At 46.6% G+C, this 92,956-nt stretch carries 69 protein-coding genes and 1 pseudogene; 55 read left to right on the forward strand and 15 right to left on the reverse strand.

Features of this window, described 5'->3' with window-relative positions; translation table 11 throughout:
• The first annotated feature begins 125 nt into the window (after positions 1–125).
• Positions 126–1,310: a 3-oxoacyl-[acyl-carrier-protein] synthase III C-terminal domain-containing protein gene (locus ASL11_RS18140; RefSeq protein WP_235550508.1), complete on the forward strand. Its 1,185-nt coding sequence runs from the start codon at positions 126–128 to the stop codon at positions 1,308–1,310.
• Entirely contained in the window at positions 1,307–2,182 is an 876-nt protein-coding gene (locus ASL11_RS18145; protein WP_056617678.1) for a DUF6999 family protein, read from the forward strand. Before ASL11_RS18140 ends, ASL11_RS18145 begins: the two co-directional genes overlap by 4 nt.
• Before the next feature lie 28 nt (positions 2,183–2,210).
• Here the strand turns inward: ASL11_RS18145 and ASL11_RS18150 are convergent, their stop codons facing one another.
• From ASL11_RS18150 to ASL11_RS18160, 3 genes are all read right to left on the reverse strand, one after another.
• Positions 2,211–5,348, reverse strand: coding sequence for a S8 family peptidase (locus ASL11_RS18150; protein WP_056617681.1), 3,138 nt, complete (start codon positions 5,346–5,348; stop codon positions 2,211–2,213).
• A 101-nt stretch (positions 5,349–5,449) separates the two neighbouring features.
• Positions 5,450–6,850 carry an MFS transporter gene (locus ASL11_RS18155; RefSeq protein WP_056617684.1) on the reverse strand — a complete coding sequence of 467 codons (1,401 nt, stop codon included), beginning with the start codon at positions 6,848–6,850 and terminating at the stop codon, positions 5,450–5,452.
• Positions 6,851–6,913: 63 nt separating this feature from the next.
• The gene (locus ASL11_RS18160) at positions 6,914–7,513 is read right to left on the reverse strand and encodes a TetR/AcrR family transcriptional regulator (protein ID WP_056617687.1); all 600 of its coding nucleotides are present in this window, start codon (positions 7,511–7,513) and stop codon (positions 6,914–6,916) included.
• Between the two features lie 371 nt (positions 7,514–7,884).
• Between ASL11_RS18160 and ASL11_RS18165 the strand changes: the two genes are divergently transcribed.
• From ASL11_RS18165 to ASL11_RS18200, 9 genes and pseudogenes are all read left to right on the forward strand, one after another.
• Positions 7,885–11,811 (forward strand): polysaccharide lyase family 8 super-sandwich domain-containing protein, encoded by a 3,927-nt coding sequence (locus ASL11_RS18165; protein WP_056617689.1) that lies wholly within the window; start codon positions 7,885–7,887, stop codon positions 11,809–11,811.
• Between the two features lie 139 nt (positions 11,812–11,950).
• A complete protein-coding gene (locus ASL11_RS18170; protein ID WP_056617691.1) occupies positions 11,951–14,263 on the forward strand; it encodes an AraC family transcriptional regulator in 2,313 nt (770 codons plus the stop codon).
• 202 nt (positions 14,264–14,465) lie between these two features.
• The gene (locus tag ASL11_RS18175) at positions 14,466–15,458 is read left to right on the forward strand and encodes an ABC transporter permease (protein WP_056617694.1); all 993 of its coding nucleotides are present in this window, start codon (positions 14,466–14,468) and stop codon (positions 15,456–15,458) included.
• A 1-nt stretch (position 15,459) separates the two neighbouring features.
• On the forward strand, positions 15,460–16,338 hold the full coding sequence (locus tag ASL11_RS18180) for a carbohydrate ABC transporter permease (RefSeq protein WP_056617698.1): 879 nt from the start codon (positions 15,460–15,462) through the stop codon (positions 16,336–16,338).
• Positions 16,339–16,437: 99 nt separating this feature from the next.
• Positions 16,438–17,982, forward strand: coding sequence for a hypothetical protein (locus ASL11_RS18185; protein ID WP_056617701.1), 1,545 nt, complete (start codon positions 16,438–16,440; stop codon positions 17,980–17,982).
• A 78-nt stretch (positions 17,983–18,060) separates the two neighbouring features.
• Positions 18,061–19,949, forward strand: a pseudogene (locus tag ASL11_RS37505) (glycoside hydrolase family 95 protein); the annotation flags it as partial.
• Positions 19,950–20,003: 54 nt separating this feature from the next.
• Positions 20,004–20,342, forward strand: a complete 339-nt coding sequence (locus ASL11_RS38160; RefSeq protein ID WP_442953071.1) for a glycoside hydrolase family 95-like protein — start codon at positions 20,004–20,006, stop codon at positions 20,340–20,342.
• A gap of 12 nt (positions 20,343–20,354) precedes the next feature.
• Complete coding sequence (locus tag ASL11_RS18195; RefSeq protein ID WP_063795620.1) at positions 20,355–21,533, forward strand: metallophosphoesterase family protein; 1,179 nt, start codon at positions 20,355–20,357, stop codon at positions 21,531–21,533.
• Positions 21,534–21,594: 61 nt separating this feature from the next.
• On the forward strand, positions 21,595–23,019 hold the full coding sequence (locus tag ASL11_RS18200; RefSeq protein ID WP_056617704.1) for an alpha-L-fucosidase: 1,425 nt from the start codon (positions 21,595–21,597) through the stop codon (positions 23,017–23,019).
• 67 nt (positions 23,020–23,086) lie between these two features.
• Here the strand turns inward: ASL11_RS18200 and ASL11_RS18205 are convergent, their stop codons facing one another.
• Genes ASL11_RS18205 through ASL11_RS18215 form a run of 3 tightly spaced genes read right to left on the reverse strand, consistent with a single transcriptional unit; the run spans position 23,087 to position 25,755 of the window.
• On the reverse strand, positions 23,087–23,905 hold the full coding sequence (locus ASL11_RS18205) for an alkaline phosphatase family protein (RefSeq protein WP_056617707.1): 819 nt from the start codon (positions 23,903–23,905) through the stop codon (positions 23,087–23,089).
• 18 nt (positions 23,906–23,923) lie between these two features.
• Entirely contained in the window at positions 23,924–24,787 is an 864-nt protein-coding gene (locus ASL11_RS18210; RefSeq protein WP_056617711.1) for an EamA family transporter, read from the reverse strand.
• 26 nt (positions 24,788–24,813) lie between these two features.
• Complete coding sequence (locus ASL11_RS18215) at positions 24,814–25,755, reverse strand: metallophosphoesterase family protein (RefSeq protein ID WP_056617715.1); 942 nt, start codon at positions 25,753–25,755, stop codon at positions 24,814–24,816.
• A gap of 232 nt (positions 25,756–25,987) precedes the next feature.
• On the opposite strand from ASL11_RS18215, the gene ASL11_RS18220 reads away from it, so the two are divergent.
• A complete protein-coding gene (locus ASL11_RS18220; protein ID WP_056617719.1) occupies positions 25,988–26,758 on the forward strand; it encodes a DeoR/GlpR family DNA-binding transcription regulator in 771 nt (256 codons plus the stop codon).
• A 218-nt stretch (positions 26,759–26,976) separates the two neighbouring features.
• Here the strand turns inward: ASL11_RS18220 and ASL11_RS18225 are convergent, their stop codons facing one another.
• Complete coding sequence (locus tag ASL11_RS18225) at positions 26,977–27,885, reverse strand: helix-turn-helix domain-containing protein (RefSeq protein WP_056617722.1); 909 nt, start codon at positions 27,883–27,885, stop codon at positions 26,977–26,979.
• A 206-nt stretch (positions 27,886–28,091) separates the two neighbouring features.
• On the opposite strand from ASL11_RS18225, the gene ASL11_RS18230 reads away from it, so the two are divergent.
• The 17 genes from ASL11_RS18230 to ASL11_RS18305 all read left to right on the forward strand — a co-directional run bounded on the left by ASL11_RS18230 (position 28,092) and on the right by ASL11_RS18305 (position 47,141).
• Complete coding sequence (locus ASL11_RS18230; protein WP_436238775.1) at positions 28,092–29,876, forward strand: glycoside hydrolase family 35 protein; 1,785 nt, start codon at positions 28,092–28,094, stop codon at positions 29,874–29,876.
• A 132-nt stretch (positions 29,877–30,008) separates the two neighbouring features.
• Complete coding sequence (locus ASL11_RS18235; RefSeq protein WP_056617729.1) at positions 30,009–31,436, forward strand: spore germination protein; 1,428 nt, start codon at positions 30,009–30,011, stop codon at positions 31,434–31,436.
• Complete coding sequence (locus ASL11_RS18240) at positions 31,433–32,506, forward strand: GerAB/ArcD/ProY family transporter (RefSeq protein WP_056617733.1); 1,074 nt, start codon at positions 31,433–31,435, stop codon at positions 32,504–32,506. Before ASL11_RS18235 ends, ASL11_RS18240 begins: the two co-directional genes overlap by 4 nt.
• On the forward strand, positions 32,503–33,621 hold the full coding sequence (locus ASL11_RS18245) for a Ger(x)C family spore germination protein (protein ID WP_056617736.1): 1,119 nt from the start codon (positions 32,503–32,505) through the stop codon (positions 33,619–33,621). The genes ASL11_RS18240 and ASL11_RS18245 overlap by 4 nt, the downstream gene beginning before the upstream one ends.
• A 124-nt stretch (positions 33,622–33,745) precedes the next feature.
• Positions 33,746–34,294 (forward strand): NADPH-dependent FMN reductase, encoded by a 549-nt coding sequence (locus ASL11_RS18250; protein ID WP_056617739.1) that lies wholly within the window; start codon positions 33,746–33,748, stop codon positions 34,292–34,294.
• 310 nt (positions 34,295–34,604) lie between these two features.
• Positions 34,605–35,150, forward strand: coding sequence for a hypothetical protein (locus ASL11_RS18255; protein ID WP_056617742.1), 546 nt, complete (start codon positions 34,605–34,607; stop codon positions 35,148–35,150).
• Between the two features lie 111 nt (positions 35,151–35,261).
• The gene (locus tag ASL11_RS18260) at positions 35,262–36,023 is read left to right on the forward strand and encodes a TSUP family transporter (RefSeq protein ID WP_056617745.1); all 762 of its coding nucleotides are present in this window, start codon (positions 35,262–35,264) and stop codon (positions 36,021–36,023) included.
• A 107-nt stretch (positions 36,024–36,130) separates the two neighbouring features.
• Positions 36,131–36,274, forward strand: coding sequence for a hypothetical protein (locus ASL11_RS37100; protein WP_164483572.1), 144 nt, complete (start codon positions 36,131–36,133; stop codon positions 36,272–36,274).
• A gap of 107 nt (positions 36,275–36,381) precedes the next feature.
• Positions 36,382–38,328 (forward strand): ribosomal protection-like ABC-F family protein, encoded by a 1,947-nt coding sequence (gene abc-f, locus ASL11_RS18265; protein WP_056617748.1) that lies wholly within the window; start codon positions 36,382–36,384, stop codon positions 38,326–38,328.
• A gap of 344 nt (positions 38,329–38,672) precedes the next feature.
• On the forward strand, positions 38,673–39,371 hold the full coding sequence (locus ASL11_RS18270) for a pirin family protein (RefSeq protein WP_056617751.1): 699 nt from the start codon (positions 38,673–38,675) through the stop codon (positions 39,369–39,371).
• A gap of 33 nt (positions 39,372–39,404) precedes the next feature.
• On the forward strand, positions 39,405–39,734 hold the full coding sequence (locus ASL11_RS18275) for a hypothetical protein (RefSeq protein WP_056617754.1): 330 nt from the start codon (positions 39,405–39,407) through the stop codon (positions 39,732–39,734).
• 14 nt (positions 39,735–39,748) lie between these two features.
• Positions 39,749–40,837 (forward strand): nitric oxide synthase oxygenase, encoded by a 1,089-nt coding sequence (locus ASL11_RS18280; protein WP_056617756.1) that lies wholly within the window; start codon positions 39,749–39,751, stop codon positions 40,835–40,837.
• Between the two features lie 282 nt (positions 40,838–41,119).
• Entirely contained in the window at positions 41,120–42,955 is a 1,836-nt protein-coding gene (locus tag ASL11_RS18285; RefSeq protein WP_235550511.1) for a sensor histidine kinase, read from the forward strand.
• Positions 42,956–43,007: 52 nt separating this feature from the next.
• Positions 43,008–43,817 carry a response regulator gene (locus tag ASL11_RS18290; RefSeq protein ID WP_056617759.1) on the forward strand — a complete coding sequence of 270 codons (810 nt, stop codon included), beginning with the start codon at positions 43,008–43,010 and terminating at the stop codon, positions 43,815–43,817.
• A gap of 93 nt (positions 43,818–43,910) precedes the next feature.
• Positions 43,911–45,269, forward strand: coding sequence for an extracellular solute-binding protein (locus tag ASL11_RS18295; protein WP_056617762.1), 1,359 nt, complete (start codon positions 43,911–43,913; stop codon positions 45,267–45,269).
• Between the two features lie 87 nt (positions 45,270–45,356).
• Positions 45,357–46,238: a carbohydrate ABC transporter permease gene (locus tag ASL11_RS18300; RefSeq protein ID WP_056617767.1), complete on the forward strand. Its 882-nt coding sequence runs from the start codon at positions 45,357–45,359 to the stop codon at positions 46,236–46,238.
• Between the two features lie 21 nt (positions 46,239–46,259).
• Positions 46,260–47,141, forward strand: coding sequence for a carbohydrate ABC transporter permease (locus ASL11_RS18305; RefSeq protein WP_056617769.1), 882 nt, complete (start codon positions 46,260–46,262; stop codon positions 47,139–47,141).
• Between the two features lie 94 nt (positions 47,142–47,235).
• Here ASL11_RS18305 and ASL11_RS18310 read toward each other — a convergent pair whose 3' ends face one another.
• The 5 genes from ASL11_RS18310 to ASL11_RS18330 are packed head-to-tail and all read right to left on the reverse strand — an operon-like array spanning position 47,236 to position 53,233.
• Entirely contained in the window at positions 47,236–48,360 is a 1,125-nt protein-coding gene (locus tag ASL11_RS18310) for a Ger(x)C family spore germination protein (protein WP_056617772.1), read from the reverse strand.
• A complete protein-coding gene (locus tag ASL11_RS18315) occupies positions 48,357–49,457 on the reverse strand; it encodes a GerAB/ArcD/ProY family transporter (RefSeq protein WP_056617776.1) in 1,101 nt (366 codons plus the stop codon). The genes ASL11_RS18310 and ASL11_RS18315 overlap by 4 nt, the downstream gene beginning before the upstream one ends.
• Before the next feature lie 22 nt (positions 49,458–49,479).
• Entirely contained in the window at positions 49,480–50,601 is a 1,122-nt protein-coding gene (locus ASL11_RS18320; protein ID WP_056617778.1) for a Ger(x)C family spore germination protein, read from the reverse strand.
• Positions 50,598–51,698 (reverse strand): GerAB/ArcD/ProY family transporter, encoded by a 1,101-nt coding sequence (locus ASL11_RS18325; protein ID WP_056617781.1) that lies wholly within the window; start codon positions 51,696–51,698, stop codon positions 50,598–50,600. Before ASL11_RS18325 ends, ASL11_RS18320 begins: the two co-directional genes overlap by 4 nt.
• Positions 51,695–53,233: a spore germination protein gene (locus ASL11_RS18330; RefSeq protein ID WP_056617783.1), complete on the reverse strand. Its 1,539-nt coding sequence runs from the start codon at positions 53,231–53,233 to the stop codon at positions 51,695–51,697. The genes ASL11_RS18325 and ASL11_RS18330 overlap by 4 nt, the downstream gene beginning before the upstream one ends.
• 214 nt (positions 53,234–53,447) lie before the next feature.
• Between ASL11_RS18330 and rarD the strand changes: the two genes are divergently transcribed.
• From rarD to ASL11_RS18400, 14 genes are all read left to right on the forward strand, one after another.
• Positions 53,448–54,332, forward strand: a complete 885-nt coding sequence (rarD, locus tag ASL11_RS18335) for an EamA family transporter RarD (protein WP_056617786.1) — start codon at positions 53,448–53,450, stop codon at positions 54,330–54,332.
• Between the two features lie 495 nt (positions 54,333–54,827).
• Complete coding sequence (locus tag ASL11_RS18340) at positions 54,828–55,694, forward strand: MurR/RpiR family transcriptional regulator (protein WP_056617789.1); 867 nt, start codon at positions 54,828–54,830, stop codon at positions 55,692–55,694.
• A 178-nt stretch (positions 55,695–55,872) separates the two neighbouring features.
• Positions 55,873–56,787, forward strand: a complete 915-nt coding sequence (murQ, locus tag ASL11_RS18345; protein WP_056617791.1) for an N-acetylmuramic acid 6-phosphate etherase — start codon at positions 55,873–55,875, stop codon at positions 56,785–56,787.
• 70 nt (positions 56,788–56,857) lie between these two features.
• A complete protein-coding gene (locus tag ASL11_RS18350; RefSeq protein ID WP_056617794.1) occupies positions 56,858–58,294 on the forward strand; it encodes an ABC transporter substrate-binding protein in 1,437 nt (478 codons plus the stop codon).
• Between the two features lie 89 nt (positions 58,295–58,383).
• Entirely contained in the window at positions 58,384–59,283 is a 900-nt protein-coding gene (locus ASL11_RS18355; protein WP_056617797.1) for a carbohydrate ABC transporter permease, read from the forward strand.
• A gap of 17 nt (positions 59,284–59,300) precedes the next feature.
• Complete coding sequence (locus ASL11_RS18360) at positions 59,301–60,161, forward strand: carbohydrate ABC transporter permease (protein ID WP_056617800.1); 861 nt, start codon at positions 59,301–59,303, stop codon at positions 60,159–60,161.
• 29 nt (positions 60,162–60,190) lie between these two features.
• A complete protein-coding gene (locus ASL11_RS18365; RefSeq protein ID WP_056617803.1) occupies positions 60,191–61,159 on the forward strand; it encodes a GNAT family N-acetyltransferase in 969 nt (322 codons plus the stop codon).
• Entirely contained in the window at positions 61,159–61,863 is a 705-nt protein-coding gene (locus ASL11_RS18370; RefSeq protein ID WP_056617806.1) for a PIG-L deacetylase family protein, read from the forward strand. Before ASL11_RS18365 ends, ASL11_RS18370 begins: the two co-directional genes overlap by 1 nt.
• Before the next feature lie 102 nt (positions 61,864–61,965).
• On the forward strand, positions 61,966–63,105 hold the full coding sequence (locus ASL11_RS18375; protein WP_056617808.1) for an exo-beta-N-acetylmuramidase NamZ family protein: 1,140 nt from the start codon (positions 61,966–61,968) through the stop codon (positions 63,103–63,105).
• Positions 63,106–63,138: 33 nt separating this feature from the next.
• Positions 63,139–64,053, forward strand: a complete 915-nt coding sequence (locus ASL11_RS18380; RefSeq protein WP_056617810.1) for an N-acetylglucosamine kinase — start codon at positions 63,139–63,141, stop codon at positions 64,051–64,053.
• A gap of 26 nt (positions 64,054–64,079) precedes the next feature.
• Complete coding sequence (gene nagZ / locus ASL11_RS18385; RefSeq protein ID WP_056617813.1) at positions 64,080–65,702, forward strand: beta-N-acetylhexosaminidase; 1,623 nt, start codon at positions 64,080–64,082, stop codon at positions 65,700–65,702.
• 771 nt (positions 65,703–66,473) lie between these two features.
• On the forward strand, positions 66,474–67,544 hold the full coding sequence (locus tag ASL11_RS18390) for a serine hydrolase domain-containing protein (protein ID WP_056617817.1): 1,071 nt from the start codon (positions 66,474–66,476) through the stop codon (positions 67,542–67,544).
• Positions 67,545–67,827: 283 nt separating this feature from the next.
• Positions 67,828–69,018: an anhydro-N-acetylmuramic acid kinase gene (locus tag ASL11_RS18395; RefSeq protein WP_442953072.1), complete on the forward strand. Its 1,191-nt coding sequence runs from the start codon at positions 67,828–67,830 to the stop codon at positions 69,016–69,018.
• Between the two features lie 128 nt (positions 69,019–69,146).
• Positions 69,147–69,971 (forward strand): tetratricopeptide repeat protein, encoded by an 825-nt coding sequence (locus tag ASL11_RS18400; protein ID WP_056617820.1) that lies wholly within the window; start codon positions 69,147–69,149, stop codon positions 69,969–69,971.
• A 265-nt stretch (positions 69,972–70,236) separates the two neighbouring features.
• Here the strand turns inward: ASL11_RS18400 and ASL11_RS18405 are convergent, their stop codons facing one another.
• The gene (locus ASL11_RS18405; protein WP_056617822.1) at positions 70,237–70,833 is read right to left on the reverse strand and encodes a hypothetical protein; all 597 of its coding nucleotides are present in this window, start codon (positions 70,831–70,833) and stop codon (positions 70,237–70,239) included.
• Positions 70,834–71,060: 227 nt separating this feature from the next.
• Here ASL11_RS18405 and ASL11_RS18410 point away from each other — a divergent pair, with 227 nt between their 5' ends.
• Together ASL11_RS18410 and ASL11_RS18415 are read left to right on the forward strand one after the other, a co-directional pair.
• The gene (locus ASL11_RS18410; RefSeq protein WP_162261657.1) at positions 71,061–73,226 is read left to right on the forward strand and encodes a GAF domain-containing sensor histidine kinase; all 2,166 of its coding nucleotides are present in this window, start codon (positions 71,061–71,063) and stop codon (positions 73,224–73,226) included.
• A 37-nt stretch (positions 73,227–73,263) separates the two neighbouring features.
• Positions 73,264–73,905 (forward strand): response regulator transcription factor, encoded by a 642-nt coding sequence (locus ASL11_RS18415; RefSeq protein WP_056617830.1) that lies wholly within the window; start codon positions 73,264–73,266, stop codon positions 73,903–73,905.
• 651 nt (positions 73,906–74,556) lie between these two features.
• On the opposite strand, the gene ASL11_RS18420 is transcribed toward ASL11_RS18415, so the two are convergent.
• Both ASL11_RS18420 and ASL11_RS18425 read right to left on the reverse strand, forming a co-directional pair.
• The gene (locus ASL11_RS18420) at positions 74,557–76,206 is read right to left on the reverse strand and encodes a hypothetical protein (protein ID WP_056617832.1); all 1,650 of its coding nucleotides are present in this window, start codon (positions 76,204–76,206) and stop codon (positions 74,557–74,559) included.
• A 39-nt stretch (positions 76,207–76,245) separates the two neighbouring features.
• On the reverse strand, positions 76,246–76,632 hold the full coding sequence (locus ASL11_RS18425; protein WP_056617835.1) for a DUF4280 domain-containing protein: 387 nt from the start codon (positions 76,630–76,632) through the stop codon (positions 76,246–76,248).
• 225 nt (positions 76,633–76,857) lie between these two features.
• Here ASL11_RS18425 and ASL11_RS18430 point away from each other — a divergent pair, with 225 nt between their 5' ends.
• The 10 genes from ASL11_RS18430 to ASL11_RS18475 all read left to right on the forward strand — a co-directional run bounded on the left by ASL11_RS18430 (position 76,858) and on the right by ASL11_RS18475 (position 92,817).
• Entirely contained in the window at positions 76,858–80,280 is a 3,423-nt protein-coding gene (locus ASL11_RS18430) for a stalk domain-containing protein (protein WP_056617837.1), read from the forward strand.
• 16 nt (positions 80,281–80,296) lie between these two features.
• Positions 80,297–83,065 (forward strand): adenylate/guanylate cyclase domain-containing protein, encoded by a 2,769-nt coding sequence (locus ASL11_RS18435; RefSeq protein WP_056617840.1) that lies wholly within the window; start codon positions 80,297–80,299, stop codon positions 83,063–83,065.
• A 52-nt stretch (positions 83,066–83,117) separates the two neighbouring features.
• Positions 83,118–83,621, forward strand: a complete 504-nt coding sequence (locus ASL11_RS18440) for a GNAT family N-acetyltransferase (RefSeq protein WP_056617842.1) — start codon at positions 83,118–83,120, stop codon at positions 83,619–83,621.
• A 30-nt stretch (positions 83,622–83,651) separates the two neighbouring features.
• On the forward strand, positions 83,652–86,714 hold the full coding sequence (locus ASL11_RS18445; protein ID WP_056617845.1) for an MFS transporter: 3,063 nt from the start codon (positions 83,652–83,654) through the stop codon (positions 86,712–86,714).
• 12 nt (positions 86,715–86,726) lie between these two features.
• Complete coding sequence (locus tag ASL11_RS18450; protein WP_063795621.1) at positions 86,727–87,164, forward strand: ATP-binding protein; 438 nt, start codon at positions 86,727–86,729, stop codon at positions 87,162–87,164.
• Entirely contained in the window at positions 87,161–87,496 is a 336-nt protein-coding gene (locus ASL11_RS18455) for an STAS domain-containing protein (RefSeq protein WP_056617847.1), read from the forward strand. The genes ASL11_RS18450 and ASL11_RS18455 overlap by 4 nt, the downstream gene beginning before the upstream one ends.
• 36 nt (positions 87,497–87,532) lie before the next feature.
• The gene (locus tag ASL11_RS18460; protein WP_056617850.1) at positions 87,533–88,966 is read left to right on the forward strand and encodes a PP2C family protein-serine/threonine phosphatase; all 1,434 of its coding nucleotides are present in this window, start codon (positions 87,533–87,535) and stop codon (positions 88,964–88,966) included.
• Positions 88,967–89,097: 131 nt separating this feature from the next.
• Entirely contained in the window at positions 89,098–90,123 is a 1,026-nt protein-coding gene (locus ASL11_RS37515; protein WP_056617853.1) for an eCIS core domain-containing protein, read from the forward strand.
• Between the two features lie 43 nt (positions 90,124–90,166).
• Entirely contained in the window at positions 90,167–92,281 is a 2,115-nt protein-coding gene (locus ASL11_RS18470; protein WP_056617856.1) for a hypothetical protein, read from the forward strand.
• A 14-nt stretch (positions 92,282–92,295) separates the two neighbouring features.
• Positions 92,296–92,817 (forward strand): YbjN domain-containing protein, encoded by a 522-nt coding sequence (locus ASL11_RS18475; protein ID WP_056617859.1) that lies wholly within the window; start codon positions 92,296–92,298, stop codon positions 92,815–92,817.
• Positions 92,818–92,956: the final 139 nt, after the last annotated feature.

Raw genomic sequence — 92,956 nt, forward strand, 5'->3', positions numbered from 1 at the left:
ATTAAAAAAGATGACTCCTGATGAATTCAGAAGTCACCTTTTAGCGGCCTAATTAGGCCATGGGGTCTTTCTTTTAAAACGTCCACAATTAGGGTCACAGTTCAGACACTTGTATGTATGCAGGCATGAATAAAGAAGGCGCCAATGAAAATCAAACGGGTTGGCTTGATTATGCTTCCATCCATGAAGCGGCAAATGATGGGGCTATTAATTTGAAACAAGACATTCGCCTAGTGGGCGAGATGCCGAAAGTTGGTGTTAAACGTTTTTTTGAACTTGTGGACGAGGGGAAAGTAGATCCTACTTCAATTGATTGGATGGTCTGTCACTACTCTTCCCATTATTTTCGTGATGAAATTTTCCGTCTTATGCAGCTTGGCGGTATGACCATTCCAGCAGACAAATGGTTTACAAACCTATATACGAAAGGGAACACAGGAGCCGCCTCTATCTATATTATGCTGGAGGAACTGCTCAACGAAGGGCATCTGAAACCAGGCGAAAAAGTGCTGTGCATGGTTCCGGAGAGCGGAAGATTTCAGACTTCGTATATGCTATTAACTGTAGTCGGCACAGGCAACATGACAGCAACTGAATACATGGAGCGGCAGCCAGAAGCACCACATTTGGATTTTGATAATGCCAATTTGGTACAGTCTCATTTAGTACGGCAGTTAGTCAACGTTTGGATTGATTTTGAACAAAAACTTGCTCACGTTCCCATTATTCATAAACTGTACAGGGGCAAATTTACGCTGGAGGATTACATGCTGCTCATGGAAAACATTCGTCAGCAGGTAATCGACGGGTCACAGTGGATTGCACGCGCAGCTTCTTACATCTCGATTGAGAACATCGATCTGCGTTCCATGTTTATTGCCCATGCCCGCGACGAGCATCGCGACTTTCAAATATTGGAACGCAATTACGTGGCCGTTGGAGGAAATCTTGTGGATATTCAATCCGGTGAGAAAAATATCGGCAGCGAAGCACTGTCAGCCTACCTATTTCAGCGGGCAAGCCGAGAAAATCCTGTGGATCTGATGGGTGCGATGTGGATTATTGAAGGTTTGGGATGTCGCATGGCGAGGTACTGGGGAGAGGCAATTCGTGACCAACTCGGCTTAAACGACGATCAAGTATCATTTTTACTTTATCATAGCGACTCAGATGAAAAACATTTCGAGCGTCTAGAAGCCGGGATTCAACATCCGATGCTTACGATGGAAATTGCCGAACGGATTATAAAAACCGCTAAAACGACAGCACGGTTGTATTTATTACAATTAGAGGAGCTGGGGAACATATGAGCAAGGCCGATTATTTTAATAACATGACGCATGATAAGCAAGATCCTAATCCATTCCTTGCTATCTACCTTGATCAAAGCATTCCATTTAACGAAGAAGCGAAAGCCTCCTATTTGAAGGACTGCTCTAGTAAATCTAGGCAATTTTTGCTTCCTGTATTGAGGCCGCTCTCTCGGTTGCTGATCATACTTTTCCAACTGTACAAAATCATTTTCCCAAAAGCTTTTACTTCATCTAAAATGCTGCATCGTTTCTTGTATTGGGGCATGAAAACGTTCGTGAGTCCAGACGCCAATTATATGATTCTTCGGCATTTTTATTTGGGATCTGAAATACTGCAATTTATCCGCGATAACATTCCGGGTGTCCATATAGAGATGAATCCGCTGAAACCGACAAATCTTGAACCGGTTAAAGACGATTTGTTTCTCATTCATGACCTCAATTTATACAATTTTGTAATCCATTTAAATAAACAATTACGAGAGAAAAACATTGAGGTGGCGAAGCAGGAACGACTTAATTTTGATGCTATTACTTCAAGTCGCATCCCTATAGAACTGATGCCCCATCGACGGACCAATTTTCTCGATCTCATGACAGCTATTGAATGCTTTACGCCTGTCTACCAGTTTTTTCTGACAGATAACGATTTTTGGCGAGCAACGAATTCCTTACAACTCGATGAGACAATTGGGATTCTAGCTTCTAAAGTGATCGGTAGTAATGACAGGCTCGCTTTGATAAACAATAAGCACCCAATGGTCCCGCTTTCTACGCTTCGAGCCGGCTTTCGATTAGTACTTCATGGACTTGCTACAGAACAACTCCATGCCTTACTCGTGGAGTTAAAACATAAACAGGCTGCTTAATCAGCAGCCTGTTTGTTATTCATTTAACTTACTGTACTTTGTCCAACAGTCGGTAAATCACAACCGCCGCCTGGGCTCTAGAAGCATTATCCGCAGGAGCGAATTGTCCCCCTGTTGTTCCGCTGAGTAGACCTAAGGCAGAAGCGATTCGGACGTAGGATCTAGCCCATGTACTAATCGTGCCTTCGTCGGCATATTTGACCTCTTGTGTGGTGACGATATCTGCAAGCTTTTTACCTGTTGCATGTAAATAGGCATTGACCATGGTGAGAGCCATTTGTTCCCGTGTGATAGGCGCATCCGGAACAAATGTTTGCTCGCTCATGCCGCTGATAATACCTGCAGAATAGGCTGCATAGACGGAATTCCGATACCAAGCATCCGCAGATACATCCTGGAATATGTCTGTTTGGCTACCATCTTGTAATTTTAACGCTTTAGCGATAATGGTGACGAATTGTGCTCTTGTCAAAGTGGAATCAGGTTGGAAGGAATCTTGATCGATACCATCGATAATCCCTTTGCCAGCCAAGTTTTCAATTTCTTTTTGTGCCCAATGATCCTTAATGTCCTTAAGGATTGTCTCGTTTTGCTTCTCGAGAACAGCATATTTGGAGAAATGGGCAAGTGAAGCCGTCATGGTGCCATCTGAATTAAGAGTGCCGGCGATTGGTGTCCAAGCACCTTGTGCTTCATCATAGAAATAAACGCTTAGTTTATGAACATCTTTTACCTTTTTGGCATCAAAAGGAATCGTAACTTTCACAGGTGAAGCGAATGAATTGATTTTCGCCCCATCCTCGGTTACAGAGAAATCATAAGTAGCGGATGCTGACGTGAAATTCGGGATGGATGTGTTGGTTTTGCTTGATGTAAATAGGATTTTGCCAGTTGAAGGCTTGATCGGCCAAGCATTTGGCGGAATCTGCATGTTGATATCATTAGCCGCGATAACGATCGGTCTGTTCATTTGCGAAGCTTTTTGAACAATATCAGCATCCATCTCGACGGAGAGGATATCCACGTTTTCCTTCGTTTTGGCATCCAGGGTTAAGTCGGACAAAGCTTTATTTAACAATATTAATAAATCAACGTGTGCTGGTTTAAACTCATACGCCATTTTCCCATCGGCATTGAGGAAGGGAGGTTGTTGTGAGCTGCCGCCACCGCCGCCGCCCCCGCCACCGCCCCCGCCGCCTGCAGGAGTAATCGTGTACAGATAATACGCATCATTACTGAATACATTATTATGTTTAGTGGCAACAGTTAAGGAAGTATTTTCACTAAGCTTGAGCTCTCCACCTGTTATAGGGAACGTTGATATGAATGCAGCCTTATTCTTTTGCTCGATCTTATAATATATCACTCCAGATGAATAAGGAGAAGTGATTGTAACCGTTTGAGTTCCTTTGTAATCGCCAGACTGTAAGCTAACTTGAGGTGCGTTAGGTGGACTGTAGAAGGAAATCAGGTTTGAACGATGGTAGGTTACACCGCCTGTTGGGAGTGGCTCTTCCCATGTCCCGAAAATATAAAAGTCATGGACAGGATCGTTATTTGCCATCGTAGCTGTTAGTCTTTTTTGACCTGTTTGAAGGTGATCCCAAGCAGGTGCAACAAAGTCATAAGTTGTATCTTTCTCTCTGTCATCTGTCGTTGCATTAAAAGCTCTCGCTTCAAGGTACACCGAATAGGTGACATTGACGACGCTATTCTGAACATTGAACAATTTAAAGTCATAATTGACTGTAGGATTGGTCGGGAAATTCGCAGCTGGAGGAACCGACGTGATTTTCAGCCTAGGCACTTCAAACGCGCGAATGCCATTAATGAGACCATTACCATAAGCCATCGTTTGCGAAACATAGTTATATGGATAGTGGATGGATGATTCATAGATATTCGCCTGCAACGATTGTAGAGCGGTTGGCTGTGCTGTCGTCTGAAGAATGAGACGAATGTCTTCTGCCTCCAGATTATGATTAGCTGCTTTCAGTAAAGCAGCAAGTCCTGTAACAAAAGGTGTAGCCATGGATGTTCCTGACTTATAATCATAGCTGCCGCCAATAATTGTGCTATAAATATTAACGCCTGGTGCGACGACATCTATTTTGCCTATATTAGAGAAATCTGCAATCGCAAAGCTTAGATCAGTAAGTTGGGCTACAGCACCAACACTTATCACTTCTTCATAGGCTGCTGGGTAGCTAGTAAAATAGGCAGTACGGTGGGTATCTGTAGTATCCCAAGGTTGCGTAGAGTATTGCCCTATTTCGTCTTTCTTCCAATTGTTACTGTCGTTACCAGCGGCTGAAACAATTACAGTACCTTGATCATGGATTGTTTTAATTATGTCATGCAAAGCTTTACTGTTTCCATAACTGCCCAGACTCATATTGATTACATCAACTGGATGGGTCTGCAAGTATTGGAAAGCTTGGTACAAATAGCTCGTATCCCCACCACCACTGCTATCAAGAACTTTAAGTGGCATGATTCGGACGCCATGAGCGACACCTACATCGGCGCCGCCATAAGCTTGCGCTGCAATAATCCCTGAAACGTGTGTGCCGTGACCATTATCGTCTTGTGCATGGGTATCACTATTTACAAAGTCGTAACCTTGGATAATAGCACTTTGTAGAGCTGGATGTGTCATATCAATACCAGTATCTATCACGGCTACTTTGACAGTCTGATTCTGAGAGAAGTTGGAGTAGGTACCCATTTGATCAATGTGTGACGCAAGCTTCCCCCAAGTCCGCTTATATGCCTCCGTTCCAGAATAGACTGATTGTGAGACAGTGGGTGATACATCCGTTGAAATCAGATGCACCTTATAAACCGGCTCCGCATATTCCACATTCGGATCCTCTTGAAGTTCAGCGAGCTTATCCGAGACGGATTGCTCGTCGTTGAAGTTAACCGTTGTCCATGAAGAAGCTGAGCGTGCGGACAAGGCCTGTATGCCGTTAGCAGCAGGTTGTTGCTTGTATTTCACGAGCACCTTCCCAGGAACGATGTCGTTCTCATTGAAGGAAGGCGTAGTGGATGTGCTGTTTAGTTCATTTGGTTCTTGAGCATAGCCGAGTGTTCCAAGTGAAAGATTGAAGACCGTAAAGAGCGAGACGAGTACAAGAAGTAACTTTCGTTTATGCAGAACCATAACTTCCCCCTAATAAATGTAATATGAATACGAAATAAAAGATCCATTTCATATTTTACATGTAGAGAGCGTGGGGTTTTGTCGGAATTTGTCGACGAGTTCTAAATATTCGATAAAATACTTGGTTGAGTCGCGGTTACTCGACGTTTCTGTCTTCCGAACGAAACATAATACAAACCGAGTATGATAAGCTGTGAACCGACCAACACAGCATAGATATTACTAAAAATAATGCCAGATCCGTGGCTGAAAAGTGGATTCCAGCTAGTCATCGAAGCCGAACCTAGATCGACGGCCTTACTATATAGACCGATGGCGATACCCTGCCCAATGAAATTGGCCATCGACAACATGCCCATCCCCACGCCGACCTGATCCGCCGGAAGTGTTCGGGAAACGGAATTATTCACTGCTATGACGATGAAGGACTGACCCACATTGCCAAGAACCAGGAAAACGGCAATAAGCAGCGGTGAGCTGCCAGTAAATGTGGCAAGCAGAAGGAAGCAGGCTAACAATAAGCTGGAAGCAATGTAAGCAACGTACGAGTTGCCTTTGGCATCGGCGAGCTTGCCACCTCTGCGGCCAAATAGGGCAGACGCAGCAGCGGCAGGAACCAAGGCAAAGCCAATCCACACGGAAGGAAGCTGTTGAACATCCGTTAACAGCAAGGGACTAAGTACATAGAGCGAGCAGCAGCTTCCGCTAATGAGGAACGAGAGGGTAAGCCCGAGCGTGTATTTCCGATTTTGAAATAGCTTCGGTGCAATAAATGGCTCACCCGCGGTGCGAATACGCACCATGAATAATCCAAGAACGAACATTGCGCCGAGTAAAAGCAAGAAGCCGTTCGTCACGCTGAGCAGCAGTAAAGCAATGGTGATGCCTAGTAAACCGCCGCCAATCCAGTCGAACTTGCTTGAACTTACGGGCTGTTCATTGCCTAGGTATTTGCGGTAAAAGGGAAGAGCGACCAGCACAACGAGAGATACAGCGAACAACCAACGCCAGTGTAGTGTGCTTATAATGAGAGCTGCAATCACAGGCCCAAGTGCATTACCAAAAGCTAAACCAACAGCTGTCATGCCAAGGGCTGCTCCTCTTCGCTCGGGAGCGAAGTAACGTAAAGGGATAATCATAGCAATCGCTGGAATGACGGCTGCACCAGCGGCTTGTAAGCATCGGCCGACTAGCGCCATGCCAAATGTATGCGAAGTCAGACCGATCAAGGAGCCTAGCGCAAACAAAAGAAGACCGAATGTGACTAAATCTTTTAATCTGTAGCGATCAGCGAGCTTTCCATATGTGACAGCGCCAATGGCGTAAATCATGATATAAGCAGAAGATAGCCAGCTCACTTGGGCTATTGTGAGCGCAAATTCTTTACTGATTTTTGGGAGGGCTATGTTAAACATAACGCCGCTCATCATGGATAAGGTCATGGTGAACATGAGCACACGCATTAATTTGTCAGCGGTTTGCAGTGGTGCTTTGGTTGCCATAAGAGGGCACTTCCTTTCAAAAAAAGACTGTCAGTACTTACTGTCATGCGAGTGAGAAAAAAACTAGGGCCGTAAAGCCCTAGCAAATAACTGGATACTCTCTTGCACGAAGGGTGCTAAAGTAATGCCTGGATAGCTTTTTTGAGCATCAAGATCATTCATGAAAGCTCCAAAATGCATCATAATGAAGGTAAAGGCATGCAACTCAGGATTCGTTGTGACGATTTTCCCTTTTTCGGACATTTCAATGAAATAGTTCGTCAAGATCTCGAGCAGCTGTTGAGGATGCTTCTGGGTACGAGCGCGAAAGCCGGGTAATTGACCCTCATCTTCTTTGAGGGAGATCTGAATCATTTTCCGATTCCTATTCATAATCTCATGGTAGGTCGTGCAAACGAGAAGAAGATCCCTCTCCAAATCCCAGACGAGCTTCTCTGCAAACAGTTTCTTCATCTCTTCCGCATAATGATAGCGGTCGAAGGCAGCCTCTAGAAGCTTCTGTTTCGTGCCAAAATGGCGAAATAAGGTCTTCTCACTAAGGCCAGCTGCGGTGGCAATTTCCAGCGTCGTTACGCCGTTATAGCCTTTTTCTGCGATTAAATGGAGCGCGGCTAATAGAAGTTTATCGCTACTACCCAGCTTGCTGTTACTGCTGTCGTTCATGGTATCCCTCTTCCGAAACAATGTCAGTACTCACTGACATTTATGATAAATGGGGTAGAGGTTAAAGTCAATGACGATTTTAGATTAGACTTACTAACAGGTAGCCGGTGAAAATGAGAATGCTCCAAATTGGATATGAAGGATGCTAATGTGTTAAAAAAAGTGCATCGAATCAGTAGAGAAGCCTGTAACAACGGGGTTCTCCTTTTTTTGTCTCCGACTATTTACGCAGCAATAATTGGTCATTGTCACGGAAGAAGCGGTCAGGTACGATCGGATATGTGCAAGGCCAAAGACTTAACATACTTAAGGAAAAGAAATTTTGTTCCATAGTCTTGATGATCGATAGATGAGATCGGGAGGATGAATTGATGAAGAAGGTTAAAAAAAAAGTGAGTATGCTGTTAGCTGCTAATTTGCTTTTTAGTGTGGTTGCCTCAACTGTTCCATTTTATGAAAGCGCAACCAATCAAGCAGAAGCCGCTGCGGTGAATTTAATGACGAACGGAAGTTTCGAACAGGCGACAACGGCCACAGATGCTAATTGGAGCAGTGTGAATGCTCCTGTGGGTTGGGGGCTATGGATTCCTACTGGAAGCGGGAAGGCCCCAAACAAAACCGTCAATGTCACGCTGGATATGGCAACTGCCCATGAGGGAAGTAAGTCGGTGTTGATAGATGCATTTGCAACGAGCAGAGTCTCCATTAATCAGACGGTAACACCGGTGACCGCGGGGAAATCCTATCGATTGAAATTGTGGTTGAAAACGGAGAATGTTACAGGAACAGGAGCATACTTCAGAACACAATTTTATAACGCAAGCAAAGTTGGAGACGGTCCCTCAACCCCAAAATTGTTAGGTACGAACGATTGGAAGATGCAACAGGTTTTTATGACAATTCCAACGAATGCAACCAAATTGGTCATCGAACCATTTCTGGAGACAGGCATGGGGAAAGTATGGTTCGATGAAGTAAGTCTGGAGGAATATAACGGAGTAACAGGAATTGCTTTGGACCCAAGCGCGATTTCAATGACGAAAGATACAACGACTACACTCACAGCGGTGCTCACTCCCACGAACGCAGTGGACAGAACGGTTATGTGGTCTTCAAGCAACCCAAGTGCAGTGACAGTGGACAGCAATGGAAATGTGACGGCCGTAGGGGTTGGCACTGCTACCATTACAGTTGCGACACCAGATGGGACGATTTCAGCGCAATGTACAATCAACGTGGAATCGGCGGAAATGGCAGCATCGTACAATGCGCTTCGACAGAAATGGAACGACAAGCTAACGGGCGGTGCCCTGTTCAATCCTGCTGATCCAGATATGGCGGCTAACCTCACTAAACTGGCAGACAGTGTATCCAATGCAGACCAAACAGGCTTGTGGGATCGCGTGAACAAAGCTGGTAATCGGACAAATCTATGGAGTGATTTGACAAGCACAACAGATTCGAGCCAGATTAGCACGGCTTATGCGCGTTTAAAAACGATGGCCTTAGCTTATTCCATGCCAGGGACTCTTTTGTATCAAAGCACATCGCTGCGAGATGATATCGTGAGCGCTATGGAATGGATGTATACGAACCGTTATAACGAAAACAAGAACCCATATGGGAATTGGTGGGACTGGGAGATCGGGGTCCCGCAAACCTTAAATGATCTCATCGTGCTCATGTACGGGCAATTGACTCAGGGGCAGATCACCAAGTTTATTAAGCCGATTGATAAGTTTTGTCCAGATCCCAAAGTTGGCTCCGTTCTTGGTGTCAAAGGAAGCAAAATGACGGGTGCTAATCTGCTGGATAAAGCATTGGTTGTAACGGTTCGGGGTGTAATCGGGAAAAATAGTGCAAAGATTATACAAGGACGCGATGTGATGGGGCCAGAATTTGCTTACACCGATCATGGGGACGGTGTTTATGACGACGGTTCCCTTGTTCAACACACCAATATTGCGTATACGGCGGGATACGGAGCAGTTTGGCTAAGCCGGGCTGCAGATATGACCTTCTTGTTGAATAGCTCTCCTTGGCCGGTAACGGATCCCAACGTCAATAACGTGTACCAATGGGTATCAGATACGTTTGAGCCTGTCATATATAAAGGTCTCTACATGGATATGGTCAATGGCAGAGGCATGTCGAGGCAAGCCTCAGGCAGCGCCAGAGGCACGATTACAACGTTGCTTCGCTTAGCTGAAGGGGCGCCAGCGGATGTGGCGTCATCCATTAAGCGAATGGCGATGGAGTGGATTTTGGCGGATACGACGTATACCAATTATTTCGATGGCTTATCTGTCTACGATTTGAGTCTTGTCAAAAATCTCTTAAACGATGCCTCGATACAGCCTAGAGGTGAATTGCTGAAAAACCAAGTATTTTCAGGAATGGACCGTGTTGTCCATTTGCGTGAAGGATACGGCTTCGGAATCAGCATGTTCTCCAATCGGATCTCGGCGTTTGAGAAGGGCAATAACGAGAATTTAAAAGGTTGGTATACAGGGATCGGTATGACGTACCTTTACGACCAAGACCTCAACCAATATCGGAATGATTTCTGGCCGACTGTAGATTCGTTTCGTTTGCCAGGCACAACAACAAATGGCTCTGGCAAAGGCATGACGCCAGGTGAATGGACCTCGTACATGAACGCGAAAGAGTGGGTAGGAGGCTCGACGATCGATGGGTTGTACGGCGCGTCAGGCATGGACTTTTCCTTGACCAAAGTGACGGGAAGCGACCTGCAAGGCAAAAAGTCGTGGTTTATGTTCGATGATGAAATCGTTGCCTTGGGCGCAGGTATTTCAAGTACCAGTGCTGGACCACAGCCTGTAGAAACGATCATAGATAACCGCAAGTTGAGTGATGCGGGTGATAATGTGCTCACCGTGAATGGCGCAGCCCAAACGAGTCAGCTCGGTTGGTCGGAAAACATGGAGAATGTTAAGTGGGCTCATTTGGCTGGAAATATGCCCGGAACGGATATGGGCTATTATTTCCCAGAAGCGACTAGTGTTTATGGACTTCGTGAGGCCCGAACTGGCAAATGGAGCGACATTAACAGCGGCCAATCGGCGACGCCAATCACTCGGAATTACATGAGCCTGGCCTTTGAACATGGGGCTACGCCTTCGAATGCTGCATATTCGTACGTGATGCTGCCACATAAAGACACTGCGGCTACTCAGCTTTACAGCAATGCGCCTGATGTTGAAGTATTAAGCAATACGACGGATGTGCATGCGGTTAGAGAGAAGAAGCTCGGTATAACAGCAGCGAATTTCTGGAATCCAGGTACAGTTGATTTTATTACAGCGCGTAATCCATCATCTGTCATGGTGAAGGAAAACGAATCGGAGTTAAACATAGCCGTATCCGATCCAACACAAAAGCAAAGTACGATTACACTGGAACTGAACAAAGCTGCGTTATCCCTCGTACGAAGTGATGATACGGTTACGATTGTACAAACGTTGCCCACGTTAAAGCTCCAGATTAACGTAGCAGGTTCATTAGGCAAAACTCACGTTGTAACGTTCAAGAAGGATGCGACAGCACCAATTACGACAGATAATGCAAAGCCAGATTGGCAGCGCAATGCCCAGACTGTGACATTGACTGCAGGCGACGAGGGCAGCGGTGTGCAGAAGACGTTCTATAGACTGGCCAACGGCACGTTTACGGAAGGAAACTCGGTTACGATCGCTGAAGATGGCGTACATGAAATCCAATATTACAGCGTGGATAATGCCGGCAATCAAGAGTCGGTCCAAACCGCGATTGTGAAAATCGATGCATCGGCTCCCAGCATCGTTCCAACCGTTTCGATGGTTGTTTACTGGACGGCTGGTGGCAGCCTGAATTTCGATATTTCCGATCCTGTTAGTGGTATAGCTGGGAAGTCGCTTCAATTGAACGGTAATGCAGTAAGCCTCCCGTACACGTTCAGTCCTTTAAGTCTGACAATTGGCGATCTTCCTGTAGTCGTTACGGCAACGGATACAGCGGGGAACGTAACAAGATCAGCGTACACGCTAAAAGTAATGATGGATGCAGATCATTTGGATGAATTGGTAAGGTATGCATTCCAGCAAGGCTGGATTACTAACCAAGGCGTGTATAACAGCTTGTTAGTCATGATTGACGTTCTTCAAAAGCATTTGAATCAGACACAAGATCAGAATGCATTCAATGCGTTAGAAAATCACATTCGTGCGCAATCAGGTAAAAAGATTGAAGCAGCTTTTGCTGAGAGGCTGTTAAACGCTATTGCCTTTTTAAAGTCATAAGTTGAACAAGTTCCTGGAAACAAAGATCACCCGACTTTGTCTGTAAGACGAAGTCGGGTGATCTTTATTCCCTTGAAGACTTGATTTTATAGGTATAACCGATTAAAATGCTCATTATTCAATGAATGAGGTGATTGCCATGCGCAAAATACTTACGAATTTGTGGAAGCGTTTTTTCCGACGCAAAACGATCTTTCGCAATATGGTGACCCTATCCTTGTTTGCTGCCATTATTCCCGTTCTCGTCGTTGGGATAGGGAGTTATTTATATTCAGCCTCCGCTGTACAAAGTGAAGTGAATCAATCGAATGTTCGGATCTTAAATAACGTATCCTCAACCATTGATTCCACGTTAGATCGCTTGCAAAACAATGCGATCCAAATGTTGCTAGGTTCATTTTTTAGTTCCAATTTGGTGGAATTGAAGAGCACGAATTACACGGGTTTTTACTCAGGGATTTCACGTGAATTATCTGCACTCATCAATGGTAACAAAGAAGCTAGCGATGTTGCAGTGTACGTGCCGGATGAAGGCTATTTGATCTCTCCGATTTATGGGGGGAGACGAATTGAGGGCATGGGGGAACGTGAGGCGCTCCTTAAAGAGCTTGCTGTGGATGATCAGCTCAAATGGGTAAGCGGACCCTACCCTTCCTTACCTGGCTATAACGACAATGGCGTTACGTTAGTTGCTAAATTGCCACTACTTGCTAAACAGCCCATCGGGCTCATGTTTATTCGTATTAATGAAGATCTCTTTAAAAACATTATGAAACGTTTTATAAGCTATAAAGGTGAACAAATGTTCATTTTGGACGAAAAGGGAGCACTTGTTACCTCAATGGGGGGGAGTGACGTTCCTCCAGGTTTATTTGATCGCGTTGCTCAACAGGGTTCCGAACAACGTTTCCAGTTCGCCTTTAAGGGAACCGAATATATGGTGACCCCGATTACTTCATCTTTAAATAAATGGCAATATATCAATATGGTTCCGATCGATCAATTGAATGCGAAGTCCAATGGGATCAAATTAATCACACTGATCATAGTTCTCATATGCTTGGTGTTAGGAGCACTCATAACGCTATGGGGCACACGTCGTGTTTATCGCCCTATTCAGAATCTTGTCGCTTATGTCAAAGACGGACAAACCGATGAAGTGGAAACTGATGAAGTGGGATTCGTGCACAAACGATGGGCAGAGCTCAGCAGCACGGCTAATGACATGCAACAGCAGCTGAGTGACCAGCTGCCACTTATTCGTGAAATCTTTGCTTTGCAGCTCTTGCAGGGACGATTCCTCTATTATTCCGAGGATCAACTGGCCTCCATGCTTCGGAGGTATAACGTGCCTGCAGATAAGGAAAGCATTGTGATCGTGATTGCCTTCGATTTGCAGTCGGAAGGCAAGGTGCGTTTCCAAGAAAATGACCGTGAGTTAATTGTATTTGCTGTGAAAAATATAGCAAGTGAACTTATACAATCCCATGGGATGGAAGGTATAGGCATCAATCTGCTGAATGATCAGGTTGCTGTTTGGCTGTATAGGGATCCGCTGCAAGCGGAAGACGATGAGTCCGACATCAAACAATTTGCCGAGAGATTGCGGCTGCTTGTATCTGACTATTTGCATCTGCAGGTTACGATTGGGCTTAGTGGGAAAAGCGAGCAAATTAGCGAGTTGCCTGAATTATACGAAGAGGCACTGCTTGCGGTTCGTTCTCGTATCATTGTTGGCGGGAATCAAGTCATAGCCCATACGAGTGGTAAAAGTCATTCCGACATGCATTATCGGTATCCGTTGGAAATTGAAACTCATTTTGAGAATTCGCTGCAGCTTGGCGATCGTGATGAAGCAGTCAGGATGATGGATGAGTTTGCCAAATCGATGGGTGCTGCGATTCAGAAGCCTGAGCTCATTCAAATGTCGTATTATCGACTGTTAACTGCTGCGATTCGCACGGCCTACATGCTCGGATTGGATACAGCGCAATTATTTGGTGAGTCGAATGAAGATCCGTATCTTCATATCCGCAATATCAGTACGACCTACGAACTGAATGCCTGGTTTAAAGAGCAATTGGTCGAGCCCATTGTTGCTTATGTGCATGGCAAGCAGCATCAGGAGCATGAGCAGCTGATTGCGAAAGTGGTTCGGTATATGGAGGAGAACTACCATTTCGATTTGTCGTTGGATCAATGTGCACAAATTTGTGGATTGAGTCCGCAATATTTAAGCAAGTTGTTCAAAAAGAAAAAGGATCTCTCCTTTATTGAATATTTGACCAAGGTAAGGATTGAGAAATCCATTGAGTTGCTTCGTACGACCGATTTATCGGTTTCCGATGTGGCTGAGCGAGTTGGGTATCAGATGAAGAACTTTATTCGGGTATTTAAAAAGCAAATGGGTGTGACACCAGGTCAATTCCGTGGATCAGACGAGGAAAATTAGAATGCCCAAAAATCGTTATATGGATTCATTATGAAGCGAAAAATGAGGAAAATAGGAAGAGAAACCGCGTAGTTACGGGGTTTCTCTTTTTTTGTCATGAGGGAAAAGCGTGAATAAGAATTGGTCATTGTTCCTAGGACTTACGATCAGGTACGATCATTTCAAGCAAAACAACGAGATGCCAACGTAATAATGAGAGGTGATGACATTGTCACATAGTCAGGTGGAACAAATTCAGAAAGTAATCCCGAGTGGACTCGAAGAAAGAAAGACATCTAAGAAATCAGGGGTACACGAGTGGCAGGTCGCGCTAAAGCGTGACAAATATCTATATCTATTGGCAGCGCCAGGATTACTATTTTTCCTCATATTCAAGTATGTACCGTTATGGGGATTATTGCTTGCTTTTCAAAATTATTCTCCATATTTAGGTTTCTGGGGTAGCGAATGGGTTGGATTGAAATACTTTCATGAGTTTTTCACGAATCCCGATTTTATGTTGTTGTTTCGAAATACGATGGCGATCTCACTTCTAAATATCGTGTTTTTCTTCCCCATTCCCATTGTGGTTTCCTTATTGCTGAATGAGGTGAAGAGTTTACCCTTTAAGAAATTCGTACAAACGGTCATCTATTTGCCCCATTTCTTATCATGGGTTATCATCGTCGGTATTTGCTTCCTAATATTGGGTCAAAGCAGTGGGGTTATTAATCAATTAATCGTTGAGTTCGGTGGGCACAAGATTGAATTCCTATCGGAGCCCAATTATTTCTGGGCCATGCTCACGGCTCAAAGTATCTGGAAGGAAGCGGGTTGGGGGACGATCATTTTCTTGGCTGCCCTTGCAGGGATTAACTCAGAGCTCTATGAAGCAGCGCAAATTGATGGTGCGACAAGATGGCAGCAGATGAGGAATGTCACGATTCCCGGTATTAAAAGCACGATTATTGTTTTGTTAATCCTACGTTTAGGTCAAGTCATGGATGTAGGCTTTGAACAAATATTCCTTATGGCAAGCGGACCTGTATCGCAGGTGGCTGACGTATTTGATACGTATGCCTACCGCGTTGGTATTCAACAAGGTCGGTTCAGCTATGCCACGGTTGCTGGATTGTTCAAATCAGTTGTAGGACTCATACTGGTTGTTTCAGCAAACCGTGTAGCCAAGAAGTTTGGGGAGGAGGGACTTTACTAATATGGATAATCAGATAGGTTCTAAGATATTTAATGTCCTAAACTATACGGTATTAACAATTATTGGACTTGTGACACTACTGCCCTTCATTTATGTTGTCATCATTTCATTTACCGATCCTACGGAGTACTTGACGAAGTCGTTGGTCCTGATACCTGAGAAATGGAGCTTATCTGCCTACGAGTATATCTTCTCCACGAACGCATTCGTTCATGCGATGGGGATAAGCGGAATACTCGCTGTGTTCGGTACCTTACTAAGCTTAATTGTTACAAGTGCGCTAGCCTATGTGCTTTCCCGTAAACGCTTGAAAGGGAAGAAGTTCTTCCTTGTTGCCATACTCATGACCATGTTGTTCAATCCGGGCATGATTCCGAACTACTTGCTCGTGGATAGTCTTGGTTTAATGGATTCCATTTGGGCACTGATCTTGCCGGCATTGACTAGCGCTTGGTACGTATTCTTAATGAAAAACTTTTACCAGGAAATTCCTGACGAACTAGAGGAAGCTGCCAAAATGGATGGATGCTCGGATATCGGCGTATTCTTTCGCATTATGCTGCCGATCTCTGTCTCAGCCCTTGCCGCTTTCGGGTTATTCTACGCTGTAGCGTATTGGAACACGTACTTTAGTGGCGTACTTTACATCAATAGTGACAGCTTGCGTCCGTTGCAGGTACTCCTTCAAATGCTGCTCATTTCTGCATCGCAAATGGCTGATCCTTCGATGGCTGCTATGTTGGAAAGTGAACGTACCGTGCCGCCACAGGTGATCAAGATGGCTGCCGTTGTAATCTCCTCCTTACCGATTGTCATGGTGTATCCGTTCTTACAGAAATATTTCGTTAAGGGTATGATGGTTGGTTCCGTGAAGGGGTGAGAGAACTGTACGGAGAGGGGTGATACAGGCAGGGAAGTATTGGACATGCAGGTTGATATTACGGATTGTATAATAAGCATATAAACGGGAGGTCTTTACATGAAACCAATGGTTAAAAAATTGGCAGTACTCTTAACAGCAACGGGGCTAGTCGCTTCCTTAGCGGCTTGTGGTAAAGCGAATGAAGCTGGGTCAGCAAGTTCAGCAGCGAGTTCAACTGCAGCATCAGCTAAACCTGCGGCACCGGCGGATATTTCCATTACGACACTTGCTTTCGCTGCTGCACCTACAGGTGAGTTGGAAGCTGTGAAAAAGCTAAATGAGAAGCTAAACGTCAATCTAAAGTTAAATTGGATTCCAGCAGCCCAAATTTCAGAGAAATTAAATGCACTTCTTGCTTCCCGCGATTTGCCCGATGTTCTATTCGTAGAAGATTTTAACTTAACGCCTGCCTTCTTGAATGCTATTGATCAAGGCGCTTTCTGGGATCTAGGTCCTTATATTAAAAACTATCCTAACTTAGCTAAGTATCCAGAAAACGTATATAAGAATGCTTCTTTGAAAGGTAAACTGTACTCCCTTCCACGTGTAAGACCGTTGGATGGCCACGAGTCCATGCTAATCCGTAAAGATTGGTTGGATAAGCTAGGCTTACAACAACCGAAAACGATGGATGAGCTAGCTACAGTTCTTGAAGCCTTCGCACAGAAAGATCCAGATGGCAACGGCAAACCAGATACCTACGGTGCTGTCATTCCAGGATCACCTGGACCTGCTAGTTATCTGCTCTCGATGTTTGGCACGGGTACGAAGTGGAAAGAAGAGAACGGTAGTCTAATCCCGTATTGGTATACACCACAAGCCAAAGATGCGCTAGCTTTCTGGAATAAATCATTTAAAGCAGGCGGCATTCTTCCTGATTTCCCTGTACTCAAGGCAGCACAAATTAAAGATATGCTCGTTCAGGGTAAAGCGGGTGTAGCATTTGCCAACGTGATTGATCCCTATAAATATAATTTGGAATTGCAAAAGGTAACTCCGCAAGCGAACCTTATTGCTGTGGAACTACCAAAAGCACCAGATGGCAAGGCCTATTATGAGCAAGCAAGTGGTTATTATGGACAATTCCTGATCAATAAGAAATCGGTTGATGAGGCGAAGCTGAAGAAAATCCTAGAAGTCTATGATTATACAGCTTCGGTTGAAGGGTATAACCTTGCTACTTACGGCATCCAAGATGTCGACTATAAAGTGAAGCCTGACGGAAGCGTTGAGCAAACCGAAGAAGGCAAGAAAAAAGGATATTCCGGTGATACGACAGGCCAATGGGTAACAGGATACTTTGATAAATATTCGAGAGCTAAAATCTCGGGTATTCCAACGGATGTTTACGAAGCCAATAAAAAAGTGGTTGATGCGATTTCCTCTATCACAGATCCGACTTACGGCTTAATGAAGTCAGCGCCATTTAAGGAAAAGGGAGCAGATTGGGATAAAAAGCTGAACGATATGATGGTGAATGTGGTTTTTGGCAAAAATACGCTTGAGGATTGGGATAAACTGGTGAAACAGTTCAAAGATGATCCAAGCTTCCAACAGCATCTCAAAGAAACGAACGAGTTCTACAAAGAAAAATCCAAATAAGTCTGATGAAATGAAAGGACCCGATCGTGCCTGTTGATGGCGTGATCGGGTTTCTTTTTAAAAAGAAGGGTGATCCTTATGGGTACACAAGAGTTGAAGTTATGGTATCGGGGGCCCGCAGAGAAGTGGGTAAACGCTCTTCCAGTAGGGAATGGCAAGTTAGGAGCGATGGTATTCGGAGGCGTAAAGCAAGAACGGATTCAGATCAATGAAGATTCCCTCTGGTATGGCGGACCCAAGAAGAGGGAGCAACCTGACGCCTATAAACATCTTGAGGAAATTCGCAGGCTTATGTTCGAGGGTAAGCCGCAGGATGCCGAGTATTTGGCGCGTATGGCGATGACACCGGGGCCCAAATTCTTTGCACCCTATCAAACGCTAGGTGATATAAACTTTTATTTTCGACAATCAAATGGGGAAACCACCAACTATAGGCGTGAATTGGATTTGCCGACGGGGATTGCTAAAACTTCTTATACCTTGGACGGGACGACGTATCAAAGGGAGATCTTCGCAAGTGCGATTGATCAGGTGCTTGTTATTCGTTTAAGCTCGGATCGCTCTGGAGCAATCAGCTTCTCAATGAATTTGAGCCGACGTCCATTTGAAGGCACGTCAGGTAAAGAAGGTGCGGAAAGCATTGTTATGCAAGGGCAATGCGGGCCAGAGGGGGTTCACTATGCGACGGTTTTGAAGGCCGTAACAGTAGGTGGGAACGTGCAGATTATTGGCGACTTCATTTCTGTGGAAGCTGTAGACAGTGTTACTTTGTACGTGGCTGCTGCAACGACGTTTCGACATCCCGAACCGCTTATCGTGTGTCAATCCCGCATAGCAGCAAGTGTTGTCAAAGGATTTGAGGCTGTTCGAGAGGATCATGTGAAGGATCACCGTTCGTTGTTTGAACGTGTTCAACTTGAAATTGAAGATCCAGATCATCATGTTGCGGTTGCGTTGCCGACAGATGAACGGTTACGCCGAATCCAAGAAGGCTATGCAGATCAGGGACTCATTTCGTTATTCTTTCAATATGGCCGCTACTTGCTTATGGGGAGTTCGCGACCAGGCTCTTTGCCTGCCAATTTGCAAGGTATATGGAATGAGAGTCATACGCCGCCATGGGAAAGTGATTATCATTTAAATATTAACTTGCAGATGAATTATTGGCCGGCTGAAGTGTGCAATTTGGCGGGCGTAAAACAGCTAGGGAGATTTACGGCGCCAGAGGCTTTGTGGCGCACCACGCCACGAATCTGTGGGCGGAGACAGACATATGCGGCATTTATGTGCCTGCCATTTTCTGGCCGATGGGCGGGGCATGGATGTCCTTGCATTTGTGGGAGCACTATCGTTATGGCGGAGATCGGGATTTTCTAGGTGCAAGAGCGTACCCGATTATGAAAGAGGCAGCGTTGTTTTTCCTTGATTTTCTCATTGAGGATGAGCAAGGTCGTCTTGTCACGGTTCCTTCTCTTTCACCGGAAAATACGTATCGATTGCCGAATGGCAATGAAGGGGTTCTTAGCATTGGACCGTCGATGGATTCGCAAATGATTCATACCCTTTTTGCTGCTTGTATAGAGGCGGGGACGGTTCTAAATACGGATAAGGAATTTCTCGAGGAACTAGAACTGGTAAGGAGGCGATTACCAGAACCCGCCATTGGCAAGCATGGCCAGTTGATGGAATGGGCGATTGATTATGAGGAAGTGGAACTCGGCCACCGTCATATTTCACATTTATTTGCCCTGCATCCAGGCGAGCAGATCACTGTTCATCATACGCCAGAGTTAGCCGAGGCTGCTCGACGGACGCTAGAGAGGCGGCTTGCACACGGAGGCGGTCATACAGGGTGGAGCCGCGCATGGATCATCAACTTTTGGGCGAGATTGCATGATGGCGAGCAAGCCTATACCAATTTGATGGAGCTGCTTAGTCATTCCGTGCATACGAGTCTACTTGGTGACCATCCCCCTTTCCAAATCGATGCCAACTTTGGCAGTACGGCAGCTATCGCAGAAATGCTCCTGCAATCGCACAGGGATGAAATCTTGCTTCTGCCAGCCTTGCCGAAAGCATGGCGTCATGGCCGAGTTAGCGGCCTGCGGGCAAGGGGCGGCTTCGAGGTTGAGATTGGGTGGCAAGATGGTCAACTTATAGAAGCAGTGCTGCATGCTACAGAGGATGGCTTGTGTACAATCCGCAGCGAATCACCCCTTGTGATCAATAGGGAGGAAGGGGATGCACTGATGGTGAACTTTATAGGTGGTTCGGTGTATTCCTTCAAGGCAGAGTCAGGAACAAGGTATTTGGTTCGATGCGCAAATACGGACTTTGCAATTCCTTCTATATCGAAATAAGGAGAGAACGCAATGGTGAAGAAACCAAGTCTCACGTTCGTCGTCTTGACAGATACCCATATTAAAGCCACTTTAGTGGGGACTGAAGCCCAGAATTTTGATCAGGCTCTCAAGGATATTTTGGCAACTTCCCCAGATTGTCACGGGATCATGCATGTCGGTGATATCACGGACAATGGGGAGCGAGCGGAATTTGAAATCATGGAACAGATTTGGAAAGCTAATATGGAGGGGCTGCCGCCAATCTATTTTACTTACGGCAATCATGATGTGCGCTGGAAAGATATTGATAGGCAGATGTCGTTATTTAAAGAGCATACGGGGATTCACAATGCCTACTATGATTTGTGGTTGGAAGGTTATCATTTTATATTCCTTGGCACAGAAATTGGCTTGAAAGACTGCGCATATATATCAGAGACACAGCTCAAGTGGTTGGATCAAAAGTTGTCCGAACATGAAGTGGCGGAGAAACCGGCATTTATTTTTGTTCATGAGCCCCTAATGAATACGGTCGCTGGATCCCAAAGTGAGTTTGGATGGAACGGGATCAGGCAGGACGCAGAATTAAAGATGATTCTAGCCAAACACCCGCAATCCATTGTCTTTACCGGTCACACGCACTGGGAGCTGGGCGCAAAGGAGACGATGTACAACAGGAAGTATGCGACCCTGTTTAATGCTGCTTCTGTAGCTTATTTATGGACGGATGATGACGTCCTGAAAGAGGGCTCACAGGGATTTTTCGTCGAAGTCTTCGAGGATAAGGTCCTTGTAAAAGGAAGAGATTTTTCCTCGAAATCGTGGGTTACTGATGCTGAATATTCGGTACAACTTCCAGTGACCATTCCTGTGGTGGATCTGACGGTAGATCCAGATTGCACGCTTCGTAATCCTGCCATGATTATGAACAAATCGGTCTTTCAGCCAAATGAACAAATTGAGGTTACTTATGTAGGTTCGCTAAGAGAAGATGCCTTCGGTATTTATCTAAGAGGAGCTAAACCGAGTGAGACAGAACGCATTAGTCCTATTGTCTCCGTGCAGACCAAAACGTTCGGCCAGCCAGATGGCAAGTTGATTTTCAGTGATCTGGATCTACCAGTTGGCAGTTACGATATGATTTATTTGGGTGAAACGCTGAATACAGAGCTCACTCGTTTGCCTTTCGATGTAGTGGCAGACGGATGAGCACATATTGTTTATATAAAATAGAGAGTCGAAATTATTACGTGTGAGGAGCAATATAGAGATGGCAGTTTCCTTAGAAGAAGCAGTAAAGGTCGTTCCCACTCCACGCCAGTTGGCTTGGCAAGAGATGGAGTTTTATGCGTTTATTCATTTCGGGATGAACACGTTTACGGGGAGACAATGGGGATTAGGTGACGAGGATCCTCAGTTGTTTTATCCGACGGCTTATCGTGCTGCACAGTGGGTCGAGTCCTGCCGTTTAGCAGGAATGACAGGTGTCATCCTGACCTGTAAGCATCACGATGGATTTTGTCTCTGGCCAAGTACTTACACGGATCATTCGGTCAAATCCACCACATGGCAGGATGGGCAAGGGGATGTTGTAAGAGATGTAGCTGAAGCTTGTCGTGAGCAAGGATTGAAATTTGGTGTTTATTTATCACCATGGGATCGGCATGAGCCCACTTACGGTGATTCGCCTAGATACAATACCTATTTCCAGAATCAATTAAAAGAGCTGCTTACAAACTATGGCGAGATATTTTGTGTTTGGTTTGATGGTGCTTGCGGTGAGGGACCGAACGGTAAAATGCAAGTATATGATTGGAAAGCTGCTTATCGAATTATTCGCGAGCTGCAGCCTAAGGCTGTTATCAATATTTGTGGACCTGATGTTCGTTGGTGCGGCAATGAAGCCGGTCACACACGCGAATCGGAATGGAGTGTAGTTCCTGCTGCTCGATGGAATATCGAGGAAATTCAATCCGAATCGCAACAGGATGATGATGGTACATTTTCGCAAAAAATAAATGCAGAAACAGAAGATTTGGGGAGCCGATCTGTTTTGGCGGAAGCTAATCGAATGATTTGGTATCCGGCGGAAGTGGATGTATCGATCAGACCCCAGTGGTTCTACGATCCTGTTGACGATGACAAGGTGAAAACTGTTGATGAATTGATTGATCTATACGAGAGTACAGTTGGCGGTAACAGCGCACTTCTGCTGAACATTCCACCGGATCAACGTGGGCTCATTCATGAGACAGATGCACGGCATTTGCGTGAATTTGGGCAATGGCTCCGCGCTACTTATGGACAAGATCTAGCTGAAGGAGCGAACGTGTGGGCTTCTCAAACCAAGGATACAAGTGTCGATGCTGGGAACCTAACAGATGCTCGATCCGATACGTATTGGTGTCCGCAGGAAGGGATGGAGCAAGCTGAACTTGTGATTGATCTTGGTACAGAAACGACGTTTGATCGTATCGTATTGAAGGAATATATCCAATTAGGACAACGGATTGAACGCTTCCAGCTGGCCTTCAAACAAGGCGAGGAGTGGGTGTACCTTTATGAAGGTACCGTTGTTGGGTATAAGAAGATTTGCAGCTTTCAACAGACGAACGCAAGATATATTCAGTTGAAAGTGATCGAATCACGTATCAATCCTACATTAAGCAGCTTCGGTGTGTATTGCAGCAGATAAGTTAAGACGAAGTATAGCCCGACATGGCCATTGTGGACAAAGTCGGGCTTTCTTTGCGTTGAGGCGATTACATGTCGGGAAACAAACCCTCAGGTAGTTTGCCCTCCCAAGAAGCGGGTGCATCCAGTCCGAGTGCATGGGCGACGACGGTTGCTGTGTCGGCAATGTTGACATTGTCGAGCTTGGTGCCAGGTGCGATGCCGGGACCTGTACAGCTCCAGAAGATGGTTTTGTCTAAAGGATGATCACTGCCATGATTAAAAGCATTCTCGCCACCACCGCCGTGATCGGTGACGGCGATGATGAGGCTATCTTTTAGCAGATCAGCCTGTTCAAGTGCTCCTAAAATAACGCCAGTGTGACGATCCGACTCTTCGATGACACGATGCTGTTCTGGCATATTGTACCCGTACTTATGACCAGCGGCGTCGGGGAGATCCAGTTGGACGTAGAGCAGCTTGAAATCTGGGTTCTCATGTATGTAGGCAGCTATAGCTTGGACTAGCTCATCATCAGGCATTGAAATTGTATGAACGCCGATCGAAGACTCAATAATCCCATCGTTGATGGGCTTCCAGGCGCTGTAGGCCGCTAGTTTAGCAAGAGGGAATGCTGCTCTAACAACGCGGAAAATAGACGGATAGGGTGAGTTTTCGGGGAAGGTTTCTACTTCTGCTTTGGTATTCGTAAGTCCATGTTTCACAGGATCAACTCCGTGCAGCAGCGTCCCCCAACACTCCGCGCTGATCGTAGGCGATGCGGTTTGCGCTTCGAGCGTGAAAGCCCCAGCTTCAAATAAACGATCTAAATTCGGTGTATGCGCATCACGGACAAAGTTGCCGGCGCCATCCCAACCAATGATAATGACACGATTATAGGTGCTCATTGATGTTCCTCCCCTTTTTCAACCCCAAAAGCTGATAACTAAAATCCCTAATAAAATTAGAATAGAGCAAAGAATGCGTAATGTACCTTGTTTCTCTTTGAGGATAACGATGCCTAAAATGGTGGCAAAAACAGTCCCTATTTCGCGCAGGGGGGAAATATGGGCAACAGGCGCGTATTTCATGGCGAAGAGAAATAATAAATACGATGCTGGATTGAGAATTGCGCCGAGAGCAATCGTTTTGAAGTTTATCTTCCACTCTCTACGCAGTTGTTTGGACGCAATGACAAGCGGTGTGAGCCCTGCGACGAATCCAATATTCGTCACTTCTAATAAAGCGATAGGCGAGATATGTGCGAGATTCAGCTTATCGACAAGTACGTAGCAAGTCGTGCACAGCCCTACACTAAGCGCCATTAGGAAGGGCTTAACGGATTTGGCAGACGTCTGTCCAGAAGATCGCGAACTTGTGAAGATACCGCTGAGTAACAGGAAGCCAATCACCATACAAGACAGTCCCGTCCATCCGAGTGGCGATAAGGATTCGCGTAGAAACAGGACACCGACAATCGGGATAAATAAGGTGTTGGTACCTCTCATAATCGGATAGATCTGCGAGAGATCCCCCATATTGTAGGTGCGCGAGAGTAAGAGAGCGTAAACAGCTTGTAAAGCGGCGGAAAGTAAAAGTAGTCCGTATGCAGATAAAGTTAAGGGAGTGAACCATAATTCTTTGATCAAATAAGGAAGTAGAAGAACGGTAGTGACCATGATGATGGACCATAGGAAGACGCCTTTGTTCAGGCTGCTTTTGGTAAACAGGCTCCAGATAGCGTGTGTAAGTCCTGAAGCAATAACGAGTAAAATTGACGCAGTCAACAAGTGATCATCTCCAAACGTAAGTGAGGTTACAGCGTTGGTGAATGTTCGGGTTGATCACGGATGACGGTGCCGTCAGCGAGTCGCAGCCAAGTTTCAAAAGTACGTTCACCTTCGCGGAGGCGAATCATTCTGGCACCACGATGAAAGCCTTCTTTGCCATATGTATTATAGCCAGTTGCTCTCCCATAACAGAGACGAATCCCGTGAAGTTCTCCCCAGTAATCATTGATGTGGTCATGTCCACAGAAGGTTCCAACGACATTACCCATTTCAACCATAGCGGCGAACAATCCTGAATTAACGTGAGCACAGCAGACATTTTCGTATTTGTTCCCATAGCATGTCGCACGCTCCCAAACGTGCTGGTACTCGGTAAGCGGGATATGGAAAAAAGCGAGTGCAGGCAGTTCACGCTGCTCGTTACAAGACTGTTCGGTATACCAGCTGATTTGATCATGGTGAATCCAGTCATAGCCTGGAATCTGAGGGACTGTAGAGCGACTTCCTGAATCGAAAAAGTATAAGCTCGCTGCAGGCTGTCCGTCACGGCCACTGAGGGGAAGGCGGTAATTGCCAACGCCGCTAAGCTCAGCAGGGCCAGGTTGAGTCACTGAATAGGGATACGTGAGGACGCTGTTCATGAGCTCTTGTCTTGTGATGAGGGTTTCGGTGTCGTGATTGCCAAATACCACTGCCCATGGAATTTGGCGAGATTCGGCAGCTTGCACGGCGTCGCGAAAAGCTTGAAGGGGCTCTTCACAGTGGTGTTCACCTTCCGAAACAGGTCCTGTGTAAATGACATCTCCGGTAAAAACGACGAGATCAGGCTGCTCCGCATCGAGTACTTCTTCCATCAAACGGAGGGTTTGTTGATCTTCCTTTCTGCCATCAATCCAGTGTAAATCTGTAAACTGTGTGATCGTAAACGTACGATCCTCACGAAAAGTCAGCGGTTGCTGCTTGAACATGATTATAGCCTCCGATTTGCATATTGTTTGTGGAATTGTGTTGAATTAATACAAAATGTTGTTGTTTGTTGACAATTGTAAACTGGTTAAGCAAAGCTGTCAACGAGCAATTTTCGTTGGTGGCAGGTGGTGAAGTTCCTCCGATTGACACACCTAGCTCGAACCCCTAAACTAATGAAAACAACATAAAACAACAACATTTACAAACTATCGGTCATATTAGGAGGCCATAATGTCATTAACCTATGAAGATCGCAGGATGACGATACTGAATCATTTGGAAATGGAAGGGAAAGTGCAAGTACATCACCTATCGGAGCTGCTGACCGTTTCAACGGAGACGGTGCGTCGAGATTTGGACCGTTTGGAAAAGGAAGGCAAACTACGCAAGGTGTATGGCGGCGCCGTCAAAATGCGCATGGAGATGGTCGAGCCTCCCTTTTTAAATCGTGTACAAATGATGAAACCAGAGAAAGCAGCAATTGGGAAATTAGCCGCGTCACTCGTTCAAGATGGTGAAACGATCATGCTGGATAATGGGACAACGACAATTGAAATCGTCCCTTTTTTGAATGACAAGACGAATGTGACGTTAATTACGAACTCTATCCCGATTCTCAATTTAGCAATGGAAACGTTCCGTGGACGAATTATTTTTGCTGGCGGAGAAGTTAATCAAGAATGTCGGGCTGTGACAGGCACCCTGACTGATCAACTGCTCGATCAATTTAAAGTAAACAAAACGTTTATTTCAGCTAGCGGCATTTCGTTAACGGATGGAATTACTGATTTTCATTTGGCTGAAGCCGTGATCTCGCGCAAAATGATGCAAAGAGCAGAAGAGTGCATTCTGATCGCAGATCATAGCAAATTCGGCTTGTCTACGTTTGCCAGAGTCGCGAAGCTAGAGGAAATCTCCATGGTGATCACCGACGCCGGTTGCCCCAAGGAGTGGGTGGATACGATTGAGGAGCTTGGTATTGAGGTACGGATAAGTGAGTGATGTGTAGTGAGTAGTGAGTAGTGAGTAGTGAGTAGTGAGTAGTGAGTAGTGTGTAGTGAGTAGAGAGTGGAGAGTAGAGAGAGAGTAAAGAGTAAGACAGAAAAAGGCCATTAGGAGGAACGGTAGCCCGTTCTCTTAGTGGCCTTTCTGCGTAATCGACTGCTGGTTGTGTCGAGTATGTCGATTATAGCGACTTACAGATCACCATGCACACCAGTCTATTGCACCGTATGGTGCTTCGGCCGGAACTCGCTTGGCGACTGGCCAGTCCAGCGGCGGAATTGCCGCGAGAAGTGGCTGGCCGATTGAAAGCCAAGCTTGTCGGCGATAAGATTCATCGACAGATGGGTCGTAACGAGCAATTCTTTGGCTTGCTTCAGCTTCAGCTGACTAACATACTGGCGCGGTGATAGGCCGTACACCTTGGAGAACAGCTTGCTGCACTGGCTGCGGCTTATGTTCAGCTCTTTGGCGATCCCCGCGACAGAAGCTTCCTCGCCGAGACCGAGGGACAGCTTCTCCTCGATTGCGTGAGCGACGTCAGTTGAGAACAACGACGCATCGCGGTTCGTTGTTTTCACTTCTGTGTGCTGCTGGGCGCGAAGCAGCGCGAGCACGTCATGAATGATGAGCAGCGTGTAGGACTGCAGCAGCAGCTTATCTTCAAAAAGCAGCTGAGACGACCCAGCCTGCTCAGCATTTTGCTCTAACAGCCGGTTGCGCGCCACAACGGCTTCTAATTCACCTACGTAGCTGCGAAGCTTGCTCGTGGAGGCTTGCTTTTGACGGATCAGCTGGAAGGGTGTTGCCGCTAGCAGACTGCGAATTTCCGTATCGTCGAGATCAAAATGGACATTAAAATATCCATAATGCACAGCTGAGGGGTTGGCGGATTGATGTCGGACACCAGACTTAATAAGCAGCCAGTCGCCTGCGAACATGGTGATGGATTGGCGATTGATCTCATGCAAGACTTCACCCTCCGAGCAGTACAGCAGCTCAAATAAATGATGATGGTGCCTCGGATAGGCCCACCCTGGGGGCTGCAACCCAAAGTGACAACCGACGACCTGCAGCGTCTGAATCATATTCGGAAAACGGTAATTATCCCTATATAAATCCTCCATGCGGATTGCCCCCAGTTCGTGTTCGATTGGTGGTATTGATGACTCTAGTTCGCGTTTGTTCGTTGGTTTTAATATTTCTATCATAGCATCCTTTGGCACATTTGGTATAGAATTTGCGCTATTTGGAGATTGAGTAGAACGGTAGGAATCAGCGATGATGAGAGAAGAATAAAGAACATTCATACGGATAATTCGGAGGGATCATCGTGGCGATTTTAACAGCGGGAAGTAAGCAATTTCTATTAGATGGGGAGCCTATCCAACTTTTGTCAGGAGCTATTCATTATTTCCGCGTAGTACCGGCCTATTGGGAAGACCGTTTATTAAAGCTGAAGGCTTGCGGTTTTAATACGGTTGAGACGTATTTACCTTGGAATTTGCATGAACCGAAGGAAGGTGAATTCAACTTCAGCGGCCTTGCGGACGTGGAGGCATTCGTAAAGCTGGCAGGAAACCTTGGTCTACATGTGATCGTGCGGCCTAGTCCTTACATTTGTGCGGAGTGGGAGTTTGGTGGACTGCCGGCTTGGCTGCTTCAATATCCTTCGATGAAATTACGTTGTATGGATACTATGTATTTGCAAAAAGTCGATCGCTATTACGATGAGTTGATTCCTCGTTTGAAGCCACTGCTGAGCACGAATGGCGGGCCGATTCTAGCGGTGCAAATCGAGAATGAATATGGCAGCTACGGGAATGATACTGCGTATTTAACCTATTTAAGAGACGGCCTAATTAGCCGTGGTGTGGACGTGCTGCTGTTTACCTCAGACGGTCCCGAGGATGGGATGCTGCAAGGCGGAACGGTGCCGGGGACGCTGGCTACGGTTAATTTCGGCTCACAGCCGGAAGAAGCTTTCGAGAAATTTCGTCAATATCGCGAGGATGAGCCGCTTTTTTGCATGGAGTACTGGAACGGGTGGTTTGACCACTGGTTGAAGCCCCATCACACGAGGGACGCTGGGGACGTCGCGGATGTGTTCGATCGGATGCTGCGAGCGGGTGCTTCGGTTAATTTCTATATGTTCCATGGTGGGACAAACTTCGGATTCTACAACGGTGCGAACTATCAAGAGAAGTATGAAGCGACAATTACTAGCTACGATTACGATTCACCCTTGTCCGAATGCGGTGATGTGACGGAGAAATATAGCGGTGTGCGTAAGGTAATCGCCAACCATTTGGGCATACCGGTAGAGGAACTTCCCGCGCTGCCTGCGCCAATTCAGAAGAAAAGCTATGGGCAAATTGCTTTGACGGAAAAGGCTGATTTGCTGGAATCTTTGGCGTATCTGACGAAACCAGTCAAGCGTACCTATCCGGTGTCGATGGAGCATCTCGGACAAGATTATGGTTTCATCGTCTACGCAACGAAGATATCCGGGCCTCGAATCGGCGAAAGCTTGCACCTGCAAGAGGTACACGATCGTGCGCAAGTTTTCCTAGATGGCGTGTACCAAGGTACGGTAGAACGCTGGGATCCACGTCCACTCCAAATGGACATTCCTGCTGGGGGAGCGAAACTAGAAATCGTCGTCGAGAACATGGGACGCGTTAATTACGGTCCGCGGCTTCGAGATTGCAAAGGGATCACAGAAGGCGTGAGAATGAATAATCAGTTCCTTTTTGACTGGACGATTCATCCACTGCCACTAGACAATATAGCGGCGGTTCCATTCGTTCAGACGACAGGAGAAGACTTATCAGGAGTCAGCGTGGATAGCGAATTCATAGATCGTCCGACCCTCTATCGCGGGGAATTCCTTGTAGATGGAACAGGAGATACGTTCGTCAAGTTGGCAGGCTGGTCCAAAGGCGTCGTATGGATCAATGGCTTCAACCTCGGCCGCTTCTGGGACAAAGGCCCCCAAAACACGTTATATCTGCCAGCTCCTCTACTAAAAGTAGGGCGCAATGAGATCATCGTATTGGAACTGCACCATACGGAGAATGCCATCATTGAACTGATAGATACGCCTGATTTGGGTTAATACCTAGAATACGAAGCACCTTCGGCTGCAATTGCGGCTGGAGGTGCTTTTTGGTGAGAGCATGGCTGTATCTGGATAATCTCGCGAAACTGGTAAATACTAACGGAAATGTAGTTGGACGGAGGACGCGGTATGGAAATGCAGCAGGATTCTCTTCTGATCTCTGATGAGATCGAGACGAATATACAAAACCTATTCCAGTATTTCCATTCTTCCGACGATGTGCGCTCCAGGGAATTCACCATGCAAAGCCTAAGGGGAAGTCTTCTTTATTTATCAACCATTACAGATACAGATAAGCTGCAATCAGACATTCTCAAACCGTTACTGCAATCTCACGAAGGCCGTCTTGAGGATATACTTCCTATTTTGGATATTGAGATTGTCACCGATTTGAAGACTGCAGCAGCAGGGATGCTTCAAGGCAAGTGCGCTATTCTGTTGGAGCAAAGAATGAATATTGTATTGGTAGATGCAAGTGCAAGAGTCGTGAATACTGTGGGTGAACCACAAAATGAACAAACGATTCGCGGATCACATGTCGGATTCGTGGATGACGTTTATATCAATGGGCAGCTGGTCCACCAACGGTTGAAAAATGCGAACCTAGTTGAGCGGCATTTCACCTTAGGCTCCGAAAGCCCGACGAACGTAAAGCTGTTATACATGTGTGATATTGCCGACATGACAGTTGTTGACGATATTATCGCCAACCTGCTCACGAATCAGGCTACCTTCATTAAATCGTCTGGACAAATTACCGATCGGTTGGAAAGCAGTCATTTATCGCCATTCCCACAATTGCTGTTAACCGAGAGACCCGACACGACTGTTTCGCACTTAATGGAAGGACGTATCGCACTACTCATAGACGGAAGTTCGTTCGCGACGATTCTTCCTGTAACCTTCTTTATGTTTTTTCAAGCGGCAGATGATTTTAATGTCAGGTGGTGGAATGGGACCTTTTTCAGATTCCTCCGGTTCATCAGCGTTATGATCGGTATCGCGCTACCGTCCGTATATATATCCATTGTTTCGAATCATTTTGATATCTTGCCGATTGATTTGGTGTTCTCATTGAAGGCCTCGTTGGAAAATATCCCATTCAATCCGCTCATGGAAGCGATGTTCATGATTACCGTGCTAGAGTTGCTCAGGGAAGCCGCGATCCGATTGCCGAAATCAATCGCAGCTACGCTGTCTATCGTAGGAGGTCTCGTGATTGGAAGTGAAGTTGTGAATGCCAATTTGGTTTCAACGACGATGATTGTTGTCATTTCATTGACAGCAGTCGCTTCATTCAGCATGCCTTCCCATGAAATGCGCCTTGCTATTCGGCTTATCTCTTTCCCCATCATGCTTGCATCTTCGCTGCTTGGTTTTGCGGGTATTGCCTTTAGCTTCTGTCTCTTGTTCATGCATCTAAGTAAACTCGAAACATTCGGTGTGCCTTATTTCTATCCGTTCACGCCTTTCGAACCAAGACGCATTCTGACTACGCTTGTTCAGTTGCCAAAACGGATCTTCCGCCGTAAAGCGTCAGATAGGAGGGCATCATGACTAGGGTTCAATTATTTGCCTTCATTTTGCAAACACAGATCGGTATCGCTGTGCTTTCTTTCCCTTATGATTTGCATAAAGCCGCGGGTGCAGATGGGTGGATTTCAGTTCTTGTGGCTGGAGCTTGCGTCCAACTCATTCTGGTAGCATACGCATTGTTATGCCAGAGATTTCCCCGACAAAATCTATATCAATTTGTTCCTCTCATTGTGGGCAAATACTTCGGGAATGTGATTAATATGGTATATATCTTACATTTTACCTTTACGAGCTGTCTGATTTTATTGATGGAAATGACGTTCGTAGAGTTATGGATATTACCCCACACGAACCCCGGGCTCGTCATCGTTGCGAATTTTATTGTTTGCTTATACATGGCCAAGGAGAATATTCGGATTATTGCCCGTTACAATGCGTTAATTACTCTATTAGTTTTTGTGATGCTGGCGATCATGATGACGAACTTTAGCACGATGGATTACCGCTATCTATTGCCTGTTGGGCAAGAAGGGCTCCATGCCATATTGTTGGGAGTAAAAAGCTCTTTGCTATCCTTTTTGGGATTTGAAGTAGTTTTAGTGCTGAATTCCGATATTCAAGCAAAAGGAAAGAGCTTGATTCCTCCTATTCTGTGGGCAAATGGATTGGCAACCGCCTTCTTTCTGATCATAGTTCTCATCTGCTATACAAATTTCAGTCCGGAATCGATTAACTACATTCCGCAGCCCGTGCCGTACTATCTCAATGGAATTTCCTTGCCGTTTCTAGAACGATTGGATCTTCTTTTTCTTTCTATCTGGCTGGTAAAAGTAACGTCAACACAGATCAGTTATCTTTACAGTGCAGGGAAGGGATTGGGGTACTTATTTCATCGAAATGAGCACAGTAAAGCGATTTACTATCTGGTCCCACTTGTCTGTCTAACGGGGATATTCTGGCGATCGGAGAATAAAGTCCAGTTCTTAGAGCAGATCACTCAATACGATAGCTTTATTATTTTCGGGATTCCGATCGTGCTCCTACTGGTAGCCTGGCTGAGCGGGGAAAGGGGACGGATGCCACCGATATGAGAAAATTAGTGATTAGCTGCCTTAGTCTCCTAATACTATCAGGATGCAACTATCGAAATGAGCTCAAAAACCTGCAGCTCATCTATGCAGCCTCGATTGATATGAACGATCAGCAGGATATCGTCACTACCGTAACCATTCAATCGCCTGGTGGTAAGGAACGAACGGCACCCGTCCATGAGGTGTTAACGGCATCGGGACATACGCTGCAAGATGCGTTATTCAAAAAAATTGGGTTGCAAATCGCAGGCCCGATAGGTACCTCCAAAAATCAAGTCATGCTGCTCGGGGAGAAGGTGGCAAAAAAAGATTTAGCGCAAATGCTGGACTCGTCCTTTCGGACTTCAAATGTTCCTATGCTTGCAAAAGTGGCTATTGTTCGCGGGCAAGCTGGCGACTTGATTCGCCTCGATCGAATTGGGTCTGCAACGGCAGGTGAATATTTGCGAAAAATCCTTAGGAGTGCTAGCTATGAAACGATCATTCCTTCAATGACGCTGCATTCACTCTATCCCATGCTGCATGATTCAGGGCGAGATCCCGTCATTCCGATTCTAAGAAAGGAGACTGATAAAGCTGTGGTTGACGGATTGGCTCTTGTGCATGAACGCAAGTATACAGGTTATTCTTTATCGCCAGAGCAATCGATGTTGTATCTATTAATGAACGGAGATAAAGGTGACATTTGTGTGATCACAAGAGATATTGAGGAGGAAGCTGCCAATGAAAAAGACGAACCCTCCGATTATTTAGCACTTAACATATCGAACTTAAAGCGAAAAAAAGAGGTCTGGATTGACGCGGAGGGGCAAGTGCAGATTCAACTCAACCTGAAAATGAAGGGAAGAGTCATTGAATATGCAAAGAATGACCTAGCCGACAAACAAAAGGTTGAACAATTGAATAAGCAATTCTCCGAGGTCATAACAAAAGAGGCCAATGGGATATGCAAGCAGCTTCAGCAGGCAAATTCCGACGCTTTGGGTATTGCGAGGGATGTGATGGCTTTTTATCCAAATGAATGGAAAAAGATGGACTGGGAGACTGAATATCCGAAGGCGAAATTTCAAGTTTCGATGAAAGTTGAAATTGTTTCCCATGGGATTATTAATTAAGAGTAGGTTTCCTAAAGTATACCCGGTATCTTTAAAGTGCCTACTTCCAGTCGTCCGAATTAATCGTTATACTGATGAAGTTACGTTAAGTAAGTAATTCACTTTATTTTAGGAGGTAACAAAGATGTCGAACGAGCAACTGAAAATTGGTATTATTCTTGGCAGCACCCGTCAAGGTCGTGTTAGCCCGCAAGTAGGCGAATGGGTTAAGCAAATTGCTGACGGGCGTGGAGATGCTGAGTACGAAATAGTTGATATTGCCGAGTATAAACTTCCTTTCTTCGGCGAAGGTACAGGGCAAGAACCTGGACTTGCAGCTTGGAATACGAAGCTTGAAAGCCTGGACGGATTTGTATTCGTTGTTCAAGAATATAATCACAGCATTACAGGTGCTTTGAAAAATGCATTGGACTCCGCACGTGAGCCGTGGAATAACAAAGCCGCTGGTATCGTGAGCTACGGATCAACAGGTGGTGCTCGTGCAGCTGAACATCTGCGTGGTATTCTAGGCGAGCTTTTGGTAGCAGACGTTCGTGTGCATCCGACGTTCTCCTTGTTTACAGATTTCGAAAACTTCTCCGTATTCAAGCCAGCTGACCTACACAAAGACAACGTGAATGCGATGCTCGATCAAGTGAAAGCTTGGAGCGGCGCGTTGAAAACGTTGAGATAAATAGTAGCATAGAAATACCCCACAGGGATGAGCTGTGGGGTTATTTTTATTTGTGGAGGATGACACATCACCTGTATCTAGGTCAGCAACAGCTTGAGTTGTCGTAAATACGAGCGAAGCTCGGGAACGGCTTCAAGATGAGCCTTGTTGGAGGTTTCATAGTAAAGGATTATCACGACCCACACAATTTGTAAAATCGCTAAGGCTGCTGAGAAGATCGGCGGCTTTTTGTTAAGTATTTTAATAGGCCCCTAACGAGGAAGTGTGTTAAGCTAATATGGATAATTTTTCCTAATGGAGTGTGACGTTCATGATTAAAAGGCCACGAGTACTTTCTGTTTCAGGCGTTTCTGGTGGAGGTAAGACAACGACAATCAAACACTTAATCCATAGATTAGATCATGCTCAGGCCCTCTATTTTGATGATTATGAGTTTGAGAATTGCCCAGATATATGTGATTGGGTGGAAGAAGGGGCAGATTACAATGCATGGGTGCTCTCTCCTCTTATTACAGATATTCAGTTGTTACTTAAAGATCAATCACTCGACTATATTGTCCTCGATTACCCTTTTGCCTACTTGAATGATGCCGTGCGTAACTTTATTGATTTGGCATTCTACATTGACACCCCGTTGGATATTGCCATGGCCAGACGTATCTTACGCAACGAGCAAAAGCATGCGATGCACGAACTGCAGAGTGATTTAAAGAACTATTTGGCCAGGGGAAGAGCAGCTTATTTAGAAATGGTAAAGACGGTGAAAACAAATTCGGATGTCATCATTCAAGGTGATTTGCCTACTGATCTCATCGTTGATCGGATGATAGAGGAATTACAGAAGTCTGCTGTTTAACCTTTGATTATTTTACCTTGGGTAAATTCTTGCTTGAATGGGAACATCGTGCGAGAATAGGTGTTGGACAAACCATTACTTATTCATACACAAGAGGAGTTCATTTACATCATGTTGCATTTGAGTTGGGAAATGATGATTTTCGTTATCGTCGGCGGTTTCTTGGCAGCCTATGTAGATTCGGTTGTTGGGGGAGGCGGGCTTATTTCGGTGCCAGTCTTACTTGCAACAGGAATGCCACCAGCGCTGGCGTTAGGTACGAATAAATTAGCGGGGACGATGTCGTCGCTGACAAGCACGATTTCGTTTATGCGGACAGGGAATGTTGATCTCAAAGCGGTACGCGGATTGTTCGTGCTATCCTTGGCTGGAGCGGTGTGCGGGGTATTCGTGCTGCGGCAAATTCCTTCCGATTTTCTAAAACCACTGGTTGTGGTGATGCTGATTCTAATTACGATTTATACGATATTCCGCACAAATTGGGGAGACATCTCGACCTTCAGTCAGTACTCGGCGAGGACGGCTTTCCTAATGGGTTGCGCTGCGTTTGTCTTAGGTTTCTATGACGGATTCTTTGGCCCAGGAACAGGATCTTTTCTTATTTTCGTTTTTCTGATGGTCGGCTTCGATTTCGTCAAAGCAGCAGGCAATGCCAAAATTCTCAATTTCGGCAGCAACATCGCAAGTTTAATTACCTTTATGGCGCTGGGCTCCATTAATTATTGGATCGGCATCCCGATGGGACTTGCGATGGTGTGCGGCGCATTACTTGGCTCTCGCATGGCGATCCGTAAGGGATCGGCTTATGTGCGCCCGCTTTTTATCACGGTATGTGTGCTGTTGGTGGGTAAGCAGATTTGGAGCTTGATGTAGGGGCAATCGATGCCATGCATGTCCTGACTCATCAGAGCCCATTGCGAATTGACCGATGGTTATGATATGCTTTTAGCAGAGTGTAAATTGAAGGAGGTGAAGGTAGGATGAATCGAGAGTTCGTAAACAACCGTGTGAGCCAGTTACCCATTGCGATGGCTGGCATCGTTCATGCAGAAGTCAAAGACGCGAGAGGTCTGTCCACTTATTCGCATACGGTTTACCAACTCACGAAAAGACGCCTACCTTAACCCTCTACGGAATTGATCCGAAAGGTCGTAGGAATTTTCCTGCGGCCTTTTTGTGTTAGCTGCGTGCAGGTCAGGGTCTGTCTTCAAACCAAGGAGGATCCTTTATTATGTTAATTATTAATGGTCAAAATATAAAAAAATACCACGGTGCTCAGCTGGTGCTGGGCGATGTGACATTTGAAATCCATCAAGGGGAACGTGTCGGACTTGTGGGTCGTAATGGCAGTGGGAAATCAACATTGTTACGCCTTATTGCCAAAATGGAGAAGCCTGACGAAGGGCAGCTGACGGTACGTAAAGATACGGGGATCGGATATTTAGCCCAAATCCCAAGCGCTTGGGAAAGCTTCACGGTGTACGATGTGCTGGCTGCCAGCTTCGAAGAGCTGCTTGCGTGCCGCGCGACGATGCGCCAGCTTGAGAGCGAAATGTCGAGTCCAACGGTCATGAGCGATGAGAAGCGGATGGACCAGCTGCTATCGCGATATGCTGTGCTGCAGGAGCGATTCGAACGCGAAGGCGGTTACGAGTTAGATGCACGCATTGATCAAGTGGCGAATGGACTGCGGATCGAGAAGGGGGTTTATGAGCGAAGCTTTGCCTCGCTATCGGGTGGAGAGAAGACGAAGATTACATTGGCTTCCCAGTTAATCGGTAAACCAGATCTGTTGCTGCTGGATGAGCCGACGAATCATTTGGATTTGGCTGGTGTGGAGTGGCTGGAGGATTACCTCAAGCATTATGATGGCGCTTGTATCATCGTCTCCCATGATCGTTACTTTCTGGATCTCGTTGTCACGAAAATCGTGGAGTTGGAAGACGGTGAATCAACTACGTATCACAGTTCTTATTCGGGCTATGTGAAGGAGAAGGAAGTACGTCTGCTTCAGCAGTTCGCGGAATACCAAGAGCAGCAGAAGGTTATTAAGAAAATGAAAGAGACGATCAAGCAGCTGATTGAGTGGGGGAGGATCGGCGGGAATGAGAAGTTTTTCCGCAGGGCGTTCTCTATGCAGAAAGCGCTGGATCGGATGGAAAAGCTCAAGCGTCCTGTGCTCGATCCGAAGGCGGCTGATTTCGATTTGAAGCCGGAGGATCGCTCCGGCCGCAAGGTGCTGCGCTTCGAGAATGTCACGAAGCGATATGGCGAGAAGATGCTGCTAGGGCAGGCGAGCGGCTCCCTCGAATACGGCGAGAAGGTGATGCTGGTCGGGCATAACGGCTCAGGGAAAACGACGCTGCTGAAGATGCTGCTCGGTGAAGTGCAGCCGGATGGCGGGGACCTCGAGCTCGGGGCTCGCGTCGACATCGGTTATCTAGCGCAGCAAGCGTATCCGGCGGATGACAAGAAATCCGTGCTGGCGTATTTCTGCGAGGAAGCGAAGCTGGAAGAAGGGGAAGCGCGAGGGCGGCTGGCTGCGTATTTATTTTATGGCGCGGATGTGTTCAAAGCGGTAAGTTCCTTGTCTGGCGGCGAATGGACGCGATTACGCTTAGCCCTACTTGTACTTCGCAAGCCAAACCTGCTGATCTTGGATGAGCCAACGAATCATATGGACATCGCTTCGCGCGAAGCGCTCGAAGATGCACTGGAGGAATTCCCCGGCACGGTGCTGGCGGTGACGCATGATCGGTATTTTATGAACCGGCTGGCGCGTAAAATATGGGAGTTGGATCAGGGGAAGATTACGGTGTATTTAGGTGATTTTGATGCTTATAAAGAAAAGAGCGGCGAGCTTCGCGCGCGGGAAGCACTTTTAACCGAGGAACGAAGCAGGCTCACCACCGTGGATAAAGCGAAAGTGAAAGAGAAAGTGAAACAGCCTGAGGCTTCCGCTGTTAAGCGGGGGAAACCAGCGGCGGCGTCTGGAAAAGCCGCTCTGGAGAAAAGGATCGCGAGCGTAGAAGCGGAGTTGGCAGCGTTGGATGAGCGGCTGCAGCAGGAAAGCGAGACCCTGACACCGGCGGAGCTCACGGAGCTTTGGGAGAAGCGGGAACTCGTGCAGGGGAAGCTGGAAGCACTGTTTGAGCAGTGGATGTTGGAGGAAGACTAGTCGCAGACCGCAACATTAGCTGATCATCGTGGCTAAGGGACATGAGAGGCCTTAAATCGTGCAAATGAGGGATTTTGAAAAACTAACGGACATAGAAGCTGCTATTCAACGGAATTTGGCCTCAAATGAGGGTAGGATGCTGGGATAACGGTTATAGTGTCCGTTAGTTCATAGAAAGAGCTAATTTGTTTGAAATAACGCCCAGTGTGTCCGTTAGGACACCTGACGCATACAACCCACATGGACTTCGTCACAAAACTGGCTTCGTTCCGCCATTGTTCCGACATGGAGTCCATACCCTGAGTGTGATAAGCTAGAGGTACTTATAGAAGGAGGCGATTGCTGTGATCCAAGTTTTCCCGGCCGACACGCGTAATTCAACTGATTTGGGGTGGCTCAAGAGCCACAAAAGCTTCTCATTTGGCGACTATTTTGATGAAGAAAACGTCAGCTTTGGTGTCATGCGTGTGTGTAATGACGATGATATCGCAGCAGGACGGGGCTTTGGCCCGCATCCCCATAGTGACATGGAGATCGTCAGTATCGTGCTCAGCGGAGCAATTAAGCATGAAGACAGCCTTGGCCATGTAGCTATTACGGCTTCTAATGGTGTACAGCGAATGTCCGCAGGAAGCGGCGTGATTCATGCCGAGTATAATGCATCGGAAACGGAACCGATGAGTCTATTTCAGCTATGGTTTATGCCTGCGAAGCGAGGAATTGAGCCTTCTTTTGAAAATGTGACATATGAGCCAGAGGCGATGGTTAATCATCTGTTGCCGGTCGTAACGCCTGAAGGCGGCCCTCACATCGCAAAAATCCATCAAGACATGAGTATCTACTTGAGTAAACTGGATGCAGGGAAAGAGTTAGTGTTCGAGCAGGGCGAGGGTCGTCGTATTTTCCTTATGCTCGTGAGCGGGAAATGCTCGGCCAATGATGCGGTACTTGAAACAAAGGACAGTGCGCGTATCCAGGCGGAGTCAACGTTAACAATTCGTGCGCTCGAAGATACACATTTCATGCTTATTGATCTGCCATAAGGCGATATTGGAGAGATAGAGGAGGTTGCAGTGATGAAGGAAACGTTTCTAGTGAAGCATGCGGTTGGCGGTCGTGCTTTTATCGATACAAGCAAGCAGTCTGTCCCCTATACATGGGAGCAGCAAGGTGAACAGTGGTTGTTCCGTGTTCAGATTGATCAACCGGAGCGGATTGCGGAGCTTTTGAAATGGAAAGAGGAGCTCAATGTATTTGTTTTCCAAGAGTTTGAGAATGAGCCTACACGGAAATTATGGTTCTATGTCGGTGATGATGCGGTTCAGTTTGCAGACGAGAAAGGCGAGCTAACGATCGTCGCAACCTCCCACATCAGCTATATTCCCGACCAATTTAGTGTGAAATGATTGGAGTTATACCGATGAAAGTTCAGGACCAGCAGCTAGAGAAAGCGATCCCTTTTATACAAGAATGCTATACCGAATTGGGCAAAAGTGAGGCGCAAATGAACACGCGTATTGCCGAGATTACGCAAGCGATTCAGTATACCGGGACGTATGAGCATACGGTTGAAGAGTTGACGCATGGCGCGAAATTGGCTTGGCGCAACAGCAACCGCTGCATTGGGCGTTTGTTCTGGGAGTCGCTTCGTGTACATGACGCTCGTCATATAGAGACGGAAGAAGCCGCTGCCGAGGCGCTGTTCAGGCATATCGAGGAAGCGACGAATGGCGGTAAAATCCGCCCCGTCATCACGATATTTCCCCCATCACGTGAAGGGAAGCCTGTTGTTCAGATTAAGAATGAGCAGTTGATTCGCTATGCGGGCTATGAGGCCGAACATGGCGTCGTGGGCGACCCTGTTTCAGTGGCCTTCACGAAGCAATGTCAGGCGCTTGGTTGGCAGAGTGCGGGTACGCATTTTGATGTGTTGCCGCTCATGCTTCAAGTGGGAGAACGAGCGCCGAGGTTGTTTGAGATACCGAAGGCGTTGATTTTGGAGGTGGCGATTAGCCATCCGGAGCTGCCAACCTTCGCGGAGCTGAACCTGCAATGGTACGCGGTGCCGATGGTGGCAAACATGTACCTCGAAATTGGCGGCGTGATCTATCCCGCGGCTCCTTTTAACGGGTGGTACATGGGAACCGAGATCGGCGCGCGGAACTTCGCCGATGAGGCTAGGTACGATATGCTGCCGCGGGTAGCGTCGATCATGGGACTCGACACACGGCACGAATCAACGCTATGGCGGGACAAAGCGCTCGTCGAGCTGAATGTAGCGGTGCTGCATTCATTTGCGCAGCAGGGGGTCGCTATCGTCGATCACCACACCGCAGCGAAGCAGTTCAAACGCTTCGAGGACAACGAAGAGAAAAGCGGGCGCGACGTCACGGGTGATTGGACGTGGCTGATTCCACCGATGTCTCCAGCAACGACGCATATTTTTCATCAGCATTACTCGAATGAAGTGAAGCTGCCTAATTTCTTTTACCACAGTAAGAAGCGCTAGTTACGGTTGTACTTGGAGTCGATAAGTCTACTCACCTATTCACATTTGATGTGAAGGTGGGTGGGCTTTTTTGTTGCAAGTCGAAAAAATCGACTTATAGCCCGCAAAAGTCCACGCTGCGCCCCACGCAAGTTACCTCTCCCGCAACTCCTGCCGCAATCTTTATTGCATCTCCAAAATGTTCCACGCCATTCACCAATAGTTTAATAGCCAAACTAACTCGTATGTAGTATGATTTGGCATATTGAAAACACTTACTTTACGTGAAAAGGGGAATTCTGCTTGTGGCAAAAGCTGGCTAACTGGAATACATTGCGCAATCAGATGCTAGCGGGATTCATTGCCGTGATGATCATCGTTCTGGTCTGTGCAGGCGCGATTACGTACAATTCGGTGTCCACCCTTCTCAATACGAAGGCGGAGACACAGATGAAGCAAATCGCCAGTCAAGCGAACGGCAGACTGGAAGCGATCATTACACAAATCGATACATTGACCTTACAGGCTGTAAATGATGTTTACTTGCAGCAATTGTTTTTAGCATCGGTTCAAGGGAAGGCGCCAAACTTCAGCGAGCGACAGTCGCTTTTGAAAATCGCCAATCACATTCAAGCCTACAGTGGTGTGAGCAATGTGGAGTTGTATACGACGGATTTTGCACGTATGTTTCCGCTAGATGAACAGAAGTTAACGGATCTGATCGAACCGAACTGGATTGAACAGGCAGATAAAGAGAAGGGCAGGCTGGTGTGGATCGGGAACGATCCGAAGAATCCGGACACGGTTCTAGCCATTCGTCGGATCAATTTAATTGACCGATGGTTCTCGAATGGCGGGTATTTGATGGTGCGGATAAATCGCAGCTATTTCGATTTCCAAAGCCAGCTCCCCGATACAGGGCAGCGCGAATTGATGCTGTTAGCCGATAGCTCGGCAAGGCCCATTGTCTCTGAAGGCGGAGCGCTTGCTAACATCAGCGGGCTGATGCATACCGATTCGCAACAAGTTACGTTAGAGCAGAAACGGTATATTTTGGTGAAGCAGCTCTCCGAGCAGACGGGCTGGACGTTGATGATTTTGTATCCAGTGAGTGATGTGACGGATGGGATTTCCGTGCTGCGTTGGGCGATTATCGTATCTGGAGCTATCGGGTTGGTGCTGTTTATTATCCTGTCATTTCTTCTATCTTCGATGATTACGAGGCCAATTCTCAGGTTGATGCGAGCCATGAGGAATACAAGGCAAGGGGTACTGACGCCGAATCTGACGCAGTCTTACACCACGGAGTTGAATGACTTGAACATGACCTATAATCAAATGGTAGATAACATGAATCGACTCATTAAACTCGTGTACGAGAAAGAAATGATCCAAAGCCGAACAGAGCTGCAAGCCCTACAAGCACAGATTGATCCGCATTTTTTATATAACACATTAGAAGCACTGTACTGGTCCCTGCAGGAAAAAGAGGAAGAAGAGCTAGCCGATCTTGTTGTAGCTATGTCTGATTTATTTCGCTATGTTATCGGCAATCCGAATAAGGATGTGTGGGTCAACCTATCAGAGGAATTGGAGCACATCAAGCGTTATTTAAGCATTATGAGTGTGAGGTTCGGCTCGCGCCTCGTTTGGGAAATTGACAGCGATGAGAGGTACAGTCACGTGCATATTCCGAAGCTACTGATTCAGCCTTTGGTGGAGAACGCTATCTTGCATGGCTTGGAAGGCAAAATCGGAGTGGGGCTGATCACGATTCGCGTGGAACCGTCGCCACTTGAGACGTCGGAACTGCGCGTCACAGTACGAGACGACGGTCCAGGGATGGATGAACAGACACTGCAAGCAGTGCTGGAGTCGATGGAACGCGGAAGTGCAGCCACGGGCACGGATTCGAGTTCTTCCTCATCGAGCTCCCCATCGAGCACAAATCTGGGCTCATCTACTGGCGCTGCTCCTAATACCAATGCTCCATCTGCCAAAGGGAAAGGCATGGCCATCTCCAATGTGCAGCGGCGTCTTCAGCTCTACTACCCGTCACTCCCGGAAACATATCGTGGCTTAACGATCACGAGTAGTCTAGGGCAGGGTACCAGCGTGAGTTTCGATATTCCGATCTAAGCGAATACATTCGAGGCTAGTTTTCTGGCGAAAAACTTTTAGGAGGAACACGATGAATCAATCGGGGAAAACCATACTCATCGTTGACGATGAGCCATTAACGAGAGAAGGCATACGCAAAACACTAGAAGCCTGGTCTATCGGGCGTTATGCGATACTCAGCTGCAGCAATGGGACGGAAGCTCTCGAACTTTTACAATCGCGTCCCGTGCATCTCTTGATTACAGATATCCGTATGCCTGAAATTAACGGTTTGCAAGTTGTGGAAGGTACTCGTGGTTTCGCCCACAAGCCAGTAGTCATCATAATCTCGGGACATCCGGATTTTCAATATGCACAAACAGCGATCGAATTAGGTGTTGTTAATTATCTGCTCAAGCCGATTCAGAAAAGCAAGCTGATCGATGCCGTCGAGCAGGCGCTGCGCATTGAAGAAGAACGTGGGCGTGTTGAAACGATGGAGAAAATGGTGGATTCTCGCCTGATGCAGGCGAAAACTTCAGCCAAGAATTACAGTCCACCAGTTCAGCAAGCGGTCGATTATGTGGAGGCACATTTACAAGATCCGCTCGGCATGAGCGAGGTAGCAAGCCAGATCCATCTGAATCCGAGCTATTTCAGCGCTCTTTTCAAAGAGCAGACCGGTTTCACCTTCAGTGAATATGTTACGAGAAACCGGATCCAGAAGGCGAAAGAACTGCTTCTGCAAACCAGATTAACGATTGCCGATATCTCGGAGCAAGTCGGCTATCAGACGTCGAAATATTTCATTAAGTTGTTCAAAGAGTACGAAGGGACGAGCCCGAATCAGTATCGGAAACAGATTATGGAAGCCGATGATCGGATAGATACCTCGAAATAGTGGAATATTACCCGATAGCTGTTACTCCCTGTGGCCGCAATGAAAGCGCTACAATAAAACACGTAGCACACAAATGATTAGGGGGAAACAAACATGGTAAGAAAAACGCTTACATGGTCGCTAACTACAATGCTCGGCCTATCAATGGCACTGACGGGCTGCTCTAGTTCCACAGATAATGCGAGTCCAACGACAGCTCCTAAAGAATCAGCGAAAGCAACTGAAGCAGCAACTGCACAACCCGCGAAAAAAGTAACGATTAAAATGATGCACCTATGGCCGACAGGAAACTCCGCTACGCAAAACAAAATTGTAAACGATATCATCAAGGAGTATCAAGCAGCCAATCCGAATGTGACGATTGAGCAGGAAGTGCTCGAGAATGAACAATACAAGAACAAAATGAAAGTGCTTTCTACTTCCAATGCCCTTCCTGATGTGGGCTTCACGTGGGCAGCAGGCTACATGGATCCTTACGTAAAAGGCGACATGTTCGCTCCGCTAGATGACTTGCTGCAAGGGGATTTGAAAGATAAGTTCGTAAAAGGCACAACAGATGCTTACGCATTCGGCGGCAAAACCTACGGTCTTCCGGTTGAATTGAACATCGTGCCGGTGTATTACAATAAAGCGCTTTTTGCCAAGTATAACCTTGCACCACCTAAGACATACGATGAGTTCAAAAACATTGTCAAAACGCTTAGCTCGAATGGTGTAGCCCCAATCGCACTCGGTAACAAAGACCGTTGGACAGGTTCACTCTGGTACATGTACCTTGCTGACCGTATCGGCGGACCCGAAACATTGAAAAAAGCGATTGACCGCACAGGCTCCTTCAACGATCCTGGCTTGGTTCGCGCAGCTTCGGAAGTTTCCCAGCTTGTCGACATGAATGCCTTCAACAAAGGCTTTAACGGGCTTGGTAACGACGAAGGTAAAGCGGAGTTCATGAACAGTAAAGCCGCTATGTATATGATGGGAACATGGGAATTACCGAACTACACAACGAACAAAGATGTGCCGCAAGCGTTCAAGGATCAAATCGGATTCTTCAAATTCCCAACGGTAGATGGCGGTAAAGGCAACATGGATAGCTGGGTTGGTGGACCAGGCGTAGGCTTGTTCGTAGCAAACAACTCCAAAGTAAAAGAAGAGTCCAAGAAATTCGTCAGCTTCTTCGTATCGAAGTGGGGCGAGCACGCGATTTCTGAAGCAGGCGTTATCCCAGCAACGAAAGTAGACACATCCAAAGTGAAACTGCCGCAAATGTACATTGACCTCTTGAACGAATTGAATAAAGCGAGCAACATTACGCTGTTCGCAGATGTTCAAATGAAGCCTGCTTCCGCAGAAGTTCACTTGAATATGATTCAAGCTTTGTTTGGTAAAGCGGTGACACCGGAAGCGTTTGCGAAGAATCATGAGGATGCCTTGGCGAAAGAAGCGAAGTAGCCTAACGAATACGAACGATTTGGGAAAGGACATATCCCTCCAAGTGGTATGTCCTTTGTCATAATCGCTGAAAGGGAAGTGCCTGCTATGGATAAAGTCATGTCTAACAAATCCATGATTGCGATCTACGTGATTCCCGCGTTATTTCTGCTGCTAGCCTTGATCTATATGCCGATTATAATGACCGGCTATTACGGGCTTATGAAATGGGATGGCGTAGGCAAAATGAGTTTCATCGGTTTGCATAATTATGTCGAACTGCTTAAGGATAAATTATTCTGGGGAAGCGCGAAGCACTCGTTTTTGCTGGCAATTTTCTCAACAATCTCTCTGCTTGGCTACTTGTTAGTCGCATTAGTACTCTCCGCAAACATTCGAGGGGCTAACTTTTTTCGCAAAATCTATTTAATTCCTATGCTGCTTTCTTCTGTTGCTATCGCTCAACTATGGTTGAAAATATTCCACCCAACGAACGGGGTATTGAATGCTATCCTGACGTCTCTGGGGGTCACGCATACACCTGAATGGTTGTCCAATCCATCCATTGTTTTATACGCCATCTTTATGCCAATCTTGTGGCAGTACGCCGGTTTCTATATTTTAATTTACTATGCTGCTTTAAAAAATGTACCGACCTCGCTGATCGAAGCCGCACGTATCGATGGTGCAAGCCCATGGCGCATCGCCTTATCTATTCGTGTACCGTTAATCGCAGAAGTGATGAAAGTAACGGTCGTTCTGGCTGTCGTTGGATCACTGAAATATTTTGACCTGATCTATGTGATGACTGGCGGCGGACCTAACGGATCCAGTGAAGTAATGGCCTCCTACATGTACCGGAAAGCGTTCAAAGGCTATGATTTTGGCTACGCCAGCGCAATCGGCTTCTTCTTACTCTTGATATGCCTCGTGGCTACGTGGTTAATCCGTAAAGCGACGGCGTCCAAAGATGATATCCAATACTCGTAACGAAAGGAGATTCCGATTCCGATGCAACTCGAAACCACCCGTCGTCAGGCACAGGCGCTAACCGTACGAAGCAAGCTACCTGGACAAATCGGATATGGCGTACTCTATATCGTGTTATCGATTGTCGCCGTGATTCAGATTTTCCCGCTCTTGTGGCTCATGCTATTCTCCTTGAAAAATAATGAGGAAATCTTCAATCTAGCCCCGATGGCATTCCCAGAGAGACTGCGTTGGGAGAATTACGAGAAGGTCTGGACGCAAGGCCATATCAATAGTTACTTTTTTAACAGCGTCTGGATGACGTTGGTGTCGGTTGGGGTCACGGTTTTATTAGCAAGCTTGGTGACATTCGCTTTGACCCGGATGAAATGGAAGCTGCAATCCTTTGTGCTGGGTCTGTTTATGGTTGGGATGATGATTCCCGTGCACTCGACGCTCATCCCCTTATTCAGTATGTTTATGAAAATGAACCTAACCAACCATCCGTTGTCGATCATTTTGTCCTACATTGCTTTTAACTTACCGATTACGATCATGATTATGCTCGGCTTTTATTACACGCTGCCGCGTGAAGTAGAAGAAGCTGCCGTTATGGACGGTTGCTCCGTGAATCGCATTTTCTTCAGCATTACGCTGCCGATGACGGCATCTGTGTTATCTACCGCTGTGATCATCAACATGATCTATAATTGGAATGAGTTTATTTTCGTGAATACGTTCATCTCCTCGGAAAAGTACAAGACCTTAACCGTGGGCGTTCAGAATTTCGTCGGCCAATATACAACCGATTGGGGTGCGATTGGCGCGACGCTGATGATCAGTATTTTGCCTATCATGATCGCGTTCATTTTATTGAGCAATCGGATCGTTGAAGGAATAGCTGCGGGTTCGGTAAAAGGATAATGATCGTAGAGGAGTCCCCGTAAATCGGGGACTTTTTTGCGATAGTCGCGCTGCATGCACCGCTTCGAAAGCATTTCTCCCGCATTAGGACCAGTCACTTCATGGGTCCCATACTTCCTAATATAACCTTAACGGAAACATGAATGTCTGCCTCTGACAGCGCTTCTCCCCAATGATCCTCCACTTTCTTGTATTGACGATATTCATGAGCCCGTGCGTAGAGACCAAGCCCGATCGGATCGATTTGATGCTTCTGAAAGTTCTTAATAAGGTTCTCGAATTGCTTTTGCACATGTGCAGAAATCATCTTCTCTAACTCTTTTCCATTTTTTCGCACATCAAAGGGGAATAAACGTTCAGTAAGGCCGGCTGGCATTTTAATGTTGATATCGAACCGAAACTTGTTCTGATTGTACGAGGCTTTTATTTTCGTTTTCATTCCTTGAACCGATATACTTAAGTGGTCTGTATGAAATGGACCGCTCTTCTTTTCGCCAGGAATTGGAAGTGTTAAGCTTACAGTCTTTTTGGCGTTTCTATTCAATATTTGAAGTAAAATAGTTTCCTCTGTGCTCAGCGAAGTGGCATATTTCCCTTTATGATCTAGCAGTGTTACGCCAGCCAGGCTGATCTGGTTGGTCTTGTCCAACTGGATTTCGGAGATATAGGGCGTCACCCCCTTCTCATACATTTGCCAGTGCAGATTCTGCAACGTTGTTTTTACCGTTTCCGATCTAGCACTTTTCGTGTCGACCATCCCACGCAACAATAAAGGTAACATCGGCTGATCTTTCGGTTGTAGGTAGATAATGTCGGAGATCGATCCATCGAAAGCGATGATTCTTGGAGTTAATGGATTTTTCATATCACGAAAGAAGACGTCCAGTATCGGAAACCAGTCTTCGTGTTCCAGGATGCGTTTCCCTATAAGCATGACCTGAACCTTTCTGCCTGTAATAACACCTGGTGCAAATTGATCTTGTTCCTCTCTCGATTGACGAATCGTTTGCGACTTCACTTCGACTTCTAGTGTTTTCTTCTTGATATCTCTACCGTATGAAGGGCTGTGCAAATATACAAGTAAGTTGTTTTCATTGTCGAGATCCAAGCCGAGAGCGAGATTGTTGGTGGAATCCTCCAAATCCAACCGGTCACTACACCCCGGTGCGATAGCCAACATCATAATCATTAAAAAAAGGTATAGTGGCCGCTTGTTCATATGTGCTTCCTCCACCCCAAACGATCATGTATCCATACATATAGGAGTAAACAAGCAGGAACCAAGTACTCGACAACAAGGCCAATCTGACCAAGTAAAGTATTCATCCGTTCGCTCTGAAAAAAAGTAGGCATGAAGAAATACGTGCCCACAGCGAGGAATAGCCATAGTATTCGCAAATGATTGCGGTGGTCCTGCTTTCCGATTAGCCAAGTTGTGCAAAAAACGCTCATATACATCGTAGGTATCCATGATAATGAAAAGATAAGTAAATAAAACGCAAGGAATATCACTTCGATCCGCGCTATAAACTTAAACTCAATCGTTTTCAATACATTGATCGTCGGTTCGTTGTACGCCATAATTTCATCTGGACTGAAATAGACGAAACAGATAACGGCAATGAACAAATACATGAGCATCGTCAGTAGATACGAGATAATGATTCCGGCTGAGGCCATCCGCTTGTTTTTGAGAAACGGATACAGAATAAACGTGGTTGAAAAACCTACATGATAATAGAACGTGCTAGGTACCGCTGAGAATATAGGCTTCCATCCTTCCTTAAGCACAGGAAGCAGACGGAGCCAGTGAGCGTCCTTAAGCGGAATCAAATAAACGAAGGGGATCCATAATGAAAGGAGGATAATCACTTCCACATATCTGCCCAATATGCGAGGGCCGTTCCGCACAATGACATAAGTGGGAATGAGCAGTAGAAGCATAATGATATACGCCGGAGTTTGCTGCAGAAGATATTGTTTTGTAATCAATATTGTATAGATAAGACCAGTGTATCCGTAGAAAAAAAGATATAGAGCAAATAGGACGGCTCCCACTTTACCTGCCCATTTGCCCACATACACCGTCAATAGATCTAACAAGGTGCCATCTGGGTACTTCTTCATCACTTGTATGACGATTAAACTCGCTGCAGTAGAGATCAACCAAACGATGATGAGAGCGATCCAGCCTGACGTACCTGCCTTTTCGGCTAATACTCGCGGCAGCGACAAAAAACCGATGCTCACTACCATACCAAAGTTGAGAAAAATATATTGCATGAAGGTGATTTCATTCAGTGCATATTTTTTCACTTGCTGTCCCCCCTTAGAGCTATTACTTCACTGTTCCCATAGCGCCTATGATTGCTTTCACGGAAACGTGAATGTCGGCTTTGGCCAGCGTTTCACCCCAATGATCTTCCACATTCTTGAAATGGCTATATTCGTGCGCCCGCGCGTAGAACCCGAGCCCTATCGGATCGATTTTATCCGCTTGTATTTTTTTTATGAGGCTTTCCAACTGCTTTTGCAATTGTTCGGTAATTTTATTCTCCAACTCTTTCCCATGATTTCGCACGTCGTGAGGGAACATAAGCTCGGATAGTCCAACGCGCATGGTAATGTGCATATCGAACTGAAAGTTGTCCCTGAGGTGGGAGGTCTTGATTTTCACCTTTATTTTATCAGCGTTTAAACTTAATTTGTTTGTATGAAATGGTCCGATCTTCATCTCGCCGGGAATGGGGATTGTTAAGCTGACGGTCTTTTTCGTACTGTTTTGCAATATTCGCAATAGAATACTTTCCTGTATATTCAGAGAATCAGCAAAATTCCCTTTATGATCCAGCAGTGTTATGCCTGTCATCGCAATCTGTTTATCTTTCACCCGAACTTCAGAGATGATGGGAGTGCTACCCTTTTCACTTATTTGCTCGTGAAGCCCTTGCAAAGTCGTATTTACCGTTTCCGATGTGGCATCCTTCGTATCGATCATTTCCCGCAGCAATAAGGGCAGCATCGGCTGATCTTTCTGATTTAGGTATACAATGTCAGAGAGAGGTCCATCGAAAGAAATGATCCTTGGAGTTAACGCATTCTTCGGATCACGAAACCAGACATCCGTTAGTTGGAACCAATTTTCTTGCTGCAGGATTCGCTTAGATAACAGTATGACTTGAATACTTCTGCCTTGGAAAACACCCTGTGTATAACTGTCCTGTTTTTCTCTTGATTGACGATTCGTCTGTGGTTTCACCCTAAGTTCACGCGTTTTTTTCTCGACATCTTTACTGAAAACAGGAGATGTACTATATACAATGAACTCGTTTTCTTTATCGAGATCAAAACCTACTAATAAGGCAAATGAGGAATCTTCCATATCTAACCTGTCACTGCAGCCTGGAATGATGACGACAACCATCGCGATGAGCATAATTGGAAGGAGCCGTTTGTTCATATGCGCTTCCTCCACTGAAAACGATCATGCATCCATAAATAGATGAGTAAGCAACAGGGAAAAACGTATTCAATTCCAAAACCAACCCGAGTAAGGAAATCATTCATGCGATCGCTCTGATTAAATGTTGGGATGAAGAAAAACGTACCCACAGCAATGAATAACCACAATATCCGCAAATGATTGCGATGATCCTGCTTTCCGAGCAACCAGCTAGTGCAAAAAACGCCCATGTAGATAGCGGGTATCCATGCTAATGAGAAAATAAGCAAAAAAAATGCGATAAACAGCACTCCTATCCGTTCTACAAACTTAAACTCGATAGATTCTAAGATACTAATCATGGGTTCGTTGTACTTCTGAATTTCATCCGGGCTGTAATAGGCAAAACAGATAACCGTAATGAACAAATACCCAAACATCGTCAGTGTATCGGAGATCATAATAGCACTAGAAGCCTTTTCTTTGTTCTTCAAAAACGGATACAAAATAAACGTTGTAGCAAATCCGATATAAGAAAAGAACGTTGTAGGTACTGCTGAGAATACGGGAATCCAGCCTTCCTTTAATATAGGAAACATATTGAGCCAGTTGACGTCCTTGAGTAGAAGCAAATATACAAATGGTATCCACCCAGAGATCATTAAAACAATTTCCGCATATCTGCCCAAGACGCGAAGTCCATTACGTGCAATCACATAAGTGGGAATGAGCAATAACAGCATGACGATAAATGCCGAAGTTTGCGGCAAAAGCCATGCCTTCGTAATCAATACCGCCTGAACGAGCCCCGTGTAAGCGTAATAAAAGAGATAAAGAGCAAAAAAGATGGCAGCCACCTTGCCTGTCCATTTGCCCAAATATCGTGTTAGTAGATCAAACAATGTTCCTTCGGGGTACCTTTTCATCACCTGAATAACAATTAAGCTTGCTGCTACCGTAACAGCCCAGCCGATGATGAGTGCGATCCAGCCATCCGTACCTGCCTTTTCAGATAATTTCCGTGGCATCGACAAAAAGAAAACACTGATTTGAATGCCGCTATTCAGAAAAATATATTGCATAGTGGTGATCTCGTTGAATGCATATTTCTTCATTTCCCATCACCTTTTGGACGATTTGATCCTTGTTTCTGCGATTGAATCGCTCTTGTGCCTAAAGGCCGCTTGACCATTTTCCACAGCGGTAAACGGACGAACGTATCTTTCCAATCCGCAAATCGTACCGGTGCGAAAGGGGTACCGTACGGTGTTCCAAGCGATTCGAGCGCAATCAGATGCCCAATCAAGGTCATCGATGCAATAATGACGCCAACAAAGCCGAACATGGAGGCAGCTATCATCATGAAGAAGCGGATAAGCCGGACGGCTGCGACCATATCATAATTAGGCAGGATGAACGATGCAATGGCCGTAAAGGCGACGACAATAACCATGATATTGCTGATAAGTCCAGCTTGAACGATTGCTTGTCCAATAACAATGCCCCCGACTATACCAACGGTTTGCCCAACCGGAGCAGGGAGACGCACCCCAGCCTCCCGCATCATTTCTAGCGTTACCTCCATGATGATCGCTTCCACAAATGGAGGGAATGGTACTCGACCTCTGAACTCGCCAATCGTGAGAAGTAATTTAACAGGAATGATCTCGAAGTTATAGGAAATGACGGCAATGTAGAACGCCGGCAAAAAGATTGCGACGAAAAATGCGAACATCCGCAGCAGTCGTATAAAAGTGGAGATCGACCAGCGTGTGCTGTAGTCGTCGATGTTTTGAAAAAACGACATGAATGCTACCGGTGCTATCAATACGCTTGGTGAACAGTCTACGACAACAGCGAATCTTCCTTGCAATATTTGTGAAGCCGCAGCATCCGGTCTTTCTGTTGTAATAAATTGAGGAAATGGCGAATACGGATTGTCCTCGATAAACTCTGCTAACTCGCCTGTGTTAAGGATGACATCGACATCAACTTGCTGAATCCGGCCTTCCAGTTCTTTCAGTACCTCAGGATGAGCCACATCGGCTAAATATAAGATAGAAATTAAGGTGTTTCCTCTTCGCCCAACCACCAGTTCTTTAATTTTCAATTCACGGTTTTGAATATAGCGACGGATTAAGGCAATATTCTGACTGCCTGTTTCAACAAAGCCTTGATGCGCTCCTTTTAAAGAAACCTCGATCTGTGAGTCTTCAATCGCCCGCTGCGGCCAGCCTTGCGTCCCTAAGGCGGAGGCTTTTGTCCGCCCATTAACAAAGAGAACACTATTGCCTTGGAATATGGCATTCTCGACATGCGGCCAAGTAAATAAGCTTTGAATTTGTCCTACATTTACCGTAATATCGTCAACCGCATTCCCGTTTCCCGTTTCAAATTGCAGGGGGCGGAGCACATTATTATTAATTGAGTTTTTATCTACTAGTCCATTTAGGTAGACTAGCGCTGCTTGGTCTCCAGATTTCTTAATGATAAAATGCCGCACAACTAGGTCGGGGGTTTGACTGAACTGACTATGTAAATAGGTTATATTTTGCACCAAAGACGAACTTATGGTGTTGCTAGGCGGCTGATTGACTTGTTCTTGAACCGAAAGATACTTCTTTCTTCCGAACCAGTTTGAAAATAGCATCGATCTTCACCACGCTCATCCCATATTCTTTTCTTTTATTATGCAAGATTATGGGAATTTTATTCATGCTTGCTCCCATTTCGAGAAGTCTCTTAAAGGGGGGGATAATCTGTTTTTTACAAAATCCCTACACTACATTACAATAGAGTAGTTATTAACCTGCGGACAAATTTTATGAGAATTGTGTTACTTGAAAGTGAAATGAGGTTTTACGATGAAAAAAGGTCTTGGCTATGCCATTATTGCTTACATTGCTTGGGGCTTGCTGCCTGTATATTGGAAGCTTTTCGGGTCGTTGATGGCTGGAGAAATATTATCGCATCGCGTGATTTGGTCATTCGTGTTTATGGCGATTCTGATTGTCGCTGGAAAAGGCAAATGGCAACAGTTTCGCAGCCTGATCACGAATCGCACCACCTTATTATTAGTGGGGGCGAGTAGTTTGTTGATCAGCACCAATTGGCTGATCTTTATTTGGGCCGTTAATAATGGGCATGTGATCGAGACGAGTCTCGGCTATTACATCACGCCACTTTTCAACATTATGCTGGCAGTGCTGTTCCTTCGTGAGAAGCCGACGGGCAGACAATGGCTGGCTGTGGCTTTGGCAGGAATCGGTGTCTTGATCGCCACCATAGACTACGGCAGATTTCCGTGGGTATCCCTCACATTAGCAGGTACCTTTGGCTTATATAGCCTTGTGAAAAAAAGAGTCACCTACGATGCCGCAACCGGCCTCGCTGGAGAAACAGCGTTCGTTTTCCCGATCGCTCTTGCCTACGTCATCTACTTATTTGCTACGCATCAGGATGCTGCGTGGTCACTGCCGCCGCTGACGTTGATCATGCTTTTCCTAGCAGGTGCTGCTACTGCGCTGCCCTTGCTATGGTTCGCCAAAGCCGCGTCACAGCTGCCGCTATCTATGCTAGGCTTCATTCAGTATATCGGCCCGTCGATTACACTTCTGCTTAGCGTATTCGTGTTTAAAGAGAAATTTTCACCTATGCTATTGATTAGCTTTGCTTTTATCTGGAGTGCACTTATCGTTTATGCCTTTGCATCAATCCGCGTAGCGCGATCGGCAGCAGTTACGGAATAAGTTAGTAGAAGTAAAATGTACAGCTAATATTGCCGTTTCATCTGAGATTTAGCGAATAGATGGAAAAAGTACAGCTAATATGAGCAGGATTGGCGGTTTGGTCGATTTTAGTGGAAATTAACTGTAGTAAATCCATCTATTGCTTCTGAATGGGGAGAATCGGCAAAATTAGCTACATAAAATCCATTTAATTTGTTTGGACGGCGGAGAACAGGTCAGTCGGTAAAAGTAGCCAAATTTCCAGCTACCCATAGCACAAAGAACCCCGCTCGAGAGCGATTCTCGAACGGGGTTTTTCTTCTCACGTGTCGCGGTATTCATAGACTTAGGAATCGGCATAATATTTCATTTTAGTGAAATGAAATTGAAATAAAATTTCCTTAATGGCATTGAATTTTACAGATAATTTACAGAAGGATCTTGTGTTTTCGCCTAATTATCCGTATGATGGAGGTGATTTCAGCACGGATAATCTATAGTGAGTAGGGAAACTATATGTCAATAAATGATAATATTTTGATCAAAATTCGCGATATGAAAGACAGCCTAACTCCCGTGGAGAAATTAGTGGCTGAGTATATATTAGACAATGTGGACGAGATTCCACATCTCTCGATTAAGAGTCTCGCTCAATCAACGAAAACAAGTGATGCTTCTGTACTGCGGTTCTGCAAAACGATGGGATATAAGGGTTATCGCAACTTTATCGTGAGCATTTCAGCTTCGCTGGGATCGATGGATGAGGAGCAGAAAGACCAATACACGGATATTCAACCGGGTGATGATCTCTCTACGATTATCTCTAACATTTCGCACAATAATAGTAAATCGATTGAAGACACGCTCAGCGTCATTGATCGAAACGAAATTGCCCGCGCGGTCAAAGTGTTAGTGGCTTGCAATCGCATTGTTTTCTTCGGGATCGGTGCATCTGGTCTAGTTGGGATGGATGCTGAGCAGAAATTCTCACGCATCAACAAGATGTGCCACACCTACACGGATGGCCATAGTCAACTAACTGCAGCCACGTTGCTTGGGAAAGGTGATGTCGCGATCTTCATTTCCAATTCAGGCAGCACGATTGAAATTTTAGATACGCTTGAAATCGCCAAGAAGAATGGCGCCACGATTATTGCCATTACCAAGTATAATAAAAGCTCCCTAGCGGATAATGCGAATATCGTACTCAGCATTTCGACACCGGAAATCACGATTCGAAGCGGAGCTATGGGTTCGCGCATTGCGATGTTGACCGTGATTGACATTCTTTTTGCAGGGGTAGCGAGCAGCGAATATAAGCATGTGAAGAAGTATTTGGCCAAAACACACGACATTATTGCTAGCAGCAAGCATAGGAAATAAGCGTATCGAACACACTAACGATGTCCTTCCAGGCGTCGTTTTTTTGTCGAAATTTAAGAAATAAAAAATCAATATTTTATTTTACCATAAAATAAAATTTCAAAAAGTATTGACCAAGTTAAAATTTTTCGTTAGTATTAGACCAGTAAAGAGTACAGCAGGCAGGAGGACAGCAGCTATGGATGAGTATCTATCGGGTTTAACTACGGAAGAGATTAATGAGAAGACACAGACAATTGACGAATGTTCAACAGAGCAAATGCTTCGGATGATGAATGAACAGGATGCATTGGTTCCAGCAGCAGTCGGAGCCGAGATACCGCAGATCATGAAAGCGGTTGATATCTTGCATCAAGTTCTCAGAAACGGTGGCAGGATGCTCTACGTAGGAGCTGGTTCTTCTGGCAGACTCGGTGTGCTTGATGCATCTGAATGTCCTCCAACCTTTGGTATTGATCCATTGTTGGTGCAAGGTCATATCGCTGGTGGCGATGGAGCACTACGAACAGCAGTGGAAGGTTTTGAAGACAACGCTGAGGAGGGGGTCGCCCTCATTGAACGATGCGGAGTAACAGCGAAGGATGCGGTAATTGGAATCACGGCTAGCGGAAGTGCACAATTCGTTATCGCTTGCTTGAAGAAAGCGAAAGAAATTGGTGCCGCCACGATTGGTGTCGTGAATAACAAGAATTCCAAATTGGTAGCTGTGACAGATGTATGCATCGCGCCAGTGGTTGGGCCGGAAGTAATTATGGGATCTACTCGTCTGAAGGCGGGTACAGCACAGAAGCTGGTTCTTAACATGCTGACAACTGGAACAATGGTTAAGCTTGGAAAGACATATAACAATCTCATGGTTGACATGAAGGCTAGTAATATCAAGTTGTACGATCGTTCTATTCGCATCATTCGGATTGCGACTGGGGTGGATGAATCCACAGCGATCGCTCATCTTGAGAAAGCGTCCATGAACTGTAAACTTGCCATTATGATGATTAAAACCGGCATGGAAGTGAAGGAAGCGAACGATGCGTTAGAACAGTGTGAGGGTAGTTTGAAGAGAGCCATACGTACCTTTGTCAAAGTGGTTTGATCATTTTAAAACAAAAAAGGAGAGACTTGAGCTACAATCAAGGATCCCTAACCTAGGAGGTTTGTTTTTCATGAAAAGAAAAATGCCCATATTAGCTTCTGTCGTAGCTTTAACAATGGCTCTAACAGCTTGTGGCAATAATTCTGGTACGAAAGAAACGACTACACCAGCAGGTTCAACAGCTCCTGCAGCTACGGCCAGCACTGCGAAAGACACGATCACAGCCTTGCTTCCTCCGGTTTCACCGAACTATCAGAAGAATTTCGAGCAAATTTCCAAAGATTTCACGGCGCTATATCCGAATCTTACGTTGAAAATCGAACCAGCTAGCTGGGAAGATGTGAAACAAAAGCTAGATACACAAGTGAATGCAGGTAGCCCGCCGGATATCGCTTTTGGTGGATCTGATGGCATTCCGAAGTACATCGAGCAAGGTTTGTTGATGGATATTACGAGTACAGCAACGCCTGAAATGATTAGTGATTACGATAAAGCTCCACTTGAATATATGAAGAACGGCAAAGGCTTGTACGGCTTCCCAGCTTATATGGAAGTTCATGCACTTGGCGGTAACAAAGAGTTCTTAGAGAAAGCCGGCATTGATTGGAAAAAAGTACAGACAAACGGTTGGACGTACGATGAATTCCGTCAAGCCATCAAAAAAGGCGTAGTAACTGAGAATGGTAAGACGAGATATGGCTTCGTATTCGCGGTAAAAGGCGTAGCCGCTGTTGATTACCTAGGGATTATGGCCAAAAATGCAGGCATGCCGCATGCGTTTAATAAAGACTTGAAATATGCGTATACTAGCAAAAACTACTTAGGCTTGCTGAAAGATCTTCGTGCATTGATTGACGATGGTTCTATGCCGAAAGAGCTTAGCTCGGTTGATGCAGGTAAACGTTGGAACATGTTCTTAACGGGGCAAACGATGATCACAGGTAAAGGTCTTGCTACATTCGAGAACTCTGCAAAAACGAATAACGCTAAGATTAAAGCTGCTGACGGTTCCGCGGTAAAAGACAGTATCCCAGTTGACTATATCGTATTGCCAGCGCCAACGTTCCAAGGTGCGAAGCCTTCTGCTGCAACAGTTGTAGATGGTTACATGACGTTCCGTGGTAAAAAAGAACCGACTGCAGAACACAAAGCAAATGTCGTAAAAGCGGCTTACTTCCTAGCTAGCGGTAAGGTTGCAGCAACGACGAACAACGATTTGTTCGCCGCACATATTACGCAAAGCGCTAAAAAAGAAGCAGCTAACATGAAAATTGAAAGAAACCCTGACAACGTTGCAGCTGTAGACAATATGCTTAAAAATGCAACACCAGCTCGCTCTGACATTCCATCTGAATTGTCTGCTAAAGCGATTAAGCTAGAAACAGAAGTGATCGTTCCTAAATTCCAAGGTCTAATCGCAGGTGAGGTTACACCTGAAGCGATGTATGAAGCTGTTAAAGCGGCTGCCATTGCTGCCTTCGGTGCTGACGGAATCGTTAAAGACTAAGAATAGGGTATACACCTCGGATAGTCGGGCAGAACATTGCACGACTATCCGAATCATTTTAAGCAAGTTCGAAAAGAGGGTTGGATTGTATGGCTGTAGCTAAGTCGATAAAACGAAAAGGAATTAAGGGAGATGGCGCCTGGGGATATATCTTTATTGCTGTGTCCTTACTAGTGTTTGCCATGTTCACCGCCTACCCGGTCGTAAGCGCGTTCATCATTAGTTTGCAAAAGTACAAACCATTAGGCTCCACCTATGTCGGCTTTGATAACTATGCAAGCTCATTGAAGGATGGCCTCTTCTGGCAAGCCATGAAGAATACGCTTGTGTATACGGTTTTGACTGTACCGGTTAACCTGTTTCTCTCGATGGCGATTGCAGTCTTGATTCTGCCGCTTAGAAAGAAAACACAGTCCTTTTTTAAAGGTATTTACTATTTACCTGTTGTAGCTTCAGGCGTTGCATTGTCTGTCGTGTGGCTTTGGATTTTCGATCCTTTAGAGGGTGGAATTCTAAATCAACTTATTCATTTCTTTGGTTTTGAGAATCAGAACTGGCTGGGTTCTAGTAAAACAGCTATGTTTTCATTGGTATTCATGTCGTGGATGTCCAGCCATGGTACCAGCATCATTATTTATTTGGCCGGCTTGCTCGGAATTGATGATACGTATTATGAAGCTGCTGAGATTGATGGAGCGAATTTTCTCCAAAAGCTTTGGCACATCGTCGTTCCTAGTCTTAAACCAGCTACCTTATTCCTGTTAGTAACTGGTGTGATCGGTTCCTTCCAGGTATTCCAGAACGCTTATCTCATGACAGGTGGCGGACCTAACAATGCAACGACGATGGTGGGGTTACTCATCTTCAACAATGCATTTACGTATTTTGAATTTGGCAAAGCAGCGGCACAATCTCTGATTCTAGCCGTTATCATAGCAGCAGTATCGGTTGTTCAATTTAAATATGCGGGGAAAGACGTCGAGTATTAAGAAGGGGGAGATAACAAATGTCTTTATATAGTAATCATGCAGGCAATCCAAAAGTAAAAACAATGCGTAACTCAATCATTTTTATCGTCCTTCTTCTTTTTGCTCTGGCGACGATTTTCCCGATTTACTTTATGTTCATTTCTGCACTTGGAGATCCTGTAGAAGCTGGTGCGGTAAGTTATTCGATTTTCCCAACCAAAGTTTCCTTTGCTTCCTTTAAGTTCTTCTTTGATTACAGTGAGTACTCCTATCGTTGGTTATTGAATTCACTCATCGTGGCTGCAACGGTAACGGTCTCGAATGTGATTTTTGCAAGTATGGCAGGGTATGCCTTCTCGAAGCTTCGCTTCAAGGGTAGAGGCTTCCTGTTCGGATTGTTACTAATGTCCATGATGATTCCTTATCAAGTTACACAAGTTCCATTGTACATTCTGGTTGTGAATGTATTTAATTTGCAAGATACGTACAGTGCTTTGATTATGCCGGGGCTAGTAACCGTGTATAACATTTTCTTGGCGAAGCAATTTATGAGCAGTATCCCGAACGAGATTATGGAAAGTGCCAAAATTGAAGGATGCAGCCAGTTCCAAATCTATATTCGGATCATTTTGCCACTATCCAAAACGGTTATGGCAGTTATGGCAATTCTGACTTTTATGGATAGCTGGAACACGTTCTTCTGGCCGCTACTTGTTACGAATACGATGGAAATGCAGACGATTCAGGTTGGTCTCAAAAACTTCCGTTTTGCCAACACGACGTATATCGCGCCAATGATGGCTGGGGCAACAATCTCAGCATTACCTATGTTTGTTCTATTCTTTAGCCTACAAAAGTACTTCTTGGAAGGCGTAACTGTAGGTGCAGTGAAGGGCTAATCTCGGGTCCAAAAGGAGGCAGCTGCATCATGCTAGTAACATGGGATGCTTCCTATCGGCGTGACGTCATCGCGTTATGGAATGAAGCCGCGGTGAAGGATGGCTATAAGGAGCTTACTGAACAAAGCTTTGATGGGATTTTTGCGGGAAATCGTTACTTTGATAAAGATGGTACGTTTCTTCTACTAGCCAATGATAAGGTCATCGGTTTTGCCTGTGGATGTACAGGAGATGATCTTCCGCTTGGCGATGTGGCCGGATATATCACATGTATCGTGTTAGCGAGCGGTTTTGACACCGATGATAACTATTTAATGCTATTAACTGCTTTGGAAGACCGCTTTAAACAGTTGGGTAAAAAGCAAGCCGATATCCTCTTTTTCAATCCGATGTTATTGCCATGGTACATCCCGGATACACCTCAGCATGAGCACAATAATGCCCCGGGTATACCTGTAGATAGTAAGTTATATACGTTTTTGCTTGGTGCAGGCTATTTTGAACGTGCGAAGCAATGCGCCATGTATCTCCATTTGTCAGCGTTTGCGATGCCAGAGGAATATAGCGTGAAAGAAGCCAAAGCGAGCGCCCAAGGGTACACGATCGACATGTTTGACCCGGGTAAGCACGCTGGTGTGGAAGACATGCTGGAGGGCTTTGGGAATCCATTATGGCAAAAGGAGATCGGCGCATCCACGGCAAATGGCGTGCCAGTTGTCATCGCTGCCTATCAAGGCAAGACCATTGGCTTCGCAGGACCCGTCATTCGTCAAGCAAATGGGCGAGGTTATTTTGCTGGTATCGGTGTGCTTCCTGAGCACGAGGGTCATGGGTTAGGCAGTCTTTTATTTTACAAGCTATGTGAAGCGTTTCAGGAAATAGGGACCGAATACATGTCGTTATTTACAGGTATGTCGAATCCAGCCATCCGGATTTATGAACGAGCAGGTTTTCAAACTGTGAAACTATTTGCTGTCATGAGAAGGGAGTTTGCCTAATGAGCGAGCCAAAAATGACCATTCTAGCTATCGGAGGTCACGTCGGAGATGCGGAATTAACAGCAGGCGGTGTATTAGCCCACCACTCTCTGAAGGGTGATCGAATTGTTACTTTAGCGTTAACGGCTGGGGAACGTGGCGTTCCTGCTGGACAAGACATGAAGGAATATCGTGCACAAAAAGTGAATGAGGCTAAAACCTTTGCCGAGATGTTAGGCGGGGATTCCATCGTTTTTGACATTCCAGACGGTGAACTGCAGGATAACGAAGAAATGCGCTATCGCGTATGCGATGTGATTCGTGACGTGCGTCCGAACGTGATCATCACGCATTTTAAAAACAGCATGCATAAGGATCATATGACGACTCACCGTATTGTGAATGATGCACGCTTTTTCGCGGGGCTAGCCTCGTTTGAGAGAGAGAAGCCAGCTCACTTTGCAGCTAAATTGTATTATGCTGAAAACTGGGAGGATGCCGTTGACTACCGTCCTTACGTTTATGTCGATTTCCCTAAAGAGGCGTTTGATCTCTGGGTGAAGGCGGTTTCGACGCATTGGTTCGTGACAGGCAGTAAATCGTTCCAATACTTGGAATACTACAAACATCTGATGCGTGTACGCGGTCTTGAAGCGAGAAAAGAATATGCGCAGACGTTCATGGTTCCTGAAGAAACAATGCGTATTCGTCAATCGGAATTATAAATTTAATATCAAAAACTAAATCATAAAAAATACCAAATGACTGTAACGAGGCTTGAGCTTGTTGCAGTCATTTTAAAATCAAGGCGAGTTGGGGAGGCAGCGATGATCTTAAATGGTATCGATTGTATAGATAAGTATGCTCACTTGTTCAAAGGTAAACGTGTGGGGCTGATTACAGCACCTACGGGATTAAACAAGGATTTTGTATCGACCATACAAATCTTTCATGAGAAGTTCAACCTGGTAGCTTTGTTTTCGCCAGAGCACGGCGTTCGTGGGGATCTAGCAGCAGGTGCGCTGGTTGACACGTATTTGGATCCATTTACGGGAGTTCCCGTCTATAGCTTGTATCGGAAAGATTCCAAACGTCTGACGCAGGAAATGTTGGATGAGGTCGATATCATCGTCTACGATATTCAAGACGTTGGTACCCGTTACTATACTTTCCTGTATACGATGCTTTATGCGTTGGAAGATTGTGCGTTGGCAGGCAAAGAATTTGTCGTTCTGGACCGCATTAATCCGCTGGATGGGGTAACGGTAGAAGGCAATGTGCTCAAAAGCGGCTTCGAATCCTTTGTCGGCAACTATCCGCTCAGTGTACGTTACGGACTGACGCCAGGAGAGGTCGCTATGATGGCGAACGATGAAAAGCAATGGCATGGCAAGCTGCATGTAGTACGCTGCGAAGGTTGGGAGCGAAACATGCTGTTCTCGGACACAGGACGTCCTTGGATTATGCCTTCCATTGGCATTCCTCGATTTGAGACAGCGGTGCTATATCCTGGTACTTGTATTATAGAAGGAACGAACCTGTCGGAAGGCAGAGGAACGACAGTTCCGTTTGAGGTTATCGGTGCTCCGTTCATTGATGCGCAGCAGTTAGCAGATGAAATGAATGGGAAAAAGCTACCGGGTGTCGTGTTCCGGCCTGTCTATTTTAAACCGACTTTTTCTAAATTTCAGGGAGAACAATGTGCAGGTGTGCAAGTTCACGTGCTCGACAACCGTGCGGTTCGCCCCATCGATATAGGGGTTACTTTGATGTACACGATCCAGAAGAATTATGAGCAATTTTCATTTTTACCGCCATTTAAAGAAGGTTCAAGACCATTCATTGATTTGCTTGGCGGCGGCAGCCACTATCGTGAGACTGGAGTTGACGTTCCGGCTATGCTGGAACAATTCCGTGAGGAGAGCCGTGAATTTGCTCGCAGAAAGCAGCCCTATCATCTGTATTAGAGAGCACTAGAAGCAATTGGGAGGTGACGTTACATGAAGAGATATGCAGTAGGACTAGATGGCGGAGGTACGAAAACCGCAGTAACCATCGTCGATGAGAACGGTCTCGAAGTTCATACGTTTACATCGGGAGCTATTAACTATAATGGCCAGGATGAGGCGAGTGTTCAGGCTAGTCTAGCTGAGATTTTTCGGAAAATTGATCGCGTATGCGATGGACTTCATCATTGCGCACAAGTGTGTATCGGGGCGGCTGGCATCAGCAATCCAACGGTCACAACCCGTTTGGAATCCAGTGTTCGGGCGAGTGGCTATGAAGGGCCACTGTTCATAACCGGCGATCAAGATACTGCGCTATGTGGTGCACATAACAGGGAACTGGGGATCATTCTAATCGCAGGGACAGGTTCAATTTGTTATGGCAAAAATGAAGCTGGTGACACCCATCGTGCTGGCGGCTATGGCTACCTCATTGATGACGAGGGCAGTGGCTACAGCATAGGAAGAGATCTGCTTTCTGTCGTTGTACGGGCTCATGATGGAAGGTTGCCTGCGACGGTCATTACAGGAATGGTGTTTGAGCAATTAGGTATGACATCGATTCAGCAAATCATCGGGTTTGTCTATGACAAACAGACCAATAAGAAGGATATCGCTGCGCTTGCACCTATTTTATCCCAAGCATGCGAGCTTGGGGATGAAGCGGCATTGGCTATCGCCGACAAAAGTGCCCGTTCGTTGCTAGAACTGGTTGTACCTGTCGCGGAAAAACTTTCGATGCAGGAAGGCGTTCTTGCGATGGCAGGGAGTGCGCTGCTAAAGAATAGCTTCATACAGACAGCTTTTATTAATGGGCTTAAAGAACGTTATCCAGCTATGACCTGTATAACACCAAAGAGAGATGCCGCTAGCGGTGCTGCGCTCATGGCGCTGAACCGTTTGCAGTGATTAAGTGACAAGGGATGGTAATAAAGATGAGAGAAATTCATGAGATGTCGCTGCAGGAGAAAATCGGACAGATGATTCTTTGCGGATTTGAAGGCACGGAACCGTCAGAATCGCTGGAAACGCTAATCGCGGAACAGCGGATCGGCGGTGTTATTTATTTTGCACGGAATGTACAGAATACCAAGCAGATTGCTACGTTATCCGGCCGTTTGCAGGAAATTGCGGAGCGTAACGGAACGTTGCCGCTCTGGATTTCCATCGATCAAGAGGGCGGCATGGTTGCCCGCATTACTGAGGGGGTCGCTCTCATGCCGGGGTCTATGGCGCTGGCTGCCGGAGATGCAGGTCCAGAGGGAGCGTATGAAGCGTCCTTTATTTCGGGTAAAGAGCTGCGCTCGCTCGGTATCAATCTGAACTTCGCACCGGATCTGGATGTGAACAACAACCCGGATAATCCGGTTATTGGCGTGCGTTCATTCGGCGAGTCGCCGGAGAAAGTCGCTCAGTATGGCCGAGAGGCCGTACGGGGCTTCCAAGACGCGAACGTCGTGGCAACTGCTAAGCATTTTCCTGGTCATGGGGACACGAATGTGGACTCGCATCTGGATTTGCCGACGATTACACATGATGAAGAACGAATTCGCGCGATAGAGCTTGTACCTTTCGTAGAAGCGATTGAGGGTGGAGTCGATGCGATTATGTCCTCGCATATTTATTTTCCAGCATTAGAGTCTAAGAAACTGCCGGTAACACTTTCGAAGACAGTTCTGACCGGATTACTAAGAGAAGAGCTTGGCTATGACGGTGTCATCATGACCGATTGTATGGAGATGCACGCGATCTCTGAGCACTACGGCACAGTTGCCGCTGCCGTCATGGCGGTTGAAGCAGGGGCTGATCTGGTGTTGATCAGCCACCGCCAGGACTTGCAGGTCGGCGCCATTGCGGCGATCGAGCAAGCTGTGCGCGAAGGGCGTATTGCCGAAGCGCATATTGACGCTTCGGTCAAGCGATTGCTCGCGCTGAAAGCTCGCCGCGGGGTTATTGCCGAGCAGCCGCGTGGTGAGGCTGCTCTTGAGGTCGGGACCGCGGCGCATTGCGCGGTTGCCGCGCGCCTCAGCGAGGCAAGCATCACGCTCGTCAAGGACGAGCAGCAGCTATTGCCGCTGCCGCGCGTGCGAACGCTCGCGGTCACCGTGGCCGCAGCCGTTTCGTCGGGCGTCGACGAAGCGTATGCGGGCGTCGCAAGCTTGGGAGCTGCGCTGGCCGAGCACGGCTTGGACGTGATCGATCGCGTGCTCCCGCTTGCGGAGGTGAACGAGCGCCGCGCCGCGGTGGTTGCGGATGCGGCAGCCGCGGAGCAGATCGTCATCGGGACGTACAACGCCCGATTCCATCCTGCGCAGGTCGCGCTGGTGCGCGAACTGCAAGCGCTCGGCAAGCCGCTGGTCGTTGTCGCGCTGCGCGTGCCGTACGACCTGCTAGAGTTCCCGGACGTAGCGACGTTCGTTGCGGCCTACGAAAGCCGACCGCTGGCGCTGCATAGTACGGCGCGTGCTCTGCTCGGATTGGTGACACCGCAAGGTCGTTTGCCGGTGTCGCTTGGCGCTGAGTACCCAGCGGGCTGGAGATGGGAGAGCGGTCAGTGACGTAAGGGGAAAGTCGATTTTTTGCAGAGAAGCTGCTGCGTTTAGTCCGATTTCTCCGACCTAAATTGAGGATTACGAATGTAGAAAGACCATTAGTCCGGTTTTGCCGAATTATTTAACCATTTATCTGGCATGTGCTTGTTTTGGTCGATTTAATTGGGTTATTTAGGACTAAATAAGATTTAATGGTAGCTTCAATTAGATTAATTTGGAAATTTCGGACTATTAGGCTAGTGGGGGTCAGTAAGTCGATTTTTTCGTGTGAAACCTACGACTAACTTACGTGTGCCAATGGAAATTGAAGAGGAATTAGTCGGTGAAACCGACTAACTCGTGCGCAGCAGTGGCAATTGGAGAGGAATTAGTCGATGAAACCGACTAACTTGGGCGCAACAGTGTCAATTGGAGAGAAGATAGTCGGTGAAACCGATTAACTCGGGCGCAGCAGTGTCAATTGGAGAGAAGATAGTTGGTGAAACCGACTAACTCGGGCGCAACAGTGGCAATTGGAGAGAAGATAGTCGGGAGCAGTAGTGGCAATTGGAGAGGAATTAGTCGGTGAAACCGACTAATTCGGGCGCAGTAGTGACTTTGGAGTCTATAAGTCGATTTTATCGACTTGCGGGAGCGCAGAATGGACTTTTGGAGTCTTGTAAGTCGAATATTTCGACTAACTCCTCCTGCAGGGCGCTTTTTAGAGCGAGATAGTCGATTTTATCGACTAACTCACTTGCGAGTTCAAAGAAAAAAAGCGAAGGGAGATCAGCCCGTATGTCCAATTGGGATATCGCTAAGATAAGCAACTTCATCGAACAAGAAATTGCCGCAGGACATCTACCTGGTGCGGTCCTTTATATTGCTCAAAGAGGAAAGGAAGTAATGAAGCAAGCCTATGGGAGTCGAGTTATTCATCCAGAAGCAGCTCCGATGAGCGTAGATACGGTCTTTGACTTGGCTTCCCTGACCAAAGTGGTTGCAACGCTGCCGGTGGTGCTTCATTTAATGGATCAAGGGAAACTTACTTTAGCTGATCCTGTTGGGAGCTTTTTGCCGCAATTTCGCTACTTTCAGGAAGAGCCCATTCGGATTGTACATCTGCTTACACATTCTTCTGGGCTTAGGGCGGATATCCCAGGTATGCGAGGGCTGATGCATCTGTCCCGGGACGAGCTGGTGGATCTGATCTTAAACGAACGTCCGCTTCATCCCCCAGGAACAAAGGTCGTGTATAGTGATATTGGCTTGATTTTGCTTTATCTGATCATAGAATCTGTGACTGGTGAAGCCTTCGACATCTACCTCAAACGGGAGATATTTGAACCGCTGGAGATGACGGACACGGGGTTTTGTCCAAACTTCGCGGAAACGCGTTATGCGGTTACCGAGTTTTCGGAACAGCGTCAAACGTACAAGGCAGGCATTGTTCACGATGAAAAAGCAGAGCTCATGCATGGCATAAGCGGTCATGCGGGTCTATTTTCGACGGTTCTCGATCTAGCGAATTATGCTGAAATGATCCGGCAGAAGGGCGTTTTTAAGGGACGAAGAATTATTTCCAGGGCAGCCATCGAGCTGTCATCCCGTAACTTTACACCGTATGACCAAGAGTTTCGGGGGCTGGGTTGGTTGCTTAGGAATCCGAGAAGCTTCTTGTTTAGTGGTGATTATGTCTCCGGGCAATCATTCGGACATACTGGTTTTACAGGTACAAGCCTGTTGTTCGAGCCTGAGCAGGATCTGCAAGTCATTTTCCTTACCAATCGGGTTCATTTCGGTCGAACGGAACACATTTTACAAATTCGGCCAAGGCTGCACAATCTTATACTTTCTCAATCCCAATAGATTTGTTGAGAATAAAAGGTATTAACCCATAAGCCCTCCCAGGCCATGGTCAGGGAACTAGAATGCTCTATCTTGGAGGGAATAGATAAAATCGTCATCGAGAGGGAACTACAGTATCCTATTTTGTTGAAAACCGTCATAACGTACAAAAATCGACCCGTTAGTGCCTCTACGTTCCCCTTAGGTATCGTTTCGTCCGATTTCGGCCAATTTAGGGCATCTACGTTCCCTTTTCAATGCGTTTGATCTTATTTCAGCAAAAATGAAAGAATGGAGATGAGTTATCGTGTTGCGTACACTTCTGAATAAAACTTCCCTAACTATAGCGGGACTAATGTCAGGCACCTCCCTAGATGGCATTGATGTCGCCATTGTCCACCTCGAGGGCCGTGGTATAGAAACAAGCATCAAGCTGCTTCACTTTGAGAGTCTGCCTTTCGATGATGAGATGCGAGAAAAGCTGAAGCGGTTATGCACGATCGAACATTCCGATGTTGCGCAAGTGTGTGGCATGAACTTCGCTATAGCAGAGCGTTTCGCAGATGCAGTAATCCAAACGGCGCAAGCAGCAAACATAAGCATGGACGACATCGATCTGATTTCGACGCATGGGCAGACAATCTGGCACATCCCAGTAGCGGATGAAGCGGACCGTTTTCTTCCCAAATCAACGTTACAAATTGGGGATCTGTCCGTGATTGCCAAACGAACAGGCAAACCCGTCGTCGGCGATTTCAGGACAGCCGATATAGCTGTTGGCGGGCAAGGTGCGCCGCTAGTTCCTTATGGCGACGATCTCATGTTCAGAGATGCGGATAAAGGCCGAATCCTTCAAAACATAGGCGGAATTGGCAACTGCACAGCACTGCCAGCGGCTAGTGCGGATGGCGGTATGATTGCTTTTGATACCGGCCCGGGGAATATGGTGATGGATCAGGTAGTGTATGAGCTATCCAAAGGGAAGCTTTCATACGATGCCAGTGGCGACTGGGCTGCCAAAGGCAAGGTACATAACGGATTGCTAGCGGACATGCTCGCACATCCCTACTTCCAAGAACCGCCTCCGAAGACAACGGGACGTGAAATGTTCGGGAAAGTCTATGCCTCGGCATGGCTGGTTTCTGCACTGGAGCAGGGGGTTTCGCACGAGGATATCGTGGCGACAGCGACAGCTTTTACCGCACATACGATTGCTCGCGGGTATCAGGAATACATTTTGCCACAGTGTAGCATTGCGGAAGTGATCGTGAGTGGAGGCGGTGCGCATAATCGCACGCTGCTTCGCATGCTTGGTGAACTGCTGCCAGACCAGACCATTCTTACATCAGATGCGCTGGGTATATCCTGTGATGCGAAGGAAGCGATTCTGTTTGCACTGCTCGGCAATGCCTTCATCCAAGGAGAGCCGAACAACGTTCCTGCGGCGACGGGAGCAGAAAGACCGACGATCTTGGGGAAATTAGCTCTGCCATAGGCAATAAATAAGACCGAAGCCAACTGAACATCAGGTGGTCATACGGTCTTTTTTTTGTTTAGGAGAAGTGTCTACTTTTTTGGTACAATGTTAACAACTTACTAGAGTTGTAAAGGAGAGAAGTATGCATGCCGCCTATCCTCAAAAGTATTCTTAAGCTTATCGTTGTAATTATCTTAATTGTTATGGCGTTTCAGGTTAACTGGTTAATTGGGGTAGCTGCAATTGTGGTGATCCTAGGTTATTTTGTTTATGTGAACCGATCTGCTATGTACGCTCAGAGGGGTAATCTGGCCTATATGAAGGGTGATCGTGAGCAAGCGTTGATTTGGATGGAAAAAGCGTATGTCTCGAAAGCCTTTCTTCCGAAGCATCAGATTGGATATGGCTACCTGTTAATGAAGACAGGTGATCTTACCAAGGCGGAGCAAATGTTCGAAGAGGTCCTGCAATCAGCAAAAGCTTCAGATGTTCGTATACAAGCGAAGCTCAATGTGGCCACGGTGTACTGGTTGAAGAACAAGCGGGATGAGGCTTTGAGCATGTTGAAGGAACTAGCAAACGAGGTTAAGAACACGCTGGTTTATGGGAATTATGGTTATTTTCAAATTTTGCAGGGAGACTTGGAAGAAGCACTTACTTATAATCTCGAGGCTTACGCCTACAATGACAACGATATCACCATTATGGATAACTTAGCGCAAAACTACTATATGCTCGGTCGTCTGAATGAGGCAGATGAGATGTATACGAAGGTGATTGCCAAAGCGCCTAAGCACGCGGAGTCCTATTATTTCTATGCGCGAACGCTTCAACAACTCGGTCGAACGCAAGAGGCTCGAGAGCAGATTCAAACGGCACTTGAGAAGGAACTTGCGCTCGTTACGCCTTTAACCAAAGAGGATATTGTGTTATTCGCAAGTGAGCTAGGTGACGAAGCAGTTGAGCAGTGAAAAATAAATGAATTTTAGGGGTTCAATTATACTGGCCAATTTGCCGAGTCTACTTAATTCGAATTTGGTCCGTCCGACGGAGTATCCAGCACTTATATGAGTGAGCTTGAAGTTTCTCTATAGAGATTAATCAACCGTCTTAACCTCCGAGGTTAAGGCGGTTTTCTGTTGTGTGGGAGAACAAGTTGGTGGAAAGAAGAAGACCGCCCTTCTCCTGCTGGAGAGAGAGCGGTCTGTGTGTTTCACGACCAGGTAACCTATAAGGTTACCCTGATATTAATTTGTCTCGATCATAGGAGAGTTGGGATGTGGATGACGCGGCGTTCATCAACTTATTAGCCCAAATGCAGTACCCCATGCCTACGTACGACAATCCCCAGAAGAAAGCGAAATATTTATTATCGGCAATCGGCAAAAACATGGCGAGAATCATAATCAGCATGAGTGCAGGTACCCAACGAGGGAAAACTTTTGCCAAGAAAGTTAGGATCATGAACACCAAAGTACCTCCAAGGAAACCAATCATACCGAACATTCGTGAAATGTTAACCAGCAACCCTTCCGGTTGGACCGCATCTGCGCCGCCAGCAGCAAATTGGGACCACAACATCGCAGTTGTTAGTATATTTCCAATGATGATAGCGAGGATTGTGATGAAACCGGTGATCCCTGTTTCACGGGATTGTACTTGGTAAAAAGCGATGGATCCGACGGACATGAGAATGCAAGCAATTAAGCCTGTCGTCAATTCTTGTGTGCTATCCGTTCCCCAAATTAGCGAGGCAGGGGTCATCCCCATTCTTGCAATTCCTGCTAAAATACAAATCATGCCTAGCCATCTGATAACTTTTTGCTCTGTCATTTTTACTCATCCTCCAATTGGTTAAGTGTGTTGCTCATATGTTTAGATTACTGGAAGGGAAATCACGGAGAATAGAGCATTGTATTCCTGGTTTTTGGGATATTTGCGGGTGCGATTTGGGAATCGACGGTCCGAGACGGGAAATTGCTTAATATCCATATTCAGCTAACGTTCCAGCAAGCTATAATACATACAGGCAAAGATTCATGAAGAAAGAATGGCGGTGTATGAAGATGTTACATCTGAGCAAAGCAGGTACTTCGAAAGTTGTTAACAATCGGCAAGTAGTGTGGTCGATGCGAATTGCACAGCTTTTTGTACTCAGCTTCAGTCTACTGACAGCTGCGTTATATGTAAGTTTGATTCCACAGTACTACAAAGTACTGGTAGGGAAATGTATCCTACAAGGCTGCGGTAATCTCGTTCCTGCCATGCCTTTGCCGGCAAATGGGTTTAGCTTGGAGCAATTTGGACTGTTATTCGTACTCATTGATGTTTTGTTTACATTCGTTTTTTATATGACATCGGCGATCGTGTTTTGGAAAGGTTTTCGTGAACCGATGGGGCTGGTGGCAGTCGTCGCAATGGTGTCTTTCGGATCAACATTTCCGTCGTTAGTCATGGCGGCATCCGTAGGAACTGGTTTTGTACATTATTGGTTCTTAGGTATCTCCATGCTAAGTTGGGTTTCCTTATCCTTATTTCTCTTACTATTTCCAAATGGCAAATTTGTGCCCAACTGGTCGCGTTTCGTTTTTGTTCTGATTATGATCGTGGATGTGATGACGCTCGTTTATGAGGGGGAGATGTGGGAAAAGTTTCATATCCCGGCCATATTCCAGCTTCTCTGGTATGGCTCATCCACGCTAATCTTGATCTATTCCCAAGTATATCGGTTTCGAAATAGGGCTACTGCTGCCGAGCGGCAACAGACGAAATGGGTTGTTTATGGAGCTTCCATTGGCATTGTTGGATTCATTGGCATGAGTGCGTTGTTTGATCCTAGTCTTAATGATGGAACAGCAATGACGTATGTATATTTGAACGGCGTATTGAATGCCTCCCTTACGGCTATTCCCATTACATTAATGTTCGCTGTGCTGCGGCAAAGACTGTGGAACATTGATCCGCTAGTCAAACGAACCCTGGTGTATGGATCTTTATCAGTTTGCATCGTGCTTATTTATACAGTGACTGTTTTTTATTTAAGCCGAGTATTTCAAACTCGGGATCATTATGTCGCTTCGTTACTGGCAACCGCGGTTGTGGCGGCAGCTTTCGCACCTCTGAAAGAATGGTTGCAGCGGCAAATAAATCGGCTAATGAAGGGCCGCCACGACGATCCTTACGCGGTGCTGCTTGAGCTAGGCAATCAGTTGATTCAACCTCAGGATCCTGATGCCATGCTGCATGCCGTTGTAAGAACGGTGAAGGATGCGCTGCGAATTCCCTATACGGCAATCTATACGGGGATCGGCGGACAGACGACATTAGTGGCTGCGGCTGGCAGCCTGCTATATGAACAACATGTCCTGCCGATTATTCATCGCGGGAAAGAAATGGGAACCCTGCACATTGCCAGCCGATCAGCGGGGGAAGGATTTACGGCGGAAGATAACAAATTTTTGGATGTTCTCCTTAGGCAAGCTGGTCCCATTGTGGAGAATTGGCATATGACGCAGGGGATGAAGCTGCTGGCACAAGACCTGCAGGAGTCAAGGGAAAAGCTGGTGCTAGCGCGAGAAGAAGAGCGCCTGTACATTCGTAATAATTTGCATGATGATTTGGCACCTAAGCTAGCTGCCCTTGCACTGAATGCGGCGACTGCTCAGATTTATGTCGAGAAACAGCCTAAAGTAGCGATTGAAATGCTGGGGGACTTGCGCAAAGTCATTCGCTCAACGGTGGAGGAGATTCGCACGCTGGTTCATGACCTGCGCCCCCCAACACTGGATGAGCTTGGGCTAATCGGGGCTATACAGGAACGGATTACCCTTCTGTCTAAGCCTGCGGTAATGCTTGCCGGGGAGAAGGGCGCTGAGGTGCTGGACATTCAATTGTATGCACCTGGGCCGCTGCCTGTACTTCCAGCTGCTGTTGAAGTAGCGGTGTATCGAATTGCCACGGAAGCTTTAGTTAATGTCGTGAAACACACCAATGCTACTTCCTGTACGGTAAGGCTGGAATTGTCCGAAACCGGTCAGCTTCAGGTGGAAATTAGAGATAATGGAGCAGACTTTGCTCCATTGCCAGTTCATCCAGTTGCTGAGGGGAAGAGCGGGATTGGGTTGGTTTCCATGCGGGAAAGGGCGGCTGAATTGGGGGGGCACTGTAACATTGACCGGCCTGCAGGCGGAGGGACCAGGGTTTTGGCGGTCATTCCCTTGTCTTGAACGTAGTTTAAATCGGTGTAGAGGAGAATGACAGACGATGAAAATAATGATTGCAGATGATCATCCGATATTTCGAAGTGGAGTCCGAAATTTGCTTCAAACCACGGAAGATTTGATCGTCGTGGGAGAAGCGGCGTCTGGAGATGAAGTTTTGAGGCTCGTGGAACAATGTCAGCCTGATTTGATATTAATGGACATTCGAATGCCAGGGCTCAATGGGATTGAAGCGACCCGGTTAGTCAAAGAGAAATATCCGCACATCCATGTGCTAATTCTCACCATGTTCCGCGACGACCAATCGGTTTTTACCGCTATGCGCGTTGGAGCCAAAGGCTATGTGCTTAAAGACGCTGACGAAATCGAGTTGCTTCAGTCTGTCCGCATAGTTGGTAATGGCGGCGCTGTATTCAGCTCCGATATTGCGGCACGCATGATGCATTTCTTCTCGGAACCGAGAACACTCAATCCCTCGGAACATCCGGCACTATCTGAACTGTCCAAGCGTGAAATGGAGATTCTGGAGCGGATTGCTGAAGGTCACACCAATGCCCAGATCGGCGCACGTCTAAATATCAGTGCCAAAACCGTTGCTAACTATGTTTCAATGATTTTGAATAAGCTGCAAGTTGAGGACCGCAATGAAGCGAGCAGGATCCTGCAAGATTTTCGTGAGGGTTAATAGAATAGTAAAGAAAAAGCCTCAGCCACGGAAAACCATGGCTAGAGGCCTTTATTTGGAAATATAAGAATTTACATGTTTTACATAGCAAATAGGCTATATTTCTAAATAAAGAGTGGAGTTAGTCGATAAAACCGACTAACTTGAACACGTCAGTGGCAATTGAAGTGGAGTTAGTCGATAAAACCGACTAACTCGAGCACGTCAGTGGCAATTGGAATGGAGTTAGTCGATAAAACCGACTAACTTGAGCACGTCAGTGGCAATTGAAGTGGAGTTAGTCGATAAAACCGACTAACTCGAGCACGTCAGTGGCAATTGTAATGGAGTTAGTCGATAAAACCGACTAACTCGAGCACGTCAGTGGCAATAGAAGTGGAGTTAGTCGATAAAACCGACTAACTCGAGCACGTCAGTGGCAATTGTAATGGAGTTAGTCGATAAAACCGACTAACTTGAGCACGTCAGTGGCAATTGTAATGGAGTTAGTCGATAAGACCGACTAACTTGAGCACGTCAGTGGCAATTGAAGTGGAGTTAGTTGATAAAACCGACTAACTCAAGCACGTCAGTGGCAATTGGAATGGAGTTAGTCGAAAGAATCGACTAACTCGTGTGCTACGCCTTGTCTTAACAGGTCAGCGTAGTCGTTTATTTCGTCGAACTCACCTGCAACAGGTGAGCTTCTTTGGTTCTATTGAAATGGGTGAAGGTGAACACATAATCACCCTTAAAGTAACTGTTCTTATACGCGCCAGCACCTGCGCCAACTTCCAATTCCATAATGCTGTAGCCTGCATCGTTTGGCTCGTTCAGCTTCTTGAACGTCTCGATGCTTGACTGTAACATCGCTAGAGGTTTCGAGCCCCAGATGCTAAGCGACGTAACCACCGCTTCCTTCGGGTTGGTCTTCGACGGCTCTACCAGCAGCGACAGCTGGTAGGCCGGGTAGCTTAGCAGCAGCTTCACGTTAGCTGCTGCTGAGGCAGCCCCCGCGCCTGCCGCATCGGCAGGCGGCGCAGCAACACCGGAGGCGTCTGCGACCGCCGCCTCCTGGCCCGCGAGCATGACGCTGTCATCCTGCAGCGTCACTTCCGCTGGTTTGCCCAGCAAGTCTTCGACTTTCTTGCTGGACAAACCGATGAAGCCCTGCAGGCTGACTGCGCCGCCTGCCCAGAAGCTCCGCAGCAGCGGCGCGCCGTCTGCGTCAAACAACGTGCCAAGGCCGTCATAGACGCTCGCCTTGAAATCCCCTTTGTAGACGAGTTTACCTAACTCGTCATACGCTTCCCCGGCGCCGGTCAGGGCGCCGCTCTGGAACGCGCCTTTGAGGCGCGGTACACCTTTTTCATCAAAAGAGGTGCCCTCGCCGTTATACAAACCTACAAGAAATTGACCTTTATACTTCATCATGCCGCTAGGGTAGAACTCCGTGCCTTCGCCTGAGTAGTTGCCATTTTTGAAGCCGCCTTCGTACAAGAGGATGCCCTTCGCATCAAAAAGCTTGCCAGCCCCATTATACAAACTTGCGGAGAATTCTCCTTCATATTGGGTGATTCCTCCCGAGGAGAAGAGCTTGCCAGCGCCATTATACATGCCGCCATTGAAGGCTCCTTCATAGAGCAAGTCACCGCTGGGTACATACAACTTGCCAACCCCGCCGAATTTGCCATTTTGAAACTCACCGGTATAGATGACTCGCTGTTTCTCATCGTAAAGCGCACCAGCGCCGTTATAGACATCGGCCGTGAAGGCGCCCTTATACATCAAGTGTCCTTGCTCATCGTAGAGGGCGCCGTTCCCATTCTTCAGACCTTTTTCATAATCGCCTTCGTACGCGAGAACGCCGTTGTCATGGTATAGCTTACCTTTACCAGAATAAAGACCATCTACCAGATCGCCAACATAGCGAGCTTCTTTTTTGTCTTTTTTGGGATCGGCAACAATTTTACCACTCCCGGAAAAGGTGCCCAGTTTAGGTGAGTTTTCCTGAAGTACGGGGACACGGTTAAGCCACTTGTTCACGATCGCAGGCGGGCGTATGAAGATGAAGTAAGCAAGAACGAGCAGGAATAATAGGATGAAAATAAGCAGTCGTTTGGAGATGTAGTAGGAGCCGATCAAAACGTAGTTTTTCAAAGAGGATTCACGCGTTTGCAACATGATTCGCATCATTTGTTGAAATTTAATAATCGCTAGCTTAGGCAGCCTTCCAACGGTCAGGATGGCCTTCATTATATGTCCGATGAAAGGTGCTACGATAGGCTTTAGCACTTTCTCAATCGTTTTAATCGGCTCCAATGCTCTCACTCCTTATTTCAATTGTAAAAAAGAAAGAATTTATGGGACCTGAATCGTCATCTGACCAGGCTGTTGAACGGAAATAACGCCGCCCCAGTTACACATGCATTTGGAGCTATTGTTAAGCGCGGGCATATTCGCGACAAGGACAGTTGGGGCTCCGGGTGCCCAAGGGGCTGCTGTGACGGGGATGCAAGGCATTGGGGTCAAAACACCAAAAGCCGCAGCGGTTGCTGCTGCCACCATCGGATTGGATGGGGAATTGCACATCCCAAACGGCAGTATATTCACCATCGGCTTATTATCCATAATGTTGGCAATTGGCATCGCAGTCATGACCATATTCGCAGGAAGCACCATTAACGAGCTGGGTGCAGCGCCGAACGTGCATTGCAGCATCGCACCGCCGCATACGATATTCCCCATAGTACAAGCCCCTTCCTTGAAATTATTTCCCGTGCAATAATTCGGCAAAATGTGCTTTCATCTTTCTTTTATACTACTAGAAAAGGTTATATGCGGCAATCTAATCCTATATTCGCTAGATTTCGCTATTTTTCTCCAAAGAATGGATGCGAGAGTGGTAGAGATATTGTACTATAAAGAGAGAGAAGTACGTGAGCGGAGGGGTTTGTTCTGAATGGTTTGAATATGGTGAAAATAGGGCTCGTAAGTCTACTTGCGACATCCTCAATCCTGACGGCAAGTACACGGGTGGAAGCTGCAGGGGTGAAGGTTTTGACCATGCAGGATGCGATTAAACAAGGGCTCCAGAAGAGTCCTCAGCTGCGCGATGCCAGAACGGATGTCCTGAAGAAAAGAATCGAGCTGGAACAAGCGCAGCATACGGTTAATAATGAGGAAGCCAAAGCTGCCGGATTATTCGCCAGGCCCCATAATTTAAGCCAGGATATTGGAACGCGAATGAAGGTGCCAGATGCCAGATCGCAGTTGTATTTGGCCCAGGAAACCTTGCGGCAGCAAGGGGATTTAGCTCGATATGAAATCGAGAAAAGTTATTTAACTGCCTATCAAGATGCGGTGGCTGAAGAACGTTCTCGCAAGAAAGTCGAGGAAGCGAAAATATCTGTCGACACGGTACAAAAGAAGCGGAAATTTGGTCTCGCAGATGCTACGGAACAGGACAAAGTGGACAAAGCGCTAGAGAAGGCAGCATCGGACTACAAACAAGCGCAATTGACGGCGAAGTCTAGTCGTTTGGCACTAGGTAAATTACTGCAGCTGGATATGGAAAATAAAGTGGAACTTTCGTTTCAGCCGGATTACGCGGATTTGAATGAGAAAATGCTCCCTACCTATCTAGCAATGGGGCAGAAGACAACAGTAAGCCTATTAAGAGATACGGAGGCTCGTCGTTTGGCGGATGAAAAGCTGAACACGACTCGTAATTTATATAGCAATAAATTTGGTCCAGCCCGCATGAGGGTGATGGACGGGTTATTTAAAGAGCAAGAAATCGATATGGAGCTTTTTCAAGCAAGCTATGATGAAACACTTGGGCGAGTGAAAGAGGATTGGCAGGGCTTTTTTATGCTGCTCGGGTTCATTCCGATTCCGAAGTCACTGCTGCAAGGTGAATTTGATGGGCTGCGCTATTTGGATGACCTGACGAATGCTTTACCACTTGCAACCATGGAGCAGAACAAGGCTCAGCTGCAGGAAAAAGAAAGCCGAAATGCTGTAATTGCAGCTGTACGGCAATCTTTCTTGGAGGCTAAGGGAGCGGAAGAAGCTTATGCGCAAGCATTGCGTGATAAGGATAATGCGGTATCCAATTTAGCGAAGGCGAACCAAAAGCTGAAGCTCAGCTTGATGAAATCAGAGGAGCTTCAAACCTATAAAGATGCGGTTGATCAGGCAGATCAACAAATTATGGCAGCGCAAATTGCCTATAAATTAGCACTTGGCAAGCTCGATCTTGGAACAGGTGGAGCGGTGAATCGTACGCTTCGAGAAGGGATTTTGCCGTATCGTGATCTCGATGATGGCTTGTCGCCGATGAAACCGCAGAAACCGAAAGCGCCATTGGGTACTTGGAAGCTGAAGCCTGCGGTTGGACAGTTGCTTAGCGATTTCAGCATAAATGTAAGCAAGAAACTGGGCGCAACGGACTACGCCATCTTTACCATAGACGGTAAACGCGTTGGGAAGCGGACGAAAATCAATAAGTCGTTGCGGAATTTAACGCTAAAATTCAGTCAAATTGATCAGCTTAAGGTCGTGCTCTATAAAAAAGGGGAAGTCATTCAGACGCTGCCGCTTGACGGAAAAGGAAGTACAGGGCAGTTAGTTGCAGCTAGCGCTGAGAACGGCGGGACTTCGGGAGACGCAAGCGGGAGTGCTGACGCGGACGGAAGCGCGGGGGCGAATGGACAAGCAGGAAGTGATGGCAGTACTGGAAACAATGGGAATAACGGAAACTCGGGAAATACGGGGAATAACGGTGGCAAAGGAAATACAGGTACCGGTGGCGCCAATGGTGCTGGCGGTGGAGATGGCTCTGCAAATGGACAGGCTGGCACTGGGAACGGTGAAGACTCTGACGGTGAGGATGAAGGCTTAGGAACGGTCATTATCGGCTCGTACAAAGTGAAGCTAGAAGCGTTGACGCCTGAAGCTTTTAATGCAGCAACCGCTACAATGGCGTCTTCGGGACAAGGGATGGTGTATCAATCGGATGCACCAGGCGCTCCTTGGGTAGGTATGGATGATGTGCTAGATCCTAATGCATTAACAGATCCACCAAGCTCCGCCGTTCTTTCCCAAAAAGCTGTGGATGCGATCAAGGTGACCGTTGAAATCAAGGAGCCAGGCACGATTGCTTCCCTTGAGACACCTGAGCAGCTTCAAGGGAAAATAGATATGCTAAAACAAGACATAGAGAAACTAGAAGCGGCCAAAACTACTGCCGTTGCTGCCATGAAGCTCAGCGAGATCGCAGATCTCGCGGTGCAGATCAAGGACGCGCAGGCCCAGCTAGGCATGTTGGAGGCGCTGCTCAAAGGCGACACCAAAGCCGCGCTCTCGCAGATGGCGCTCGTGAACAACCCGGACGCGCTGATCGCAGCGCTGTCCGAGGAATCATCGCCGGCCGAGCCGGGCGATGGCTCTACAGGCAATGGTGGCGACGGTACCCTAGCCACTGATGACGATGGCCAGGCCAGCGAGGATCAGCTGGCCTCCGAAGCCGCGCTCCAGCAGCAGAAGCTGGAGCAAGCCCTCGCCGCCGGCGATCCGGAAGCCGCTGCAGCCTTGCTGCAGCAGCTTCTCGCGACGCAGGCGCAGCTCGCGGATGCGGGGTCGGGCGCATCCGAGGGTCTGGCTTCGCTCGAAGCAGCGAAGCAGAAACTGCAGGCTGCGCTGAGCGCAGCGCAGGCGCAGCAGGACACGGAGCGGGTGGCGACGCTGACCCGCTCGATCGAGGCCGTCGACGCAGCGAAGCTGTCGACGCAGAAGGCCGCGCTGTTCGCGAAGCTGGACGCGGTACAGGCTTTGCTGGCGGAACTGCCAGCAAATGAGGACGTACAAGCGAAGCTGGAACAGCAGGTAGAGAAGCTGCTGGGTGAGCTTCAACAGCAGGAGAAGTTGAAGTACGCACCTGATGAGCTGCAGGAACTTGCAGCAGTAGCCGATAGCTTGGCGAGTATAACTTCTATCCCTGCTTCTGCTGACCTTGCTGAGGTTCCTGTCACGATTCAACCTCTTTCGGCAGAAAACGTGCTTTCTTCCAATATTTCTATCAAATTTGCCGCTCCGCCTGTTATAATAAATGGACAAGCCTATTTACCTATTAGATCCGTTTCGGAATCGTTTGGAGCGGCGGTAGATTGGGATCCGGAGAGCCTTACAGTCACGGTGAGCACGGAATATACAACCATTACAAGCTCTATTAATCAAGTTACGGCTTACATAGATGGACAGCCAGTCGTGATAGATGGACCATCCTTGCTGCTAGATGGTAGGACCTATGTGCCATTAAGATTCATTTCCGAGTCCTTAGGCCTAGGTGTCGACTGGAACGCAGCTATGCAAATCATTCAGATTACATATTAAGAGGAGATTACAAGCGATGAAGAAATCGATTGCGGCATTGCTGCTCGTCTTGCTGCTACTGGGTGCTGCAGGTACTTACCTGGGCACACACCAAGATAGCATCCAGCTGTGGCCATGGAAAAAAAGCATGCCTTTCGACGGATTATCGAAGGCCATCTCAGACTCGCAGAATAACTTATTCGTCATCGATAACGCCAAGAAAACGATACATAAACTGGATGCCCAAGGCATTCTTCAATTCTCCATTACGAGTGAAACGGGGAAGAATGGTGAAGTCTATCGTTTTAACGATATGGCGGTTGATGATCAGGGCTATTTATATACGATTCGTACGTTATTAGATCCCTATGGGATTGCTGTTAAATCCGAACAAATTGTGCGCTATAAACCAGATGGTGAGTTTGATCGCAGCCTATTCACTCAGGAATATGGCGACGCTCAGGTTAAGAGATATCGACTTGGCTCCTTGCGCAATGTGCAGGTACATGAGGGTAAGGTGTACTTTTTCAATGATGAAGTGAAGAAGTTATCTTTATACGAAACACCAGTTGGCAACAGTACAACCACTGAGCCTAAGTTAACGTATTCGATTACGCTCCCAGACAATAAATACGTGTCAGAAGCAGACGGATTTAAGCCAGGTGAAATTTATTATTCCACGCGAAGCGGTGAAATTTATCGTGCTTGGAGCGAAGGTCGATCCGAACTGGTTTATCCGCTGCCTGGGATAGATCGCACACGACGCAATTTCCCAGAGAGCTTCCACTTGGATCATCAGGGACGGTTGATTTTCATTGATTTTAACTCGCGTATGATTACAAGGCTGGATCCGAAACAACCTTATGTATTAGAGGGGATTGTTAACGACGAGAAGGCCAAAGCGAGTGGCGTGGAGCTTGCTTTTGACGCGACTACGAGCAGTATTGGTCCTGATGGCAGTCTTATTATCGTAGAGTCAGCTCAAATTAATCGCCGACTTCCCGATGGTACGATTACGCCTTCCTTAGTTGAAGCGGAATTTAGTCGGTCTGCTCAAAACCATGCAATCCTGGTATGGTCGATTGCCGTAGCATTCATTTTGCTAGTGCTATACGCCATCAAAATCATATTCGTTAACCTCCTGAAGAGACGCTTGCCGCTTATGGTGAAGCAAATCTTCATTCTCATTCCTGTCATTGCTTTCTCGATGATTCTTCTCTCTACCGTCATTTACAACAGTTTCTCCAAGAAAATGGAAGAAGAGACGTTTAGTGAGCTAATCTTACTTGCCAAAAACGGGCAAAACCTTGTTGATGGTGACAAATTGGAAAGCCTCACATCCCCTTTGGATTACGGAGGGACCACGTATCAATCTTTCCGCAAGAAGATTCAATCTGTTTTTGAAAACAATGCGCGGGATGATAATCAAGGCTTTTATAAGGCTGTATACAAATACGAAGATGGCGTCATTTATCGCATTCTAGAAGACGATGATGGCATGCATATGTTTAATCCTTTCCAACAAACGCCAGAGAACCAACAAGTAGTGCTGGAAGGTAAGACGGCAACAGGACAATGGGAGGATTTCTCTGGAGAATGGCGCTATGCCATTGCACCTATTTTTAATTCCTCGGGTAAAATTGTCGGTGTTTTCGAAACAAGTAAGAACTTAGACGGCTTGCTGAAGCATCGTCAATCGGTTCTAAATTCGATTATTCGCAATATCGCTTTTATCTCGATAGGTTTGCTGCTTGTGCTTGTGCTCATGACGTATGTTCTTCTATCTTCTATTTGGAAGCTTCGCAACAGTGTCGGTGAAATTGCGAAAGGGAACTGGGATACTGTCGTTAAAATTAATACACGGGATGAAGTGTCGGACCTGGGCGACAGTGTGAACATCATGGCTGCGCGTATTCGAGATTATATCACCAAGGTTGAGAATTTCAGTCAATCCTACTATCGATTCGTTCCGCAGCAGTTTCTGCGCTTCTTGAACAAAGAGAGCATTCTAGATGTCGAGCTTGGGGATCAAGTGGAGCAGCACATGTCCATTCTCATTTTTAACATCCGAGGATTTTATCAATTATCCAAGAGGCTGACGCCAGAAGAAAACTTTAATTTCGTCAATTCGTTTCTCAAACGATTCGGTCCGTATGTCCGCAAGCATGAAGGGCTTATGAATAAGTATTTGGGCGCAGGTTTTATGGCTTTATTCCCGAAACAGACAGATGAAGCGCTGCTCGCTTGTGTGGAGATGCGGAAGGAGCTAGATATCTACAACTCGCATAGATTGAGTGTAGGTTATTCACCGCTTGATTTCGGAATCGGTTTACATAAAGGACCTCTCCGCCTTGGCATTATTGGGGAGGAACAACGTTTGGAAGGCAATGTTATCTCTGACGGAGTGAACCTAGCGACCATGCTGGAGAAGATGACGGAGCCGCTAGGATCATCCATTCTGATCACAGATTCCGTGGTAAAGACCCTGGAAAAGCCGAAGGATTTCCTCTATCGAGATCTTGGTTTAATTCAAGTGGATGGTGTGAAAGAGCCTCTTCACTTGTTCGATGTTTATCAAGGTGATGCAGAAACGATCCGTGCTTTGAAAGAGAAGACGAAAGCCTTGTTCGAGCAAGCTGTTACGTATTATCAGGTTGGACGGTTCTACGATGCACGTGAAGCGTTCTTGATGGTTATTAAACAGAATCGTCAAGATAAAGCGGCCCAATTGTATTTCTATATGTGCGATGAATATTTCCAAAAAGGTACGACTGGTGAATGGAATGGTACATTATCCGTTTCTTAAGATGATGCTTACAAAGCTAGTTTTCTGACGAAAACTTTAAGGAGATTGTGAGATGCAAGTAAGTAATTGGACTGTGCATGAATTAACCAATGAGAAAGATGCGTTACGGATTACAGATTTCTATCTATCACCTGTTTCTTTCGATGATCAACGCCATACACCAGGTGAGTTGGAACATTTCCGTCATGCACCAATGCTTAGTTTAACTCAGCGCAATCACCGGCATTGGTATATAGAGAATGAGACGGGTGATATTATCGCCGTGACGAGTTGCAAAGAAAATGAGCACCAATCCGGCGGATTTCTCTGGGATTACTTAGCTGTTCACCGCGAATATCGACGACATGGATTTGCAAAGGTGTTATTTCAAGCGCTAGAAACGTTTGCCCGTTCTGCAGAAGGACGTTACATTTTGACATACACGTGTGATTTACCGGAATACCTCCCCATTCAAAAGATGTTCAAAGCTAATGGTTTCGAACTCATTGGTACATATCCGAATTATTATTATGAAGGTGAAGCTAGACTAGCGTTTTATAAACCACTGTCCCCTTGACAGATAGACTAATAGATTGGACCTGATGATATGCAAGGAACCTTAAAAGGGTGGATAGGGCTGCGCACAGAAGACAGTCGTAAGCTTTGGATGATGCTGCCGATCTTTTACTTTAGCGGAATTGCGGAATCCTTAAATTACACGGCGTTCATGGCACTTTTTAATCAGCGCTTCGGCGTGCAATATTTGCCCTATATTTATATGGTTGAAGCTGCTATCATGCCGCTCGAAGGCTGGCTCTTAGCCAAACTGGCGAACCGACTCCCGAAGGCTAAGATGATGACGACGCTCTATCTTATTATGATAGGACTTCTCTTCCTGAATGGTGTTGTGCTCCTGGGATTTAAGCTGGGCGGCATCGACTATCGCTACTACTATCCAATTCTGTTTCTCTCTTCTAACTTTGTTGTAAGGCAGCTAACCTTGCTCTTGTGGAGTACAGCGTTTGACTTGTGTCCTACTCAACAGGCGAAGCGACTAATGCCCGTTTTTATCGCTGCTACAACGACGGGTGGCATTACCGCAGGCTTGTTGGCCCATCAGCTTGGCAAACTACTTGGCACGGAAGCCGTGTATGCACTCGCGCCAATTCTTATGGTGTTCGGTTTCGTCTTCTTCCGAAGGGCACTCATGCGGTATTTAGTTCCGCTAACCCTGAAGGAAGATAAGAGACTGAATAGGGCCCAGCCTGTCTCCCTCACTGATGAAGAAGCGAAACAGCCAACTTCGGGCTACTATGCGAAGCAGATGCTGCGAAGTCCCTTCCTCCTGTGTGCGGTTGCTCTAATGACATTGATGCCGGCTGTTTATTTTATGATGGAGTATCAATATTTCACGGCTGCTGAATATAAGTTCTCTAATGAGGGAGATTTGACCTCGTTTTATGGCTTAATCACAGCGATTCAATTTACGTTCTGCTTATTGCTACAAACGGTATCTACGCGCTTAATGAACTGGTTAGGCGCCAGTAATATATTATTAGGCATCACGATCATCTTCTTCGGCGGCTTTGGCCTCACAGCATTATTCATGAATCAGTCGCTCGGATTGGTCATGGTTTCCGGATCATATGCGGTGTTTTATATTTTGCTGTACTACATTGCAGAGCCTTGTTATCAGCTTTTCTTCAAAATGATGCCAATCTCCAAACGGGATGGCTATCGTTATTTCGCGCAAGGGGTTGCAGCTTCTGGCGGTATTCTCATTGGCTCGCTCTTCTCTATGCTGTACTCGTTTGGTCTCCTTCAATTATCGCCTCTGGCATGGCTAGGCGTGGTGATTGCAGGAATTCTAGTCGTTGTAGCTTGGTTCGGCCGCCATTTGTATATTCGTGAATTGGTCAAAAGTGTTCAATCCCTACACGGTGACTTATCCGAAATTGCGAGCTCTTTTATCGGGGGCATTCGCAGCTCCAAAGCGTTATCGGCTATTCTAGCCTATCTGAAGCATCCGAATGATTACGTGCGAGAACTAGCTCTAGAAATTATTGGTAAAGCCAAAGATTCCGCGTTCTTGCCGCATTTGATCCAAATGATTGGGGAAGAGAGCTCGCGGATTCGCATTGCGGTATTACGTGCGATGAATTTGCAGGGCGCCACGATTCAAGACCTCGTGCAGGTCGCATCCTTCCTGGAGGATGAGGATCCAGAGGTTCGCGCTGAGTGCGTGAAGTTGATTTCAAAGGCTTCGCATCTGAAAAGTCAGTCCCATTTCTTTATCCGTGTAAAGCTGTTGGATACGCATCCGAAGGTCGTACATGAGGGCGTCAAAGCCCTGTACGCCCTAGAAAGTGAAGAAAGCTACGCGGCTTGTGACGAGGCCATTATCAAAATGCTAGATACCGGCGGCGAATGGGCCGTATATGGCTGCCATACCGTAGCTGATTTGAAACTGAATACTTACACGGCTTGGGTCGTTTCGTTACTCGATGAGGAGCGTCCTGCTGTGAAGGTAGCAGCTGCGAATTGTATCGGTAAGCTTCAGCATGTGGAAAGCATCCCAATGATGCTAGGTATGGTGTCTATGGCAGATCAGGAGCTGCGCAAAGCCATTCTGCAAGCTTTTGTGGATATGGGTGATAAAGCACTTCCGATCTTGCTGGAGTATAGTCACCATCCAAATCCATTCATTTGGAATGCTGTTGTAACCACACTCGCTGAGCTATTGGATGAAGGTAGACTGCATTCACTGCTCGTTGAACTGTGTGCGCAGCGTCTGCAAGCATCAACGCAAGAGCGTGCATTGCCTGCTGCGTTAGAGAAGCTTGGCCTGACAGGATTAGCGGAATTGGCGAAGGAACGATGTGGAGAGCTGCATGAGGCACTCATTGATGGAGCATGGTCAGTCATGGCAAAACTCGTCGATGAGCGAATCATTATGACGCTGCGTGAAGCCATTCAAGACGAGAACATTGAACTTCGTGAGAATGGTTTAGAGGTCCTTGCGGAGGGGCTCGGCGATCGTAAATTGGCCTATGCGTTGTTAGACCAGTTAAAGCAACAAGGTGTAACAGATGTCATGGAGGAAATACAGCCGCTGGGGCTGCTGCAAGAAGCTACAACATGGTCAGATAGCTGGCTCAAGGATATTTCCATCTACGCACTAAGCGCATTGGAGCGTGCAGATATGAAAGAAGACCGTAAATTTCTAACAATGCTGGATAAAGTAATTTTCTTGAAGCAAGTCAGCTTATTCGCGGATTTGTCAGTTGATGAATTAGGGTTAATTGCGGGGATTGCGACGGAAGAAGTGCACGAGGATTTAACTTACTTATTGCGGCGGGGAGAATCGAACGCTGCCATGTATCTCCTTATTGAAGGGCATGTTGAATTAAGCAATGAGACGGGTGTCGGTGAGACATCGACGATTGGCGTTTTGGGACCTAAGCAAGCGGTTGGTGAAACGACTGCGTTAGATGGCTCCCCGTCATCGGTTACTGCACAGGTCATTTTTGATGAGGTACGTGTCCTTACCTTACAAGGGGAGAGCTTGTCTCGCTTAGTGAGATTATATCCGGAGATAGGGATCGGGATGCTTCACGCATCAAGTGCAAGAGTACGATTGCTTGAAAACATGCTGTTGAAAATGTCGTAGGAGTGATCGTCCTTGGGTATTGAGTCCATCGTATTGCGCAACGATTTACAAGAGCTAGAGCGTCTAGCAGCCTTTATCCAAGGCATATCAGGGTCCCTCGGCATAGATGAGAAGTCTCTGTTTCAAATCAATTTGGTCTGCGATGAGCTCATAACAAACATTATTTTATATGGCTACCCATCTGCTCCTTATGGGATGCATACGATTCGCCTCGATGTTGGACAAACGCCCGATGGTTGGGAGCTTTGTCTGAGAGATCAGGGAATTCCTTTTAATCCACTGCTCAAATCCAGCCCTCGTACCGACCAGAGCATCGAAGAGCGCGGGATCGGCGGGCTGGGTATCCATTTTGTCAGGCAAGTTATGGACGAACTTCAGTATGAGCGTTTGAATGGGGAGAATGTACTACTAATGAGAAAAAAACGAATTCAAGAGGAGGGTGTTTCATGACTATTACCGAGCAGTTGCAAGGTGACGTTGTGCTAGTGAGCTTACAGGGCAGATTGGATGGTAATACATCCGCAAGCTTGGAATCGGCATTTGCTAAGCTGGTGGAGCAAGGTAAAGGCAAGTTCGTATTTAATCTGCAAGGGCTTGATTATGTCAGCAGTGCAGGACTAAGAAGCTTGCTATCCGCTGCCAAAATGGTCAAAGTCATTCAAGGCAAGCTTGCGCTAGCTCGTATGAATGACCAAGTGAAGGAAGTTTTTGATATGTCGGGCTTTAGCAGCATTTTCAAGCTATATGAGACGGAAGATGAAGCGGTTAACGCCATTAAATAAAGGCTAAGTACATGTGATACAAAGGAGCTGAGCTGGATGGAGATAGTCGTAGGCGTGCTTGTTATCCTGTGTCTTGTGGCTGTCATCCAGTTGCAGTTTGGCCATCGAAAGCGGCAAGCAGCAGAGCTGGAGCTGGAGCGGACGATGCAGCTTTTTGATGTGAGCCTGGAAGTGAATTCAACGATTCGCAAACAGGATTTGCTTGTCAAAATCATGGAAACCTCTTCCCGCATCATGAACGCGGAGGCTTCGTCCGTTATTTTGGTCGATGAGGAGAAGGGCGAACTGTTTTTCGATCTTGCACTTGGAGCCAAAGGAGATGAGGTGCGTGAAATCCGCCTCAAGATCGGCGAAGGTATCGCAGGCTGGGTCGCTCAGACAGGGAAGTCGGTCAAGATTGATGATGCTGCACGAGATGAACGCTGGTCGTCCAAGGTCGCGAAGCGCGTCGATTATCCAACCCGCAACATGCTCTGTGTTCCTCTCGTCAGCAAGGGGAAGATCATTGGCGTGTTGCAGGTGTTGAACAAAAGGGGCGATGCACCGTTCACGGAACGAGACTTGCAGTTGCTGGAATCGATCGCTTCGCCAACAGCTGCTTCGCTAGAAAATGCCATGCTGTACGATGCACTCGAGAAGTCGGTACATGCATTGAAAGTTACGACGGCAGCTAAGGAACGTATGGAAAGTGAACTGCGTATCGCAACGGATATTCAGATGGGGTTTCTTCCTCGTAAAAGCTTAAGTCTAGAGGTTCGTGCTGCGGATACTGAGGGTGGAATCGTTGGCGATGAGAGGCTTCTTAGTGCCCAAGCGGATGCTCAGGCAATCATTCGACCCGCACGCGAGGTAGGCGGTGACTTCTATGATTATTTTCGTATCGACGAGAATCGTTTGTTTTTCGTACTGGGTGATGTCTCTGATAAAGGAATTCCAGCCGCTTTATTCATGGCGGTGACAATGACACTGCTCAAAGGAAAGATGTCCGTGGCGTTGACGCCAGGTGAGTTGCTGACGGCTGTCAATCAAGAGCTCTATAAGGATGACTCAACCATGTTTGCGACGATATTTTGCGGCGTATTGAACGTAGTGACAGGCCAACTTTTGTATAGTGATGGTGGTCATTGTCCGCCTTACATTGTGAGAGCTAACGGTGAAGTTGAGCTGCTGAAAGGGAAAAAAGGACTCCCTCTTGGCGTTATGGACGATATGTTATATATGGATAATGAGGTTACGTTAGATCTAGGAGATCGCATTATCGTGTTTACGGATGGCATTACGGAGGCTGAAGATCAACTTCAGAACCAATATGGCTTTGTTCGACTAAAGGATGTATTGGTAAAGGAGCAGGCAAGTAAGCCTGACCAATTGCTAAGTCATATGGTGCAAGATGTTGATTTGTTCGCAGATGGTGCCGTGCAATCCGATGATATTGCTGTGCTCATCATAGATCGCTATTCAATCAAATAGTAAACTCCGCTTCATAGCGTTGTGATATAGTTAATTGACAGACTTCTTGCTACTAACGGAACGGACATGTAGAAGTGCAAATCAGGGTTGAATAAATGCATCCATCAAAAGCTCGCTAGGAGGGTTATGCCATGCAAAAATCCCATATTAACCGGCAACCAGATTCTTCTTTGCATACGAATCATAAAAGTAAAAGCAATTCTCCCGTATCCTCCGATCTGATGAACATTCAACGTGCTATCGGCAATCGCGCTGTGGGAAATATGTTGAATATTCAGACCAAAATGACGGTTGGTCCAGCTGGTGATACGTATGAGCAGGAAGCGGATCAGATGGGGAAACAAGCAGCGGACCATATTGCTGCTTCGGAGAGCAGTGGCGCTTCAAAGCCAGATGTCCAGCGCTCAGAAGGCGGCGAGTCGGAAGATGAGGAGTTGCAGATGAAGCCATCATCAGAGTCGATTCAGCGCTCAGAGGGCGGCGAGTCGGAAGAAGAGGAGCTGCAGATGAAGGCATCAACAGAGTCGATCCAGCGCTCAGAAGGTCCCGAGTCGGAAGAAGAGGAGTTGCAGATGAAGCCATCATCAGAGTCGATTCAGCGCTCAGAGGGCGGCGAGTCGGAAGAAGAGGAGCTGCAGATGAAGCCATCATCAGAGTCGATTCAGCGCTCAGAGGGCGGCGAGTCGGAAGATGAGGAACTGCAGATGAAGCCATCATCAGAGTCAATCCAGCGCTCAGAAGGCAGCGAGTCGGAAGATGAGGAACTGCAGATGAAGCCATCATCAGAGTCCATTCAGCGCTCAGAAGGCGGCGAGTCGGAAGATGAAGAGCTGCAAATGAAGTCATCGTCCGAAGGCGGCTTTGAAGCTGGCGAAGGGATTGAGTCGCAGATTAAGGCGAAACAAGGCAGCGGCAGCAAAATGGATTCAAGCATTCAAGCGAAGATGGAGTCGGCGTTCAAAACTGATTTCAGCAACGTAAATATACATAATGATTCAGAGTCATCAAAGATTAATAGATCTTTAGGTGCGGAAGCTTTTGCTACGGGAAATGATGTGTTCTTCAGGGAAGGCCGATACAATCCAGATTCACGCGAGGGGCAAGAACTGCTTGGTCATGAATTAACCCATGTTGTTCAACAGCGAGGCGGTAAGTAAAGCAATCTAGCAAGAATACATAACATGAAGGAGCTTGGTAGAGATGCCCCAAGGAAGACAAGGCCAGACCAAACCAGTGAGCCCCTCGCATCAGCAATCGCAGCAATCGCTATCGGCTCCGACAAGTACGAGTGCCACGCAAATGTCACCTATGGGGACAAACGTCTTTATGCAGATGCAGCGTACGGTCGGTAACCGTGCAACACAGGCTTACGCGAATCAGCTCATTCAGCGTAATAATTCAGGACAAGCAGCAACAGTGGCACCTCCCCCAGTGACGTTTCATCGAGCGAGAGCAACAGGACTTGCTCCGGCACCAGCGTCAACGGTAGCGCCAACGACGCAGGTAGCACCGCAAAGCGCAGCGCCAGCTCCGCCTGTGACGTTTCATAGAGGAAGAGCAACGGGCGGCGCACCAGCACCAGCGTCGCAGGTAGCACCACCGACCTTAACGCGAACTGCAGGGACGGTCGCTCCGCCGGGAGCGGCTACAGTAGCACCAACGTCGCAGGTAGCACCACCGACCTTAACGCGAACTGCAGGGACGGTCGCTCCGCCGGGAACGGCTACAGTGGCACCAGCGTCGCAGGTAGCACCGCCGACCTTAACGCGAACTGCAGGGACGGTCGCTCCGCCGGGAGCGGCTACAGTGGCACCAGCGTCGCAGGTAGCACCGCCGACCTTAACCCGAACTGCAGGAACCGCAGCTCCAACGGTAGTGGCTTCTGCCTCTACGATGCATCCTACGGGTGACGATACGAAGGATAATGCAGACATGACAGCTGGGGTTGGCGGAGCGTTCTCCGACAGCTTCGGTAAACGTTCAGATGATTTGAAAGACTCCTACGATAAAACGAAGGATGCTGGAACAGCGCAACAGTCAGCTACCATGGGGGCCGTAGCTTCTACAGCAGATCTTGTGAGCGGGCCGTTTCAGATCATGAGTGCGATCAGAGAAACAATTACTGCTTCTCGTGAGCGACAGGGTCATGATAAACGTTTTCAGTATGCAGGTACAGGATCGACTATGATTGAAGCAGGCGGTAAAATGGTCAGTGGATCGGCTGGCCTCGTTGATAAAGCTGCCAAATCCACGGGTAAAGAAGATGGTGTTGGGGCTTCCTCATCCGTCAGTGACTACTCAGGGACAGTGGCCGAAGCGATCTCCGCAGTTAAGAATACAATTATGGCCGTTAAAGCGATTTATGATATGTATAAAAAGAGTGTGGACAATGGTGGTCTTGATAAAGGGGAAAAAGCTAGAGGAGTTATCGAGATCATTAGTAACGCGATCCAAGCTGCGCAATCCGGTATCAAAGTGGCCAAAGGCATCATGGATATCATGGAGACAAGTACAGCTAGCTTAACATCCGTTATACCAGGCGTAAGCATTGCCGTAAGCGGCGTGAAAATTGCCATCAAAACGGTTGATGTAATCAAAGCCGGCTTAAATCGTAGCGCCATGACCACAATGAAACGAGATTTTAAAGGCAAAGCCGGGAATGCCGATATTCTTAAAGAAAAACGTTGGTATACACGAAATGCAGGTGTAGACAAAGCGAAGCTGGCTACGAAGAAGGCGCAGTTAAACGCTGATATTGCGTCAGGTGATCCAGCCAAAGTAGCAGCAGCTAATCAGCAGCTCGATGAAATCGCTCAATATGAATTAGCGAAAGAAATGAAAAATATTAACGTGAAGCGAACAGATCGTGGAGCTATTCAAATCGGTCTTGAGCTCACCAAAATTGCGGCAGATATTGCTACGCTTACAGGGGTAGGAGCACAGGTGGGGATGCCACTGAAAATCGTTGCTTCAGGTATCGGCGCCGCTATGCCAATTGCTAGATCCTTGAAGCAAGCTGGGCGTGACCGCGCATCGAAAGCAGGCGCATGGGGAATTACTAAGGCAGTCTTCAATGCAGATAAATCAACCGAGAAGAAGCTGGAAAAGCGTGCGCACGACACAGATCTTATTTTTGATATGTTCGATAAGCTCCCAACGTTTGATCAACAGGATGCAGCCTGCGTCACACGTTACAAACAAGTAGAGAGCTTTGTAGAAGCAGCTGGTATCAGCATTCAAGCTTTGAATGAATTCAAGAGCAATCCAGCTAAGCTGAAAGGCGCCATTGTTGAAGCAATGGGCAAGAGAGAATAGGAGATTGAACCGATATGTTGACTGAGCTTGCACATGCGCGTCATTTGGCGCAATTAGGGCAATTGAAAGAGATTTTGGATGAAGCAGAGCTCGCCACGAATTTACTAGAGAAATCCGAGGCAATCCCGCTGCATGTGCTAATGGCAGGGTTTCAAGAGGATAGCCAAGGAAGGGATCGTTTCCTTCACTTTAGCTTTTTACCGTTGAATGATGACGAAATTGTTGCTATTCAACTTCTACAGATCTACAGCACACTGCCGTTTCATCTGCAAGCAGATGCCCGTGAAGATGTAGCCGCGCTCTTGCTCGAAATTAATACACGCTTGCCGATAGGTCACTTTGGCGTGAATGAAGAAGGCGAAATCCACTATCGTTATGTGTATAGCCTATCGGCTTCACGCACGTTCGAAAGTGATGAAGTGTTAGAGATTCTTACCCTGTTCGTATACATGTGTGATATGTTTGCAAACCATATTGAGCAGGTTGCGAGCGGTGAAGCGAAGGCAGAGCAGGTTATTCAGGCGTTAAGAGCATAGCAATGAATTGCAAAAAGACCCCCAAACCAGCAGATTGAACTGTGACCCTAATTGTGGACGTTTTAAAAGAAAGACCCCATGGCCTAATTAGGCCGCTAAAAGGTGACTTCTGAATTCATCAGGAGTCATCTTTTTTAAT

Origin of the sequence: Paenibacillus sp. Soil750 (assembly GCF_001428045.1) — a bacterium.
Lineage (GTDB): Bacteria > Bacillota > Bacilli > Paenibacillales > NBRC-103111 > Paenibacillus_E > Paenibacillus_E allorhizoplanae.

Excerpts from the sequence above, each read along its gene's own strand:
- ASL11_RS18140 (WP_235550508.1), top strand. The coding sequence starts at position 126 with ATGAATAAAGAAGGCGCCAATGAAAATCAAACGGGTTGGCTTGATTAT.
- ASL11_RS18145 (WP_056617678.1), top strand. The coding sequence starts at position 1,307 with ATGAGCAAGGCCGATTATTTTAATAACATGACGCATGATAAGCAAGAT.
- ASL11_RS18150 (WP_056617681.1), bottom strand. The coding sequence starts at position 5,348 with ATGGTTCTGCATAAACGAAAGTTACTTCTTGTACTCGTCTCGCTCTTT.
- ASL11_RS18155 (WP_056617684.1), bottom strand. The coding sequence starts at position 6,850 with ATGGCAACCAAAGCACCACTGCAAACCGCTGACAAATTAATGCGTGTG.
- ASL11_RS18160 (WP_056617687.1), bottom strand. The coding sequence starts at position 7,513 with ATGAACGACAGCAGTAACAGCAAGCTGGGTAGTAGCGATAAACTTCTA.
- ASL11_RS18165 (WP_056617689.1), top strand. The coding sequence starts at position 7,885 with ATGAAGAAGGTTAAAAAAAAAGTGAGTATGCTGTTAGCTGCTAATTTG.
- ASL11_RS18170 (WP_056617691.1), top strand. The coding sequence starts at position 11,951 with ATGCGCAAAATACTTACGAATTTGTGGAAGCGTTTTTTCCGACGCAAA.
- ASL11_RS18175 (WP_056617694.1), top strand. The coding sequence starts at position 14,466 with ATGACATTGTCACATAGTCAGGTGGAACAAATTCAGAAAGTAATCCCG.
- ASL11_RS18180 (WP_056617698.1), top strand. The coding sequence starts at position 15,460 with ATGGATAATCAGATAGGTTCTAAGATATTTAATGTCCTAAACTATACG.
- ASL11_RS18185 (WP_056617701.1), top strand. The coding sequence starts at position 16,438 with ATGAAACCAATGGTTAAAAAATTGGCAGTACTCTTAACAGCAACGGGG.
- ASL11_RS38160 (WP_442953071.1), top strand. The coding sequence starts at position 20,004 with ATGCTCCTGCAATCGCACAGGGATGAAATCTTGCTTCTGCCAGCCTTG.
- ASL11_RS18195 (WP_063795620.1), top strand. The coding sequence starts at position 20,355 with ATGGTGAAGAAACCAAGTCTCACGTTCGTCGTCTTGACAGATACCCAT.
- ASL11_RS18200 (WP_056617704.1), top strand. The coding sequence starts at position 21,595 with ATGGCAGTTTCCTTAGAAGAAGCAGTAAAGGTCGTTCCCACTCCACGC.
- ASL11_RS18205 (WP_056617707.1), bottom strand. The coding sequence starts at position 23,905 with ATGAGCACCTATAATCGTGTCATTATCATTGGTTGGGATGGCGCCGGC.
- ASL11_RS18215 (WP_056617715.1), bottom strand. The coding sequence starts at position 25,755 with ATGTTCAAGCAGCAACCGCTGACTTTTCGTGAGGATCGTACGTTTACG.
- ASL11_RS18220 (WP_056617719.1), top strand. The coding sequence starts at position 25,988 with ATGTCATTAACCTATGAAGATCGCAGGATGACGATACTGAATCATTTG.
- ASL11_RS18225 (WP_056617722.1), bottom strand. The coding sequence starts at position 27,885 with ATGGAGGATTTATATAGGGATAATTACCGTTTTCCGAATATGATTCAG.
- ASL11_RS18235 (WP_056617729.1), top strand. The coding sequence starts at position 30,009 with ATGGAAATGCAGCAGGATTCTCTTCTGATCTCTGATGAGATCGAGACG.
- ASL11_RS18240 (WP_056617733.1), top strand. The coding sequence starts at position 31,433 with ATGACTAGGGTTCAATTATTTGCCTTCATTTTGCAAACACAGATCGGT.
- ASL11_RS18245 (WP_056617736.1), top strand. The coding sequence starts at position 32,503 with ATGAGAAAATTAGTGATTAGCTGCCTTAGTCTCCTAATACTATCAGGA.
- ASL11_RS18250 (WP_056617739.1), top strand. The coding sequence starts at position 33,746 with ATGTCGAACGAGCAACTGAAAATTGGTATTATTCTTGGCAGCACCCGT.
- ASL11_RS18255 (WP_056617742.1), top strand. The coding sequence starts at position 34,605 with ATGATTAAAAGGCCACGAGTACTTTCTGTTTCAGGCGTTTCTGGTGGA.
- ASL11_RS18260 (WP_056617745.1), top strand. The coding sequence starts at position 35,262 with ATGTTGCATTTGAGTTGGGAAATGATGATTTTCGTTATCGTCGGCGGT.
- ASL11_RS37100 (WP_164483572.1), top strand. The coding sequence starts at position 36,131 with ATGAATCGAGAGTTCGTAAACAACCGTGTGAGCCAGTTACCCATTGCG.
- abc-f (WP_056617748.1), top strand. The coding sequence starts at position 36,382 with ATGTTAATTATTAATGGTCAAAATATAAAAAAATACCACGGTGCTCAG.
- ASL11_RS18275 (WP_056617754.1), top strand. The coding sequence starts at position 39,405 with ATGAAGGAAACGTTTCTAGTGAAGCATGCGGTTGGCGGTCGTGCTTTT.
- ASL11_RS18280 (WP_056617756.1), top strand. The coding sequence starts at position 39,749 with ATGAAAGTTCAGGACCAGCAGCTAGAGAAAGCGATCCCTTTTATACAA.
- ASL11_RS18290 (WP_056617759.1), top strand. The coding sequence starts at position 43,008 with ATGAATCAATCGGGGAAAACCATACTCATCGTTGACGATGAGCCATTA.
- ASL11_RS18295 (WP_056617762.1), top strand. The coding sequence starts at position 43,911 with ATGGTAAGAAAAACGCTTACATGGTCGCTAACTACAATGCTCGGCCTA.
- ASL11_RS18300 (WP_056617767.1), top strand. The coding sequence starts at position 45,357 with ATGGATAAAGTCATGTCTAACAAATCCATGATTGCGATCTACGTGATT.
- ASL11_RS18305 (WP_056617769.1), top strand. The coding sequence starts at position 46,260 with ATGCAACTCGAAACCACCCGTCGTCAGGCACAGGCGCTAACCGTACGA.
- ASL11_RS18310 (WP_056617772.1), bottom strand. The coding sequence starts at position 48,360 with ATGAACAAGCGGCCACTATACCTTTTTTTAATGATTATGATGTTGGCT.
- ASL11_RS18320 (WP_056617778.1), bottom strand. The coding sequence starts at position 50,601 with ATGAACAAACGGCTCCTTCCAATTATGCTCATCGCGATGGTTGTCGTC.
- ASL11_RS18325 (WP_056617781.1), bottom strand. The coding sequence starts at position 51,698 with ATGAAGAAATATGCATTCAACGAGATCACCACTATGCAATATATTTTT.
- ASL11_RS18330 (WP_056617783.1), bottom strand. The coding sequence starts at position 53,233 with ATGCTATTTTCAAACTGGTTCGGAAGAAAGAAGTATCTTTCGGTTCAA.
- rarD (WP_056617786.1), top strand. The coding sequence starts at position 53,448 with ATGAAAAAAGGTCTTGGCTATGCCATTATTGCTTACATTGCTTGGGGC.
- ASL11_RS18340 (WP_056617789.1), top strand. The coding sequence starts at position 54,828 with ATGTCAATAAATGATAATATTTTGATCAAAATTCGCGATATGAAAGAC.
- murQ (WP_056617791.1), top strand. The coding sequence starts at position 55,873 with ATGGATGAGTATCTATCGGGTTTAACTACGGAAGAGATTAATGAGAAG.
- ASL11_RS18350 (WP_056617794.1), top strand. The coding sequence starts at position 56,858 with ATGAAAAGAAAAATGCCCATATTAGCTTCTGTCGTAGCTTTAACAATG.
- ASL11_RS18355 (WP_056617797.1), top strand. The coding sequence starts at position 58,384 with ATGGCTGTAGCTAAGTCGATAAAACGAAAAGGAATTAAGGGAGATGGC.
- ASL11_RS18360 (WP_056617800.1), top strand. The coding sequence starts at position 59,301 with ATGTCTTTATATAGTAATCATGCAGGCAATCCAAAAGTAAAAACAATG.
- ASL11_RS18365 (WP_056617803.1), top strand. The coding sequence starts at position 60,191 with ATGCTAGTAACATGGGATGCTTCCTATCGGCGTGACGTCATCGCGTTA.
- ASL11_RS18370 (WP_056617806.1), top strand. The coding sequence starts at position 61,159 with ATGAGCGAGCCAAAAATGACCATTCTAGCTATCGGAGGTCACGTCGGA.
- ASL11_RS18375 (WP_056617808.1), top strand. The coding sequence starts at position 61,966 with ATGATCTTAAATGGTATCGATTGTATAGATAAGTATGCTCACTTGTTC.
- ASL11_RS18380 (WP_056617810.1), top strand. The coding sequence starts at position 63,139 with ATGAAGAGATATGCAGTAGGACTAGATGGCGGAGGTACGAAAACCGCA.
- nagZ (WP_056617813.1), top strand. The coding sequence starts at position 64,080 with ATGAGAGAAATTCATGAGATGTCGCTGCAGGAGAAAATCGGACAGATG.
- ASL11_RS18390 (WP_056617817.1), top strand. The coding sequence starts at position 66,474 with ATGTCCAATTGGGATATCGCTAAGATAAGCAACTTCATCGAACAAGAA.
- ASL11_RS18400 (WP_056617820.1), top strand. The coding sequence starts at position 69,147 with ATGCCGCCTATCCTCAAAAGTATTCTTAAGCTTATCGTTGTAATTATC.
- ASL11_RS18405 (WP_056617822.1), bottom strand. The coding sequence starts at position 70,833 with ATGACAGAGCAAAAAGTTATCAGATGGCTAGGCATGATTTGTATTTTA.
- ASL11_RS18410 (WP_162261657.1), top strand. The coding sequence starts at position 71,061 with ATGAAGATGTTACATCTGAGCAAAGCAGGTACTTCGAAAGTTGTTAAC.
- ASL11_RS18415 (WP_056617830.1), top strand. The coding sequence starts at position 73,264 with ATGAAAATAATGATTGCAGATGATCATCCGATATTTCGAAGTGGAGTC.
- ASL11_RS18425 (WP_056617835.1), bottom strand. The coding sequence starts at position 76,632 with ATGGGGAATATCGTATGCGGCGGTGCGATGCTGCAATGCACGTTCGGC.
- ASL11_RS18430 (WP_056617837.1), top strand. The coding sequence starts at position 76,858 with ATGGTGAAAATAGGGCTCGTAAGTCTACTTGCGACATCCTCAATCCTG.
- ASL11_RS18435 (WP_056617840.1), top strand. The coding sequence starts at position 80,297 with ATGAAGAAATCGATTGCGGCATTGCTGCTCGTCTTGCTGCTACTGGGT.
- ASL11_RS18440 (WP_056617842.1), top strand. The coding sequence starts at position 83,118 with ATGCAAGTAAGTAATTGGACTGTGCATGAATTAACCAATGAGAAAGAT.
- ASL11_RS18445 (WP_056617845.1), top strand. The coding sequence starts at position 83,652 with ATGCAAGGAACCTTAAAAGGGTGGATAGGGCTGCGCACAGAAGACAGT.
- ASL11_RS18455 (WP_056617847.1), top strand. The coding sequence starts at position 87,161 with ATGACTATTACCGAGCAGTTGCAAGGTGACGTTGTGCTAGTGAGCTTA.
- ASL11_RS18460 (WP_056617850.1), top strand. The coding sequence starts at position 87,533 with ATGGAGATAGTCGTAGGCGTGCTTGTTATCCTGTGTCTTGTGGCTGTC.
- ASL11_RS37515 (WP_056617853.1), top strand. The coding sequence starts at position 89,098 with ATGCAAAAATCCCATATTAACCGGCAACCAGATTCTTCTTTGCATACG.
- ASL11_RS18470 (WP_056617856.1), top strand. The coding sequence starts at position 90,167 with ATGCCCCAAGGAAGACAAGGCCAGACCAAACCAGTGAGCCCCTCGCAT.
- ASL11_RS18475 (WP_056617859.1), top strand. The coding sequence starts at position 92,296 with ATGTTGACTGAGCTTGCACATGCGCGTCATTTGGCGCAATTAGGGCAA.